The organism is Halomonas sp. QHL1 (genome assembly GCF_001882345.1).
In the GTDB taxonomy this organism is placed as follows: Bacteria; Pseudomonadota; Gammaproteobacteria; order Pseudomonadales; family Halomonadaceae; genus Vreelandella.
In genome coordinates, this window is record NZ_MINL01000001.1 from 2711357 (window position 1) to 2825713 (window position 114357).

Below are 114357 nucleotides of genomic sequence, written 5' to 3' on the forward strand. Positions count from 1 at the left end.
GTCTGACTGCCCAGGGCATTGAGCAGGTTGACACCGGCCCAGTACTCTTCTTCGGTGACGTCAAAGTCGTCGATCAGCTTAAACAGATCGCCGACCAGGCGATGCACAATTTGCTTGGCACGGTCATTGCCACCGGTTTTATCAAAGCCGGCCACGGTTTTAATGAAGTCTTGCACGTCGGGGGTATCGAATATCTTCACGGTCATGGTGAAACCCTCTGTTTGTTATAGGGTGTTGTTTTATAATTCGAGCTGGCGTGTTCTGTAGGTAATTAGCTGTCGTCGTCACGCACCGAAGAGGGATGACGACACAGCGGCTTGACGTTAATTTCCATATAGGGGAACAGTGGTAGATTACTGACCAGCTCTTGCAGTTCAGCGTTGTCTTCCACGTCAAAAATACTGACGTTCGAGTAGCTGCCCGCTACCCGCCACAAGTGGCGCCATTTGCCCTCACGCTGCAGGTCTTGGGAATACGCCTTTTCAGTCGCCTTAATCTTGGCCGCTTGCTCCGCGGGCATATCGGTTGGCAACTTAACGGTCATCTCTACTTGAAACAGCATACGTCTCTCCTCTTGGATCGCGGGCGAACGCAAACGTCGGCTTTATTTACGTGACTTTTACTTACGTGAATAATGCGCCAACTTATCTTCATCTAAGGTAATGCCCAGCCCAGCCCCTTGCGGCACATCAACACCAAACTCGGTGTAGTTGAGTGGCTCAACGACAATGTCATCTTTTAGCAGCAGCGGGCCGAACATTTCCGTGCCCCAGGCCATTTCCGGCAACGTCGACCAGGCGTGGAGTGAGGCGGCGGTACCAATGGTGCCCTCCAGTAACGTGCCGCCGTATAAACCAACCCCAGCCGCTTGAGCGACATGGGCAAGCTCCAGCGCGCCGTAAATACCACCTGATTTAGCAATCTTCAGCGCAAAGGCACCACTGAATCCGCCGCAGACAAGATCTAGTCCATCGCGGGCGTCCTGCACGGCCTCGTCAGCCAGCATTGGCACGTTGAAACGGTTAGCTAAGCGAACTAGCCCTGCATGTTCGCGGGCGGGAATAGGCTGCTCAATTAACTCAATACCGGCATCCTGCAGCACCTGAATGCCGCGAACCGCCATGGATTCATTCCACGCCTGATTAACGTCAACGCGCACGCTGGCACGATCACCCAACGCCGCTTTAATCGCCGCCACATGACGGACGTCTTGATCGACCGGATTGGCGCCAATTTTCAACTTGAAGTCACAATGCCGGCGCTGCTCTATGCGCAGCAGCGCCTCATCAATATCTTTGGCGGTATCGCCGCTGGCAAGGGTCCAAAGCACGGGTAACTGTTGTTGGTGCGCGCCACCGAGAAGGTCAGCGATACTCAAGCCCAAGCGCTTGCCCTGGGCATCTAATAACGCGGTTTCTAGCGCTGACTTGGCGATCATATTGCCGCGGGCGTGGCGGTTAAGTCGGGCGCGCAGCTGATGGACATTGTGAGAAGGCTGACCGATCAACAGCGGTGCAAGGTAGGTATCGATATTACGCTTGATGCTCTCCGGACTTTCCGGGCCATAGGCTAAGCCGCCAATCGTGGTGCCCTCGCCCAGCCCTTCGATGCCATCGGAGTGGCGCATGCGCACAATGACCATGGTTTGGCAGGCCATGGTGGTCATGGAAAGCTTGTGAGGACGGATGGTCGGTAAATCGACCAGTAGTGTCTCAATGTGTTGGATGACGGTTGACATGAAGGCTCCGGCGTCTGGCAATCATTTAACTTGCTATCAGTCTGATTGGCGTTAGAGGTCGGAACCAATATTGTTTAGGTGCCTAGTCATACCGAGGAGGTATCACTACAGGGTGGTGACTGCTCAGTTTTTAGCGACCAACTATTATTATTTAGCTGCCTCTTTCTTTTCCCAGTTCTCTAACACCTCCTCATTACCAAAATTTTCTATTATTTATCAACATTTTGAATAAAATAATATTGCTTGAATGATAAGCTATTCACAAAGGGGATAGTAACTAGCGGCTAACTATAACGATGTATTCAACGCACAAACTCTGCTACTAACTATTAAGGGAGCGGCAAGCTTGCCCCTTTTTCATCACGCGCCCCCAGTGGAGTAACTTTTGCGATAAAAGAGTGAGGCACTGTGGCAAAGCAACGAATTACTCGGCGTAACTGTTAGTTAAAACTAGCTAATTGTTAAAACCGTATGGTTATGGCGAAGTAGCTAACGCTACTATCTGTCGCGCCGCCACTACATCGTCGTGAGGGTTGTGGTGCCAGAGCCACTCGAAGCGAGTTTCCAGGTTGTTGATTAACTTTGCTTCATCATCGCCGATGCCCTCTCCTGCATATTCGTAGACATCACCCGCCTCATGAGAAGTGCGCTGCACTTTGCAGGTTCGACTATGGCGCACCTGTTCAAAGGCGGACAAAATAGTGCTCACATTATGGCGATGGCAATTCGCATCAGCCAGCAGGCTGGCAAGCACATAGGCGTCTTCCAGTGCCTGACCGGCGCCTGCCCCCTGGTGGGGCACTAATGCATGGGCAGCATCACCAACAATCAGTACGCGGTCGCGATGGTAGCGGACAAGCTCAGGTAACTCATGCAGCGCCCAGCGCGTTGGCTCAGGAATACATTCAAGGATTGCTTGGCAGGCAGGGCTCCAGCCTTCAAACACCTCCAGCATCTCCTCTTGAGTGGTGGCTTGTACCCACTCTTCATGTTGGCGCAGCATGGGAATAGGCGTTGAGCGGTCGGTGATAAAAGCAACAACGTTAATCAATTGGGAGTGCTTAACCGGGAATGTCAGAATATGGCGGTCCTTGCCCAGATACATCTGGGGCACCAACGCTAATCGTTTCTCGCTGCCTTTAGCTTCTAGCGCAGACTCCAACTGGCCGGTGGGGATCATGCCACGATAAGCGTAAGTGCCACTCCAAAACGGGGTAATCTCCCCGTACTGCTCCGGGGGTAGCACATGGGACCGCACCGCAGACTTAATACCGTCAAAGCCAATAATCACATCGCCAGTAAAGTGAGTACCGTCGTCGAAGATGGCCGTTGCGCTGTCGGCATCTTGCTTAACGTCTATACAGCATTTGCCAAAGTGGGCGATGCCCTCTGGCAGATTGGCAACAATAGCATCTAGAAAATCGGCGCGATGTACCGACGACTGCCCCACTCCCGGTGCTAGGCTGGCGGTAAGGTAGGCATCATCGCTACCGCGACGCCACTCAAACCAGACATCCTCGAAGGGCGCTGGCGAAGCGTCGGCAATACGCTGATAAGAGGCATCTAGGCCCAACAGGTGAATGGCCTTCACCGCATTGGGGCCAAAGGAAACCCCGGCACCAATTTCGGAGAACTGGGGAGCGGCTTCGAAAAGTTGAACATGAAGACTGCTGTCTCGGGATAGCGCGACAGCAAAGGCCACGCCGCCGATACCACCGCCGACGATACCAATCGAGAGTCGTTTCTGCTGAATCTGTTTGGCTTGCATGTTTTCACTCTGCTCAGGGATTTATGGTTATCATGTTGAGCCTTATGCTCTGCCCCTAACGCTATTACGATGAAACAGCGGTCACCACATAGCCCCCTTCATTTGGACTATAAACGGTGCTAATAACAATATGAAATAACGAGTTGAAAAATCTCTATGCGGCTTAGGTAGACTATTATCGAATACCCGACATGGCGCATCCTAATGTTTAAGCTTGCCAATATCGACCTGAACTTGCTGGTTGTATTTGACCTGCTGTACCAAGAGCAAAATACTCAGCGGGTTGCGTTACGCTTAGGTATTACACAGCCAGCGGTAAGTCATGCACTGAAGCGCTTACGCCACTTACTGAATGACGAGCTCTTCGAGCGTACCTCACAAGGGCTCCAACCAACGCCGCGCGCCAGCCAGCTTCATCCCGGCATAGCAGATGCGTTGGCACGCCTGAGTGACACCTTAAACCTACACGACGATTTTAACCCAGCGTTGAGTGAGCGCACTTTTAATATCAACATGACGGATATTGGCGAAATTGTCTTTCTACCACCCTTATTGCAGCACCTCTCACACTTAGCACTGGGCGTCTCGCTTAGCACTGTGCGCAGCCACCATAATGGCCTGAAGCAAGAGATGGAGGAGGGGCAGATCGATCTAGCCGTTGGCTTGATTCCCCAACTAAGGGCCGGTTTCTATCAGCAGCGGCTATTTGTGCAACGCTATGTCTGCCTAATGCGTCATGACCATCCCCTCGCTATAGGTGACTTTAGCTTAGAGGCGTTTCGCTCAGCTGCCCATGCTGTCGTTGTTGCCCAGGGAACCGGTCACGGCGTGGTAGAAGAGCAGCTTGCCCGATCTGGGGTTGTTCGTCCCGTCAGGCTAACCCTGCCGAATTTCGCCGCCGTTCCCTATATCGTCAGTAGCAGCGATCTCGTGGTGACAGTGACCTACAAGTTAGCCGAAGCAATGCAAGCCCGTTTCGGTTTAGCCGTTCGTGAGCACCCGCTGACGTTCCCAGAAATCCCGATTAATCTTTTCTGGCATCGTCGCTTTCACCAAGACCCCGGCAACCGCTGGTTGCGTGAGTTGGTGTTTTCTATGTTCTCTGAATAGAGCTACCTCCCCCCTACCATTAAGAGTTGGGCTTTGCCCACGCCGCACGGGTGCTGTGGGCTGCCGTTTTATTGGTAATTTTCCAAGCACCGTCGACCTTCACCAGGGCAATCACATCGACCCAGGAATCCGCAAGGTTTTCACTATTGTCAAAGCCTAGCAACACGCTGGCCACCTCCCCAGCCTGGGTCACCGCAATAAAGCGGCCCTTTACCGCCCGGTGACTATCAGCCCAGCGTTCGAAGCGATCACTGATCAGATCAGTCGCTAACGCACCGTCAGCGTCCAAAGCAAAAATCCACGCATCCTTATGGAACGCTTTCTCCAGCTTTTCTCTACTGCCTTGAAAGCCATCAACATATAGCTGGACAACACGCTTAATCTCGTCGATCTCAGGTGCATCACCCACGACAGTGACATCGGTCATAACTTAACTCCTGCAGTTTAATTGTCGGTTTTATATTGTTTATAACCCAAGCATCTCTCGAGCCTGCTGCCAGGTAGCCACCGGACGCTGATACTTTTCGCATAGTGCTACGGAGCGCTCGACCAAAGCCGCGTTGGAAGGCGCGAGCGTATTGCTATCCAGGCGCACGTTATCTTCTAGCCCCGTACGGGTATGGCCGCCTGCCGCAATTGACCACTCGTTAAGTAGGTATTGGTTGGCACCAATGCCTGCGCCACACCACTGCGCATCAGGCGCTAAACGCTTGAGCGTCTCAATATAAAAATCAAAAGTAGGTTTGTCCGCTGGCATTGAGTTTTTAACGCCCATGACAAACTGTACGTAGAGCGGCGTCTTTAACTTGCCCTGCTTGGAAAGACTCACCGCTTGGTGGATATGTGACAAATCAAATGCTTCGATTTCAGGCTTTACGCCGTACTTGAGCATCTCATCGGCAAGCCACTCCACGAGCTGCGGCGGATTCTCGTAAACACGATTGGGGAAGTTATTAGAGCCTACCGAGAGACTGGCCATATCGGGCTTCAGCGGCAGCATCCCGCCGCGTGCCTCACCTGCGCCGGAGCGACCACCGGTTGAGAGCTGAATAATCATACCGGGACAGTGTTTCTTGAGCCCTTCCATCAAGCGGCCAAACTTCTCCGGGTCTGAAGAGGGCGTTTGATCATCGTTGCGTACGTGGCAGTGGGCAATAGTGGCGCCCGCCTCAAACGCCGCCTGAGTACTTTCAATCTGCTCTTCAACCGTAATCGGCACGGCAGGATTGTTCTCTTTGCGCGGCAGGCTGCCGGTGATAGCGACACAAATAATACAGGACTTAGACATGGAAGCCTCTCTTTGTTCTTATTGCGAACATTAATTTGTAATACGAACAAAATAGAGCAGATATTTATTTGCGTCAAACTCTTTAGACAAGTTCGACTCATACCAGTTGCGATAGGTGTTTTATGGGCTTTAAGCACAAAAAAGCCCAAGCAGATGCTTGGGCAATGAGGAAAACTGGAAAAAAGGCTAAGCGCTACTCCAGCTGTTCGTAGGGCAGCCCTACATAGTTTTCCGCGATGGTGGTCATCCCTGCTTTAGAGCTGGTCACGTAGTCCAACTCGGCCAGCTGCATACGACTGTTGAAATCCTCTTGGTCAGAGAAGTTGTGCAGCATGGAGGTCATCCACCAGGAGAAACGCTCCGCCTTCCAGATACGCTTCAGGCACGTTTGCGAGTAGCGCTCAATCAGATCCGTGCGGCCTTCTTGGTAGACCTTCACCATTAGCTGATAGAGCGTATTTACATCGCTGGCAGCCAGATTAAGCCCTTTGGCACCGGTGGGCGGTACAATATGCGCCGCATCGCCGACCAGGAACAACCGCCCGTACTGCATCGGTTCGACCACATAGCTACGCAGCGGTGCGATGCTCTTCTCAATAGAAGGCCCAGTGACAAGCTTTTCGGCCACTTCGTTAGGCAAGCGGCGCTTAAGCTCCTCCCAAAAGCGCTCGTCAGACCAGTCTTCTACTTTTTCATCTAACGGCACTTGGAGGTAGTAACGACTGCGGGTAGCGGAGCGCATGCTGCAAAGACTAAAGCCCCGCTCGTGACGCGCGTAGATCAGCTCATCGGAGACCGGTGGCGTATCCGAGAGCATGCCCAGCCAGCCAAACGGGTAGACTTTTTCAAACTCTTTGATGCGGTCTTGAGGGATCGCCTGGCGGGAGACGCCATGGTAGCCATCGCACCCGGCGATGTAGTCACACTCTAGCCTGACCGTTTTACCGTTGTGTTCAAAGGTTAGATAGGGGCTGTCACTATCCAGATTGTGAGGCTGGACGTTTTCCGCCTCGTAGAGCGTTGTCGCGCCAGCGGCAACGCGGGCCTCCATCAGATCCCGCGTCACCTCGGTTTGGCCGTAAACCATGACTTTACTGCCGCCGGTCAGTTCATCCAGTGCGACCCGCACGCGGCGGTTGTCGAAAACAAGCTCAAAACCGTCATGGGGTAAGCCCTCTTCATCCATGCGTTGGTCAACACCCGCTTCGCGCAGCAAGTCCACCATGCCCTGCTCAAGCACACCGGCGCGGATCCGGCTCAATACATACTCACCGCTACGCCGCTCAACAATCACGTTATCAATACCTTGGCGATGCAGTAGCTGACCCAGCAATAGACCAGAAGGCCCTGCACCAATAATCGCGACCTGTGTTTTCATAGGGGATGCCTCATCATTGTCATTATCTAAAACGTATGACTTGTATTTTTCAATGAAACACGCCGCATAATAAGGCATGATCTAGATCAATCATTGGACATTTAGCGCTTTATCACCCCACCTTAGTCGTATAGGAGATATAGGTGATGCCAGCCTCGTCGGCAACGTCCGTTCCAGTATTTAAGCTCTATGGCGAGACGCAGCATTGGCCCACGCCAGACTTGCTCCACTGCGAATCCATTCCCGAGCGCAGCCAGCTACATGACTGGCGTATACGCCCGCATCGCCACGCCGATCTAGTGCATATTCTGTTTGTTTCTCAAGGTAGCGTTGAGTTAGAGCTGGAGGGAACGAGCCATCAGCTGCAGAGCGCCATCGCTATCGTTGTGCCCGCCATGACCATTCATGGCTTTCACTTCTCGCCCGATGTGCAGGGGCACATTATCACTCTGGCCAAGCCATTGGCAGACCACTTACATACGCTAATGGGTGAGAGCAGCACGCTAAAAAAAGCAGATTTCTACCCTCTTCTCCAGGCAAATCGGGCTGCGCGAATTGCCACCCTGGTGTCGCAGATTGATCAGGAGTACCGCCAACCTGCCCCCGGACGCAACAGCCTACTCGAAGCACTTATTCAAGCCTTGGTGGTCGAGCTATCGCGTCTTTGTGCTTATACAGGCAACACGGTAAAACGTTATGGCCCCCGCCAAAGTGATAAAGGTCGGCAGCATTTAGAGCACTATCAAGCGCTGATCGAAGCGCGCTATCGCGAGCAGCCGAGTATTGAGTATTTAGCCGAGCAGATAGGGGTGAGTAGTGCGCACTTGAATATGCTGTGCCGCCAACTCGCCGGGCGCAGCGCCCTGCAGTTGCTGCACGAACGCCTACTGCTGGAAGCCAAGCGCCAGCTAACTTATACCAATATGACCATTGGCCAAGTCTCCGACAGCTTAGGCTTCTCTGAGCCGGCTTACTTCACACGCTTTTTTAAACGTAATACCACTCTATCGCCTCGTGACTTCCGGTTTCGGCAGTCAACAGGCGTTAACAACACTTAGAGTAAAAAGAAGGTCGAGAGTACCGGGAAGAGGATTAACAGGGTTAAACGCAGTAAATCAGACACCACGAAGGGAGTTACCCCTTTAAATATCTCCCCTAACCCAACATGCGGCGCCATCGCTTTAATCACAAACACGTTCATTCCCACCGGCGGGGTCATTAGCCCCAGCTCTACCGTCAGCACGGTCAAAATACCGAACCATACCGGGTCGATACCCATCGCCTGAATAATGGGGTAAACCACCGGTACGGTGATCACCAGCATGGCGATGGAGTCCATAAACATACCCAGCACAAAGTAGAGCGCCAGGATGCACAGCACCACAACAATAGGGGTGAGATCCATGCCGTAGAGCAGGTCAGTAATGGAAAACGAAATGCGCGACACCGAAATGAAGTAACCGAGCGTTTCAGCCCCCACCAGCATAAAGAACACCACCGCAGAGAGCGCCAAGGTCTCCTGTACGCTATGCCATAGCTGCGCACCGCGCATGCCTTTCACAAGGGCATAAAGCAGCGTGGCGAACGCTCCAACACTGGCCCCTTCCGTCGGTGTAAAGGCACCAAAATAGATACCTAAAATCATTACCAGGAAAACGCCAAAGAAGGGCACTAAGCCGGTCAACGAGAGTAGCTTCTCTTTCCAAGCAGTGGGCTCACCCGCAACGGCTAGAGAGGGGCGCAGATACATCACTACCGTAATGGTTAGAGAATACATCACCAGACCTAGCAAACCGGGAATCAGCCCCGCCATGAACATATCGCCAACGGACTGCTCGGTTAGAATGGCGTAGATAAGCAGCGCGATACTGGGTGGAATCATAATCCCCAACGTGCCGCCTGCAGCCAGCGCGCCGGTCGCTAAGCCACGGTTATAGCCATAGCGCTCCATCTCCGGCAGCGCCACCCGGGTCATAGTGCTCGCCGTGGCTAACGAAGAACCGGAGATAGCGGAGAAGATGCCGCAAGAGCCCACGGCTGCAATCGCCAGGCCGCCCTTCCAGCCGCCGCAAATGACGCGGGTTGAATCAAACAGCTTACCGGCCATGCCTGAATGGGCAGCCAAAACGCCCATTAAGATAAACATGGGCACCGCGCTGAAACTGTAGTTAGAGAGCACTTCCACCGGCACGGTTTTTAGCTGAGCAATGGCTGCATCCCAGCTGATGATGTAGGCAAACCCCCCCACGCCCACGACCAGCATGGTTAACGCCACGGGAACACGCAAAATCATCAGTACCAGCAGACACCCAAGCCCAATGGCGCCAATCGCTTCACTCCCCATGAGACGCCTCCTCACCCGCAGCATAAACGACGCCGAGCAAGGCGTGAATAAAACTACGTATTCCCAGAAGTAAACTGAGCACCGCTGCCAACTGGTAAATCGGCCCCATGGGCAGTCGCAGGTCTTGGGTTATTTCGCCATGCCGACTGGCGGCTGCGGCCGAATCAAGCAAACCCACAAATAGAATCAGCCCCAGCGCCATGAAGCCGAGGAAAAAGAGCCCTTGCAGGCGATTTTTTATCGCTTGCGGCAAGCCGTGAGAGAACGCCTCTACCACCACTTGGCTTTTCTCCACATTAGCGGCCATGGCAGCTAATAGCGCAAACAGCATCAAATAGCTGACCAGCTCTACACTGCCGGAAACGCGCAGCGCAATAGCACCTTCCGTTACACGCGATAGATAACGCGTACTGACATCGGCAATGGTCACTGCCAGCAGTCCAACCAGCGCGATGCCAGCCACCAAGCGACAAATGAGGGCCAGCCAGTGGCTGGCCCTATAGAGAGTAGACTTCATAAAACCTTACCCCTATTGGGTACCACAAGACTCACTGGCTGCCAGTGCAGCTTGATATACATCTCGAGCTTGATCCAAACCGCGCTCTTCCAACTGCGTTAGGTAGTTTTCAATACCGGTTTCGAGCGGTTCTTGCCAATCAGGATGCGCTAACGGATTTTCGATTTCGCGAATGGTATGGCCAGCATCAGCAGCTTCTTGTTTGCCTTCTACGTCTAGGCGGTCAAACACTTCACCGGCGTTTTCAGCCCACTTCATGCCTGAGTTATTATCGATTACCGCCTGCTGTTCAGGCGTCAAATTATCGTACGAGCGCTGATTCATGGTGGCGACAAAGATCAATGTGTAAAACGGCACTTCGGTGTGGTAACTCACCAGCTCGTTAATGCGGAAGCCTTTTAAACCTTCCCAGGGAAAACTTAGGCCATCGATAACACCGCGCTGCATAGAGGTGTAAATATCGGGAGCTGGCATGCCCACGGGGCTTGCGCCCATATTTTCCAGCATCTCACCCGCCACAGCGGTGGGGCGGCGAATGCGCAGCCCTTCCAGATCGGCAGGGGTTTGCACATCGGTGTCGATGGTGTGGATGCCACCGGGGCCCGTAGTAAACATAAATAGCGGGCGGGTATCTTCGTATTCGCTATCCAAATGGCCGTCGTCGTAGAGCGTCTGTAGCACGCACGCCCCTTGCGTTGCCGTAGAGGCCACACCTGGCAGCTCAACAATTTGCGACAGCGGGAAACGGCCAGCGGTGTAGCCCTGAGCGGTGGCGCCGATATCAGCAATACCGTTGGCGGCGGCTTCGTAGATGGAGTCCGGCTTGGCTAACGTGCCTGCTGGGAACATTTGAATAGTCAAATCGCCATTCGACTCTTCGGCAATGGTATCCGCCCACGCTTGCAAAACATCTTGGTTAACGCCTGAAGGGCCAGGCCAAAAATGCGCCATGCGTAGCGTGGTCTCTGCCTGGGCCGAACTAACGGCAAGGCCAGCAATCGCTGCTGCCAAAACACACCGGGATAAGGTCATTTTCATAAGAGGCCTCCAGGACTTTTTTGGATTATTGTAAGTTCGCACAGCGAATAGTAGTTCGCTCTTAGCAACCACATTAGTCCACTATCAGGCGTAGAGCTAATCGACATTCGTCTATGTCTAAGTACCGCAATACACCTTTTTGCCACTACTGCCTATCGCTTTCAGTGTTGCGAGCCATATACCTGCATCAAAAGGTACAATGGTAATAAAAACTTGGACTTTTCCAATATCACGCCAAGACCATGGTCGTATCCAAATAAAAAAGCGTTGCCTATAAGTGAACAACGCTTTTTGTTTGAGGAGAAACGCTTACCCGTGACAACGGCTAATAATCAAAAAACACCGTCTCACCCTCGCCCTGCAGACGGATATCTAGCTTGTAACGCACCTTACCATCAACCTCTTCGCGCTTGGCGATCAGGGTTTGGCGGCGCGCCGGTGATTCGATGCGCGTGAGCACCGGGCACTGTGCGTTCGCTTCAGCTTCATCATCAAAGTAGAGCCGTGTTTGCAGGTGAATATTCACCCCACGGGCAAACAGCGTGAGGTTAATGTGCGGCGCCATTGGCTGGCCGCTGGGATGCTGCACCGCGCCGGGCTTGATGGTGGTCAGCGACCACTCGCTACCGTGATCAAAGGTAGTCGCAGTGCGGCCAAAGCTATTGAATGGTTTGCTAAGGTCGTAATCGGCCTGGTAGTAGCCGTTAGCATCCGTTTGCCACGCTTCTACAAAAGCATCGCGCACCAGATCACCATTGCCGTCGATGACGGTGCCGACGACTTCGATATGCTCGCCCTCGGCGTCGGGCTTGGCCATCTCGTTCCAGATCTCTTCGTCCCGCACCGGGTTGCCCGCCGCCGCGAGGGCCAAGCCAATATGCACATAGGGGCCAGCGGTTTGCGAGGCGGTTTCCCGCAGCATCAGGTCACTGGTTGGCTGGTTATTAGGCTGCTTCATGAGGTATCCCCTTATTGATTCTCAAAATAAGTTTGCAGCTCACCGCGCACCACCAAATCAAAGCGATAGGCCAAGCAGTCCATCGGTTTGCTGTGGGCCATATCGAGCCGCCCAATCATGGTCTCAACCGCGAGAGGGTCTTTCAGCGTATGCACGATGGGGCACAGGGGAATCAGCGGGTCACCCTCAAAATACATTTGAGTAATCAGCCGGGTCGAGATCGAAGGGCCGGTTACCGATACGTGAATATGCGCTGGGCGCCAGCTGTTCATATCGTTGGGCCAAGGGTAGGGGCCAGGCTTGATGGTGCGGAAACGGTACATACCCTGCTCATCGGTCAGGCAGCGACCTACACCGCCGAAGTTAGGATCCAGCGGTGCCAGATACCTATCGTTTTTATGCCGATAGCGACCACCCGCGTTGGCCTGCCACATTTCCACCAAGGTATGCGGTATCGGTTTGCCAAACTGATCTACCACGCGGCCAAACATCATAATCCGCTCGCCCTGGGGCAGCCCTTGGCCTTGGCTCGAATCTTGGCGGAAGTTCAGCAGTAGATCGTTATCGTGGGGGCCCATGCGCAGGTGGCTGAAATCGGGGCCGGTCAGTTCAGAAACGGTCGGTTGCTGCATACTCACCAGCGCCTGCTGGGGCGAACGCGCTACCGAGGTTTTATAACCCGGCGCGTAGGCGGGTGGATGCCAGTTGCGGTCGCGGGCCACAAAGCGTTTATTGTCGTGGGTCATCGCCCTTACCTCTTATTTGAATCGATGTTTATCATCGTCACTAACCTACTCGCCCCAGCCCAGCTCTTTAGCGAGGGCAAAAGCGTGATTGGCTGCCGGTACGCCGCCGTAAATTGCCACGTGCATCAATACTTGACGCAGCTCGGCTTCCGTTAGGCCAATCCGTTTAGCGGTTTTTAGGTGCAGCGTTAGCTCTTCACGGCCGAGCGCAGCAAGAATCCCGGTGGTGATCATGCTTCGTTCGCGGCGGGTTAAGTCGTCATTGCTCCACAGTTCGCCCCAGGCCAGGCGGGTAATCATCTGCTGGAAGGGCGCATCCAGGCTGTTGGCATTGGCGGTGGAGCGCTCAACGTGCTCGCCACCCAATACCTGCTTGCGGGTCTCCAGACCGGTAGCGTACGCCACACCGTGGTTCGCCACGTCGCCCAGATCAGTTGCCAGCACCGCTAGGAGCTTTTGTGCAAACAGCGCCGGGGCTTCTACCGCAGGCACGTGACCCACGCCGTCAAAAATCTCCAGCGGTGCGCCATCAAGTTCTGCCGCCAGGGCTTCCAGCGTCGCGGGGGGTGTAGCCATATCTTCACTGCCGCCAAATAGCTGCACTTTGGCCTGCTTTGCCGATAATTTGCCAGTGAAGGTGTTGCGGCCGAGCATTTCGCACAGCTGGGCGTAGGACTCATCGTCGCCACGGCCCATTTGGGTGCACCAGCCTGCTTTCAGCGCAGGGCTTGCCTCAAAGGCTGCCGGAGCAAACCAGCGCGGCACGATTTCTTGTGACATCGCCGCCAAGCCTTCCTGGCGCACGCGACCCGCACGGGTGTTCCAGAGATCAGGGTTGCCAATCACCGCGCCGGTGTTGGTCAGCGTGACGGAGAGCAGGCGATCGCTATGCTCGGCAATCAGTTGCTGGCCGACCACGCCACCAATGGAGGTACCGGCAAAGTGAAAGCGTGCAGCGCCCGCAAGCTCTACCAAAGCCAATGCTTCGGCGGCCAGGTCAGCGGGGGCGATCTGCTCACCGCTGACTGCTTGGCTGGCGCCGTGGCCAGGGAGATCCCAGGTCAGCACCCGGTAGCGAGGCAGCAGTGCGGGAATGATGTCGTCCCAGACCGCTTGGCTCATGCCCAGCGGATGCGCCAGTACGATAAGTGGATTCACTTCCGAGCCAAGCAGCCGATAGGCCACGCTGCGGCCATTGATGGTATGAAATGCCATGACGGTCTCCGTTAAACGCGTTCAATCAACGTAGCGATACCCTGACCCACGCCTACGCACATGGTGCACAGTGCATAGCGCTTGCCGCTGTTTTGTAGCTCATGAGCGGCGGTGAGCAGTAGCCGTGCGCCGGACATGCCCAACGGGTGCCCTAGTGCAATCGCGCCGCCGTTCGGGTTGACGCGAGGGTCGTCATCGGCCAGCCCCAGGTCGCGCATACAGGCTAACGCCTGGGCGGCGAACGCTTCGTTGAACTCGAATATATCAATATCGTCCATGGCGATACCGGTGCGCTTGAGCAGTTTCTGCACTGCCGGTACCGGCCCATAGCCCATAATCCGCGGCTCAACGCCCGCCGTGGCCATGCCGATGATTTTGGCCATCGGTGTCAGGCCATGCTGTTTAACCGCCGCTTCACTGGCCACCAGCATCGCCGCCGCGCCGTCGTTAACACCCGACGCATTGCCTGCGGTAACGCTGCCGCCTTCCCGGAAAGGGGTAGGTAGGCCCGCCAGCTTCTCCAAAGTGGTTTCCCGAAGGTGCTCATCCTGATCAAAGATCAGCGGATCCTGCTTGCGGCGCGGGATCTCGATGGCGGTGATCTCTTGAGCAAAGCGCCCCGCCTTTTGGGCGGCCGCGGCTTTCTGCTGGGAGCGCAGGGCAAAAGCGTCCTGATCTTCGCGAGAGATATGGAACTGCTCGGCGACGTTCTCTGCGGTCTCCGGCATCGAATCGACGCCGTAGGCTTTCTTCATCAGCGGATTGATCAAGCGCCAGCCAATGGTAGTATCTTCAAGTTTTTGATTGCGGGCGAAGGCACTGTCGGCCTTGCCCATCACATAGGGCGCGCGGGACATGGACTCCACGCCGCCTGCCAGCGCCAGCGCCATCTCGCCCGCTTTAATGGCGCGAAACGCCGTGCCGACCGCGTCCATACCCGAGCCGCACAGGCGATTCATGGTCGTGCCGGGCACCGATGTAGGAATGCCCGCCAGCAGCGACGACATACGCGCCACGTTGCGGTTATCTTCACCGGCCTGATTGGCGCAGCCCATAAAGACTTCTTCAATGGCAGCAGGGTCGAGATCCGGCGCTTGTGCCAGCACGGCTTTAAAAATGCTCGCGGCTAAGTCATCGGGGCGTACGCTGGCCAGCGTACCGCCAAAGCGTCCCACGGCGGTGCGGCGGGGATGACATAGAAAGACGTCTTGCATAACAACATCGCTCATAAATAGCTCCTTTATGCGTCCGCGTGGGCCCGCTCGGTGCGCACTTTGAGCTCACGCAAAATCGTCAGCTCGTTTTCGCTGGGTTCAGGAGTGCTCTCAAGCTGTTCGGCAAAGCGAATCTCCCAGCCGGTCGCCTCGGTCACGTCTTCGCGACTAACGCCCGGATGCAGTGACACCACTACCAGCTCTTTGCTGTCCAGGTCGGGTTTCATCACACACAAGTCGGTGATTACGCGGGTGGGGCCCTTGCCGATATTGGGCACGTTGTCGCGCCCTTTGCCGTCGCGGCCAAAGCCTAGCGTGGTCACAAAGTCGACATCTTTCACAAAGGCGCGCTTGGAGTGCTTCAGGGTGATAAAGACTTCACCGGCGTTGGTGGCGATTTCCGGCGCACCGCCCCCACCCGGCAGTCGAACCTTGGGCGCTTTGTAATCGCCGATCAGCGTGGTGTTAAGGTTAGCAAAGCGGTCGATTTGCGCGGTACCTAAAAAGCCCACGTCGACTTTGCCGCCCTGAAGCCAGTAGCGGAACATCTCCGGCACTGCCACAGTGGTCAGCGCTGATTCGCACAGCTCACCGTCACCGATGGAGAGCGGCAGAATATCGGGCTTGGTCTGCAGCGTGCCGGACTCGTAAATCAGCACCACATCAGGGGCGTGGGTCAGCCGCGCCAGGTTGGCGGCTTCAGAGGGCAGGCCGATGCCTACAAAACAGGTCATGCCGTTTTCCAGCGCCCGTGCGGCGGTCACCGACATCATTTCAGAAGAGGTATATTCCAGACTCATCAGGCTTGGCCTCCCACGTTATCGGCGGCATTAAAGACGTTGTCATCGAGCCACTGGGTGAAGGTGTCACGATCTCGGGCGATGGCATCCCACTCCTTGTAGAAGAGGTTGCTGCGACCGTAATAGCCGTGGGTGTACGAGGGCAGCGCGCCTTTCTCGGCTACTGCAATGGCGCTGATCGCCCAGCTGGGAATCACACAGGCATTGGGAGTAGCCCCCAAGTCATCGACGATCTCTTCCACCGTAACGATGCTGTGCTTCGACGCAAGCACGGCCTCTTTCTGAACGCCAACGATCCCTTCCACCAGCACGTTTCCCTGACGATCCGCCCGCTGGGCGTGAATGATCGAGACATCCGGACGCACCGACGGCACGGCCGCTAGACGCTCACCGGTGAAGGGGCACTCGATGAACTTAATTTGGTCGTTGACGCTGGGCAGCTCGCTGCCGATGTAGCCACGGAAAACCGCCAGCGGCAGCCCTGCGGCGCCTGCTTCAAAAGCGCAGGCCATGGCGGCGTGACTATGCTCAAGAATTTCAACCTTATGCGGCCAGCCTTTCTCAACCGCATCGCGCAGACGATGCAGCGAGCCCACACCGGGGTTACCGCCCCAAGAGAAGATCACTTTTTTAGCGCAGCCCGCGCCAATCATTTGATCGTAGATGATATCGGGGGTCATGCGGATCAGTGTCAGGTCGCGCTTTTTCTGGCGGATCACTTCGTGACCGGCGGCAAACGGAATCAGGTGGGTAAAGCCTTCCATAGCCACGGTGGCGCCGTCTTGGACGTAGCGCGCTACCGCGTCATGCAAGCTGAGAAACTCGGCCATGATGGGTGCCTCTTAGCGTGTCGTTGCCTACTTATGGGTAACTTGTTCGTCAAACGAACATAGATTCTCTATACGAACAAGTTACTGCCGAACGCTATGAGGGTCAAATTCCGTGACGCTGACTAATTGCCAAGATTGACTTAACCCTTTTTTCGTCCAAGGGGTTAAAGGCAAACTTTTTCAGTTGCTTATGAATTTTTCAGCCATTCCTTGGCGCGTAATACTTGGGCAGCGCTGCTACCAAGGTATAAAGCAGGGTCGCAGGCATGACGCAACGCCTCGACGTCAACGCCGCCTTTCACATCGGGGTGCTCAGCAAGCACATCAGAATAGGGGCGTGCTTCCCGGCGTGAGGTTTCTGACGCTTCCGCGCTAACCGCTTTGGCTCTATCCGCCCCTAGCGTAGGCGCCAGCAAACGTGCGACCGGCTCGGCCATAATGCCACCGCCGGTGGCCGTCAGGTTGCGCCACATGTTATCGGGGTAGACCTCGAGCCCTTCCAGCAGCACGGCCACTTGCTCTAGCGCGCCCTCTACCAACAGAGCACTCTCCATGAGCGGTGCCCACTCCGCATGCCACTCACCCAATCCACGCTCTAGGGGTTGGGCGGCAGCGTTGATCAACACGCTGGTGTGACCATGCACTTGCCGCGCCGCACCACGGATCAGCGCGCTGCGCACCGGGTTACGTTTATGGGGCATGGATGACGACTCCCCCATTCCCGGCGCGGAAGGTTCCGCTACTTCACCGACTTCGGTTTGCGTCAGTAGCGACACATCCAAGGCGATTTTCTCGGCAGCCCCGGCGACCGCATCCAACGACGTGCCGAGTGCATGAATCGGATAGCGGTCGGTATGCCAGGGCAGTACCGGCACCGACAAGCCTAGCCGCTCGGCCAAGGCGTCCATCCACTCAAGCCCGAGACTATCCCAACCCGAGTGCACTCCTACCGCACCACCAAACTGCACGGGTAGCTCAACAGCGCTTAAACGGCGGCGCGCTTGCTCCAAGCCCAGCGCCCAGTGGGCCACCTTGACTCCAAAAGTGATCGGCAGCGCCTGCTGCATCAAGGTGCGCCCCACCATGGGTGTATCGATATGAGTATCCATAAGTGCTACCGCGGCCGAGCGGCAGCGCAAGAGCAGATTGTCTAGCGCTGCTAAGCGTGACTTAAGCAGCAGCATCAGCGCGGAGTCGACCACGTCCTGACTCGTCGCCCCCTGGTGCCAGTAGCGCTTGAGGTCATCGGCTAGGAGCGCACGGCTCTGTTTAACGAAGGGAATCGCCACATTGCCACCGCTGGCGATACCCTCGGCGATCTCATCGACATTAACCTTGGCGCGCTCAAGTTGCTGACGCATTTGCTGGCTAATCCCGGCAGGCACGGCTCCGCTGGCTTCTTGAACCTCGGCTAGGGCCAACTCAAAGGCCAGCATGGCACCCACCATGGCGTCATCGTCACACTCAGCGACGGCGAGCTGGCTCATAAAGGAGTGTTTTAAAAATACAGAGGGCATGGCGGTAGGCTTCCTATTAACGCTGTCCAGCGCCTCAAAATAGCTTATAAGCATGGCCCAGGACAAAATTGTACATATGTTCGCTCTTCGAACTATACGCTAACTAGGTAGGGACGAACTCACAAACGTCGCCCTGCTTCGGAAGGCAAGCTTGCGGACTAACATGCACTGACTTTTGCTCACCATTAAGGGGTTGCTTAGTCAGGACGCACGTAACGCAGCACCATATCGGTAACATGATCTTCTAATTTTTGCTGATTCTCTGGCGCGGCTTGGTGCCAATCAAAAATCCGCGAAAAGGTGTGCTGGTTTGAGACATTGAAAAACGACAGCGCGCTAATCAGCCAGTGCAGCTCCCGAGGATCCAGACCTTCGCGAAAACAACCCTCCTCTACACCGCGGCTATAGACGTTGCTAAGTACATCAATCACCCCGGCATTGAGTGATTGAATCAACTCTGACTGCGCCAAAAAGCGGCCATGATGAATATTTTCGATCATTACCAGGCGAATAAAGTCAGGGTTTTTGGCGTGATGACAAAAGGTAAACCGCACCAGCCGACTAAGCGCCTCTAGCGGGGCCAGGTGGTCAAGATCCAGCTCAGCCTCCTGCAGGCGCACTTTCTGGTAGGCGGCTTCCAAGGTGTGCAGATAGAGCGTCTCTTTATCATTAAAGTAGTAGTAAATCATGCGCTTGGAGGCTTGGGTTTTCTCGGCGATCTCATCGATTCGTGCCCCAGAGAGGCCTTTTTCTGAGAATTCGCGGGTGGCCACCGCAAGAATATCGGCGCGCACAGATTCGGGGTTATTTTTACGCCGACGCCGCGCGGCAGGGGGGCTGGCCTTGGTCGAAGAGGCTGTCATAGAGCGTGCCTTTTATTGTCGTGGTCGTCTTTTGTCTAGTATGCCACAGCTTGACTGAACGTACCATTTCGTACATTGTTGATCGGGAAAGGATGAAAAAGCCAGGCACGCCATGGCTAAAGGCTTTTTCCAACCCCATGACAACGGCCCGACAAGAGGACAACAACAATGTCTCTACACCCACTGTTCGCACTAAAACAAACGTCTATAAAACGCACGCTAGCAGCTGCTATCGCCGCCACCACGCTGGTTGCCGCAGCAAATGCCTCCGCCCAGACGCTACGCTTCGCCCACGTTGACCCAGATGACTGGACCACCTCGAAAAAGGGCGCGGCCGGACAGGTGTTTAAAAACCTGGTGGAAGCCGAAACCGATCTCACCGTAGAGCTCTACCCCGCTGGCTCGCTAGGCGGTGAAACCGAGCTGATTGAAGGCGCCCAGGATGGCACCATCAGCATTGCGATGGTCTCCGGCGCCTACGCTAATTTCTGCCCGGCGGTCGCCGTAACGGATATCCCTTACACCTTCCCGTCAGCGCCAGTGGCGTGGCAAGTAATGGACGGCGAGTTTGGTACAGCACTAGCCGAGCACTGCTTGCAACAGACAGGCCTACGCACACTGGCTTACGGCGAAACGGGCTTCCGCCACTTCACCAACTCCGTGCGCCCGATCAACTCGCCTGAGGATATGCAGGGCCTGAAGTTCCGCGTGCAGACTATTCCGCTATACCTGGAAATGGTCAGTGCTTTAGGTGGAGAGCCCCAGGGCATCGCCTGGGGTGAAGTACCCACAGCCCTAGCCACCGGCGTAGTCGATGGCCAGGAGAACCCCATCTCGGTGATCTACGGCAATAACTTCTATGAGTTTCAGGATTACTTGACCCTGGATCGCCACGTTTACGGCGTTGACCACCTGCTGATTAACGATGAGATATTCCAGTCGCTTACCGAAGAGGAACAAGCAGCAGTGAAGCGCGCCGCTGTGGTCGCGGGCACTACAGGTCGTGCAATTCAACAGTTCAACTCGGCAGAGGGGATCACCAAACTGGAAGCAGAGGGTATGGAGATCACCCAGCCCACCGCTGAACAGATGGAGGCCTTCCGCGAAGCCGCCCAGCCGCCGGTTCAGGCGTATTTGAGCGAAGAGCTTGGCGATGACGCAGAGTGGATCGAGCGCCTCTCTTCCGCTGTGGAAGAGGTTTCCGCACGCTTCTAAGCCCGCCTGAACAAAGCGCTTGCGAGTGGGCCTTCGGCGGCTCACTCGTGCCACTGCGTGCCTGACTATCGATTGAAGGTGCTCCTATGTCTCCTCTCCTCGCCCGGATACACCGTGGCCTGATCCTGTTCAATGGCAGCTTGGCTGGACTTGCCATGGTGCTGATTTTTCTGCTGGTCGCAGGCAATGCCTTTGCGCGCTACACCTATGGCGGCTCCATTACCTGGGGGGAAGATACCGCCATTTACTTAATGATTTACGGCCTTATGTTTGGCATGTCCTGGGCGTACCTACAGGACAAACACATCGGTTTTGACCTTATTCGACGCCTGCTGCCGCCACGCTGGGTGCGCTGGCAAGCCGTGGCTGTCGACCTGATAGTACTCGTAGTGGGCATCGGCTTAATGGTGTCGGCGGTTGAATTTATCGCCGCGCGTGGAGGGCGCACCTCATCAAGCACGGGTATGCCAATGTGGCTTTTTCAAGCCTCCATGCTGATTGGCGGTGGGCTGCTCAGTCTCTCTGCACTGGTGATGGGTGCGCTGCGTTTGAGCGAGCACGCCAGTGAGGAGGTCTCCTCATGATCTTTGTACTGCTTTTAGCCCTCGTACTGCTTGGCGTGCCGTTTGCCTTTGCCATTCTGGGTACGCTTACGGTGTTAATGAGTAGCGGCGATTTGCCTTACCACATCCGCATCGTTTCGCAGCAGTTTTTCGGCGGCATGGAGTCCTTCCCACTGCTGGCGATACCACTGTTCATTCTGGCCGGCGAGCTGATGAACGAAGCGGGTATCACCCATCGAATTATTAACCTGGCCACCGCCATTGTCGGCCGCCTGAAAGCCGGACTGGCACACGTCAATATCTGGGCCTCGGTGATTTTTGCTGGTCTTTCAGGTTCGGCGATTGCCGACACCTCCGCGCTAGGGCGGGTCTTCATTCCGTCAATGGAAAAAGAGGGCTACCCACGCGATTTTGCCGCTGCGCTTACCGCTGCCTCTTCGGTGATTGGCCCGATTATTCCACCCAGTATTCCGGTGATTATCTACGCATTGACGGTCTCCGGTGTGTCGGTACCGGGGCTATTTTTGGCCGGTATCGTGCCAGGCTTTTTGCTGGCATTGGGGCTTTCCATCTACGTCTACTTTTTTGCCGGTGACCTTGGCGCAACCCAATCAAAACAGCAGTCGCGCCGCCACGCCCTTCTCCACGGTCTGCTGCCTGCGCTCATGCCAGTGTTTGTGGTCGGGGCGATTCTTGCCGGTATCGTCACGCCCACCGAGGCGGCGGCCTTTGCAGTGGTCTACGCACTGCTTCTAGGCGTGGTGCTCTACCGCAATATCAAGCTGGTTAACCTGCCCGGTATCTTCGCCCGGGCCATGCGCGATAGCGCAGTGATTATGGTCATCATGGGCGCCGTAGCGGCGGCCAACTGGGTACTAACCTTCGAGCGCGTACCCAATATGCTCACAGAGTGGGCGCTGATGAGTATCGACACCCAGTGGACATTCCTAATTGCCGTGATTCTCCTACTACTGGTGGTAGGGCTGTTTTTGGAAGGCATCGCGGCCATTTTGGTACTGGTGCCGATCCTTCACCCCATCGCCATGGCGCTGGGTATCGACCCACTGCATTTCGGCATCGTGGTGATCTTCAACCTGATGATGGGGCTGATCACACCGCCCATGGGGCTCTGCCTGTTTGTCGCCGACTCTGTCTCTGGGGTGGGAATGGGGCCGATTATCCGCCGCATTCTGCCAATGCTTGCCGTGCAGTTTTTGATTCTGCTGCTGATTACCTTCGTACCAGCGCTGGTCACTTTCCTGCCGCGCCTGGCGGGTTACTGATATTACTCAATGTAAGGAGCGTGATGCCATGTACTCATCCATTGCCACGGTTTGCCTAAGCGGCTCACTGGAAGAGAAGGTAGACGCCATTGCTCAGGCAGGCTTTGAGGGGCTTGAGCTGTTTGAAAATGACCTAACGGCGTTCACCGGCACGCCCCGGGAAGCGGGTGAGCTGATTTGCTCCCGCGGCCTTAAGCTGGTCACGCTCCAGCCATTTCGCGATTTTGAAGGTCTGCAGGGCCGCGCACGTGAGCGGGCGTTTGATCGCGCCGAGCACAAGTTTGATCTGATGGAGGAGCTGGGCACGGATCTGCTCATGGCGTGCAGTACCGTCCACCCTGATTCGCTACCAGGATTGAGCCGCGCCGCCGATGACTACTATGAGCTCGGCGAGCGTGCCGCGCGGCGTAATCTGCGCGTGGCCTATGAGGCGCTGGCCTGGGGCCGCCATATTCACGATTACCGCGACAGCTGGGAAGTCGTGCGCCGTGCCGCCCATCCCAATGTCGGCCTGGTGCTGGACACTTTCCATATCTTCTCCCGTCAGACCGAGCTAGGCACCATTGGCCGCATTCCGGGGGATCGCATCTTTCTGGTACAGACCGCCGATGCGCCGCGTCTCTCCATGGATCACCTGTCGTGGAGTCGCCACTACCGCTGCTTCCCCGGCCAGGGCGAGCTGCAGATGGATAAGTTCATGGCCATGTTGGATGAGACCCGTTACGACGGCCCGCTCTCCCACGAGATCTTTAACGATGTCTTTCGCATGGGTCACAGCGATCAGACGGCCCGGGACGGGCTGCGTTCCTACAACTTGCTGCGCAGCATGCAGAGCGACAGCGGCATTCCCGCGCCGCAACCGATCGAGTCGGTCGCCTTTCTGGAAATCGCCGTTGAGCCTACGGATTTAGCATCGCTGCGCGAGTTGCTCAGCGCTTTGGGCATGGCCTGCGTGGGGCGCCACCACACGCTTAACGCCGAGCGCTGGGCCGCGGGCGACGTAAATCTTGTGCTCAACACCGAAGCAAGTTTTACCGGCCGTGTGCCGGGGCGCGACGCTACCGCCATCACCGCCATCGGCCTGCGCGTAGGCAACGCCTATGAAGCGTTCAAACGGGCGGACAAGCTTGGTTACGCGATCGTCGAGCCCGAGGAGGTGGGTGCCAGCCACCGCATGAGTGCACTGCGCAATGTGGATGGCAGCCTCTCCTATATTATTGATGACTCGCAGCTAAGCCGCACCTGGGATCGCGAATTCACTGTCGATGTTCAGCCCGTCCCCCAGGGCGCGCTGGTGGATATCGACCATATCAGCGTGGCGCTCTCCTACCACGACTACCTCTCGCTGATGCTGCAGTACCGCGCTATTTTCCAGTTGGAGCCAACGCCCTCCTTCGATGTCACCGATCCACGCGGGTTGATCCAAAGTCAGGTGCTGCAGAACTACAACGGCCGCTTTCGCCTGGCGCTTAACGCCAGTGCCTCGCCGGATACCGCCAGCAACCGCTTTGTGCGCCAGTACGGCGGCTCGGGGATTCACCATGTCGCCCTGCGTACAAACTCCATGCGCGACACCAGCGCAGCACTGCAGCAGGCGGGCACGCCGGTACTGCCGATTCCCGGTAATTACTACCGCGACCTGGCCGCGCGCTTCGACCTACCGGTGCAAACCCTGCAATGGATGCAGGAGCATCACATCCTTTTTGATCAGGACAGCGACGGCGACTTCCATCAGCTGTATACCCAGCCCGGCCGCCAAGCGTTCTTTTTCGAGCTGGTGCAGCGGGAAGGTTACCAAGGGCTGGGCGCGCCGAATGCCTTTGTACGCGTGACCGCGCAGCAGCGCCTGGAGGCTGAAATTGATGGCATTGCCCAAGAAACGCCAAACCACACGTCGGGAGGAGGCCAAGCATGATCAAACTCGGACTGGTAGGGGAAGGCATTGCCAAATCGCAATCCCCCGATTTGCACGAACGCCTGGGTGCCTCACTGGGCGAGCCAGTGCGCTACGATTTAGTCGATAGCCGGGGCGTGGCAGATTTTGACTTTCCCAGCGCCATACAAAGGCTGCGTGCCGAGGGCTACCGGGGCACCAACGTTACGTTCCCCTTTAAGGAGAAAGCCGCGCAGCTCGCCGAAATCCGCGGTGAAGGCGTACGGCGGGTAGGCACCGCCAACACCCTGCTGTTTGACGCTGACGGTCTGCGCGCTGAAAACACCGATTACACCGGTTTTATCAGCGCCTACCGCCACTCTTTCGCTAGCCAGCCCGCTGGTGAGGTTCTACTGATCGGCGCCGGTGGCGTGGGCCGTGCGGTGGCGTGTGCGCTGGGGGAGCTTTCTGTTAGTTGCATACACATTCTTGAACATGACAGCGCCCGGGCAGAGAGCCTCAGCCGTGATCTAAACGCCATGGGGATTAACGCAGCGTGCATCACGCCAGAGCAGGCGCAGCGAGAACTTCCTCATTGGCAGGGCGTGGTCAACTGCTCGCCGATTGGTCACATCAACCACCCCGGCTGCCCCATCGATACCGCCGGGTTGGGTGCCCAACACTGGGTCTTTGATGCAGTCTACATCCCCGCCCATACCGAGCTGTTAAACGCCGCTCATCAGGCGGGCGCCAAAACGCTTTCGGGTGTTGACCTGTTTGTGTTTCAGGGCGTGGATGCGTTTCGCTTTTTCACCGCCGATTGCATCACTCCTGAACAGATCGATCCCCATGTCATCCCACTACGAACGCACTATATAGAACAGCTCGTCACCCCTGCTGTTCGCTCCGTACCGTGAAGCGCCAAAGAAATAGCGTACAATTATTCGTTATTCGAACACTACCATTTGCCTTCATGCGCTAAGGGGCCAACATGCTCCCTATACTTGGGATTACCACGCCCATATTCCTACTCATTAGCTTAGGGTATATAGCGAGATGGAGCGGCATTATCCAGCGCGAGCAGATGCAGGGGGTAGGCGTCTTTGTGCTCTACTGCGCGCTGCCCGCGCTCGTTATTCGCGCGCTCACCCAGCAACCTCTCGAAGAGGTTTTCAAGCTCAACTATCTGGTGGCTTACGGGCTGGGCTCTATCGCCGTTTTCGGTGCAGGGTTACTGCTCTGCTTAAAACTACAGCGCCAACCCCTTAACGTCAGCGCCATGCAGGCGCTCGGCATGGCGGCCGCCAATAGCGGCTTTGTCGGCTATCCCGTGGCCGCCATGGTCATCGGTTCGCCTGCGGCAGTTCTGTTAGCGCTCAATATGCTCATTGAAAACCTGCTGGTTATTCCCGCAGCACTGATTCTGGCCGAAATGGGTAACCACCAAGGTGCTAGCGTATGGAAAACAGTTAAGCAGACAGCCCTTAGCCTGATCAAAAACCCCGTATTGGTAGGCTTACTGATCGGCATTTGTCTGGCCGTTTCCGGCATTAAGATTCCCACGCCGCTGTTTAAAGCCATTGATATGCTGGCCGACGCAGCGGGCCCGGCGGCGCTATTAGTGATCGGCGGCGCGCTATTTGGCTTGCAGGTTAAAGGCATGGCGAGTGATGTTGGCCAGATCGTAGTCGGCAAACTGCTTATTCATCCGCTGGTCATTTTCATCGCCTTCTATTTTGTTCCAGACATTGATCCACTTTATATGGCAGGTGCATTGCTGTTTGCTGCCTCGCCAATGATCAGTATTTACCCATTGTTTGGCCAACGCTATGGTTTAGGTGGCGTTAGTGCTGCCTCAATGCTTGTGGCGACGGTAGCCTCCTTCTTCACGCTTAGCCTGATAATCGGGTTGTTGTCACTCTCTGGGCTAATAGCGTTTTGAATAATGAGATCTTATCGAAAGCAATATTGACATCACTCTGATGCTAACCCTTTTAAGAAAAAAGTTAGCTCGATGATACGAGCTACACAGATGAGCCGGTAAGAAGCCCACTTTTCAGATCATTTCACACTCATTAGTTCGCATTGCGAACTTTTTTGCGTTAACCTTTTATATCAAGTTTCAAGATAATGGATAGTAAGAAATGCAGGAAGAAATGCTGAGTGAAGACAGCCGCGATTTTGTAACTGCGCTTGCTAGCGGCTTGGAAGTTATTCAGGCATTCGATCATGAGCACCCGCGCATGACACTAAGCGAGGTCGCAGCGCGGACGGGAATGAATAGAGCAAAAGCGAGGCGCTTCTTGCTCACTCTGCATGCACTGGGTTATGTGCGAAAACAGCAACGCTACTTCGAATTGGCACCCCGCGTGCTTCAGCTCGGCTATGCCTTTTTATCGGCTAATAATTACCGAGATGTTATTCAGCAACATCTCGAAGACATTACCGCTGAAACCGGGGAATCCTCGTCACTTGGCGTGCTAGATGGCAACGATGTTATTTATGTAGCCCGCTCGGCAGCAAAACATCGCTTGATGGCAATTACACTTTCTGTGGGCACCCGGCTACCAGCGGCTCATACCTCTATGGGGCGCATGCTACTGGCTCAGCTCAGCGATACGGACCTCGATCACTTCCTATCGTCGGTTGCTTTAGAGCCCTACACCGATAAAACGGTGACAGATGTTAGTGAACTACGAAGCCAGATACTAAAAGCTCGGCAGCAAGGCTATGCGATTTCGGATCAAGAGCTTGACTCAGGATTACGCTCTATCGCCGTTCCTGTTTATGACGCCAAGCAGCATTTAATGGGCGCAATCAACATCAGCACTAACGCTGCTCGGGTCGATCTTGATAGGTTGATTAATGTTTACTTACCTGTTTTACAAAACAAAGTAGCTCAAATAAGGGCGCATATTAATTAGACCCTACCATCACCGCCTCTAGCGCAGCTCGATAACCTTGAACCCCTAAACCGGCAATGACTCCATCGGCGCGTAGTGATACGTAGGAGTGATGGCGAAAGGCTTCGCGCTTGTGAACATTGGACAAATGCACCTCAATCACTTTGCCATCAAAGGCATTGAGGGCATCAAGAATAGCTACAGAGGTATGTGTATAGGCAGCGGGGTTGATAATAATCGCTTGGGTGCCGTCCAGGCGCGCGGCATGAATAGCATCAATCAGTTCGCCTTCATGATTGCTCTGCAGGCAAGTGATGTCCCAGTCGGCCATCACCGCTTTCTCCCGCAAGAGGTTATTCACGTCGTCTAACGTCTCGTACCCGTATATCTCTGGCTGACGGCTACCCAGCAGGTTTAGATTGGGACCATGCAATACCAATACCTTTCCTTGACTCATAACTCTCTTCAACCTTGTGTGTTGGTGGGTAAATCGCCGATACAGCCTGTTCTATCACTTAACCCGCCAACTGCGCCAGCGCCTGTTCAAGCGATGCCTGTTGGCGCTGGGTATACAGCGCGATTTCATCGATTACAGCACTCCCTAACGCCTGCTCAAACTCTTGCTGGCTTGCGCTGCTGGCGTAGTGGTCGTGACTGCTTCCACCCAGGTTGGATTGAAAAATACCAGCCGCACTCACGGGTAAGAAATCTTCATAAATCATGGGGGTAACGCTAAGAGCGCCTTGATCAATCAAGCTATCCACCTGCTCAACCGAGATCGGCCCTTGCACAGATACACCTTGAACCGCTTGATAGTGGAAAAATGCTAACCCTTCACGGCGCAGGTCTTCATAAGCATCGGGAAAGTCTTTAAATACTGCTGATAAATGCGCTTGATGGGCGTCGTTATTCGCTACTTGGGGTGCACTTTCCTTGGCAACTGCTAGCAGGCGGTCATATAGCTCGCGCCCTTTGCGCGTTAAGGCGATGCCGCGCTGTTCGATTTCGCCAAAGCGAGCGGTGTGTTTACCCTCTGCCGCATCCGCGAAGGCGATCGTCTCCTCGAGAGCTTTAAAGCTGGTTTGGCGAAGAAGGATGGGACAGTCGCGACGTGGCGGGCCTTCAATAGTCGCTTTGGGGTCGATGCCAACGCTTGGCATGCGTCGCTGTACTTCATCAATATCCAGCGTTCGCGGCGTTAGGTGGTTAATGTGCGGGCCGCGGAAGCAGACAACATCAGCAATTAAACGGTGCTCATCGTGTAACCGCTCATAGGCAGCCAAATCGGCCGTGGCGTTATCGTGCCAGCGGAACGTTTCCAACGCTTCCTGCACAAACTGTTTGGCATCGTCGGTGCTTAGGCCGCCCTGCTGTTCAAAACGCCCGATAAGCGTTTTGACGTTGGCAGTGAAGATATCGCGGGCGCTTAAAATTTCACTCGCCTGCTCTCTTAGCTCGGCCTTTTCAATCAGTTCAAGCCGCAGTAGCGAGGTAAATACGCGAAAAGGGTTTCGCTTCAGCGCGCTATCAGCGACCGGTCTAAACGCAGTGGAGTGTACCGGCACGCCTGCGGTAGATAAGTCGTAGTAGCCCACCGGCTCCATCCCCATGACCGCGAACATCCGCCGCAGCATGGCAAGCTCGTCAGGACTGCCCGCACGAATAGCGCCGTGGCGTTCAACGTTGATACGCGCCAGCTCATCGCCATTTTGCAATTCACTTTTTAGCTCTGGGTTAGCGGCTAGCACCTCCTGATTAACCGCCTCAACCAGCGACAGCAAGGTGCCGTATTGCGGCACCTCCTGCTGATACATTGCCGACATTGCGCGGGAAAACTGGTCGCGGATTTCATCACTGCTAACGTAAGCTGAACACATGGCGCTATCCTGTTCGTAAAAGGCTATACCTGCCCAACTAGGGCTTTACCCACCATAGTAGCGCTATCGGCGTCTTAACAATTTCACATTTTCCGCACCTTGCTATACATAAAAGCCATGCAAAGCCCATATAAAAGCCGCCATGCACGCTTAACGGGCTGGGCTCTTAACCTGTTACATTAGCGCTTGATCTTGTTGACGTAGGTTGGCCCCCATGACGCTTCCTCTTTATCTAGGTTTGCCTATGTGGGCCAATCAAGACTGGCTTGGCAACCTTTATCCACGCCATGCCAAAACCGAGCTGTTAAGCGATTATGCCGCGGTGTTTTCCAGCGTTGAGGGTAACACTACCTTTTATAGCGGCACCCCAAAGCCGGAAACCATTGCTGCCTGGGCGCGCCAGGCACCTCCCCACTTTCGCTTTTGTTTTAAACTACCTGCTAGCGTGACTCACGACCAACGGCTAACGCGGTTAGAAGATGCATGGGCATTTTTAGCGGCCCTTGAACCGCTTCACGATCGCCTTGGACCCATCATGGTGCAACTACCCCGGGATTTTGGTCCACAAGAGCTTCCCCAGCTTGAAGCGCTGCTCGCCGCATGGCCTGGTCATTTACCTTGTGCGGTCGAGGTACGCCACCCAGCGTTTTTCCACAAAGGCGCCGCCGAGACGGCCCTTAACCGCCTGTTGATAACTTATTCGGCCAACCGCGTAATGCTAGACGTGCGCCCGCTCTTCTCAACCCCGGCAAATGACCATTTGGGCCTCGCCCACGCCCAGCAAGAAAAGCCGAAACTCCCGCTACACGTGCTTTCCACGGCAAATTTTCCTGTCATTCGTTTCATTGGCCATATTGACAAAACAATTAATAGCGGCTACTTCACCGCTTGGATAGCTCGTCTAAAGCTGTGGATAAATCAGGGGAAAACCCCTTTCTTATTTGTGCATACTGCGGATAACCGTGAGTCTCCCCACATGGCTCGTTTACTCTATAACGCGCTAGGAGAAGTAACGCCATTACCCCCGCTTGGGCCCTTCGCGGGTGAAAAGCAAAGCCAACTGTTTTAACCCATCTTTTTAGGCCAGCTAACTGGCATGCTTCCTTTCGATCAGATAAATTGCGCTTACTTTCGATCAGATAAATTGCGCTTACTTTCGGAAAAGTACGCTGGCAATGACTCATTTTTCCGAAAACTAGCGTGCACAGCACGCAGTAACTTACACAACAATCGACTTAATGGGTGATGTATGGCGAAGCTTGCACATGCACAGTGGTCATCGCGAATGACCTTTGTGCTGGCCGCCGCTGGTTCAGCGGTGGGTCTTGGGAATATCTGGAAATTTCCATATATGGTGGGTGAAAGTGGCGGCGCTGCTTTCGTATTTGTGTATTTGCTCTGTATCGCACTGATTGGCTTGCCCATTCTCGTCTCAGAGTGGCTGTTGGGGCGGCGCGGCCAGAAGAACCCCGCCAGCACTATGTCAGAGCTGGCGCGCACGGCGAAAAAGCCCAAAGCCTGGGCCATTGTGGGCATCAGCGGCATTGTCGGGGCCTTCTTGATTTTGTCGTTTTACAGTGTGATTGGCGGCTGGTCGCTCTACTACACCGTCAACTCGGTGAGTGGTGCTTTCACCGGCCAAGATGCCGATGGGATTGGCGCGCTATTTAATGGCATGTTGAGTAACCCTGGGTTGCTGCTGCTGGGTCACTCGGTGTTTATGCTGCTGGTCATTGGCATTGTTGCCCGTGGCGTTACCAAAGGGCTTGAAGGTGCAGTACGCATTCTAATGCCAGTACTCGCGCTGCTGCTGGTGGTGCTGATCGGTTACGGAATGACGACCGGCCACTTTGGTGAGGCGTTGACGTATATGTTCAACCCTGACTGGAGCAAGCTCACGGCAGAAACCGTGCTAGCCGCTCTGGGCCACGCCTTCTTCACCCTCTCGCTGGGTATGGGCATCATGATGGCTTACGGCTCTTACCTGGGCAAAGACATCGATCTGCTTCAAACCGCCCGCACGGTCATCATCATGGATACCGTCATCGCTTTAGGCGCTGGTTTAGCCATCTTCCCGATCGTGTTTGCTAATAATCTGGATGTCGCTTCGGGCCCAGGGCTGATTTTCGTCACCCTGCCGCTGGCCTTTGGCAATATTGATGGTGGTTTACTTTTAGGTTTGATGTTCTTTTTGCTGCTGACGTTTGCGGCATTAACGTCGGCCATTTCACTGCTCGAGCCCGTGGTGGAGTTCATTGAAGAACGCACGCCGCTAAGCCGTGTTACCGCAACTATTGTGGCTGGTGTGGGAGCTTGGCTACTGGGTATTGCGGCACTGCTGTCGTTCAACGTGTGGAGCGAACCGGTGCTGTTTGGACTGGGTGTGTTTGACCTGCTGGATACACTGACCAGCAAAATCATGCTGCCGCTAACGGGGCTGGGTGCGATTCTATTCACCGCATGGTGCCTGGAGCGCAACAGCGTGGAGGACGAGCTGGGTCTTTCCGCGACCGGCAAGAGCGTATGGAACATCATCGCGCGCTATTTAGCGCCCGCTGGCGTTATTGCTGTGTTCGTGACAGGGCTTATTTAAGATAAGTCGTCACTACCCTGCTGTTTGCTAGCCTGCTGTTTACTAGACTCAGTGTAATTCGCTCTCTTGCCGCTCTTCATCGGGCAAGGGGGCGATATCCCGCGATAATTTTTGGAACTCCCTGTGCAGCTCAATGCCACGGCGCGCTCTTAAGCTACGCTGGGCAGCGCTACGCTGGCGCTGAGCATGTTCATCCACTTGTAAACTCATAAAAATGTCGAGCAATTCGCTTTTAACCGAGGTGATTCGTTCGACGTTTCTCATAATCGACGTTCCTCCAGATGAATATGCCTTCGTCCACCTGCATCCGTGACGACTGTTATGATGCAGTGCGGCACTTCAATTATTACTATAACCTACTTGACAAAATGATGACGGATCTTAAAAAACTCACTAACGACCTTTAAACGCTGAAGAAACACGGCCCGATAGTTAGTGGCCCTATCCACTCATTGAGGCATACTGTGAGAATCAGCATTGAATTAACGCAAAGCATAACAATGAACAGACAGACGGAAACGATCGTTTCAAACGACCGTATATTGGCGTACTGTTGAATACCTGTTGGTTGAGCACCCAAGGAGCTGAACGTGAGTCGCGCCCTGTTCGATGAAATGAGACGCCGCATGGAGCACTTTCGACGCTCCGAGCAAAAAGTGGCGCGGTTTGTACTGCGCAACCCCGAAGAGGTCATCCACATGCGTATTGTGGATCTGGCCACCGAAGCCACCGTTAGCGAACCCACCGTGGTGCGCTTTTGCCGTGCGCTGGGTTGCAACGGCTTTCAGGACTTCAAGCTACAGCTAGCGCAAATGCTGGCCAGCGGCAGCCAGTTTGCCCAGTTCTCCATGAACGATAGCGACTCGGTCGCTGAGTTTTCCCACAGCATCTTCGACTCGACCGTGGGTACGCTACTATCTGTGCGTGACCGGCTAGATAACGAGGCCCTGGGCCGTGCGGTGAACGCACTGGCAATGGCCAACCGGGTCGAGTTCTATGGCTTTGGGGCTTCCGGTGCCGTGGCCTTTGATGCCCAGCACAAGTTTTTCCGCCTACAAATCTCCACTTCTGCCTACGCCGACCCGCATATGCAGAATATGTCGGCAGTGACCTTGAATGATGGCGACGTGGTGGTGGCCATTTCGCAAACTGGCCGTACCAAAGCGCTGGTCGCCAGCGTGCGTTTGGCTCGTGAAGCGGGCGCGACGGTCATTGGCCTCTGCCCAAGCGGCTCGCCGCTCGCCGAAGAAGTCAGTCTGCCGCTCTATATCGATGTCCACGAAGACACCGAAATCTACACCCCGCTTAGTTCGCGCATTGCCCATCTGGTGCTGATTGACGTACTTGCCGTGGGCGTGGCCAAAACCCGTGGCCCGAAACTCGCCGAACAGCTCAAAGCGGTTAAAAAGAGCCTTAATACACTGCGTTTTCCTGAAGAGTCTTAGTTTTTGTCTACACGTTCTGAATAACCGAGTGCGAGGGCAGGTTTCCGCGAGGGCGCTGTAGACCCATCCATGGGCGCTACTTTTGACATCCCTGTCAAAAGACCCTCGCTTCAACCTGCCCTCGACGCAGAGGCGGGAAGATTGCCACACCTGTATACACAGCCAGTTCGCTGGCTGTGCTAGACTAGCCGCCTATTTTTTGATCCGGCAGCGGCTACTATGGACGACGTCACGGCGATTCTCGATCAGCTCAACTCCGCCCAGCGCGAAGCAGTGAGCGCCCCCCAAGGTAATCTATTGGTGCTCGCAGGCGCAGGCTCAGGCAAAACCCGTGTGCTGGTTCATCGCATCGCCTGGCTGATGCAGGCCGAAGGGCTTTCACCCTACGCCCTGCTGGCGGTTACCTTTACCAATAAAGCCGCCAAAGAAATGCGTACCCGCCTTGAGGCGCTGTTGAGCATCTCGATGCGCCATGTGTGGGTGGGCACCTTTCACTCCATCGCCCACCGCCTGCTGCGCACCCACTGGCAGGACGCCCGGCTGCCGCAACACTTCCAGATTATCGATTCTGACGATCAGTTACGCCTAGTCAAACGGCTGCTGAAAGATTACTCCATCGACGACGAACGCTATCCGCCCCGCCAGGTGCAACACTTTATCTCCGGCTGCAAAGAGGAGGGGCTACGCCCGCACCAGGTGAATGTCGATGGCGATGCCTACATGGGCCAGATGGTCGAGCTCTACGAGCGCTACCAACTTACCTGCGAGCGCGGCGGCTTGGTCGATTTCGGTGAACTGCTGCTGAGAAGCCTGGAGCTACTGCGCGATAACCCGGCACTGTTAAACCACTACCAGGAGCGCTTTGGTCACGTACTGGTAGATGAGTTTCAAGATACCAATACCCTGCAATACGCCTGGCTAAAACTGCTCACCGGTATGAAAACGCCGATGACCGCCGTCGGTGATGATGACCAATCAATCTACGGCTGGCGCGGCGCCAAAGTGGAGAATATCAGCCGCTTTGAGCAGGAGTTCCCACAAACTCACACCGTAAGGCTCGAGCAAAACTATCGCTCCACCAGCGCGATTCTTGAAGCTGCCAATACGCTGATCAGCCACAACAGCGAGCGGATGGGTAAAAACCTGTGGACCGACGGCATCGAAGGCGAGCCGATCTCGATCTACGCCGGGTTTAACGACTTGGAAGAAGCGCGCTATATCGTCGACACCATCAAAGAGAAGGTCGACGAAGGCTTTAACCGCCGCGACATTGCCATTCTCTACCGCTCAAACGCCCAGTCGCGGCTCATGGAAGAGACGCTGATTCGCCAAGGAATGCCCTACCGTATTTACGGCGGTCACCGCTTCTACGAGCGCTTGGAAATCAAAAATGCCCTGGCCTATTTGCGCCTGATGCTCAACCGCGATGACGACGCCTCGCTGGAGCGAGTGATCAACGTACCCACCCGCGGTATCGGCACACGTACGGTGGAGATTGTCCGCCTGCGCGCCCGTGAACAAGGTATTCAGCTGTGGCAGGCGCTCCACGATGCGATTAATGACGGCACCTTGAAAGGCCGCGCGGCCAATGCCGTGCAAACCTTCGCCAACCTGATCGAGCAGCTCGATAACGATGCTTCCGGCATGGCGCTGCACGAAATTATCGATCACGTCACGGTTCACACCGGTTTGATAGAGCATCACAAAAGCGAACGCGGCGAGAAAGGCCAGGCGCGGGTCGAGAACCTCGAAGAGCTGGTCAACGCTGCCCGCGCCTTTACCCAAGGCGATGTCTTTGAAGCCCCCGAAGCGGGCGAAGGCATGGCCGCACTGGAAGCGTTTCTCTCAGAAGCCGCGCTTAACGCAGGCGACCACGAAGCCGAAGAGTTTGAAGACAGCGTACAGCTAATGACGCTGCACTCCGCCAAAGGCCTGGAGTTTCCCGTGGTATTTATTGCCGGTGTCGAGGAGGGTCTGTTTCCGCACAAGATGTCCCTGGAGGAACCGGGTAGGCTCGAAGAGGAGCGTCGGCTCTGTTACGTCGGTGTCACCCGCGCCATGCAGAAGCTCTACCTGACCCACGCCGAAACCCGCCGCCTGCACGGCAAAGAGGTGTTCCCACGCCCGTCGCGTTTTTTGCGCGAGCTGCCGCCGCACTTGCTCGAAGAAGTGCGCCTGCGTGGGCATATTTCACGCCCGGTCACCGCATCACGCACCTCCTTTGCCCAACAAAGCGTCGAGAGCAGCGGTGATATACCCGCCTTACATGTCGGCCAGGGGGTTGAGCACCCGGTATTTGGCGAAGGGATTATTCTTAACGCGGAAGGCGAAGGTGCCCGCGCCCGGGTACAGGTCAGCTTTGAAGGCGAAGGGGTGAAATGGCTAGTGCTCGGTTTTGCTAAGCTGACACCGCTCTAGCGATCGGTTCGCTCACGTCCCATTGCAAGCGCCCAGGCGCCGTATAGAGGTCACTATGAAACAACGCTTAAAACGCCTATTTCCAGAAGTGTCTAACGGTTGGCAGGCGCTCAGCGGCTACCAGCGTTTTGAACGCTTGATTTCGATGGTACTGACCCTCGCCATCGGCGGCGCTGTGCTGGTCGCCATGTATTATCTGGTCATTCATGTGGTGCAGCTGCTGTTTATTCAAAGCCGCGACCCCTTTGACTACCGCGTGTTTCAAGCATTGTTCGACATGATTCTTACCGTCTTGATTGCCATGGAGTTCAACAACTCCATCATCCGCACAATGACCAGTGGTAAAGGCTTCATTCACGTTGAGATTGTGGTGCTAATTGCCATTATGGCGCTGGTGCGTAAGTTTATGGTGCTAGATATGGAAGTCATCGACCCCTGGCAAATTGGCGCACTTTCGCTTGCGGTCTTGGCGTTAGGCGGCTGCTATTGGCTGGTACGCCATGGCAACAGCATGAAAGACGCCTCGGATGATTAATCAGGCTTGCGGGTTAAATTCGCTATACAGCATACTAATAAGCGGACACCGCGCGCTTAGCGCCCTACAACAACAGTATGATTATCTTTGGAGTTTTGCTCACCATGCAACGCCGTCACTTCCTCAAAACTGCCAGCCTTGGCGTCGCCGGGGCCGTTGCCGCCCCTTTCGTAACCACCTCAAGTGCACGCGCACAAGAAACCTTCACCTGGGACATGGTAACCTCGTGGCCGAAAAACTTCCCTGCCCTGGGCACCGGTGCCAATGATTTCGCCCGCCGGGTAGAACAGCTTTCCAACGGTCGCATGCAGATCCGCGTCCACGGTGCCGGTGAACTGGTACCTGCCCTGGAAGTGTTCGATGCAGTGGCTGCCGGCACCGCTGAAATGGGCCACTCTGCCTCTTACTACTGGCGCGGCAAAGTGGCTGCCTCGCAGTTCTTTACCGCCGTTCCGTTCGGCATGACTACCACCGAAATGAACGCCTGGTTATACCATGGCGGCGGTCAGGAGCTTTGGGATGAGATCTACGCCAACCACAACCTGAAGCCTTTTGCTGTGGGCAATACCGGCACGCAGATGGGGGGCTGGTTCAAGAAAGAGATCAACTCGCTAGACGATATGCAGGGGCTGAAACTGCGTCTGCCTGGCCTCGCGGGTGAAGCGATGAACGGCATTGGTGTCAGTACCGTTAATATACCGGGTTCGGAAATCTTCACCTCACTGCAAACCGGCGCACTGGATGCTGCTGATTGGGTAGGGCCGTATAACGACTTGGCATTTGGTTTGCACCAGGTGGCTGACTATTACTACACCTCAGCGTGGAACGAGCCCTCTGCTGTATTGGAAGGCACGATTAACCTGGATGCCTGGAACTCGCTGCCGGAAGACCTGCAGAACGTAGTCCGTGAAGCGGCACGGGCGTCTAACCTGGCCATGATCAGCGAATTCGCCTTCCGCAACGCCGAGGCCCTGGAAGCGCTGGTCGATGAGCATGGCGTTCAGCTGCGTACCTTCCCTGACGACGTAATGGCAGCACTTTACACCTCCTCCCTGGAAGCCGTTCAGCGTCAGGTCGATAACGACGAAGAGTCTCGCCGTGTTTACGAATCTTATTCGGCGTTCCAGAAGCTACTGCGCCCATTCAGCGATGTGGGTGAATACGCCTACCTCAAGAACCGCGATAACGTCGGTGGTTAATAAACCGCCAAGAGGGTAAGCGACAGATACAGCAAAGGGCGCATATAGCGCCCTTTGCTGTTTTGGGAAGCAATTTTAGTGAGGCACTAGTCGCTATGCACCGCTCGGATGCGACCGTTATCGTCCAGCGCAACCATCACAAAGCGCGCCTCGGTGACTTTTTGGCGCTCCTCAATGCGCTGCCCATGATGAGGACGAACCCAAACCTCTACGTCAATTTTGATCGAGCTGTGGCCAATCTCTTGTACCTGGGTATAGACACTGACCATGGAGCCCACGCGCACCGGGCTTAAAAAGTCCATGGCTTCAATCGCCACAGTCGCTGTGCGACCGCCCGCTTCACGCCCGGCAGCCAGTTCAGCTGCCTGATCCATTTGATTGACCAGCCACCCCCCGGGAATATCACCATAAAAATTGGTATCTTGGCGGGAGGCCAGTAATTTTAAAGTAAGTTGGCCCTGAGGGGCGGGTACGTCGTCCAAATCGGTTTCCAGAAGAGTCATGAGTTCGTCGCTTAGTCAGTTTATTGTTGTAAACGTTGCAGAGTGGCACGTTGTTTATGCGTGTTGTTGCATCGCAACACAAAGGAATGGATTTAGTTAACCATAAGAGGACGCTCGTTTGAATACTCGTTTGACGACTCTTTTAACAACTTTTTTAACAAACAGGGGCTCAACTTTCGCTATAAAGTACGCATTAGTGCGCGTAGTAGTGTCCCTGCTGCTGTTAACGCCCCTGGCCTGGGGACAACAGCCAGCACCCATTAGCGGCACCTTGGGCGCGGTGGGTTCCGACACCATGGCGGGACTAATGCTGCGCTGGGGCGAAACCCTTACCACCCGTTACCCAGACGTAAAGCTGCAATTCCAAGCGAGTGGTTCGGCTAGCGCGCCCACGGCACTGGTGGCTGGCACCACACGGCTTGGACCTATGTCCCGCCCGATGACCAGCGAAGAGCGCGATAACTTTATTGAGCGCTATGGCTACCCGCCCCTGGAATTAAAAGTCGCCCGTGACGCGCTTATCGTTGTCGTACACCGCCATAACCCGCTGCGCGCGCTAAGCCGCCAGCAGGTCGATGCGATCTTCTCAACCTCACGTGTTTGCGGTGGCGATACGCCGATCAGGCGCTGGGAGCAACTTCCGGCAACCCGTGACTGGTCATTTGGCAGTATTGCGTTACATGGGCGTAACCTTGCCTCGGGCACCCATGGCCTATTTCAAGAGCGGGCGCTATGCGACGGACATTTTCGCAACGATATCAGCGAACACCCTGGTTCATCGGCAGTGGTTGCCGCTGTCGGCGAATCCGCCAATGCGATGGGATACGCCGGGTTTAACCACCTGACTCCTGCGGTACACCCGTTAAGCCTCTATAACGATGACGGCACCGCCATACCGCCCGATGTCGAAGCGATACAAAGCGGTGACTATCCACTGTCCCGCTACCTTTATCTCTACGTGAACTTACCGCCTGGCGAGACCTCACCCTCAGCTGAGCAGGCACTCGTCAGCTTGATTATGTCCGATGAAGGCCAACAGATTGCCCGCGCATCCGGCTTTGTCCCGTTAACCCCCAGTGTCCTTAACGCACAGCAAAGGTGGTAAACCACTGTCATCTAACTGACACATAATTGTCTTAGGGTAAGGAACCTATCTATGCACTGTTTTTCACTACATCCTGGTCAGCGCTATGATCAACTCGGTTTTGCCATGATATCGATATGACCCCACCTCGTTTAACCTCTTCTCGACAGCCGCTGCGGCTGCTGCAGGATCGCGTGGCCACCGGGTTAATCACCGCTGGCGGCGTGGGTGTGCTGCTGGCAATTCTGGCTATCGGCATCTTTTTGGTGTGGGAAACGCTCCCGTTGCTGGCGATTGGCGATACCTTAGCGCTGGCTAAGCTCTCTCCTCTGGCGTGGGGCACCCTCAAAGCCGCGTTAGCCGCGCTGCTGTTCGCCATTCCCGTTGCCTTGGGGGCAGCCATTTACTCAGCGCTGTTTATGTCTGCGCGCCTGCGCTCGCGGATCAAACCCGCGCTCGAAATGATGGAGGCTATTCCCGGGGTGGTGGTGGGCTTTATTGCCGGGCTTATTTTGGCACCCTGGGTAGAGCGTCATCTCGCCAGCGCTTTAGTGCTGATCATTTGGCTGCCGCTTAGTGCCGCGCTTGCCGGCATGTTCTGGCAGTTGGCCAAAACACGCCTACGCCGCCGCTTACCGCTCTCCTGGGCGGGCCTCTGGCTCGTTCCCTGGCTCGCTATCATGGTGGGGATAGCACTATGGCTCGCGCCCTGGATGGAGCAGCAGTGGTTAGGCGGTGATCTACGCCAGTTACTCGACCAGCGCTACGGCATGGACTACGCCACCCGTAACGCGCTGATTGTCGGCATTGCCATGGGCTTTGCCGTTATCCCCAGTATTTACTCACTGGCGGAGGACGCGCTCGCCGATGTGCCTTCGTCCTTAATAGAGGGCGCCCAGGCGCTGGGGGCCAGCCGCTGGCAGGCGCTGTGGAAAGTGGCGCTGGTGGCAGCGGGCCCAGGTATCTTCTCAGCCGTAATGATTGGTGCGGGCCGGGCGGTGGGCGAAACCATGATTGTGCTAATGGCCAGCGGTAATACCGCCCTGTTTAGCGCCAGCCCCTTCGAAGGCATGCGCTCTATGGCCGCGGCTATTGCCATCGAGCTGCCTGAAGCGTCACCCGGTGGCCAGACCTACCATTTACTAATTTTGGCCGCCCTGGTGTTGTTTATATTCACGTTTCTGGTCAACACCCTCGCCGAGGTCGTTCGCCAGCGTTTGCGCCGTCGCTTCCGCCAGATGGGGGGCACATTATGACCTCTGCGACCTCTGCGACCCCCGCCACCTCTCGCCGCCTTCGTTTTAGACGGGTAAATGATGTATGGCCCTGGCTTTGCGCGGCCAGCGTAGCGCTCTCACTGCTGATGCTGGGCGCCTTACTGACGCTACTACTAGTCCGCGGGCTAGGGCACTTCTGGCCCGCCACGCTGGAAGAGGTCACCCTTGACTCGGGTGACACCTTTGCGGGCCAAGCCGTACGTGAGGTCGCGCTACCCCAGCAGGAGGGGAATGAGCGCCTCTACTTTACCGGCAACCAGGATATAGAGGGTGTTCGCTGGCGCTGGGTGGCGATTGATGACATTGCCGAGCGCGCCCAGCCAGACGATCTTATTCGTCTTAATCGCAGCCCCTGGGGCGACTTTATTGGCCGTTTGGTGGCCATTGAGCAGCCTGATCAACGCTGGGAGGGGGACGCTGCCTGGCAGCGATTAAACGCTTTATTGGCACTTCCCGCCAACCAACGCCAAGATAGCCAACTGCTGCTTACCACCGTGGACGGCCAAACCCTGCGCCAGCCGCTGGCCAGCGTGGTGAGTGCTCAGGCTCCCAATGCCATGAGCGTGTGGCAGAAAACGCTCGCCTGGGGGGATGCGGTTTGGCGGTTTCTGAGTGAGGGCCCACGGGCCGCCAATACCGACGGTGGCGTCTGGCCCGCGATATTTGGCACGATGCTAATGGTGATTTTAATGTCGGTGATGGTGACCCCGTTTGGGGTGCTGGCCGCCATTTATCTCAATGAAATCGCTCACCAGGGGCGGTTGACCCGGCTGGTGCGCATTGGTGTGCGCAATCTCGCGGGCGTTCCGTCGATTGTGTATGGCGTATTTGGTTTGGGCGTGTTTGTTTACGGCATCGGCGGCTCGCTGGATGAGTGGTTTTTCAGCGATACGCTGCCCTCACCCACGTTTGGCACCGGCGGCCTGCTATGGGCGTCACTTACCCTGGCGCTGCTGACCCTGCCGGTGGTGATTGTGGCCACAGAGGAGGGGCTAGCGCGGATTCCCGAAGCTCAGCGTGAAGGAGCCGTGGCGCTGGGCGCTACGCGCTTAGAAATGCTCACCCGCATCGTGCTGCCCATGGCGGCCCCCGCTATGCTGACGGGGGTCATTTTAGCGGTAGCCCGCGCAGCCGGCGAAGTGGCGCCGCTGATGCTGGTTGGCGTCGCTAAGCTGGCGCCTCAAATGCCCATCGATGGTGAGTTTCCTTACCTACATTTAGAGCGCAAGTTCATGCACCTTGGCTATCATTTATTTGATACCGCCTTTCACGGCGAAGATGTGCAGTCCGCCATTCCGTTGGTTTACGCCACGGCGCTACTTTTAGTGTTGATTGTGCTGGTGCTTAACCTAACTGCCATATTTCTGCGTCATTATCTTAGGCGTCAACGGGGAAACGAATGCTAGCGTCATTACATTCAGCCAATACCTCTCAGGCACCAGTGGCGCACTTTTCGTCTGAACACAGCTGCCTGAGTATTGATCACCTTAGCCTCGCCTACGCGGGGAAAGAGGCGTTGCGCGACTTAACCCTCAGCGTTCCGCGTCATCGTGTAACGGCCTTCATTGGTCCGTCAGGCTGCGGTAAGTCGACGTTATTACGGGCGATTAACCGCTTGCACGACCTCAATGAATCGGTAACCCATAGCGGTCAGGTCAGGCTGGAAGGGCAAGATATTCATGACCCGCAAATGAATGTGACCGAGCTACGGCGGCGTGTCGGGATGGTATTTCAAACGCCCAACCCCTTTCCCATGTCAATTTATGAAAACGTGGCCTTTGGCCTGCGACTGCAACAGCGCCTTCCCAAGCGCAAAAGAGACGACATTATTGAGTGGGCATTAACATCCGCCGCCTTATGGGATGAAGTAAAAGATCGCCTGCATCGCTCCGCCTGGCAGCTTTCCGGTGGTCAGCAGCAGCGTCTGGTAATTGCCCGCACCTTAGCAGTTCAGCCCGACGTGCTGCTACTTGATGAACCTGCGTCCGCGCTCGACCCGATTTCAACCCTCAAAATTGAGGAGCTGATCCGTAACCTCAAGTCGGAGCTGACGCTAGTACTGGTCACCCACAATATGCAACAAGCGGCGCGTGTATCGGATTACACCGCCTTCTTGCATCAAGGTGAGCTGGTTGAATACGGGCCTACCGATCAGGTCTTCACCAACCCCCGTTTGCAACGCACCGAAAACTACATCACCGGCCGGATCACCTAGGCCTTAGCGACTGAAACGTCAGGAGTGCTCCATGGATATTACGAGCGATACCCACAGCCAGCATATCTCTCGCCAGTTCAACCAGGAGCTGGAAGAGCTGAAAACCCACCTGATGGCCATGGGCGGCCTGGTGGAAAAACAAGTGCAGGATGCTGTCTTTGCCCTACTGGAAGGCGACACCCGCTTAGCCGAGCAGGTGCGTGACAATGATCGTCAGGTCAACGATCTGCAGCTGCAAATCGACGACGAATGTACCCGCGTACTGGCGCGCCGTCAGCCTGCAGCGTCCGATTTACGCTTGGTACTGGCCGTCATCCGTGCCACCTCAGACTTAGAGCGCATTGGCGATGAAGCCAGCAAAATCGCCCGCAACGCACTGTTACTGAGCGAAAACACCAGCACCATTCGTGGCTTGGTGGAGGTGCGTCACATTAGCGAGCACGTACGTAAAATGCTGCGCGATGCGCTCACCGCCTTTGCCCGCTTTGATACCGACCTGGCTATGCAGGTCGTGCGCGAAGACGAGCTGGTTGACGACGAGTACAGCAGCGCTATGCGCTCGTTAATGACCTTTATGATGGAAGATTCGCGCTCGATTACGTCAGTGCTCAGTATCATGTGGGTACTACGCGCTCTGGAACGGGTAGGCGACCACGCCGACAACCTCGCTGAGTACGTGGTCTATCTCGTCAAAGGCCTGGATATTCGCCATAGCGACACCGACGACCTGGATCCGAAGGTGCTAAAAAAGTCTTGACCTGATAGGGGTTTCCTCCTGCAATACGTCCAGGCTGCGGCCTGGACGTTTGAATCACGAGGAGCTCACCCAACATGCTGGATGCTGTCACTGCGCTTAGCCGAGGTACACGCTGTGTGTATCAGCCGGGTATGCGCCGCTATATTTTTCTGCCGATTCTCGTCAACCTGATTGTCTATGTGAGTATGTTCAGCTTTGTCCTCAACCGCTTCGATGGCTGGTTGGCTCACTGGATGAACATGGTGCCCGCCTGGCTCGATTGGCTGACGTGGCTTATCTGGCCCCTGTTCGTGATTAGCCTGTTAGTAGTGGTGTTTTTTACCTTTACGCTGGTTACCAGCCTAATTGCAGCCCCTTTTTACGGCTTTTTGGCCGCCAAAGTTGAAATCCAAGCCACCGGCCGTGAACCGCTTGATGACCGAAATCTGACCAAAACAGCCATCGATGCCATCGGTCGCGAGTTCGTTAAGCTCGCCTATATTCTGCCGCGTGCTGCGGGCCTGTTTGTGATTAGCTGGATTCCTGGCGTGAATTTAGTTGCCCCATTACTGTGGGGGCTATTTTCTGCCTGGGTGATGGCCATCACTTATTTGGATTACCCAATGGATAACAACAAGGTGACGTTTACCGATATGCGTCAACGGCTCTCTAAACGCTGGTGGCAAAGCCTCAGTTTTGGAGGTCTGGTCACGCTCATCACCTGGATCCCTCTGGCTAATCTATTTCTAATTCCCGGCGCCGTAGCGGGTGCCGTACTGCTCTGGGATGACCATTACAGAGACGTACGTGGCATCACGCCGCAGTAGACGCTTATTACCCAGGCTACGTCACTTTGCTACTTTTACGTTTTGCTCGTCTATCCTGAACTCAATCAACAATAAAGGAATAAATGCATGTTAAAACCGATGGCTTGGCTGGGTGGCGTACTTTTGATTGGCGCCATGTCTATTTCGATGGCGTCTATGGCGATAGCCCACGACGTACAAACAGACGCTATGCGTATCGCCCACCCCTTCGCGACACCCACCCCGCCAAGTGCTGTCAACGGCGCCGCCTACGTCGATATCACCGCCCTTTCAGACCCCGTTACCCTGGTTGGCGCAAGCAGCCCTGTGAGCAGCAACGTTGAGCTGCACGAGATGCAAATGGACGGCGATATGATGCAGATGCGGCATGTGGAAGAGATTCGTATCGAGGCTGGGGAGACCTACACCATGCGTCCTGGTGGCGGCTTTCACTTAATGTTGATTGGATTAACGGAGCCGCTAAAAGAGGGTGAGCAATTCCCCCTCACGCTCACCTTTGCTGAACAAGGTGATGTGGACATAGAGGTCTGGATCCAAAGCGCCCAGGAAGGCAGCAAAGCAGCTGATGGACACCATCACCATTAGTGGCTGGGGCTGTTGTCGCTTATAAAAAACTAGACCCCGCAACAGCGGGGTCTAATGACACTATGCTTTGACAATGACTAACGCTAGCTTCCTTTCCTTTTGCGGGACTCCAACCTTGGAATTTAACCCTCACCAGCGCTCTGATTGTCGTTTGATTCATTCCTTGAATCGTCGTGCATCCGTATCGGTGTGACATGCTTTCGCATGTTTAACTTGCACTACAATCGTAATGTATTTCTTCATAATTGCAAACTTTTGTTACCAAACGTTTCTATTACCTTCAGCATGTGTCAAATTTTTTCTGTGTATTCCGCATGAGCACTAGTGCGACGCGTACTCTACCTGAATAAATACGTCTCATAACCGAAGGCAAAAACCTAGGCAGGTTTAGAGAGAAACGAGAAAAATGCTGGATAAGAGAGAGGGAGAGTAAATGTGGGGAGAATAGTAGGTAGCAAAAAATTAGGCCCCGCTAGGGGCCCCGATATCAGAATTGGCTACAGATAATGACTAACGCTAGCTTCCACTCCTTGTGCGGGACTCCAACCTTGGAATTTACCCTGACTAACGTTCTGATTATCTATTGATTCATCCGTGAATCGAGAAAACATCCTTGCCTTCGCAACATCCTGTTGCTGGCATCTTCGTCCTACGAAGAAGCATTCAATGATATCTAAAAAGGTAAAAATATTAGATGTCGCTGTTTTTTCCTGAACAACATCATCTGTGTCGTAATGCGTCCTTATCTAACTATATGCATCAAGCATTCCAAACAACCATAATAAAAATAAAATGGTTTAAAATCAATAATTTATTTAAAACGAACTTGTGCCAAAAATAGCTTTAATTACCAAAATACGTCGCCCAACACTGTGTAAAAATGGCACATGCGAAAAATCTCACCAATCTTGCATGCCAATATTGCACACTTCTACAAATGTTGTGCGGCGGGATGGTAAATTAAACAAGACGCGAGGAGGGGAAGGCGCAGCGAAACAGCGCGCCCTTGCCGGGGTGAGACTCAATTTGCAGCTGCGCATCGTGACGCAACAGCACATGTTTAACGATCGCCAGGCCTAAGCCTGTGCCGCCAGTCGCAGTGCTGCGCCCCTTATCGACACGGTAAAAACGTTCAGTTAGGCGAGGAATATGAACAGGATCAATCCCTTCACCGTTATCTTCCACCTCAATATAGCCGCCGCCAGTAGCGCTAGCTTTCCAGCGCAGTGTGATTTGGCTGCCTGCTGGCGTGTAGCGAACCGCATTAAAGGCGAGGTTAGAGACGGCGCTGCGAATTTCCTGTTCACTGCCCAACAGCCGCGCATCGCTCTCAAGCGCCACGGTAATGGTATGACGCTGATGCGACAGGGCCAGCGCATCATCACACACGCTTTTTAGTAAAGGCTCGAGCGACAGCGGATGATGATCTTTACCGCCCTGGTCGATCTCCAAACGCGAAAGCAACAATAAATCGTTGACCAGATTCTGCATCCGCTGGGTCTGTTCCTGCATTTGTTGGATGCTGCGACCCAATCGTGGCGGAAGTTGATCAGCAATATCGCTGTAGGTTTCCAAATAGCCCGAAAGGACGGTCAGAGGAGTGCGTAGCTCGTGGGAGACGTTGGCGACAAAGTCACGCCGCATCTGCTCAAGGCGATGCAAACGGGTAATATCCCTGGCCATCACCAAGCGCTCGTCGTCACCGTAAAGGGTAATTTGATACTGCAGGATGCGCCGTTCATCAATGGGAGAAATGAGCGTTAACGGCTCACTGTAGTCACGCGCATTAAAGTAGCTAATAAAACTAGGGTCGCGCAGCAGGTTGGTAATGTGCTGACCACGGTCGTGGGCGGTTTGTAGCCCTAGCATGGCGGTAGCGGCGCTGTTCCACCACTCCAGGTCTCCGTGGCGGTCAAGCATAACCACGCTATCGCGCATTGCTTCAGACGACTCTTGAATACGCGCCAAGGTAGCGCGCAGACGGCTCTGGGTAATGCGCTGACTTTTTTGATAGCGGTATAAACGATCGAATAGCTCGCCCCACATTCCGCTGGCGGCAGGCGGCTCATCGTGAGGATGGAGGGTGAGCCACCGATAGAGTTCGCGTAACTGTCGCAAGTGGTAAAACAGGCATCCCGAAAGCCCTGCCGCGAGCCCCAGCCCTGCCGAGCCCAATAGCCAGCCTAGGCAAGTGCCCAGCGTGGCCAGCCACGCTATTCGCCACAGCTCACGACTCCATAAACGCACACTTACACCCGTGCAGAGAAACGGTAACCGGTACCCCGAACCGTTTGAATCAGGTTTTGATGCACATCACCCAGCGCTTTACGCAAGCGGCGAATATGCACATCGACCGTACGCTCTTCAACGTAAACATTGCCACCCCACACTTGGTCAAGCAACTGGCTGCGTGTGTAAGCGCGCTCTTGATGGGTCATAAAAAACTGCAGCAGACGGTACTCGGTGGGGCCCATTTCCAGCGCTTTGCCGTGGGCGCTTACCCGATGGCTCACCGGATCAAGCAGCAAACCGTTAATCTCAATCGGGTCTTCAACGCCACGCGGGGTTGCGCGACGCAGCACCGCCTTTAACCGAGCCACCAATTCCCGAGGTGAAAAAGGCTTGGTGATATAGTCATCTGCACCGGCTTCAAGCCCTTGAATTTTATTATCCTCTTCGCCTTTGGCGGTGAGCATAATAATCGGTATTTCGGCAGTGGCTTCTTCACGCTTTAGGCGTCTCGCCAGCTCAATACCGCTAGTACCGGGCATCATCCAGTCCAGCAGTAGCAGGTCGGGTTGATGGTCGACCACCATGGCATGAGCATCCTGGGCGTTGTCCGCTTCGAGCACGCGATAGTCAGCCATTTCCAGCGCGACCGCGATCATCTCGCGAATCGACGCCTCGTCATCGACAATCAGAACGGTCTTGGCGGTCATACCAGAGCCTCACGGTGTTCGAAAAAACTAGTTCAACGAAAGCGAATTCAAAGATAAAAGTTCAATGACATGTCAGTGACGATAACACCATGACTTGATGACAATTATATGACATTCATAGAAATTAGCCCGCCGCAGGCCACCAACTTAGCGCGATACCGGCAAAAATCAGCAGGCCCGACCAGTGATTATTAAGAAATGCCTGGAAGCAGGGATCCCGCTCCTGATTGCGAATTAAGCGCTGCTGATGCAGAAAAGTCGCCGCCATTGCCGCAAGCCCTAGCCAGAAGAAACCACCTAAACCAACCCGCCAGCCTACCCAGGCCAGCAATCCCAAGGTGGCTAGCTGGAGTAAGCCGATAATCAAACGGTCCGCATTTCCAAACAGCACGGCCGTTGATTTAATACCAATTTTTAAATCATCGTCGCGATCGACCATGGCGTACTGGGTATCGTAAGCCACTGTCCAACACACGTTAGCGCAGAACAGCAACCATGCTTCCAGCGGCACGTAGCCCAGCACGGCGCCAAAAGCCATCGGAATCGCCCAGGAAAACGCAGCGCCCAGCACCACCTGAGGAAAGTGGGTATAACGCTTCATGAACGGATAAATAATCGCCAGCAGCACCCCGCCCAACGAGAGCAGCACCGTAAACCAGTTGGTCAGTAATACTAGAATAAACGCAGCGGCCACCAGGGCGATAAACAGTAACTGGGCTTCGGTTTCGCTGATACGGCCTGTCGCTAGGGGACGATGCTTAGTGCGCTTCACATGGCCGTCAAAGTGACGGTCAGCATAGTCATTGACCACGCAGCCCGCAGCCCGCATCACATAAACTCCGGCCACAAAAATCAGCAGCACATTTCTCCCTGGTACACCTTCCGCAGCTACCCATAGTGCCCACAGGGTCGGCCACATCAAAAGCCATGTGCCTATCGGCCGATTCAAGCGCATTAGCTGTAAAAAGTCTGCCACGCGAGCCCATCCCTTCGGCCGCAACAGTGAACGATCCATGCTTACCTCACGAAGAATAAGATGCAGGCGCTAGCCTAGCGCGAAGGCAGGCCAAGATCATCCGCCATCGCCCCCAAAAAATACTCTTGCACTAATAACGACAGGCAGCCGTGATAAAAGACGGAGCGCCTTCCCCAGGCCCAACTCCCATCTATACCATTCACGCTAATAAAATGCGGGGGTTGCTTCGTCGCTTCTAACGGCCCACGAACTAAATCTGGCTGTCGAAATAGCCAACTGCCTAGCGAGCGCTCGCCCAAACTCTCCAAACGCTGGCCCTTTAGCTGCGTGAGGGGGGCGACCGAGCGTGCCACCACCCACGGTGTTTCATCCAAGCACAGCGCCACTTCCCTCAGCCAAGCGTAGCGCTTGGCGCCAATGCCTAGCGCCTGAGCCTCATCCTGGCGCGGCCAGCCGACACCCTGTCTTAGCAGCCGTACTCGAAACGGCTTCTCGCCACCCGCGGCCATTAAGCGGGCGGTTAACGAGTCGGTGGAGGCAACCCACTGCCACCAGGGAGCACTCATTGCAGGCCGCGCCGCATCAATTGGGCGCCAGCGGGAAAATAGAGGAGTTTGCCGATAAGCAGCAGCCGTCACCGAGTTCTCCAGGGCAATTAACGGGTTGGCTAGTGTAACATGGGCACTGAAAGGCTTTTGTTTCAGCTACTTTTTTAACGATTCGGTTTAGCGCCTCTTTTTTCGCAACTTTTTTTGGTGTCTGCATGCCCGCAACCCAAACACAGAAAACGTCTTCTCACGCTGCGCTGGTGATTATTGGCACTGGCATGGCTGGTGTTGGCCTTGCCCGTGCATTGCGGCGCCTGGGCGACCAACGCTCAATCACGCTGGTAAGCGCTGACAGCGGCGATGATTACAGCAAGCCGTTGCTCTCCACCGGCTTCGCCAAGGGCATCGCGCCCGAGCAATTAGCCCAGCGTAGCGCTGCTGAACTAGGCGAAGAGCTAAATGCCCAGATGGTTATCCACACCCAGGTAGACGCACTGGATGTGGATAACCAAGCAATTCTTCTTGAAGACGGCATGCTGCTCGGCTACGACACACTGGTGCTGGCCACCGGCGCTGCACCACGGTTGCCCTTCAGCATTGAGCCCAGCGTAGCCCCACGCTGCTTTACCATCAACGACTTAGACGACTACCGCCGCTTTCACATGGCGCTAGACCACGGCCCAGCACGGGTGGCGATTATTGGCGCGGGGCTGGTCGGCTGTGAATTTGCCAACGACCTTCACGCTGGTGGTCATCACGTCAGCGTCATTGCCCCCGAGGGAAGCCTGCTTCCCCGCTTGCTGCCACCGCCCTTAGGGAACGCCCTGGGCGATGCCTTTAGCGAAGCAGGGATCCACCTTCACCTTGGCCGTTCGATTGATTCCATCGCGGCCGAAAACGGCGAAGACATCGTATTACGTCTGGATAACGGCGGCACCGTCTGCGCTGATCTCGTGCTGATGGCAACCGGCCTTGCCCCTCGTACGGCGCTTGCCGAAGCGGCTGGTTTAAGCGTCTCGCCTAGCGGTATAGTCGTTGACCGCCAGTTGCGTACTTCGCACCCCAATATCTACGCTCTGGGCGATGCGGCCTGCGTGGAGGGCGTTAATGCTATGTACGTTCAGCCCTTGCAAGCCAGCGCTAAGGCGCTGGCGGCAACCCTTTCAGGCTCGCCCACACCGGTTAGCTTTGGCGCTTGGCCGGTAGTGGTTAAAACGCCGCTGCTGCCAGTGGTGGCCTACCCGCCAACCACCACGCCCGAACGCTGGAGAATTGAAGGCGAAGGCGTTGATATCAGTGCCTTGGCTGAAAATAAAGACGGACGTTTGATTGGTTTTGCGTTGACAGGCGGCTGCGTGAGAAGGAAAGTGGAGCTTTCCAGAGCAGCGCCTGCGCTGCTAGGCTGATTTTCGTCGCGTTCACGACTAGGCTAGAGAAGCTAACCTAATCGGCTACGCACCCAACAACATGCATTTGTTTGATGTTTGATTTCTTTTAAAAAGGGGAGATTCCTTATGCGCAAACCTGAACTCGCTGCAGCCATCGCTGAAAATGCCGACCTGTCCAAAGATAAAGCCGGCCAAGTGCTGAACGTTATTCTGGACGAGATCACCAACAGCGTTGCTAAGGGCGAAGACGTTGCTCTGATTGGTTTTGGCACCTTCACAGTACGTGAGCGCGCAGCCCGCACCGGCAAAAACCCCCAGACCGGTGCTCCGCTGCAAATTCCGGCTAGCAAAAACGTTGCCTTTAAGCCAGGCAAAGGACTTAAGGACGCCGTTTCCTAATGAAGCTCAAGCTGACGCTGTGGCTGCTGGGCGTACTGCTCAAACGCGCCCTGCGCCGCAAGCCGCGCTTTCGTGAACAGCTAGAACGCATGCGCGGCCTGGATTGGGGAATTGCCACAGAAGATCTAAGTATTGCCCGCCACTACCGGATGACACCGAAAAGTGTCAGTACCGGCAAAGGGCTGCCCGTGGACTTAGATCTTGAGCTACGCTTCCGTGATCAGGATACCGCCTTGAAAGTGCTCAAAAAGCCAACCCAGCAGGCCTTTCTCGACGGCATGATGAACGGCGACGTGCGCTTGGTGGGTGATTCCGCCGATATGAATAAGCTGCAAAAACTACTCAAGTATTTGTAGCTTTTACCCGCCACGTAAATGTGGCGGGATTCCCCTTCAAGATCCCCTTTCAATGAGCCTCGACTTCTGCCTACCCTTTATTGGCTGCTTTCTACCGTCACTTAAAAACAACCACCGCTTTAAGCCTACACACTAAGCATTTATACTAAAGTCTAATAATTACCCATAAGAGCCTCTATGCCCATTTCTTTGCCGCTGCGGCGCCTTTGGACCCTGGATAAATTCGCCTACAGCCTGCGCGTTTTTATAGCGTTCAGCGGTGCGCTGCTGTTCAGCGGTTTAATGGGCAATGTAGCGCTGGTTATTCCGCTTTTTCTGGGCATTATCGCCTGTGCGCTGTCTGAAACCGACGACAGCTGGCAAGGCCGTTTCCAAGCGCTGCTGGTAACACTCGTGTGTTTTACCTCGGCGTCATTTATTGTGCAGTGGCTGTTTCCCTGGCCGTGGCTGTTTGTTGTGGGGCTAGGGCTTTCGACCTTTACCCTGATAATGCTCGGCGCTATCGGTCAGCGTTACGCCACCATCGCTTCAGGCACGCTAATACTGTCGATCTATTCGATGATCAATATCGAGCAGCACGGCGGGGTGGATGAAGACGTGGCAGCGCGCCAACTGCTGCTATTGGCCGGAGCGGTGTGGTACGGGGTCATCTCCATAGTGTGGTGCGCGCTGTTTTCGCGCCAGCCGGTCAAGCAGAGCATGGCACGGGTGTATAAAGCGCTAGGCGAGTTCCTGATACTGAAATCGGCGCTGTTTGAACCGGTGCGCGGTGTCGATGTGGAAGCGCGTCGGGTGGCTTTGGCGCGCCAAAACGGCAAAGTTGTCGCTGCGCTCAATCAAGCTAAAGAGATGATTTTCAGGCGCTTAGAGGGGCAGCGCGGCGACCAAAAACTCAACCGCTACCTACGCATCTACTTTATCGCACAGGATATTCACGAACGCGCCAGCTCCACTCACTACCCCTATAGCGCGCTCAGCAAAGCCTTTTTCCACCATGATGTGCTGTTTCGCTGTCAGCGGCTGCTGGATCAACAGGGGCGCGCTTGTCGCCAACTGGCCAAATCGCTGCTGCTCAATCGTCCATTTGACCACCAGCAGAGCGAAGAAGCCCTGGCCGACTTACACGCCTCGATTGAGAACCTGCGTGACCGGGGTAAGCCCGAGTGGCGCCCGCTGCTGTACCCCCTAAGCGCTCTAGCCGACAACTTAGCTACCCTGGAGAACCAGCTCGCCAGCGCCCACAATCCCGGCGTCAGCGATGAGCGACGCGACAGTTCGCTATATGACCGCTCACCGTCAAGTTTACTGGAAGCATGGAAGCGGGTGCGCCTGAATTTTACCCTTGGCTCCCCCACTTTTCGCCATGCGGTGCGGCTCTCCATTGCCCTAATGACCGGTTACGGGCTAATGCAGTGGATCGACCCCGAGCAGGGCTTTTGGATTCTGCTGACCACGCTGTTTGTCTGCCGACCCAATTTTGCGACGACGCGGCGATTTTTGTCCCAGCGGATTATGGGCACGGTACTGGGCCTTACAGTGGGGTGGGCGTCGATCAGCCTCTTTCCGCACCCGCTAGTGCAGAGCATGATCGCCGTGGCCGCCGGAGTTTCCTTTTTCGCCAACCGCGAAAAACACTACGTCATCGCCACCGCTTCCATCACCCTATTGGTGCTGTGCAGTTTCAACCAGGTAGGCGATGGCTTTAACCTGATCTTGCCACGTCTGCTCGATACCTTGATTGGCTCACTGATTGCGGGCTTAGCGGTGTTTTTTATTCTGCCCGACTGGCAGGGCCGCAGGCTTTATCGCGAAGCCGCCAACGCGCTCAATAACCACCGCCGCTACCTGGATGAGATTATCCACCAGTACGAGGAGGGCAAGCAGGATGATTTGGCCTATCGCCTAGCGCGGCGCAATGCCCATAACGCCGACGCAGCGCTCTCCACCCTGCTCACCAATATGCTCCATGAGCCGGGGCACTACCGAAAGCAGGACGCGGACAACGGGCTGCGCTTTTTAGTGCTCTCCAATACTCTGCTCAGCCATCTCTCTGCACTGGGCGCTCATCGCCACCAGTTGGCAGACGATGAAGATGACGCCACGCTGGTGCCGGTATCAAAACGCATCGGTGAGCTGCTGGGACAGATCGCCGAGCGATTAAACCAGCGCCAGCCGGTTGAACCACTCACGGATCAAGCTGCCGAGTTATTAGCCCAGCTAGAAGAGAAAAGTGCGCTATCAGCAGATGAAAAAGCCGTTACGCTCTACCGTCCTATCCAAAGCCAACTGCGACTTATTACCGAGCAGCTCTCCCCGCTGGGTGAGGCCGCCAATCGATTGGTGGGAAGCGAAGAGCAGACACTAAGCGCTCCCACTTCAACTGCTTAAACCTGCCCGTAGCGCCCTGCTGCTTCGCCTAGCCAGCGGCGCACCAGCACGGCGGTGACGTCGGAGTTACCTTGCAGGGTTTGCGCCATGGCGCTGACTCGTTCCAGAAGGTCGGCATCGCGCTCCAGGTCGGCGATTTTCATCTGCGCCAGGCCGGTTTGGCGAGTGCCGAGCACTTCGCCGGGGCCGCGGATTTCCAGGTCTTTCTCGGCAATGCGGAAGCCATCGGTGGTTTCGCGCATGACCGCCAAACGTTGGCGGGAGCTTTTCGACAGCGGCGGGTGGTAGAGCAGCACACAGAAGCTTTCCGTGCTGCCGCGGCCCACGCGGCCACGTAGCTGGTGCAGCTGGGAAAGCCCCAGGCGCTCGGGGTTTTCGATAATCATCAGGCTGGCGTTGGGTACATCGACCCCCACCTCGATCACCGTGGTGGCCACCAGCAGATCCAGTTCACCTGCTTTGAAGGCGGTCATCACCTCGGCTTTCTCGCTCGACTTCATCCGCCCGTGAACCAAGCCCACCGCCAGCTCGGGCAGCGCTATGGTTAGCTCGTCGCGGGTGACCTCGGCGGCCTGGCACTGCAACACCTCTGATTCATCGATCAGCGTGCACACCCAGTACGCCTGACGGCCTTCGCTGCAGGCCAGCCGAATACGCTCAACCACTTCTGGGCGGCGTTCGTCGGGCACGACCACGGTTTTTACCGGCGTGCGGCCGGGGGGTAGCTCGTCGATCACCGAGACATCCAGATCCGCGTAGGCGCTCATGGCCAAAGTGCGGGGAATCGGCGTGGCGGTCATAATCAGTTGGTGCGGAGTTAGTCCGCCCGCCTCGCCTTTCTCGCGCAGCGCCAGGCGCTGATGGACGCCAAAGCGGTGCTGCTCGTCAATGATCGCCAATCCCAGGCACTGGAAGTGCACATCGTCCTGAAACAGAGCGTGGGTGCCCACCACCATACGCGCGCGCCCATCGGCAATTGCCGCTTTGGCATCCAGCCGCGCCTTGCCTTTGAGCTTGCCCGCCAACCACGCCACTTCGATACCCAGCGGCTCAAACCAGGCTTTAAACGAGCGGTAGTGCTGCTCGGCGAGGATCTCTGTGGGCGCCATGATCGCCGCCTGACAGTTGCCCGCCAGGGCGCTCAGCGCGGCCATGGCGGCGACCACGGTTTTTCCCGAGCCGACATCGCCTTGAATCAGCCGCAGCATCGGCGCCGGGCGGCTTAAATCGTGACTGATCTCCTCCAGCACGCGGCGCTGCGCGCCGGTTAAGGCAAATGGCAGTTGGGCCAAAAAGCGCGCCTGAAGACTGCGCCCGGAGGGTAGCGTCGGTGCGCCATCCGCCTGAATACGCAGGCGAACTTCACGCAGGCTTAGTTGGTGGGCGAGCAGCTCCTCCAGCGCCAGCCGCCGAGTGGCCGGGTGCTGACCGCTGGTCAGCTGTTCTAGATTCACATCGGGAGGCGGCTGGTGCAGCAAGTGCAGGCTGGCATGCAGGCCCGGCAGTTGAAAGCGCGTGAGAAGCGCATCGGGTATCACGTCGGGCAAGGCTTCAGGGGCGTTGTCCAGTAAACCGAGCGCCTGCTGCGCCAGGGCGCGTAGTCGCGGCTGGTTCAAGCCTTCGGTGGTGGGGTAAATAGGCGTGAAATACTCCTCCACCGGGGTTTCGCTCCCACCGCTTAATCGATACTCAGGGTGATAGATCTCTAAACCGGTCGCCCCAGCTCGCGCTTCACCAAAAGCCCGCACCGTGGCACCGGGGCGCAGCTGTTGCTGCTGGGCAGGCGAGAAGTGAAAAAAGCGCAGGCTCAAAATACCGCTAGTATCTCGCAGGCGCACCAGCAGGCTGCGGCGGCGCCCTTTGACCACGTCGCAGGCGGTCACTTCGCCCTCGATCACCGCCTCCTGCCCCGCGCGCAGCAGGCCAATAGGCGTCAGCCGCGTGCGATCCTGATAGCGCAGCGGCAGGTGAAACAAAAGGTCGCTCACCCGCTCGATTCCCAAGCGGCCAAGTTTCAGCGCCAGCGCTTCGCCCACGCCCTTCAGCGCGGTTATTGGCGCGGAGAGATCGCTCATGGGGCGCTTTTCACAGCTTTGGCAGGTTGTCGGCAATGACTGATCGCCTGAATCAGCGCCTCGATGGCTTTGGGGCGGGGAAAGCTCGCCCGCCAGGCAATCGCCACAGTGCGCGACGGCGCTGGATCAACGAAGGGCCGACTGACCAGCATGGCATTTTCATATTGATCAGTGCCCAGCGCGGACTGCGGCAGCACCGTGATTCCCAATCGAGAGGCCACCATATGGCGAATGGTTTCCAGCGACCCGCCTTCGGCGATCAGCGTATTGTTGGGGCTGTTGAGCTTTTGGGTAATCGCCGGGCAGGCTTCAAGAATTTGATCCCGGAAACAGTGACCTTCGCCAAGCAGCAGCAGGCGCTCTTCGAGTAGGTCCTCTTTATTGATCGCTTCCCGCTCGACCCACGGATGATTGGCGGGAATGAGCACTTCAAAGGCTTCGTCGTAGATCGGCTTGGTCACTACATCGGTTTCGGTAAACGGCAGTGCCACAATAATCACATCCAGCTCGCCGCTTCTAAGCTTGGCGCGCAGCGTACCGGTCATGCCCTCTTCAATATACAGCGGCATCTGCGGTGCCGCGTTCGCCAGGGCAGGCACCAGATGCGGAAACAGGTAGGGCCCAATGGTGTAAATCGCCCCAATGCGTAGCGGGTTAGCCAGCTGATCTTTACCCGCACTGGCAAGCTCAAAAATCAGGCTGCTCTGCTCCAGCACACGCTGGGCCTGGGCGACGATTTTTTCACCCAGCGGAGTAACCTGGACGGTGGACTTGGAACGCTCGAATAACGGCGTTTCGAGCTCCTCTTCCAGCTTTTTCACCGCCACCGAGAGCGTGGGCTGTGAAACGTGGCAGCGTTCTGCCGCGCGGCCAAAATGACGCTCCTGGGCAAGGGTTACGATGTAGCGAAGTTCTGTTAAAGTCATAGCGGTGCCAGTGGCATCCTCTCGTAGCAGCTCGTAACTAAGGTTTATATAAAAAGCTAGGGTTTGTATAAAAATAGTGTTGTATGCAAGACCTAGTATCATGACAGTCAGCGGGATGGAAAAGGACAAGCAAGCTCTGCCGTCGGTTTTCTCACCCGACAATGTCACGGTTCAATGTAATCGTTGATAGAGACTTTGCATCTAATAGGGAATATTAATCAAGAGGAGTGAGCACGGTGAAGCTAACCGTACTGATTATCGGCTGTGGCGATATAGGGATCAACCTTGGGCGCGAACTGCTCGAGGAAGGACACCAGGTGATTGGCCTGCGCCGCAACGTGGAAGCCTTAAAAGGCACCGGCATTAAACCGCTAGCATTGGACCTGGATAGCCTTGAGGACGCCGATGCCAAAAGCCTCCCCCAGGCTGACTATGTGGTTTATACCGTCAGCGCTGACCATTTCGATGAGAGCGCCTATCAAAGCGCCTACCCTGGGGGCTTGAAGCGCGTGCTGAGCGTAATGGAGCAGCACAAAACGCCGCCGCGTCGGGTGTTTTTTGTCTCATCGACCAGCGTGCATGGCCAGCAGGAGGGCGAAGTCGTTAACGAAGAGAGCCCGACCGACCCCACGAGCTTCTCTGGCACGCTGATGTGCGAAGCCGAACAGGCGTTGATCAATCACCCCCTGCCCGGCACCGTCATTCGCTTTTCAGGTATTTACGGCCCAGGCCGCGATCGGCTGATTCATCAGGTGGCTGAAGGCCGCGTGGCTGCGATCACCCCGGTCATTTACTCCAACCGTATCCACCGCGACGACTGCACCGGCATTATCGCGCACCTAATTCGCTATCAGGAGAGCGGTGAGACGCTGGCGGATATCTACTTGGGTAGCGACTGTGAGCCCGTTACCATGCACAACGTAATGATGTGGCTCGCCGAGCAGCTTAAAGTCGAAGCCACCGAGACCATGCAGTCCCCTTTACGTCGGCGAACGAGCAAACGCTGCGATAACCAGCGCCTATTGAGCACTGGTTACCAGTTCCGCTTCCCCAGCTACCGCGAAGGCTATGCACAGGTACTTAAAGAGGGCGGCTTTTTAGAACTAAATAAAGCCTAGTCACCGATGACCATCACCGCTTCCGCTTCCACTTGGCTGCCTTTGGGCAGCGCTTTCACGCCAACGGCGGCGCGGGCAGGGAAAGGAGCGGTAAAGAACTCCTCCATGACTTGGTTAACAATCGCAAAGTTATCCAAGTCCACCAAGTACAGATTTAGCTTCACGATATCGCTTAGCGAACCCGCCGCTTCTTCACACACTGCCTGCAGGTTGGTGAAGACTTGGCGCGCCTGCGCTTCAAAATCCTCAGACACAATCGCCATGGTCGCGGGATCCAGCGGGATCTGTCCGGAAAGATACACCGTGTTACCTGCTTTAATGGCCTGAGAGTAAGGGCCAATAGCAGCGGGGGCTTTGCTGGTGTTGATAACAGCTTTATTGCTCATGCGAGGTCTCGCTCCTGTAATGGGTAATACTTAATTATTTGAAACTGAAAAATAGTGATCGCTGCCGATTATTTATCAGCATGTCGTTATATACGGTGTTAATTAGCGAGTCGGGTAATTTTGCCCACGTTGGGGAGATTACGAATACGTTTGATAATCCGCGCCAAGTGCACCCGGCCTTTCACCGACAGGGTCAGATTGACGGTGGAAAGGCGGGCATCGCGCTCTTCGATGCCAATCCGCTCAATGTTGGCATCGGCATCGGTAACCAGCCCGGCAAGCTCTGCGACCAACCCGCGACGGCTCTCAATTTCGATACGTAGCGCGACCGGGAAGTCTTCATCAATGGTGTCCGACCACTCCAACGCGAAGAGCTTATCGGGGTCGTTTTTATCGGCGAAGTTCTTATCAACAACGTTTTTACACTCAGCGCGATGCACCACCAAGCCTTTGCCTGTGGAAAGGTGGCCCACCACGGGGTCGCCCGGCAGCGGATGGCAACAGCGCGCAAAGTTAATCACCATGCCCTCGCTGCCGCTGATCAGGACAGCTTGGTTGCCTTCCCCGCCTGCAGAGTGTTCATAAGTATCGCCATGCGCCGCAGCTACTAAGCGGCGTGCCACCACGTGCGTCATGCGGTTGCCCAGCCCGAGCGATTCCAGCAGTGACTCCTCAGAAGAGACATCCAACTCTTTGAAGGCGCGCTTAAGAGCGCTCTCATCCAGCTCTTCCAGGCTGGTATCGAATGGCGCCAGCGCCTTATTGAGTAATCGCCGGCCCAACATGACCGCTTCGGTCTGCTGCTGATATTTGAGCGCGTGGCGGATTGCCGAACGCGCCTTTGCGGTGGTGACAAAATTAAGCCAGGCAAGATTCGGGCGCGCACCGGGGGCAGTGATAATTTCCAGCGTCTGGCCGCTCTCTAAGCGCGTCGAGAGCGGCGCCAAATGCCGATCAATCCGGCAAGCGATGCAGTTATTGCCGATGTCCGTGTGCACGGTGTAGGCGAAGTCGATCACGGTGGCGCCCTGGGGCAGCTCCATAATGTCGCCTTTAGGCGTAAACACGTAGATATCGTCGGGGAAAAGATCGTTTTTAACGTGTTCGATAAACTCTAACGAATCGCCTGCGTGACGCTGCATTTCGAGCAGCCCTTTCACCCAGGCGCGAGCGCGGGCGTGGCTGCCTTCGGCAATCGGGTGCGACGTTTGCCCCGCCTTATAAAGCCAGTGGGCAGCGATGCCGTTATTGGCCATGGCCTCCATTTCACGGGTGCGTATCTGCACCTCGATGGGCATACCGCGGGAGCCAAACAGGGTGGTATGCAGGCTTTGGTAGCCGTTGGCCTTGGGAATCGCAATATAGTCTTTAAAACGCCCAGGCACCGGCTTATAGAGGTTATGCACCACGCCTAAAATTCGGTAACAGCTGGCCACGTCTTCGGTAATGATGCGGAACCCGAACACATCCATGATTTCAGCAAAGGGCTTACGCTGGTCGCGCATCTTCTTATAGATCGACAGTAGATGCTTTTGACGCCCAATCACCGTGCCATTCAGGCTATCTTCATCCAGGCTTTTTTGCAGCGAAGACTGTATTTCGCGCATAGCGCTGCGCCGATGTCCCCGCGCACTGGCAACGGCGCGTTTAATACGCTCCGAGCGCATAGGATGAATCGCTTGAAAGGAGAGATCCTCAAGCTCAATACGAATCGTATTGATACCCAGCCGCCCAGCGATGCGTGCGTAAATTTCCAGCGTCTCACGGGCGATGCGGCGTTTCTTGTCCGGACGCAGGGCGCCCAGAGTGCGCATATTATGCAACCGGTCGGCCAGCTTAACGATGATGACGCGAATGTCCCGCGACATCGCCAGCACCATCTTTTGAAAATTTTCCGCCTGGGCGACGGCTTTGTCTTCAAAGGTGATTTGGGTAAGTTTGGATACCCCGTCTACCAGTTCGGCTACCGGTTTACCAAACTGAGCCTCAAGGGCCTTTTTGGAAACGCCTGTGTCTTCGATAACGTCGTGCAGCATGGCAGCCATCAAGCTTTGATGATCCATGTGCATATTGGCAAGAATATTCGCCACCGCGAGCGGGTGGGTGACATAAGGCTCGCCGGAACGCCGACGCTGGCCGTCATGGGCCTGCTCAGCGTAGTAAAAGGCGCGTTTGACCTGCTGGATTTCATCCGAGGGTAAATAGCCGCCAAGTCGGTCGGCCAGGTCATCAATGGTGAACATCTACCGCGCCTCTATCGGTTTCGTTGAAAACGTTAGTCGTCGATATGGGTAGGCGCCATAGCCGGGCGCGGACGGACAGCGGCTTCAACGGGTTCGTCTAGTACGGTGTGATCAACCAGGCCTGCGGCAATTTCACGCAGCGCCATCACCGTAGGCTTGTCGTTTTCCCAGGGCAACAGGGCATCGCGGGAGCCGCGCGCCAGCTGACGAGCACGCTGGGTGGAAATCATCACCAGCTTAAAGCGGTTTTCAACGTGATCTAGACAATCTTCAACGGTTACGCGAGCCATGGGAGCCTTCCTGTTATGACGGAACCGGGCCGACACCGTTTTAGAGTTGAAAAACGGCGTCGACCCAGCGAAAAAAGATGTAGAACCGAATAGATTACTCGACCGTAGGCGCCTGTGACAAGAGCGCGGCCAACAGCGGCGCGTGGCGCTCGCTCATTACCGGGCGACTTAAGCGACGGCTGATCACCAAGGACTGTAACTCCTGCAGCGCCGTGGTGAAGTCATCATTAATAACGAGGTAATCATATTCGTGGAAATGAGACATTTCACTCACCGCATCGCGCATGCGCCGGGCAATCACCGCGTGCTCATCGGTGCCGCGGCTAGCGAGGCGTCGCTCCAGCTCTTCGCGGGAGGGCGGTAGAATAAAAATCGACACCGCATCCGGCATTTGTTCACGAACCTGCTGAGCGCCCTGCCAGTCGATTTCCAGAATGACGTCCTGCCCCGCTGCCAGCAATACCTCTACTGCTTGGCGCGAGGTGCCGTAGTAATTATCAAATACTTTGGCATACTCAAAGAACTCCCCCCGCGCGATCATCGCTTCAAACTCGGCTACATCGGTGAAATGATAATTGACGCTATTCACCTCACCCTCGCGCTTGGCACGCGTAGTGTGCGACACCGACACTTGAATCCCATCCAGGCTTTCGATTAGCTCGCGCACCAAGCTAGTCTTGCCAGCACCTGAGGGGGCAGAAACGATAAACAGCGTACCTTGGGACATGAAGTACTTTCCCTTCAGTTAGCGAAAATAAGTAGCGGAAAACGTAGTAAACACGAGTAGAGCGACTGCAGCAGAGCAATAAAGCTGCGCAGTATCGCACACCCTTCGCTACGACTGTAGCGTTGGCGGTGACATACAGGGAGGTAGGCATGCGCAGTACGCTGTTTATTTTAGTCTTGATTGCACTGGGCGTAGCCCTGCAAAAAGGCCTTATAGACATTCCTCGCCACTGGGCGCCTTGGGCACCGCTGCATATTGACGACCCCATTACGCCGGTCACGCAACTCAAGCTAAGCCGCTTGGCGGATGACCGCGCAGGCTGTTTAGCTGCGTTAGATACCGTCCCAGATGGTGAGCTACGCTACACACCGTTAGCCGACTACGCTCCCACGGCGAGCTGCCCGCTTTCCAATATCGTGCGCATGCAGTCTAGCGGGGTCGCCTTCAATCAGGGTTTCGTGGCCTCCTGCCCGATGGCATTGGCGTGGGTTATGTATGAACGCCACGCGTTACAGCCTGCTGCCGAGGAGATTATGGGCAGCCGGGTGAGCCAGGTTAACCATGTGGGTAGCTTTGCCTGCCGTAATGTTTATGGTCGCGAAACGGGCAGGCGCAGCGAGCACGCCACCGCCGAAGCGCTGGATGTGGTGGGGTTTCAGTTTGACAACGGCCAGCGTATTACGCTGATCAATGACTGGGATGATGAAGGCGAGGTTGGGGAGTTTTTACGCGCCGCCCGTGATGGCGCCTGCAATACCTTCGGAAATGTATTGGGGCCTGATTACAACGCCGCGCATGCTGATCACTTTCATATGGGCATGCGCGGATTTAGGCTGTGTCGCTAATAGATCAACCACTACTTATTCGAGGTTGATGTCATCTTCATCTGTGGCGGCACCGGTGGCAGCACCAACGCCACCGCCGATAACGGCGCCTCGAACGACACTACCACCCGTTACGGCTGCGGCACCCGCGCCTACGGCAGCACCGACACCGGCGCCGCTAGTAGCGCGCTCCCCGGTGGAGGTACCGCAACCCGCCAAGCCAATGGTTAACACCACCACCGCTAAGAGGGGTAATATCCGTGTCGAATTCAATACCTGAATGTGCATGGTCATCTCCTTATGGGTTACTGCTCTTACACATTAGAGAGAATTCAACTTTTTAGCCATATTAATTATCACTGTTCGATAACTAGGCAATTGGTCAATATCTAGGCAACGTCAGGCAAAGCTATGCACGCTGGGCCACGACGCCATAGGTACGCTTGTCCAGCCAGCGCCCAGCGGCAAAAATCACCAAGCCGCAGAGCGCCAAACCCGCACCAACTAAGCCCGTGCTCGACCAGCTAAAGCCCGCACTGATTGCCAGCCCCGCTAGCCACGCTCCTAAGGCATTGGCACCGTTAAAGGCCGCGTGGTTCAACGAGGCCGCCATGGTTTGGGCATCCTCTGCTACGTCCATCAAGCGGGTCTGTAAAGAAGGCGCCAGGGCCATGCTGGTACCCACCAGGCCAACAAACAGCAGCCCCGTCCACACGTTATTCGCCGCAAAGTAAAACAGCCCCTGGATCACGCCACACCAGAGCAGGATGATGGGTATGGCGCGCATCAGGTTTTTATCCGCCATGCGCCCGCCGATTAAATTGCCGGCAATGGAACCCAGGCCGAAGATCACCAGCACCAGCGGACCCAGCGCCTCGCTCATGCCCGCCTGCTGGGTTAACGTCGGCATGACATAGCTAAAAATTGCGAACATGCCCCCGCAACCGATACAGGCAAGCGCCAGGGTGACCAACACCCGCTGCTTAAGCAGCGCGGACAGTTCACGCACAGGGCTTGCGAGGGTATCGACGGGCTGCACCGGCACATACAGCCGAATTAACAGAGCGGTGAGCAGCGCAATGCCGCCGACACCCGCAAAGGCGATCTGCCAGCCCAACAGGTTACCCGCCCAGGTACCCAGCGGCGCACCGATCAAAATCGCTATGGTTAAGCCCAACATTACCCGCGAAATTGCCCGCGCTCGTTGGTCTACTGGCACCGCTCCCGCCGCTACCAGCGCCGCGATGCCAAAATAGGCCCCATGGGGCAAGCCAGCCAGAAAACGCAGCCCCACGAATGACCAAAACCCCGGTGCCATGGCGCTGGCAATATTGCCCACCGCAAATACAAGCATCAGAATGATCAACAGTGGTCGCCTCGGCACCCGCGCGGCCAGCGCGGAAATCAGCGGCGCGCCGACCACCACGCCCAGCGCGTAGCTGCTTATGGCATAACCCACTTGCGGCACGGTTACGGCTAAATCACCCGCCACGCGGTTCATCAAGCCCATAATGACGAACTCGCTGGTGCCAATCCCAAAGCCACCTAACGCCAACACAAATTCGGCCAGGCGCGGATTACGCGCCAGCCCTTGAGACGACGATGGTGTCGAATCCTGCATGCTTAACTCCTAGGGATACCGCCCGGTTGGTATCTTGATTAGCGTTAAATGATCGCAGGATTAGACGAAAGTAGAAACATGCTGCGTTTAAAAAGTTAGCGGGCGAACTCAATCGTTAAGTTGGGCTGAATAGGAAATATTTGGATAAGGTGCTTGGCGGTCAGGCGCTAGGGGGTTCCACTGAAAGCAAACGCTCACGCAGCTGACGGTTACGCGGCACCAAGCCGGTTTGCAGACCTAGCGGGCGGAATACTTGGTTGAGTAGGGATAGTGTAGGGCTTGCTTTATCGGCCTCTAGATCAGACAAGGAGCGACGGCTGATACCCACCAGCTCGGCATATTGCGTCTGCGACATTCCTAACACTTCGCGGCGTAGTTGGCGCAGCACCTGCCCTGAACTGATCTCTTCCCGCAGCAGCTGTGACAATAGCGCCATAAGCAGCGCCTCACGCTCAATACTAGAGAGTTCTTTGCGTTTCATACCAGCCCCCAGCGACGCAGCTTAGCATCCAGATAATTCAACCCCACCGCATTCGATGCTAACAACGCTTCCGGCACTCCCCGCACAGCAAGCCGATCTTTTAAACCAACCAACTGATTCCCTAGCGTTTTTAGCTCTGCCATCAACTGATCTGATGGCACATAGGCATTTAAATTCTCCGCAATGGCTACCCAGTTAAATTCACGCCCCTCTTCAAACGGCGTCCCCCAGGTGGTGGTACGAATAATACCTTCTGGGTCAGCCTTCATGGGAGCAAAATCGTAGACAGGTGCCAGCCAGATTCCTTGAGGCGTTTTCAACAGCGCCGTATTGCGGCCATGGTTATCGCTATTAGCAAAAGCGACATTAAGCAGGTCGCGTTTCACCCACTCGCTCACGAAACGCGCCGTATCAAAATGACCTCCCGACTCGCGAACGTGGTATTGCTGGCTCAACAGACCAACCAGTGCCTCAATCACGGCAAAATGGTTTAAGAAGCTTCCCGGCTGACACTCCATGACGGAATAAACCGACTCCAGCCCATACAGCGTTCGCTTCCCTGCGGGGTAATCAACATCAAAGCGGAGCAACCACAGCGATGGATAGCGCTCGCCTTCCAGTAGCCGCATGGCCTGAGTGTCGATGGTCGCTACACCCAGTGACACCAGCTCGTGATAGAAATGGTACTCCGCGCGGAGGATGTTGTTATCAAGCTCGGTTCGCTGGCCGCGAGGAAATTTCACCAGGTAATGCGGATCGGTATTCGTCGCATCATCCTGATAGGTATCGATCCAGACCTGATCGTCTGGCGTACAGCGCAGCAATAGCTTCGGCGCTTCACCACCTGCCCCGGTCGCGCCGCCCCCCGCGGCACCCATCTGCTGTGCATAGGCGAGAAAATCACTATCTCGATCCACAACGTCACGTAAGGCAAAACGCTGCTGCTCAAGCGTGCTGCCTGCTGGACGCTCGGGAAGGGCCTCTTTAATACGTAAATTACCCACCGGGGCAATCGTCCCTTTAGCCAATAAGGCGTAATCTTGTTCAGCCTCGGTAAGCGCCGATATTCCCAACTGCGTGACCCAGTAACGGCGGCTGGCCCCAGAAGGCATGATATCGTCTAAAAAAGCGAACCAGCGTGGCGATTGATGAGTATTCATTAACTCAATCGGCAAGCGCAGGCTGCAAGCATGCTCGTCATCGCGATCTAGCCATTTAAGGGCATAATCGGTGATATAGCCCAGTCGCGCAGGCCCTCGGCGTCCTTGCTCTGGGTGCTCAATCACCAGCTCGGCGGCATCGTGCCACTGTCCATGATGAAATGCCTGGATGGTTAGCAACGTGGGCCACCTTAATTGAGCAGTTAATAATTGAGTAGTTTAATGCTCAATAGTCTAGCTCACGGCAATATAATGTGCATTTTAATACTCATAAATAGATAAAAATCCAACTAGTGAGCAATAAAATACTCATTTCTAGGCAGGAGTAGTGATGACATCTAACGACTCATCCTTGAACACCATCAAGCACGCCATGGCAGCACTTGCCAAGGCCGACCCGGATATCGCCCGTGCCCTGCCGCTAGTGGGAGCGCCCTCGCCTCGCGAGCGTGATAAAGGCTTTGCGACATTCTTCTCCACCATCGTTAGCCAACAGCTATCCACCGAAGCGGCCCGCGCGATTATGGGCCGCGTAAATACACTGCTGCCCGAGCTGCACGCCAAGGCAGTGATGGAGGTAGAGGGCCAAGCGCTGCGCGATGCGGGGCTCTCCTGGCGCAAGATCGAGTACGCCAAAGGGCTGGCAGAAGCAGAGTTGGCAGGCACTTTTAGCGCCGAGGGGCTTGAACAGCTAAGCGATGATGAAGCCATTGCCGCGATTACCGAGTTACGCGGCTTTGGCCGTTGGAGCGCTGAGATCTACCTGATGTTTTCGCTGAAACGTCAGGACATTTTTCCCGCCGACGACTTAGCTCTGCGTGTCGCCTTAGGCCGCTTAAAAGGCATGGACGACAAGCCTACGCCCAAGCAGGCGCGTCAGTTGGTAGAACACTGGGCTCCCTGGCGTAGCGTGGGCTCGCTGTTTCTGTGGCACTACTATCGCGGCGAGCCGCTGTAGTAAATGGCCCCTTTGAGCACCCAGTGTCATTACTACCGTTATTTACAAGGAGTCACTAACAATGGCCAACCGAGCTCCAGCCTACCGCGCCAAACCAGGCTCGCCTCTTTTCGTTGACCCGGCTTTTTACAACCGGATTGCCAAAGCGACCGATCAGCGAAAGCTGATAGAAACGCTAGAGGTGCCGATTCGCGACGCACGCGCCTGGAAAGTACCTGCCGGTCACGTGATGCGCTTGTGTACTCGCCAAGGGCCTCAGGTGGGAGATTTCAATCTCTGGTCTTTGCACAACCCACGAGAACGTTTCTGGGCATCACGTACGCGCCAGCTTCAGCGCGCACATGTCAGCGTTCATGACCGTTTATGGTCTTCACTGCCCTATCTTCGGCCAATGGCGACCATCACCGCCGATACCTTGGAGAACTACGGTGTCGACGAGGATGGCGGTCGTGTTCACGATTTATTAGGTACGCGCTGTGATCCCTATGTGAATCATTTGCTGACCGGTGAGGATTTCGACTTCCACTGTCACTCCAACCTGACCCGGGCCGTGGCGCCCTTCGGACTCACCGAGTTTGATGTCCACGATGTGCTCAACGTCTTCCAGTGCACCGGCCTTAATGAACAGGATCAGTACTTTATGAAGGCTTGCCCAGCAAAAGAAGGCGACTACCTGGAGCTATTTGCCGAGATTGACTTACTTTGTGCTCTCTCCTGCTGTCCAGGTGGCGATCTATCGGTTGATCTATGGGGCAGTGACGCCACCGATGACGACCTACTGGCCACCTGCCACCCTATCGGCATCGAAATCTACGCGCTTGATGACACACTGCTCGAGGGCTGGTCGCCGCCAACATCACCTAGCTATCGCGGCAACCATGGCTTGCGCCCGCCTGAAGAGGATTGGAACGCCAAACGCAGTCGATGCTGTTGACGCTCATATCATGCGTCGAGCCCGCCAAATTTGCCGTTCTGATAATCCTCGACCGCTTGGACAATCTCTTCGCGGGTAGTCATCACGAAGGGCCCGTGGGAATAGACCGGCTCATCAATCACCTCGCCGTGGCCAAACAGCAGGCGTGCGTCGCTGCTGGCTTCGATTTCGAGGCTGTTGCCATCGCGATCGATTTCGATCAGATGGTGAGGCTGAACTGGCTCACCGCCCACCTCAACGTCCCCATCCACCACGTAGAGAAACACTTGCCGCCCTGGCGCCACGAATAACTGTTCCTGGCTACCGGCAGGCAGCCGCAGCGTTGACATAAACACGCCGGTCAGCGTGTCGATAGGGCCAACGCTACCCTGCCACTCACCGGCGATCAGGTTCAGCTCACTGCCACCCGGCAGCGCGATAGCGGGGATTGATTCCTGCTGCAGCCCCACGTAGCGCGGTTCACTCATTTTTAAGCGCGACGGCAGGTTGACCCACAGCTGCAGAATTTCAAGCGGACCGCCCTCGCGCAAAAACTCCGGCGGTGAAATTTCCGCATGCACGATGCCGCTACCCGCGGTCATCCACTGCACGCCGCCCGCGTTGATCACGCTTTGATGCTTAGCGCTATCCGCATGGGCCAGCGAGCCCTCTAGAATAAAGGTGACCGTTTCAAAGCCCCGGTGCGGGTGTGGGCCAAACGGCAACCCCCGGTTATTGGCCGGATACGTCTGCGGGCCGTGGTGATTAAGAAACAGAAACGGGTCGAGCTGTTCAAGCTGTGGGCCCGGTAGCGGCCGCCGAGTGACTAAATCACCGATATCATCGCGCTTGGCCGGGTGCTGGGCGATCACCCGGCGCACTGTTTGGTTAGTATCTGATGGCATAACTGACTCCTTATCAATACCGCCCAGCGTAAAACCTACAGCAGAGGATGAGGAGCGAATAATTTGCCCCGTTTCGTTGCAGGAAATTGTTATAAACCACTCAGCGGTTTTCTTAAAACCCGGTCACCACTGTCACGCCCGCCCCTTCGAACTTATCCATGTTCATCAGCGCATCAATGGACTGCTCAAGATTGATGCGTTTGCCAATCAGCTTTTCAGGCGCCAGCTTTCCTGACTCTATCATCGTCAGCATGGCGTCATAGCGATGCGCCTGCATGCCATGACTGCCCAGTATTTCAAGCTCGTGGGCAATGACTTTACTCATGGGAATGGCCGGTGTGCTGTTCTCAGCCAACATCAGCCCAACCTGAACATGCTTGCCACGTTTACGTAGGTTACTGATGGAGTTAAAGCAGGTAGTCGGGTGCCCTAACGCATCCAGGGATACGTGAGTGCCTCCTTGGGTTATTTCCGCAACCGCTTCAACCACATTGGCTACCTTGGCGGCATTAACGGTAGCAACAGCGCCCAATTGACGGGACAGATTCAGCGCGTCTTCCGAAATATCAATGGCGACAACGTTAGCGCCGATAGCATTGGCAATCATCACCGCCGATAGACCTACACCGCCACAGCCATGGACAGCCACCCACTGTCCTGCCGATGTTTTGCCCTGATCCACCACCGCCCGAAATGAAGTGACAAACCGGCAACCCAAACTCGCCGCCGTTGCAAAGTCCAGTGTTTCTGGCAGCGCGACCAAATTCACATCAGCGTAGTGAATACCCACATACTCAGCAAAGGAGCCCCAGTGCGTAAAGCCAGGCTGAAACTGGCTATCGCACACCTGATGATTACCGGAGTGGCACTCTGGACAAGTGCCGCAACCGCCAACGAATGGAACCGTGACGCGGTCGCCAATACGCCACTTTTTTACGTCTTTACCCACGGCTTCGACCACGCCCGACAGCTCATGGCCCGGCACATGGGGAAGCTGGATATCGGTATCATGCCCCATCCAGCCATGCCAATCACTTCGGCAAACCCCGTTTGCCATCACCTTCACAACGACCCCATGCGCCTCAGGCGTAGGATCAGGTAATTGCTGGATGCGGGGAGGAGCGGAAAATTGATCAAAAACAACGGCTTTCATAAAGAACTCCTAAACTATATCGCTTTTTACTTTATAAAGTCTTATGCGGATAAGAAGCAAATTATTGGCCGCTAACACTTAACCGCCCCACGATCTGCATCTCATCACCCTCTGGGCGCACCACGATCATCTCACCCGAGCCCACACCGCTACCCACCAATGCCGTGATATTTACCTGATGGGTAACTAGCAGCAAATTGCCCGGCCCCTGCCATGCGGCAATCTGCTCTTGGGCGGTTTGGGTAATTGACGCTTGATCACCGCGACCACGAAAGAAAGAATCCAGCCAGGGGGTAGGCGCTACAGGCCCCAGCGCCATCAACTCTGCGGTATCCAACGCCCGACACCAGCTTGATGAGTACACCGCCGCAATGGGAATATCCCGCGCACGAAATGCACGACCAGCAACTTGCGCCTGAGCGCGGCCAGCCGCAGAAAGGTTACGCTGAGTCCCGCAGCTGCCACGCTCAAAGCCCGGCGGGTCGCCAATGCCAGGGGCCAGGGAGTGGCGCATTAGAATCACCAAACCACCCTTTTCCAGAGCCTGCCAGGTCGCGTCGTTTGCTTGGACACTGATAGGGAGCATGCCCAGCACACCGAGCAGTAGGGTCAAGGTAAGGTGGCGTAGAGTGGGCATGGGGTGGAGTCCTCCATCGATGGCTAACAAGAACCGCCTCTCGCCCAAGCCCACCGATTGTCTGGGCATGGGCTTTGATGTCACCAACCTTCGCAATATGCGCTAGTTTTATCAAAGCTTTCCAAAACGGAACGCAATGCGTACCGTTTTGAGCTGGCGCACTACCGCACCCTGTTGCGGGTGGAAAATACTCCAGTCCGCGTCTGGTATTTACAAGAAACTATTAATTAAAGCTAGAGCGCCTTTAGCTAGGACTATATTCCCATAATTCTGTGAAAAATTGGAACATAGTCCTTTTCTCTTTTGTGCGAGGATTTGCCAATTTTTAAAATTGGACTATATTCCCATTATATTTTTAACAATGGGAATATAGTCCCTTTATTGGTGATCTTATGGCAAAGCGAAACTTACACAGCGTGCTGTTTCCAAAGCAGCGCAAAATTCTCACCCATTTTGGTGAGGATTTGTTGCTAGCAATGAAGCGACGAGGGTTGACCAAAAAAATGCTCTGCGAGCGAACAGGTTTTGATCATAAAACAGTGAACAAGGTGTTCGCTGGCGATCCTGGAGTGGCAATTGGCACCTATTTGAAAATTATGGCTGTGTTGGGCATGGAAAGTAACTTCTCTGAAGTGGCCGCACATGACGAGCTAGGCATCAAACTGCAAAACATCAAACTTCTGGAAGGTTCAAAATGAGCCGTGAGTTGGTTGAAGTTTATGCAGATTGGCATCCCATTGAGCAACCATTATTAATTGGTCAGTTGGCTTATAGTGACTCAAGTCGTGGCGGCGTATTTAGCTTTGCCTATGACAGAGCTTTTTTAAAATCACCCTACTGTTTGCAAATTGACCCCTTGCTGACTCTGCATGCCGGTGAGTTTCACAATGACGAAGCAGATAAAAACTTTCGTGCATTTTTAGATTCATCGCCAGATCGCTGGGGACGTATTTTGATGCAGCGCAGGGCGGCTATCGAAAATCGCAGAGGTATTTGGTCGAGCAACCGATTAACGGAACTCGATTATTTGCTTGGGGTATATGATTCCTACCGCATGGGAGGAATTCGCTTTAAAAGACCAGACTCACCTCATTTTCTTGATAACAATGCCGAATTTTCGGCCCCACCCATGGCATCGCTTCGCGAGTTAGAGCATGCCGCCATCCAAATTGAAAAAGACGATAACATCGACAGTGATGAATACTATCGGTGGTTGAAAACGTTGATTTCTCCCGGCTCTTCTTTGGGCGATGCAAGACCAAAAGCCTGTATTACTGACGAGCAAAAATACCTGCCATCGAGCTTCTAACCGACCATCACTCTACCTAACCGAAGTCAAGACTTGCGAACTGGTTAGCGAAGGTAAATCGGTTGCAGATGGTTGCATCCGGGTTCCAGCAGATTTTGTACCTGATGGGTTGGTATAGTAGGTCGTTGAGATTGATTGGGAGTGTGTTCATTGTCTTTTTCCCTACCGTTCAAATACTGCAGCAATCACTGCTTCAGGTGCTTTTTTTCGAATACAAGCTTCTGCTACTGATGAAAACTCCATATCGTATTTTACTGTTGCCTTTAAGCGAGCAATCGACATTTCCTTCGTTAGCCAAACCAAAGCATGGACACCATGTTGTGCCCTAGCCCCACGATAGTCTTCAATTATCGATAGACATTCATCCCACTTTTTACCGCGCTTTTGATTTAGGCGGTTAATACGATTCAAACCTAAAATTTCGATAGTTTTTTTCTGCTTTGAATTGCTCTAATTCATCAATACCACCAGCTAATACCGCTACACAGCCGTCATCATCTCTATCATAGGAGATCAGACGTGTTTGGTCAGTTAATGGGTCAATCAATACTGCACCCTCAAGCTTAAGCAGCATCTCTGAGCAATTAACAGCAGCACGTTGTTCGCCAGCAATAATAGGAAACACATCACTTTTTTTACTGTTGATCAAGTGTCCGGCTATTACATAGTTTTTCCAGTTAAACGTGAGCCACCAATAGCCACTTTCGTAACTTCCATCTAGGTTTTTTACACGGCCTTTGGGGCGAAAATGATCTACATGAATCGGGGATATAGATTCTTCGGCTTCGGTGTACCAGCACTTATTGGCAAATTGGCCCATAAGCCAGTTACGGATACGGGCATCTCGCCAGAAGCCTTCATGTTCATCAAGTATAATTTTCCGGGCTGCTTCATCAGGGGCGCCTTGTAATTGCGCAGTTATAGCATCGGCTTCGGCAATCCAATCGGCTGGTGGTGTGCCTGTAACAATTACTTTTCGCATGCTTACACCTTCAACGTCTCAGCCAGCTCTTGCGCGAGCAATGACAAATCATCCATACGTTGCGCTTTTACTAGCTGCTCAATGATCTTCTCGGCCTTAGCATTTTGTTCGTTTAACTCATCTTTGCTAAATAGTTTATCAAGCGGCTTGCTGCGCACTTTGTACATTTGCTCGATAAAGAGCTGATACATCGGATCGCGATATTCTCGTGAAAAACCTAAATCATCAAGGCGAACCACTAGGTAATCAAGTTCTTGCTGCTCCTCATGACTCAAACCTTCATGCTTGCGCTTGGCAAGCAAATCGTTACGACGTTGCAGCATGTTCAAAGTGTGATGGTCTAGAGTAGAAGGCAAACCAAACATCTCACTTTTTAACAAGCCAGATACACCCATCCCTTGAGGATCTTCAACAGGTGACTTGATCAATGTGTCTCCATTGCTTTTACTAATAATGTGAACCTGTTCTTTTCTTAGTGGACCAACCATCATCGGGTCGTGAGTGGTGATCAGGATTTGCGATTCACCTTGCACCAACGATTTTTTTCCAGAACTTAAAACGCCTTCAATATCGTCAAAGTAGCGTAATTTCCAGATAGGATTTAAGTGAGTGTCGGGTTCATCTAATAAAAACAAACAGTGGTCTTCACGGGTGATGCGCATCAGCCCGAGTACGGTGAGCATTTGCAGCTCGCCTTCAGAAAGTTGGGTAAAACTCACCTTGCCACCGTGCTCGTCTCGCTTCTTGACGGTGATACGAACTTCGTCAATTAAATCGCCAATATAAGCGCCTTCGGCATAACGGAAAAAGCTATCAGGCCCACCGACCAGTTCGCCTAGTTCTTTAAATTTTTTATTGTTCGGCACATAAAGGTACAGCTGTTTTTGCTTTTCGGTGCGGCCACGAAAATCAATTTGCTTGCTGGCTTCCTGCTCAATCGGGGCCCAGGCCACTTGCCAGAGTTTATCCAGAAACTCACTGACCACATTGCCACGGGCATACCAAAAGCGCGGATCACCTTCAATCAGTTCATGTTCGTCAAACCTGCCACCACGGCGTTTTTCGCGCAGCCGGTGGGGCTCTTTGAGTACAAACAGAGCGGACTCCAGTGATTCGATATGCAGATTATTCAGTACCTTTTGAAATACCGGGTCGTCGGATAGCAAACAGGCCAGCAGCACCAACTGGCTGTGCCCGCCCCGGCAATAAAACAGACGGCGTAATCGGTCATCACCTAATCTTTCTCGCCGCTTTTGGCGTTGCTCTTCAGCTCGGTCGAGAAATTTAGCTCTTTGTTCTTCAAATGGCTTGAGTTCATTTTGTATTGCCTGATACTCAGTTTGCTCCTCTTCACTCATTTCATTGACTGATTTCCCTTCGAATTTTCTGAGTTCGTCTTGGAGGTCAATTATCCTCGGGGAGTTGGTATATGCGTTCAGTTCGGAATCTGAAAAAACCTCATCAGTGGTGATTTCCTGCCGCTGATTAAAACGCCGTTGATGTTCCTGAAATAACTGCTCGATGCGCTCATTACGGCCCGAGTAGTAAGCAAAAATATGCGAGGGCAGTAGCTCTCGGTTTTTGAGCAGATAGCCTTGAGATTCGCTTTTGCCATTGACCCACACATAAGGGCGTTTTTGTTTGGCGGTATCCGCTTCAATACGCACGATATGTCCACGAATTTCATATTCCAGGGTGTAATCAAAGGCGGCTTCCTGATCGAGATCCACATCACGAAACAAGGTGATCAACGCCTCTATCAGATTGGATTTGCCGGTGCCGTTCTGGCCGATCAAGGCATGGCTGCGAATGCGTTTGGCAGGCTCATTCGTGGCAACACCTGCGACCGGCTCCAGCTCAGTGGTAAAGGTCATCGCAAGCTGGCTCAGGTTTCTGAAATGCGGAATGGCTAAGGTACGAAGCTGCATAGGATGTCCTTACTCTACTTTTCCAACATTTCAGCGGGTGCGGGCTCTAATAGCCAGCCATAGGTCACTTCGGTTTTGAGCTGTGCATAGAAAGCATCAATTTCACCGCCAAAACGCTGCCATAAATCTTTGGCACTCATTTCACCATTATGACGGGCTAGAATCGTAGCCAACGGTGCCTGGGCTTTCACATCGGGCGTAGTGCCCAAACGTACCGGAGCCACGAGTTCGGTTTGTGGGGCTTTCATGGGTTCCTCTTCTTGTTCGATGGCGATGCCGATGAGGGCGGCAACAGATGCCACTGCCATATTTTTTGCCAAACTCAATCGAAATTTTGTTTTTTCTTCCAGTGCATCACAAATGCTCATCAACTTTTGCAACGAAGCGAATATGAGCTCTTGGATTTCCAAAGGTGGCAAGGGAATAGGTAGCTCATGGATAACTTGCCGAGAAACATTTCTCATTGAGTCGCTCGTACCTGTAGCTCGATCCTTGTAGTAGGCTCGCGCATACTGCGAATTATTAACAAGGTTGGCCCAGGGCTTTAGTCTTTCATCAAGGAAAGAGAGCCTGACAATTTTGTCGCTCATCAATAGCTTTGTTGGGCAACCTTCAGGTGCAATAACACTTCGAGCTACTAGTTCAGCGGTATTTGCTCTAGAAAGCATAAAGTCACCAGGCATCACTTCGCATAACGGCCTAGCCTCTAAAGATATGGGTAATCTTTTGTTTTCTTCAGGTTTGAATTCACCCCACGTTACCGCGCTTACTTTTAGAACACCCCATTCGTCACCACGTCGTTGCTCTGCTTCGCATTTCGGACTCCAGCCAGATTCAGAGCCAGCCAGCAACTCTTCCAGCAGAATCCAGCGCCAGCCAGAAGGCAAAGAGACTTCTTCGTTGATCTTATTAATCTTCGCGAATCGCTTCCCTGTTTTTTTACTCGACAGTGTCTCCAAGTATGAATCTAAAACAGAAATATCAGTTGGAAGGAGATTTGAGTCTAAGGCCCCATAAATAGCTAACTCTGACAGAAGCTTCCGCAAATCTTCGACATCGTCCGGCGCAGAAAATAACTGTCCAAAGTTGGCTTCCAGTCGCAGCCAGTTTTCTTGCAGCTCATGGGAGCTTTGGCTGTTGGCCACGGCTTGCAGAGTGGCGTGGCGCAAATGATTTTGCAGGGTGCGGCGTTTTTGTTGCTGCGTTTCCAACTGATCACATAAGGCCATCAGCTCATCAACTTTGGCGACTATGCGAGATTGTTCATCAGTTGGCGGCAACGGCATAGCACAAAGTGCAAAGTAGTAGGTGGGTAAACGTTTTGCCCAGCAGTACCTGTCATGCTGGCTTCGCCCTTGGCTCTAAATAAAGGCGAGCGAACGAAAAGGTATATATAAGCAGGATTTATATCTTGGCTTATGGGGCGGAAAACATGAAATTCTGTAGAACCAGCGCCAATATCAAATTCAAGCCCACGAACCACCGCTGATTTGCCGTTTTCAAAGCACGGCGTAATTTTGCGCGAGCAACACATCGCCGTTAGCAAAATGGGTGTAACCTTTGCTGATTTCTGTCCAAGGTTTTACTACACCTGCAATAGCTTCTGAGTGATTCTCAGAAACTGCGGCCATAGGAACAAATGTGGCCATAGCTACAGATTCGCTATCAGTTTGGGCTTGATTGCGGGGATTAATTTCACCTAGATCCAGTAATCGACTCCATCGCCAACCGGGCGGAATTACAATAGCTGGGGGTGTTAATGGTGCAGACTCAAGCTTGGGTGAACGCTTAAACTTTTTCTCGGTAATAAGGCGCTGGCGGATACGAGCAATGTTCAATAGTGCAACGTCCGCAGTACCATCTTCTTCTAGCTGAAGTGTTAACCTTCCCGTTACGGCAAGTTGATAAACCAACTCCCGTAACTTCGCCACGCCCCCCGGCGCATTGACGATATGCCCAAACTCAGCCAAAAACTGTTGTGCGTCCATTTAGCTGTCCTCGCCACGGTTTTCGAGGCGAGCCCGTGAGTTTTCAATGGCCTGATGCAATTTGGCTTGTAGTACTTCTTTGGGGGGTAAAGCAGTCAAATATTCAGCGACATGGATGCCGCTGGCATCCAGCTCTAACAGTTCGATTTGCTCCTGCTTTTTACCGGTGCACAGAATAATACCCAGCGGCGCAGCTTCGCCCGCTTCCTGTTCATGCTTGGCAAGCCAACGCAGATACAACTCCATTTGGCCTTTGTGCTCGGCTTTAAAGTCGCCCAATTTCAAGTCAATAGCGACCAACCGTTTCAGCCGGCGGTTGTAGAACAGCAGGTCGATGTAAAAATCATCGTTGTCGATCTGGATTCGTTTTTGCCGTGCGACAAAGCTAAAGCCGGCCCCTAGCTCCAACAGAAATTGCTCCAGATCGCGCAGAATAGCGTCTTCCAGATCTTTTTCCAGGTAGCGGTCATTCAGGCCCAAAAAATCGAGAACGTAAGGGTCTTTGAGCACTAGGTTTTGGCTCAGCGAGCCTGTTTGGCGCAGGTTGGCTAATTCTTGCGTTAGCAACATTTCAGGTTGTTTAGACAGGGCGGTTCGCTCAAACAGAAGGATGTTTTTTCTTTCCCGCAATTGGCGCACACTCCAGCTCTCCTGCGCGCACATTTGACTGTAAAAGTCGCGCTGAAGCGTATCTTTTAGGTAAATCAGCTCTAAAAAATGACTCCATGACAATTGTCTCGACAGTGTCGAGACAATCTGGCCATCGGGGTAAGCCTCGGCAAAGCGCAGCATGTGACGCAGGTTTTTGGCAGAGAAACCGCGGCCGTACTCCTGTTCTAATTGTCTCGACAGTGTAGAGACTATTTGCTCGCCATAGGCAGCACGCTCACCCTGAAGCACTTCATGGTGAATACGCTGGCCAATTTGCCAGTAGAGGATCGTTAGTGCGCTGTTGACGGTTGTGGCCAGTTGCTGGCGACCCTGCTCAATCAGCGTACGGATATCGCCGAGCAGTTGTTGTTCAGTCGGTAAAGCTGGCTTGCTCATGCGTCTTCTGCCTCTGGTCTAAAGTGGTGAGCAAGGGCTGCCGCCAATTCGCTTTTGAGCTGGTTTTCGGTTTCTTCAATTTCACCCAAGAGTTGTTTGTATTTGACCAGTAGCTCGTCAGGGTCGTGGCTTTCTTCTTCGGGGCCATTCGGATTTTTAATATCCAAATTAAAGATGGGCCAGTAAAGACGGTCGCCTGCGGATTGGGCGTCGCGGGCTTTTAAGCGCAGCGTTTCACTTTCGCTGCGTAAGCTTTCAATTTCATCGTCCACGCTTTGGCGTTGTGTTTTATCGTTGTTTCCTTTAACAGAGCCCCGCAAGTCACGAATGCGGTTTTCCAATGTGCTGGCTTGGTTATTAAGCTGCTCAGCATTATCCCAATGCGGTTTGGCGGCAGCTTCGGCCTGTTCGCGCTTAGTTTTAAAATCGACCTTCGAAGCAAATTCGTTTTCCTCACGGCTGGCAAAGTCATCGCTTTCATCGCCCCACCAGTCTTGCTCGGGTTTAAATTCTTCCAGGCGTATGGGTTTGGTTTTGCTATAGCTTTTGTAGCCCGGTGGATAAGGGTGTTCGTAAAACCAAATGGTGTCGGTGTGGAAATGCTCGCTGCCATCATCTACTCGCGCGCCTTTGGTAAAAAACAAAAGGTTGGTTTTGATGGTGGTATAGGGGGCAAACACGCCTTTAGGTAGCCGGATAATGGTGTGCAGTTTGCACTCTTGCAGCAGCAGTTTTTTAAGCGTGCCTTTAATGCCATCACCAAACAAAAACCCATCTGGAAGTACCACGGCGGCACGACCGTTTTCTTTTAATAGCTTTTTGATGATCAGCGCCATAAACATATCGGCGGTTTCACGGGTTTTTAAGTCAGTCGGGTAGTCGCCACCTACCGTGTCATCTTCATAGCCACCAAAGGGTGGGTTGGTGATGATACAGTCAACTTTTTCGTTAGCACTCCATTCGTTCCAGCCCTTGCCTAAGGTGTTTTTATGTTCGATCTGGCTGGGAATATCAATTTCGTGCAAAAGCATGTTGGTGGTGCATAGCAGGTGCGGTAGTTGTTTTTTCTCAATGCCGCGAATAGCAGCTTCAATAGCGTGCTGTTCCTTTGTGCTAGATTTATTAGTGCGCTGTTTACGCAAATGGTCGATGGCGGCGGTTAAGAAGCCACCAGTGCCGCAAGCTGGGTCGAGCACGATCTCGGTGCGTGGCTTCAATCGAGGGTTTACTCGGTCAACCATAAATTGTGTGATGGCGCGAGGGGTGTAAAACTCGCCCGCATTGCCTGCACCACGCAGGTCATTCAGCAGTTGCTCATAAACATCACCAATCTGCGAACGAGTTTTGAAGTCGTGAAAGTTAATGGCTTATTCAAGCTTTTCGATCACCGCCAGCAACTGGGTGCCAGACTTCATGTAGTTGTTGGCATCTTGAAAGACGCTGCGAATGACCTTGTGTTGTGGGCTGGCGTTGGCGTCCAGCTCTTTCAGTGCCGGAAATAATTGATTGTTAACAAAGCCGACGATATCCGACGGGGCCATTTTATGGGATTTTTTGCCTTGCTCATCGTCATTCATTTTGGCCCAGTTGCGCCAGCGAAAATCTTCCGGCAGTGGTGATTGATAGTCGGCGTTATCGTCTTCCCACTCTTCTTCGCGCTGGTCAAATACTTTTAAAAAGAGCAGCCAAGTGAGCTGACCCAAGCGCTGCGCGTCACCATCGACGCCATCGTCTTTGCGCATGATGTCTTGAATAGATTTTATGGTGCTGCTGAGATTCATTAGGTTATCCAGTACTCGTAATTAAGCGCTTTGATCGTCGTAAAGTGCTTTTTCTAATTCGTGAATGGCTTGGGTGTACTGCTCGACGCCACCAAAAATGCCGCGACGGATTTGAGTTTTACTGCCGAATTGGTCGAAAGGGGGCAGCTCCAATACTTTGGCATCTTCAATATCTTGCACGCCGTGGTGAGCAAATTTTTCCAGCAGGGCTTCGAGCACGACGCGGGCTTGTTCGCCGTATTTAACGAATACATCGCGTTTTTTGACCTTGTTAGCACGTTCGCGCCGGGTGAGAGGCTTCTGGTTAAAAGCGACATGAGCCACCAGATCAAAGGCATCCAACTCACTACCGTTAGGAACGGCTTGCTGCAATATTTCCAGCGGTATCCCGTGTTCGGCAAGTTCTTCCAGCACCGCTTGCTTACGCTCGGCCTCATTCCAACGGCGCAGAAAGTCGGTGAGGTTGCCAAACTCAGCCTGCAGGGCTTTTTGAATGTCGGCCTTGAGTAGCACTCTGTAGTCGTCGGTAATCAACTTGCCGTCGGCGTCCAGATACTGTTCGAGTATCACAGCGACCCGAACGTTGACATCCCCGATCACGTATTTGGTGCGGCCTTCTCTCTCTCCTGTTTTGCGGCCATCATCAAACCCGCCGGTTGTGCCGGTATCGTAAGGTGGAGACTCCACTTCACCAATACCAGGAGTGCCTGTGATATCGGGTTGCAGGTCTTTCGGCGGTAGGTCGTCAGGGGGGATTACCGGATCATCAGGCTTGGGTTCGTAAATAACGACGGGGTCACCATCAAAATCCGGATCAGCAAACAGTCGTGTGGCACCCTTGAAGTCCATGATGGTGAAGTAGAGCTTTTGGTAATCCTCGCGCAGGCGAGTGCCACGACCAATCATTTGTTTAAATTCGGTCATGGAATTGATGTTTTGATCGAGCACAATCAGCTTGCAGGTTTTGGCATCTACCCCGGTAGTAAGCAACTTAGATGTGGTGGCAATGACCGGATAGGGCTCGTCGTTATCAATAAAGTAGGAAAGCTGGGCTTTGCCTTCGTTATCGTCACCGGTAATGCGCATCACATAGCGGCGGTTACTAGCGGCTGCTGGAATCAGTTTTACCAGGGCTTGGCGCATGCGCTCGGCGTGGTCTTGATCGTCACAAAAGACGATCGTTTTGGCAATGGGGTCGGTGGCTTTCAAATACTCCCAGACTCTTCTAGCCACCAGTTCGGTGCGTTTTTCCAACACTAAGTTGCGATCAAAATCTTTGGTGTTGAACTGGCGCTGTTCCACCAATTGGCCGAGTTTATCGATCTTGCCTTTTTCGGGTGTGTAGCCCACGGCATCCACATCCGTGGCTATACGAATCACTTTGTAAGGGGCGAGAAAGCCATCTTCAATGCCCTGTTTGAGCGAGTAGGTGTAAATGGGGTCGCCAAAGTAGGTGGTGTTGCTTATGTCTTTGGTTTCTTTCGGCGTAGCGGTTAAACCCAGATGGGTGGCGCTGCCGAAATACTCTAATATATCACGCCAAGCAGAATCATCCGCTGCGCTGCCGCGGTGGCACTCATCAATCACGACCAGATCAAAAAAATTTGAGGGAAACTGGCGGTAGATTTGTTTCCACTCTTCTCGGCCGGTCACCGCCTGATAAAGAGCAAGGTAGATTTCGTAGTTCTTTTTGGCTTCTCGATTAGTGACCTTGTGCATAACTTCGCCAAAGGGGGCAAAGTCTTGTTGCATGGTTTGATCCACCAAAATATTGCGGTCGGCCAAAAACAAAATGCGTTTTTTGGCTTTGGCTTTCCATAACCGCCAGATGATTTGGAAGGCAGTGTAGGTTTTTCCGGTGCCCGTTGCCATAACGAGCAGCACACGCTGCTGGCCTTTAGCAATTGCTTCGATGGCGCGATTAATGGCAACACGCTGGTAATAACGGGGCTCTTTGCCACTACCATCGCTATGAAAGGGTTCCTCGACCAGTTTCACCGCTTCCGGCGCTACCAAGCCTTTCCATTGCTGATACAGAGGCCACAAATCTGCCAGGGATGGCAACTCATTGAGTGAGATCTCTCGTTCGATAGGCTGAGTAATGCCGGTGCGATCATGCAGCAAAAAACCTGCTCCGTTGCTGCTGATAGCAAAAGGGGCATCTAGCATTTCGGCATAGGTCAGCGCCTGCTGCATGCCGTGGCCGACTGAAAATTTTGATTGTTTGGCTTCAATAACGACAATGGGCACGCCGGGGCTGGCGTAAAGCACATAATCAGCGCGCTTAGGGCCGCCCTTCGCATTGGGATTTTTCACCCGCGCAGCCAGCTTTCCCCGCACCATAACGCGACCATCGGTAAGATTCACTTCTTCCCGAAACTGATTCTGTTGCCAACCCGCCTGCAGAATGGCTGGCGTTATGAACTTGGTGCAGATGTCTCGCTCACTGAGCTGGTGCTTATCCATCGAGATGCATCCCTTTATTTGTGCTTATGGTCATCGTCATCTGCCACTTCAGCGCGCACCCACTCATCTACCTCCGAAAACTGGAACTTCCACAGCGGACCAATATTTTGCGCGGGTTGGCCTTTGCGTTCACGCAAGGGGTAGACGCTCTCATTGGTAACACCAACGTTGCTTTGCAAAATTGAGGGGGTCGCCCAGGATCTAGAACCATGATTTTAGCGCCCACCTAAAGTGACTAAAATCGTTATTAGTCTGCTGGTTTAAGCCCAAAATGACTATGCAAAATTAACAATTATGACTCACTTGCGCACCCGCAAAGCTCATTAGCTGTAGCATGTCTAAACCTACTGGGCTTTGAAAGTCTACCTCTGGTAAAGACAGTCAATGTACGTTTTTCCATTGCGCTAGAATTTCCATTATTGAATTACATCCTTTGCAACAATGTGGAGTGTCATTAGCCAATTGGGTAAACAGCGGCGGTGGTTTAGATTGAGGTGGGCGACAAATTGCCCTTATCAATTAAATAAGGCCAATACTTCATCACTCAATATTCTGAATCTGCTCCCTCATCTGTTCGATCAATACCTTGAGCTCCACCGCGCAGCGGGTGGTTTCGGCGACCACGGATTTTGACGATAGCGTGTTGGCTTCGCGGTTGAGTTCCTGCATTAGGAAATCCAGACGGCGGCCTTTGGGGCCTTTCTGGGTGAGCTGGTGGCTCACTTCTTCGATATGTGCTGTCAGGCGGTCTAGCTCTTCATCTACGTCTGCTTTTTGCGCCACCAGCACCAGTTCGGCTTCCAGGCGCTGGGGGTCGAGTTCGGTTTTGGCGACTTCCAATCGTTCCAGCAGTTGGGCGCGTTGGCGCTCCAGAATCTGCGGTAACAGGCTGCGTACGGTGGTGACTTGCTCGCTTACTCCCGCCAAGCGGGTGGTGATCATCTCGGCGAGCTTTTCGCCTTCTCGGGCGCGGGCATCAATTAGCTCATTCAGCGCTTGGTCGAACAGCTCTTTGGCAGCGGCTTTGATGGCGTCTTGATCCAGGTACTGGGTTTCCATCACGCCAGGCTGGTTGAGGAGCGCAAGTGTGGTGGGCGGCACCGCGCTGGGCACCTGCTGCTGAATGGCACTTAGCGCATCAGCAATGGCGGCCAAGCGGGCGCTTTTAACGGCGGGGGCTTGGGCGGTTTCGGCGCTCTCAAAGCGAACACTGCACTCGACCTTTCCCCGTGCCAAGCGGGTGCGCAGCGCTTCACGAAGTACCGGCTCTAAATCACGCAGGCTTTCGTGCAGGCGGAAGTGAGGCTCTAAATAACGCTGATTCACCGAGCGAATTTCCACCTGCAGGGTGCCGAAAGGAGCGGCCTGCTCAGTGCGGGCGAAGGCGGTCATGCTATGTACGCGGCTGGAAGTGGCCATGTTTCATCCTAATAGAGAACAACGGTGTATAACGCATTGCCAACAGTCTACCCGATAGGCCCATCAGCGCACTCCCAGACGTGTACAATGGAGGGCTTTTCCTAGTTGTGCGTTTATTGAGAGGTACTATTTGTGAGCAGTGCTAAGCGTCCTGATGTTGTGCGCCCCAGCGGTCGCGAAGCCGACCAGCTCCGTGAGATTCGCCTGACCCGCGATTACACTCGCCATGCGGAAGGCTCCGTACTGGTAGAGTTTGGCGATACCAAAGTGTTGTGTAATGCCAGCGTAGAGGCCGGAGTACCGCGCTGGCTGCGCGGCAAGAACCAGGGCTGGGTAACGGCTGAGTACGGCATGCTGCCCCGCGCGACCCACACTCGTAGTGGCCGTGAAGCGACCCGCGGCAAGCAAGGCGGCCGCACCCTGGAAATTCAGCGTTTGATTGGCCGCAGCCTGCGTGCAGCGGTGAATTTGAAGAAGCTGGGTGAGTTCACCATTACCGTGGATTGCGATGTAATTCAGGCGGATGGCGGTACCCGTACCGCAGCGATTACCGGTGGCTGCGTGGCGCTGATTGATGCGATCCGTTATCTACAGCGCGAGAAGAAGATCAAAGCCGACCCTTTCAAGCAGTTGGTGAGCGCCATTTCCGTGGGTATTTATAAAGGCGTGCCGGTGCTGGATCTGGACTACCCGGAAGATAGCAAAGCCGATACCGACCTAAACGTGGTAATGACCGAGAGCGGCGAGCTGATCGAAGTGCAAGGTACCGCCGAGGCGGGCGCCTTCACCCGTGCCGAGCTAAACAGCATGCTCGATTTGGCCGAGAAAGCAGGCGATGCGCTTCGCGACCATCAGCGCGAAGCGCTGGGCATTCGTGGCTAAAGATTAACGCCCGCCACAACGCAACAAGCCGACCCAAGGGTCGGCTTGTTGCTTATTACCACTTACTGACTGCGACGCGGGAAAAGCTCGTTGCCTAGCGCTTAGAGCGCCAGGTCGTACTCAACGATTAGCGGTGCGAACTCGGAGAATGTCGCATCGTAATCGATCCACGCGTCGACCACGTGGCGGCGGAAGTTGGGACCGACTAATTGGTAGTCGATCCGCCACCCTTCCTGGCGCTCACGGGGCACGTCTTGGTCAAGCTTCGGCCACCAGGTATATTCGCCTGCATCGCGGTTAATTTCGCGGAAGGTGTCGATAAACCCGGTGGGGCCAAGCACCTGATCCATCCAGGCGCGCTCTTCCGGGCGGAAGCCTGAGGTCAGTTGATTATCCGACCAGTTAGCCAAATCGACAGTTTTATGGGCAATATGCCAAGTACCGCAGAGGATGTATTCGCGCCGTTTGCGCGACATCTTCGTTAGGTACTCCTGATACTGATCCATAAACGCCTGTTTAGCTTTTTGGTCACTTCCATCAGGCATCAGGAAGGAGACGATACTGAAGCGTTCATAATCCGCCTGCAGAAAACGTCCTTCATGATCGCACTGAGGAAACCCAAGGCCATACATAATCGCCTTGGGAATTTTACGGCAATAGAGTGCCACACCGGAGAAACCATCCTCTTCGGCATCCAGGAAGTAGCCTTCATAGCCTTCCGGATACAGAATGTGGTCACCCAGTTCAAAACTTTTTGCCTTGATGTTCTGCACGCAGACCACGTCGACATCCTGCTGAGCCAGCCAGTCCAGGAAGCCACGATCGACGGCATCACGAATACCATTGACATTGATGCTGGCAATTTTCATAAATCGTCCCTTTTGCGTCGCTGCTGTATGATACCCGACGTTTAGACGTTTGGGTAAAGGCACCTACTAAAACTTGCCATTTACCCTAGTTTTATTGTTGTTTTCGTGCCGATTTAAACCTACCGCCTAGTGAGGAATACCGTGGCCACCACTCTACAACCCTACCAGCGCGATTTCATCGCCTTTGCCATTGAGCAAGGCGTGCTTAAGTTTGGCGAGTTTACGCTTAAATCTGGTCGCGTTAGCCCCTACTTTTTCAACGCCGGTCTGTTTCAGACTGGGCGTGCGCTGGCCAAGCTGGGGCGTTTTTACGCCCAGGCGATTGTCGATAGCGGCTTAAACGCCGACGTGTTGTTTGGCCCGGCGTACAAAGGCATCCCACTGGCGGCAGTCACCGCGGCGGCACTGGCCGATCACCACGACCTGGATATGCCTTACGCTTTCAACCGCAAAGAGGCGAAAACCCACGGCGAAGGCGGCAACATAGTAGGTGCCTCGCTTTCCGGTGATATTTTGATCATTGATGACGTGATTACCGCGGGCACCGCAATTCGCGAAGTGATGACACTGATTGAGCAGAGCGGTGCCCACGCCGCGGGCGTGATTATCGCGCTTGATCGCCAGGAGCGCGGCCAGGGCGAACAGAGTGCGATTCAGGAAGTGCAGGCCCAGTATGGTATGCCGGTGGTCAGCATCGTCACTCTTGAGCAAGTGCTCACTTACTTGGAAGAGCATGCCGGTGGCGAAATGCTCGCCTACGCCGAAGCGATCAGAGCCTATCGTGACCGCTATGGGATTACGAGCTGATTACACCGGCAGCGCGCCAGTGAAACCTTGCTGGCGCCACGCTTCGTAGCTCACAATAGCCACGGCGTTGGAAAGGTTCAGACTACGGTTATTGGGCTGCATGGGCAGGCGCAGTTTGTGCTCCGTGGTTAGCGCTGCGTGTACCTGAGGCGAGAGCCCAGCGGTTTCAGAACCAAATAGCAGCACATCGCCCGGGGCAAAGTCGGCATCGCTGTAGGTGCGCGTGCCTTTGGTGGTAATCGCCCAGATGCGCCGCCCCTGCATGGCCTGCTGAAAGGCGTTAAAATCGGCGTGGCGAGTGACGTTGTCGAGATCACGGTAATCCAGCCCGGCGCGACGCAGCTTTTTCTCTTCCAGGTCGAAGCCAAGCGGCTCAATCAGGTGTAACCGGCAGCCATTGTTGGCAACCAAGCGCATGATATTGCCCGTATTGGGCGCCATACGCGGTTCAAAAAGCGCTACTTCAAACATCTCCACCTGCCTGTTTATTATGCCTTCGCCAAGCGGCTGATTGTACTTGAAACCGTACTTGAAACCGACTAGCAACTCTCGTAGAGGATGACCGACGCCATGACGCCTGCCACGCCCAAGAGCATTCTAAGTCGCATTAAAGGGCTAAATCCGCGCCAGCAGGAAGCCGTGCGCTACATCGATGGCCCCTGCTTGGTGTTGGCGGGCGCAGGGTCGGGTAAAACCAGCGTGATCACCACTAAAATTGCCTATTTGGTGCAAGAATGCGGGATGAGCGCGCGTAAGATCGCTGCAGTGACCTTCACCAACAAAGCCGCCCGGGAGATGAAAGAGCGCGTCGGCCAGATGCTTCACGGCAAAGAGGGTCACGGGTTAACGGTTTCCACCTTCCACACCCTGGGGCTGAATATAATCCGCGGCGAGCTGAAAACCCTGGGCTACAAGCCGGGCTTTTCGCTATTTGACCCGGAAGACGCCAAGGCGCTGCTGCGCGATTTGATGAACAAAGACGCCCAGGTGGACGCCGAGCAGATCAACGCCGTGCAGAGCAAAATTTCCACCTGGAAGAACGACTTGGTACTGCCCAGCGACGCGCTCTCGTTTGCTGCGGATGACGATGATCACTTTGCCGCCCGGGTTTACGAAGCCTACGTACGCCACCTAAAAGCCTATAACGCGGTGGATTTTGACGATCTGATTCTGCTGCCGGTGGTACTGCTGCAACGTGACCCTGAAGCGCTGGAACGCTGGCGGCGCAAAATCCACTACATGCTGGTGGATGAGTACCAGGACACCAACGTCTCCCAGTACCTGCTGGTGAAACTGCTGATGGCGGAGCGCTCCACCTTTACCGTGGTGGGTGACGATGACCAGTCGATCTACGCCTGGCGCGGTGCACGCCCTGAAAACCTGATTACCCTGGGGGAAGATTTCCCGCGCTTGAAAGTGATCAAACTGGAGCAGAACTACCGCTCTACCGCCACGATACTGCGTGCCGCCAACACGCTAATCGCTAATAATCCCCACGTTTATGAGAAGACGCTGTGGTCGGATATGGGCGACGGCGCGCCGATTCGGGTGATCGTGAATCGCCATGAAGAGGCGGAGTCTGAGCGGGTTGCCAGCGAAATGCTCACCCGGCGTATCAAGGAAAAGGCCGAGTGGCGGGATTTTGCGGTGCTTTATCGGGGTAACTTCCAGGCCCGCTTGTTGGAACTTAAGTTGCAGCACTACCAGATTCCTTACAAGCTCTCCGGTGGTACGTCGTTTTTCTCCCGCAACGAGATTAAAGACACCATGGCTTACCTGCGCTTGCTGATTAACCCCGCGGACGACAACGCCTTTTTACGCATTGTGAACGTGCCACGCCGCGAAGTAGGCCCTGGAACGGTAGAAAAACTCGCCAACTACGCTACTGAGCGCTCGATATCGCTGTTTGCCGCCTGCCATGAGCTTGGGTTAGAGCAGGTATTGCCGACCCGCGCTACGGAGCGCTTAAGCCGCTTTACCCACTTTATTGATGGTGTGCGCAAGCGCATGGATCAAGGCGACGCCATTGCCGCCATTCGCGACATGCTGCGGGATATGGATTACGAAGCCTGGCTGTATCAAAACGCCAGCGCGCCCACCGTCGCCGAACGCCGCATGGCCAACGTGTGGATTCTAATTGACCAGCTGGAAAAATCGCTCAACCGCGACCCAGAGGACGATACTGACTCCACCGAGACCGAAACCGACGGCGTTCAGGCGGCTATTTCACGCCTAGTGCTGCGCGATATTCTGGAGCAGCAGGCGGAAGAGGATGACTCGGATAGAGTGCAGCTGCTCACCATGCACGCCTCTAAAGGTTTGGAGTTCCCCCACGTCTATTTAATGGGCTTGGAAGAGGATCTTCTGCCCCACCGCAACGCCATCGAAGTAGGCACCGTGGAGGAGGAGCGGCGATTGGCCTATGTGGGCATTACCCGGGCGCGGCGTACGCTAACGTTGACGCTTGCCCGCCAGCGCAAAGCCTACGGTGAACTGATGGACTGTGCGCCCAGCCGCTTTTTAGACGAATTGCCTGGGGAGGATTTGGAGTGGGAAGGCCGTGCGGATAAAGAGGATCCAGAGAAGAAGCAGGCTCGAGGCAAAGACGCCATTGCCGGGCTGCGTTCGCTGCTAGGCTGATAAAGCGGGAGTTATAAAACGAGAGCTTTAAAACTGATGCTTTAAAACAGGAATATCCACAGGGCGGCGACTAAAACACCCTGTGGATAAAATCGCTAAGCTATTTAGTGTTAAGACAAACTATCAATTACTCGGCTTCAGCAACCATGTGGTCAACAATCGCCATCACTTCTTCATCAGAAAGATTGGGGTTGCCGCCTTTGGCTGGCATAGCACCAATGCCGTTAATCGCGCTGGCATAGAGTTCGTCGCTACCTTTGTCTAGACGCTCAGCCCATGCATCTGCATCGCCCATCGCCGGTGCACCGGCAACGCCGCTGTCATGGCATGCTGCACAGCCAGAGCTTGCGTAAAGCGCCGCACCATCCAAATCGCTACCGCCGCTCTCTTCTTCACTTGCCGCCGCGTCTTCTTCACTCGCTGCGTCGTCGTTAGCAGCCATTTCTTCTTCAGTGGCTGCTTCACCTTCGGCAGCGGCGGTCTCTTCGGTAGCGGCCTCATCGGCTGCACCTTCGTCGCTAGCAGCTTCGTCGTCTGAAGCAGCTTCTTCTTCGCCACCGCTTAGTTCAGGTACATCCATTACCGGCTCAACAAGATAAGCAGTCGCCGCTTCCATCTCTTCATCAGAGAGGTTGGGATTACCACCACGAGCAGGCATAGCACCGATGCCGTTAATCGAGTGCTCTAGCAGCGTGGCGAAACCTTGTTCGGTACGTTCAGCCCAAGCCTCTTCATCGCCACGGACAGGTGCGCCCGCAGCGCCCGACTCGTGACAGGCACTACACACATTACCGTAGATACCCTCTCCGTCGATATCACCGCCACTGCTGCTATCGCTAGGAGGGGCCGCAGCGGTGCCACAGTCTTGGCCTTGTAAACAGAGTTGACCCACCGGCGCCAAACGCTCGGCAATCGCATCACGCGCGGCATCATCTTGGGCATAAACACTGGATGTGCCCGCCATGAAGCCGAGGGCCGCCAGCCCGCTCATGATCAGCTTAGCTTTCACTCTCACCACCTCTTGAGTATTGTCATCAAACTTTTATCCTCAACCCCTGTGCGTGGCAGCGCCAATATTGACGGTGCGCAGCTGAGACGCCAAGACGTGCATATAGGACTAGTATAACGGCAACGCAAAGCGCAAGAAAATGCTACTAAGCGCGCTTATGTGATCCATAGGTACTATCTACGCTTTATTTTGCTGCTTCGCCCCCCTCGTCACCACCTTTCCACGCTAATAAACGCTGCTGTGCAAAGCGCACAAAACCCGCCTCCTGATAGAGCTGTTTGGCCGGCACATTAACATCATCCACCCCCAGCATAATTTCCTGCACGCCTGCCTGCTGGGCAAGCTCCAAGGCTTTATTTAACAGCGATCGTCCCAAACCTTTGCCACGCCACTCGGGTGTTAGTCCCATTAGCATTAGCTCCCAGCGGCCTAGCGCAGGGCGCGGCGCAAGCAGTAGAACGCCCACCACAACTTCTTGATAGCCAACGGCGTACCAGTGCTGTGGCGCTTGGGGATCCTGCTGATAAAATCCGGCTAATAACTCTTCAACCGAGAGTACGTCGCGCAGAGGACGGCTATCCAGCGAATCCTGCCCCACGGCTGCCAATAGGGTTAGCTGTTCCGACTGAGAAAACTCGCTAAGCGGCTGAAGCGATAACGGGATCGCTTCATTCATCGCTAAGCGGCGTTGACTGCTCGCCGTTAAGTGCTCCAAGCAAGCTAAACGCTGCATACCATGCTCGACTAACAGCGCTTCTGATACGGACGACTGGGGTGAAAGTTCCAAGTGGCACAAGCGAATATTCTGCGTTTTTACCCACGCATAGGCTGCACGCAACAGCACGCTAGTATGCGCGCCCTGCTTGTTGGGCAACTCTTCGGGTAACCATAGCTGCGCCATGTTCATGGGCAGGTGTTGCACCCAGATGGCGCCTGTGAGCCGACCCGCTTCAAGCGTTACCCATAGCCCTCCCCAGGAGGCGTCCGGCTGATCGTACATTGCCTTAACGGCAGCGCTCAGGGCTGCTTGTAGCTCTGGGTCATGGGCGGCAGCAAGCTGCAGCAGTGCTTCGCGTCGTCTATCTGGTGGGCAAAGCATCACAGCTGGGGTGTTTGAGTGGGAATGAGACGTCATGGCTGATCAATCAAATGCAGAGCTCCGAGGTAGTAAGAAAGCGTGCTACGTTATTAGCCTATAATTTATAGCCCCATCCTGACTGCCTAAGCCTTTGCACGCTACCCCTATCCGTGCTTATTTCTAGGCTTAATGATGGCGCTTGATTTGAAGGAGTAACCATCCCGCCATGCGTATATTGTTGGTAGAAGATGACCCAAGTTTAGCCTCGGGTATTCGCTTGGCATTAAAGCCCGAGCACTTCACGGTGGATCACCTTAGCGATGGCGTGACCGCCCTGGCCGCGTTAGAGGAAGGGGAACCCTTCGATGTGGTCATACTCGACCTGGGTCTACCACGCATGGATGGCATGCAGATACTGGAAGCCGTACGGCGACAGGGTAATCGCGTACCCATTTTAGTTTTAACCGCCCGGGATGCTGTCGATGAACGCATCGCTGGATTAGATGCGGGTGCCGATGATTATTTAACCAAGCCGTTTGAAGTCGCTGAACTAAAAGCACGCCTACGTGCCCTGCTGCGGCGCAGTAGTGATCAGGTAAACAGTGCCCTAGAGTGTCGAGGTGTCTGCCTGGATCCGTTAACCATGCAGGTTAGCTACCTGGGAAAACCCGTGGTGTTATCACGGCGGGAATTGACCCTACTGCAAGAGTTTATGAGCCACCCTGGGCGAGTATTCACCCGCGATACGCTAACGCGCTTGGTTTATGGCTGGGATGAAGACGTAGAAAGCAACGCCATTGAAGTACATGTGCACCATCTTCGGCGCAAATTCTTTCCTCACCTGATTCGTACGCTACGCGGCATTGGTTACGTAATGGATAAAACGGACCAGGATCAGCGCTCATGACCTCTATCCGCCAACGCACGCTTGGGCTAGCGCTGCTGGTATTTGGCATTAGCATGCTGGTGATTGGCTTTATTAGCTACCGCTACGCTGCCCATGAAATTGAAGCGTTATACGATGCCAGCCTTGCGCAAGACGCGCGCTTGTTAGAAGGCCTGCTGCAAGCGCCTCTGCCGGAGGAGACACGCGGTATACTGATCAATAGTTTAGAAAATGCTTTAGGAAGTGCGGCGAGATCCAGCCAACGCGTAGCAGGGTACCGCGCGGACAGTCAGTTGGGCTTTCAGCTATGGGAAGGGGAACGCCTCCTGCTACGCTCTGCCAATGCCCCCGAGCCGCCGCTGGCGGATCAACCCTCCGGCTTCACTAGTCAGTCTATCGATGAGGTCGAGTGGCGCATTTATGTACACGAAGTCACCCACTCCACTCAGCGAATTGTGGTGAGTGAGCGTGAAGACGTTCGCGGCGATATTATAAGAGCGGTTGCGTTGCGTACATTGATGCCCGACCTGATTGGCCTGCCGCTACTCACCATTTTACTATGGTGGTCTATCGGCTGGGGGCTGGCACCGCTATCCCGCATGGCTGAGCAAATACGTAGTCGTGATCCGCATAATTTGCAGCCCTTAACGCTTAGCCCACTGCCTCATGAGTTAGACACTATCGCCGGAGCGCTTAATCGGTTATTGAAGCGACTTCGCATAATGCGCGTGCGCGAAAAGCGCTTTATTGCCGATGCCGCTCATGAGCTACGCACGCCATTAGCGGTACTTGATCTACACACACAAAATGCCCTGACTGCCGAAAACCCCGAAGATCGCCGGGAGGCACTCAACCACCTGCGCGGAGGCGTCGCACGGGCCACGCGTTTGGTCACCCAGTTATTAACACTGGCTCGCTTGGAGCCTGAAGAGGAATCACTGCCCGAGTACCGCACTAGCCACCTGCTGAGTGAAGTGCGTGAAACCTTGGCCAAACTTTCGCCGCTGGCAGCTGAACACGAACAGCAGCTGTTGCTAAACGCTGATGAGCAGGCGGATTGGTTAATGTTAGAAGAGCCCGGCGCCATTGAAACCCTGGTACAGAATTTAGTCGGTAATGCCCTCCAGCACTCCCCCCACCAAAGTGTCATCAGCATTACGCTAGCAACGACGCCACAAGGCTTTCAATTAATGGTGGATGATCAGGGCCCTGGGATACCGATCAATGAGCGCAAAAAAGTGGTTGAGCGCTTTCAGCGTGCAGGCCCTAGTGCGGGTTCAGGCTTAGGCCTTTCTATTGTTGAGCGGCTAGTGACGCGCCATGGCGGCACCCTCCACCTTGATGACGCTCCCAGCGGAGGGCTGCGCGTACGTATTTATCTTCAGCGTCCAAGAGAGGAATAATATTTTCTTTGCTTCCTAAGCTTAGTTTTATGGATCTCTTAAGGTTGCGGTAAGAATTGCATGTAACTGTGGAGCAACACGGTAAACCAGATGGTAACGGTTTACCTTTTCTCCACAAGGAGGTCCCCTCGATGAACCAAGTCACCTTTTCACCTAAACCCTTAATTCAACTCGGCGCAACACCACTGCTGGCTATGCCTGCAGCCCGGCGGTTACTGCCTACTAGTCCTGCCATGGCGGTGCTTACCGATTTTTCTCAAGTAGTACCCCAATCGGTTGATGCGGACACACCCATTGACGAAGCACACCTTAAGATGCGCTATGGTGGCGTACGGCTGCTGTTTGTCATGGATAACAAAGCGCACTGTATCGGCGTAATTACTTCAAAAGAAGTGATTGGCTCACGGCGTATCAATCTAGCCATGCAGCAGCGAAACCTTAGCCGCGAAGACATTACCGCTGAAATGATTATGACTCCGTGGCACAAGCTGAGCGCCATGCCCGTCTCCCAACTGGCATCATTGACAATTGAAGACCTGGTGCTGTCGATGGAAGCTTTTACCGATCAACATCTGTTAATCACTGAGCAAAACGATAATCACGAAATTAGGATTCGTGGCATTATTTCGGCAACCGATATACAGAGTGCAGTGGGTAAAGAGATCAATCCGATGCCCAGAGCAAAAAGCTTTGCCGATATTTGCCACGTTATAACTGGCCACGATCTATAAAGTTCTGATCATTAACTAATTTACTCCTAAAAACGCCCCTCATTGAGTAATCAATAAGGGGCGTTTTCCGTTTGCAATACAGCGCTTAAAACAACGCGCTGTTAATCCAGAGGTGCGTGGCAATGCTGCCGATATAACCCAATAAAATAGCCGGCACCCAACGTAGGTGCACGGAAAAAGTATAGATTCCCCGAGCCTGGCCCATAAGGGCAACACCAGCGGCGGAGCCCATCGAGAGCAAACTGCCCCCCACGCCCGCAGTTAGGGTAATCAACAGCCAGTTACCCTCGGACATATCTGGGGCCATGGAAAGTACTGCGTACATAACAGGGATGTTATCGACGACTGCCGAGATAAGCCCTAGCACCACGTTAGCCCACACCGGGTTCCAATTACCGTAGAGTGTTTCAGAAAGCAGGCTGAGATAACCCATAAAGCCAAGGCCGCCCACACACATCACCACCCCGTAGAAGAACAGCAGCGTATCCCACTCGGAGCGCGCAATGCGGCTGAAAATATCAAACGGTACCACGCTACCCAGTTGCTCCAGCTTCTTCCAATCGCCTCGGCGGGAGTAGCGCTCCCGCTTGCGTTCAAGCGAACGGGGCAGGCTGCGGCGCAGGTAGTAACCAAAGAACTGTAGTAACCCTAAACCAAACATCATGCCCATGGCGGGGGGTAAATACAGCACAGAGTGGCAGAGTACCGAAATGGCCACGGTGAGCAAAAACAGCAAGATAATCCGCCGCGCGCCGCGCTTGAGCCACACATTCTCTTGTAACGCCGCAGGCTGACGATTAGCAATGAAGAAATTCATGATAACGGCAGGTATCATGAAATTAACCACCGCGGGTAACAGCAGCGCGAAGAAGCCTTCAAACGGCACTTGCCCCGCTTGCCACACCATCAACGTAGTGATATCGCCAAACGGGCTAAAGGCACCGCCTGCGTTGGAAGCCACCACCACGTTGACGCAGCAAAGGCCGATAAACTTGTTATCCCCTTCGGCCACTTTCAGCACCACAGCACACATCAGCATGGCGGTAGTCATATTGTTGGCGATCGCTGAAATACCAAATGCCATGACGCCGGTAATCCAAAACAGGCTGCGATAGCTGAAACCTTTGCGCACCAGCCAAGAACGCAGCGCATCAAATACCCGGCGCTCTTCCATAGCGTTGATATACGTCATTGCCACCAGCAAAAACAGCAGCAGTTCGGCGTATTCAAGTAGCGTTTCACGGAAGGCGGTTTGCGCCTCTTCCGGCATGCCCGCTTGTACATAAACCCAGGCGACGAGCGCCCAGATAAGGCCTGCTGCAACCAATACAGGCTTAGACTTACGCATGTGCAGTAGCTCTTCACTCATCACCAACGCGTAGGCGAGCACGAAGATCACGACAGAAGAGATACCGGCAAGCGAAAGAGTAAGATCCAGTGGCCCGGCGGCGGCATAAGAGAGGGAAGGAAAAATAAAAAGACAGCAGGCGAGCAACAACCAAGCGACCCGGCTAGCATGATGCCGGGTTACGAGGACGTTTGGTGGTTTCATGGTGATGTTATCCAATCAGAAGGGAGAAAGACCGCCACGATCATAAGCACCCTAACGACATGCTGCAACGCAACGGCTGCGCATAAGATGCGGCCAATTGCCGCATCTTGTAAAGCGTTTTTATTGGCCTAACTAAATCTAAAGTCTGGTACCTAACTCACTCCACCGTCACACTTTTAGCCAGGTTGCGGGGCTGATCAACATCGGTGCCTTTAAGCACGGCCACGTGGTAACTCAATAGCTGTAGCGGCAGGGTGTACAGCAGCGGCGCCAGCGCTTCATGCACCTGGGGTAGGGTCAGTACGCGAATATCTTCCTGGGCGTCGATACCCACGCTCTCATCAGCAAACACAAACAGCTGACCGCCGCGGGCGCGGACTTCCTGTAGGTTGGATTTAAGCTTTTCAAGCAGGTCATCGTTGGGGGCGACCGAGATCACCGGCATTTCACTGTCCACCAGCGCCAGCGGGCCATGCTTTAATTCGCCAGCGGGGTACGCTTCGGCATGAATATAGGAGATTTCTTTGAGTTTTAACGCCCCTTCAAGGGCAATCGGATAGTGCGCCCCACGCCCCAAGAAGAGGGCATGGTGTTTCTCTGCAAACGCTTGGGAAAGCGTTTCGATCTGGCTATCCAACGCCAGCACTCGCTGACATACTTCTGGCAGCGTGCGCAGCGCGGCGATGATATCCGGGTATTCGACCTGGTTTTTGGCTTTACTCACTGAAAGCGTTAGTAGCATTAACGCCACTAGCTGGGTGGTAAAGGCTTTGGTCGAGGCAACGCCAATTTCAGGACCGGCACGGGTCATTAACGTGATGTCTGATTCACGCACCAACGAACTACCAGGCACATTACAGATCGCCAGCGAGCCCACATAGTTGAGGGTTTTAGCAAAGCGCAGTGCGGCCAGGGTGTCGGCGGTTTCACCAGACTGGGAGAGGGTGACAAATAGCGTCCCTTCAGGCACGACCGGGTGGCGGTAGCGATACTCGGAGGCAACTTCGACTTGCACCGGCACCCCCGCATAGCGTTCTAGCCAGTAACGCGCCACCAGCCCCGCGTGGTAGCTGGTGCCGCAGGCGATGATATGCACGTGGCGAGTACGTTGAAAAAGCGCCAGCGCATCTGGGCCAAAGCTCTCCACTAATACGCTTTGAGCACTTAGCCGCCCCTCTAATGCCGCCTCAATAACCGTCGGCTGCTCAAAAATTTCCTTGAGCATATAGTGGCGATACTCACCCTTACTGGCCGCGCCATCGCCGTGCTCAAAGGTATGAATAGGACGCTCAACGTCGTTACCGTGACGATCTACAATGCGAATGGCGCCCTGCTCACGCAGCTCAACCATGTCGCCCTCTTCAAGGTAAATAAAGCGATCCGTCACCGGCAGCAGGGCCAGCGGGTCAGAGGCTAAAAAGGCTTCCTTAATCCCCACACCAATCACCAGTGGGCTACCCTGGCGAGCGCCAACTACCACCCCTGGCTCTTTGGCACTCATTACCCCAAGCGCGTAGGCTCCGCCTAAGCCGTTTACGATCTGCTGCGTAGCATCAAATAGGGTAAGCCCATCGGCCAGCTTTTCAGAAAATAAGTGAGCAATCACTTCGGTATCGGTTTCGGAGTTAAACGCATAGCCGCTGCGCTGCAGGTTACCTTTTATCGCCTCGTAGTTCTCAATAATGCCATTGTGAACAACGGCAACCTGATTTTCATGCACATGGCTACCACTATGATGCGGGTGTGCATTGGCTTCAGAGGGTTTACCGTGGGTTGCCCAGCGAGTGTGCGCTATGCCCGAACAACCCGGGAGCGCGGCCTTATCCAACTCCGCGGCAAGCGCCGCTACTTTTCCAAGCGCACGATGACGGGTTAATACCCCATCATTGAACACCGTCATACCGGCCGAATCGTAGCCGCGATACTCCAGGCGCCTTAGCCCTTCTAATAAAATTTCTTGGACGTTGCGCTGGGCAACGGCAGCTACAATCCCACACATGATTACTCTCCCAGGTTATTAACCAGAGCACTTCAAAAAAGCTATTCAACCAATCCGCAGAAAGATAAATCAACGGCATGGATATATGAATACGGATTTTTAATGATTCATTGAATGTTGTTTAGAACTATTTTTAATACTTTTTTAACTACTATGGCTCTGTACGCTTGCTGGGGCGCAGCCAATCGATTTTTTCTAACTGGCGGCCTCGGGTTACTGCTAACGCGTAGTCGGTGACATCTTTAGCAATCGTAGATCCAGCCCCGACAGTGGCACCTTTGCCTATCGTAACAGGTGCAACCAACGCCGAGTTAGAGCCAATAAAGGCATTATCGCCAATATCAGTGCGGTGTTTATTAGCCCCATCGTAGTTACAGGTAATAGTGCCTGCGCCCACATTTACATCCCGTCCTAAGTGGGCATCGCCGATGTAGCTTAAGTGATTAATCTTACTGCCCTCTCCTACATCCGCGTTTTTGGTTTCAACAAAATTGCCCACCTTGGCTTTTACCGCCATTCGCGTACCAGGACGTAACCGTGCGAAGGGGCCAATCTGGTTTAAACCTGCAGCCACGGTGCCTTCTATTACACTATGGGTGTCTATCACGCTTTGTGCCCCAATGGTGCTGTTTTTGATCACGCAGTAGGGGCCAACCCGAACGCCTTCGCCTAACTCAACCTCACCTTCAAACACGCAGCCCACATCGATAAATACATCATGCCCGCAGGTTAAACGCCCGCGCACGTCGAGCCGTTCAGGGTCAGCAAGTGCTACCCCCTGCGCCATCAACTTATCGGCCAACTGGCGTTGATAAACGCGCTCCAAGCGGGCCATTTGCGCTCGGTTATTGACGCCTTCTACTTCTACCGCTGTATCCGGTTGGGCAGTGCATACCTTGATGCCCTCACCTGCTGCCATGGCGATCACATCGGTTAGGTAGTACTCACCCTGGGCATTTTCTGCGGAGAGCAGCGGTAACCAGCGTTTTAGCTGGGCGCTAGTCATGGCCATAATGCCGGTATTGCATTCGGTGATGGCAAGCTGGGCGCTGCTGGCATCTTTTTGCTCAACAATTGCTACGGCTTCGCCTGCGTCGTCACGCACAATCCGCCCATAGCCCGTGGGGTCAGCTAGCGTTACCGTCAACAGCCCGATGTGCTGTTCATCCACATGGGCCAACAGCTTGCTTAAAGATTCCCGCTGCAGCAGCGGTACATCGCCGTAAAGGATTAACACCTTGCCGCTCCCCAACTGCTCAAGCGCTTGCGCCACCGCATGTCCGGTGCCCTTCTGCTCGGCCTGCACGACAAACTGCACAGCTTGTTCTGCCAACGCTTCACGCAGCTGTTCAGCGCCATGACCAATCACGACATGGGTGCGATCCGGCTGCAACTCTGAGGCAGTATCCAGCACATGCTGCACCATAGGCTTGCCCGCCAGGGTGTGAAGCACTTTAGGAGTCTGTGAACGCATCCGCGTGCCTTTACCCGCGGCGAGAATGACAATATCCAGTTCTTGCATACTATTCACCTATTACTGATGGGTCAGTGGGCGCTGGGATGGCTGTGGCGGGGCTGTTGGTCGCTGGGGTTTGTCGCTGTTCAATGCCCAATTCATTCACCAGCGTTTCCCCAAAATAATTAACAAATTCCGGGCTAGCAATGCTGCGCCACTGCTCGTTATCACGCACGAGCAGAAGCACCTTAAGATTATTTTCAATGGCCAGCTGCATCGCTTCCTGTTCGCCAACCACCAGCAGCGCCGTCGCCCAGGCATCCGCCCAAGCATTGGAGGGATGAAAAACCGACACCGAGGCAAGCTGGTGAGTCACCGGTCGACCCGTACGCGGATTGATGGTGTGGGAGAAGCGCTGGCCATCTGCTTCAAAATAGTTGCGATAATCACCTGAGGTGGCCACCGACATGCTCTCTAACGGGATAATATGCTGGGCACGCTGCTGGCCATCTTCAGGCGCTTCAATGCCAATCTGCCAGGGGGTTTGCTCTTCCTCATCACGCAGGCCGCGGGCAATCAGTTCTCCGCCAATATTGACTAAGTAGTGCTCCAGCCCCTGCTGCTCCAGGTAAGCCGCTACCCGGTCAGTTCCATGGCCTTTGGCCACGCCAGAAAGGTCGACGAACACATCGCGGATACGCCGTGCCTGCATATTTTGGCTATCGACCTCTAACGCGTCGAAGCCTACCTGGGCCAGCTGCCCGGCAAGAACATCATCGGCGGGCACCTCTTCCGGCCGCGCGCCGGGGCCGAAGCTCCACAAATTGACTAGGTCGCCCACGGTAATATCAAAGGCGCCGTGGCTGGCTGCAGCAACGGATTGGCTAATCGCCAATACCTCAATGAGTTCATTGGAGAGCGGCTGCCACTCCTCCAGCGGGGCGTCGTTAAAGGCGATCAGTTCAGCATCATCGCGATAGGTGGACATTGCCTGATCAACACTCTCCAGCTCTGCTTTGAAACCCTCTTCCAATTCAAGGGATTCGCCCTGAGTGAGCGGATCCATAATGGTCACCTGATAGAAGGTGCCAAAAATATTGCCATCAAAGCGTACCGGTGGTTCCAGCGGTCGATCACTCTCTGAGCAGCCTGCAACGCCTAACCCCAAGCCCAGCAGTGAGCCCGTTACGATCAGTGCACGTCCCCATCTTGCTGCGCGTTCAACAGCCTTTTTCATCGTTGCTTTACCCTAAAAATAAAAGAACCACAGCAGCCAGGCGCCGAACAGCACGCGATAAATTACAAAGGGCTGCATTCCTAATTTTTTTATAACCACTAGAAAGTAGTGAATACACAAATACGCGCTTATTCCCGATAGCAGGGTGCCCGCCAACATTGCGATCCAATCAATCGACTGCGGAGCGCTAAACAGCCCCACGGCTTCTAGACCACCTGCCAGCACAATCACCGGGATTGACAGTAAAAAAGAGAAGCGCGAAGCGCCTTCTCGGCTCATTCCCACCATCAGCGCCGCGGTAATGGTAATCCCCGAGCGCGAGGTGCCGGGAATCAGCGCCAGCGCCTGGGCTCCGCCAATAATCAGCACATCCTTCCAACGCAGTTGGTATTCGCTGCGCGTTCCCCCCTTACGCCAATCGGCATACCCCAACAATAGCCCGAAACCAATTAAACTGACGCCGATAATCAGCGTAGAGCGCATAAAGTGAGAAATAACATCGTGCAGCAGTAAGCCAATAAGCCCCACCGGGATGGTCGCTAATGTCACCCATAAAGCCAGTCGTGCGTCTTCGTTCACCCCTTTACCGCTAATCGCAGCCAGGCTGCTCACCACCATCTGCCAAATTTCCTGTCGGAAGTAGATAATCACCGCGGAGAGGCTGCCTAGGTGCAGGGCAACATCAAAGGCTAGGCCTTGATCTTGCCACTCTGTCAGCACAGGCACTAAGATTAGGTGGGCAGAGCTTGAAACGGGTAAAAATTCTGACACTCCCTGAACTACCGCTAACACCACCACCTGGAGCCAATCCATAGAAAATCCTGTGTATAGATACAATTTAATGGCTTGCAATGGCGCTTAAGGATACACATCCGCTTATTCGTTGTCCGCCATTGCCTTTGCTGACACTAGCCTCCACTGACACGCAAAGGTGCCGTTTCACGGCTGGAAAGCAGTGGAGGCTATAGAGGATATAAGGAGTGCGCTACAATAGGCGTCTATTGAATGCGTGCTTCCTTGCAAGGTACCCATGACTCAGACCATCGAAACGCCAGTGGTTCACGACCAAGCGCGACTTAGCCAAGAGGCCAAGCGTGTTACCTACATAGGTGCGTGGTTGGATGCCCTGTTGAGCATCGTCAAAGTCACCATTGGTTTTATGGTCGGTTCTGCGGCGTTAATCGCCGACGGGATTCACTCCCTATCTGATTTAGTCACTGACGGTTTTGTCCTGGCGGCCATTCACTATGGGCGCCAGGAGCCCGATAAAGACCACCACTACGGCCACGGCCGGATAGAAACCCTGACGACCCTGCTACTGGGAAGCGTGCTGATTTTCGTGGCAGGGGCGATAGCCTGGTCGAGCCTGGATCGCCTGTTTAGCGGTACCGACGTTAACGCCCCTGGCGCGCTGGCAATCGTGATTACGGTGATAGCGCTGTTTAGCAAAGAGTGGATTTTTCGCTACACCATGCGGGTTGCCAAGCGGGTAAAGTCAAAGTTACTCGAAGCCAACGCCTGGCACTCACGTAGCGATGCGCTCTCCACTGCCGTGGTGCTGGTAGCACTGGTAGGCGCTCAATTTGGCTTGGGTTGGCTGGATGCCGTGGCCGCCATCATTGTGGGTCTATTGGTCGGCAAAGTAGGTTTGGACTTGCTGTGGGAGTCGGCTCGGGAACTGGTCGATACCGCTCTACCGGTGGATGCGCAGAACCAGATGCACGATGTGGCCTGCAGCGTGCCGGGTGTGGATAGTGTCCACGACCTGCGTACCCGACAGTCGGCGGGCTGGGTAATGGTCGATCTACACGTGGTGGTCGGGCCGAAAATTACCGTTTCGGAAGCCCACGAAATCGGTAATGAAGTAAGCCGCCGCCTACGCCATGAATTCCCCGCGCTCACTGATGTGATCTTCCACGTTGACCCCGAAGACGACGCCGGGGCGGGTGATCCTAGCCGCCTTCCCGGTCTTCCGCTGCGCCCTGAAGTAGAGGCCACGCTGGATGCGCGCTGGTATAAGCATCCAGTATGGCGAACGCTAAACGAGCTTCAGCTGCACTACTTGGACGACAAGGTCTCGGTATCGCTAATCATTGATGACGCAGTGCAGCAGCCACCCCAGTGTCTCGCCAGCCAGCTAAAAGCGCTGGCTAGCGATATCGAGTGGCTGGGTCACGTCGAGGTGCTGTTTATCACCCGCGCCGCCAGTAGCTCTATGCGCTAAGCCCTCAATGACTTACTCGTCATGAGAGTAGCAGCGTGGCAATACTGAAGTAGATCACGACCCCAGAGGCGTCAATAAGCGTGGTCACCAGCGGTGCCGAGGCCGTCGCCGGGTCGACCTTAAAGCGCTCGAGTACGAACGGCAGGCACATCCCCAGCAAACTACCAAATAGCACGATGGTGACCATACTAAAGGCCACCACCATCGCCAGCGCTTCTCCCCCACGCATTATGCCAATCGGCGTTACCGCGATGGCCATGGTGATACCTAGTGACCCAGCGACAAGTAGCTCGCGGCCCAGTAGCTTGCCCCAATCTTTGACACCCACGTCACCGGTGGCCATACCGCGCACCATCAGCGTGGCGGCTTGGGCCCCAGCATTACCGCCACTACCGATCAACAGCGGTAAAAAGAAGACCAGCGCCACCTGGGCGGCAATGGTCTCTTCAAAATAGGCAATCCCGGCACCCGAAAACAGGTTGGCAAAGACCAGCAGTACCAGCCAGAACACGCGCTTACGGTAGAGGCTCCAGAGCTTTACGCGGCTTACGCCATCTTCCAGTTGGCCGATCGACATACCTTTGTGGAAATCTTCGGTGGCCTCGGATTCGGCCACGTCCATGGCGTCATCGTGGGTCACAATGCCGACCATACGATTATCCGCATCAATCACCGGCAGCGCTAACAGGTCGTACTTCGCCACAATTCGGGCGACATCTTCCTGGGCATTATCAACCCGTGTACTGATGACATCTTTGATCATGATGTCATCAACAATGGCGCCGGGGCGTGCCACCATCAGTTGGCGCAGCGACATGGTACCGATCAATTGCCCGTCGCTATCGAGAATATAGAGCTGATAGACCGTTTCCGCATCTGGGGCGGTTTGGCGTACCCGCATCATCGCTTGCGACACCGTCATGCCACTGGCTATGGAGACATAGTCAGAGGTCATGATGGCGCCGGCAGTCCCCTCTTCGTAGCTGGCAAGCCGCTTTAGGTCTTCCCGCTCGCGGTGGGCCATACGACGCAACAGCGCTTCACGGCGGTCTTCACTGAGTAGATTAAACAGGTCGGCGCGTTCGTCCGAACCCATCTCTTCCAGCAGCTTAAGTACCTGGCTGTCATCCAGCTCCCCGACTACCTCAAGCTGGCTCTCACCGGGCAAATAACCCAGTACGTTCGCAGCACGCTCGGCAGACAGAATATCCAGCAACGCGAGTGCCGCGGGCAGCTCTTCGTCGTCTTCTATCATCTCTTCGAGCACTTCACCGATATCCGCGGAGCGGGTTTCGGCCAAACGCAAAGAGAGCAACGATTTACTGGGCACTTCCTTGGCCAACTCGTCGAGCAGCTCGGCTTTTAATGCCTGTAGACTTTCATCATTCAGTGCCATGACTCTCCCCTCGCGCTTACAAGCGTCGTGCTGCCGAACTAATCCCTCACCTAGTCCATCCTTCTGACCAAGCTCATCATACTTACTTATCTAACTGCCAAACAAAAAAACGCCCCTTAAACCCTGGTAGCGGGTTCAAGGGGCGTTGGACACACGCCAAGTGCGTGGGTGTTAGCCTTTACCCGCCTTTTTACGCAGCTGCTGAATCGTTCGCAGCTGTGCAACGGCTTCGGCAAGTTCAGCGGCAGCGCGAGTATAATCGAGCTCCGATGACTTCTCATTAAAGGCTTTCAGCGCCTGCTGCCGTGCTTCTTCGGCAGCGGCCTCGTTGAGGTCGCTGGCACGCGATGCAGAGTCGGCCAGAATCGTCACGACATCCGGCTGGACTTCCATGAAGCCCCCCGAGACAAAGAAGTTCTCCTCCTTGCCATCATCGTGAATCACGCGTACCGGACCCGGCTGAAGCTCGGTCAGCAGTGGAGCGTGACCTGGCAAAATGCCCAGGTCACCCATCATTCCGGAAGCAATCACCTGCTCAACGGTACCTGAGAAGATCGAAGCTTCAGCGCTGACGATATTGCAAGTAAAGCTATTCGCCATAGCGAATCCCCCTAATGGACGGGATTACTTCTTCATCTGGTTGGCTTTCTCGACGGCTTCGTCGATGGAGCCGACCATGTAGAAGGCCTGTTCCGGCATATCGTCGTATTCGCCAGCAAGTATGCCCTGGAAGCCACTGATCGTGTCTTTCAGTGAGACATACTTACCTGGTGAACCGGTAAATACTTCGGCCACGAAGAACGGCTGCGACAAGAAGCGCTGGATTTTACGCGCCCGGGAAACGGCCAGCTTGTCTTCATCAGACAGCTCGTCCATACCCAGAATGGCGATGATATCCTTAAGCTCTTTGTAGCGCTGAAGAACGTTCTGCACACCGCGCGCGGTGGCATAGTGCTCTTCACCGACGACCAGCGGATCCAACTGACGTGAGGTGGAGTCCAACGGGTCGATCGCCGGGTAGATACCCAGTTCGGCGATAGAACGCGCCAATACCACGGTAGCATCCAGGTGCGAGAAGGTGGTTGCCGGCGACGGGTCGGTCAAGTCATCCGCAGGTACATAAACGGCCTGTACGGAAGTGATTGAACCGGTTTTCGTCGAGGTAATACGCTCCTGCAGAACGCCCATCTCTTCAGCCAGCGTCGGCTGATAACCTACCGCTGACGGCATACGACCCAACAGTGCCGATACTTCGGTACCTGCCAGGGTGTAGCGGTAGATGTTATCGACGAACAGCAGAACGTCGCGGCCTTCATCACGGAATTTCTCAGCGATGGTCAGGCCGGTCAACGCTACGCGCAGACGGTTGCCCGGAGGCTCGTTCATCTGACCGTAAACCAGCGATACCTTATCGATAACGTTGGATTCCGTCATTTCGTGATAGAAGTCGTTACCCTCACGCGTACGCTCACCAACACCGGCGAATACAGAGTAGCCGCTGTGCTCGGTGGCGATGTTGCGGATAAGCTCCATCATGTTAACGGTTTTACCCACACCGGCGCCGCCGAACAGGCCAACTTTACCACCCTTAGCAAACGGGCAGACCAAGTCGATAACCTTGATGCCGGTTTCCAGCAGCTCGTTAGAGGCTGCTTGGTCGGCATAGCTCGGCGCTTTACGGTGAATCGGCATACGCTCTTGCTCGCCGATCGGTCCTGCTTCGTCGATCGGCTCGCCGAGTACGTTCATAATACGGCCCAGCGTTTCCTTACCTACCGGTACGGAAATAGCGGCACCTGTGCTGGTCGTTTCCATGCCACGCTTCAAGCCCTCAGTAGAGCCCATGGCGATGGTGCGCACCACGCCGTCGCCCAGCTGCTGCTGGACTTCGAGGATGGTCTCAACATCGGAGACCTTCAGCGCGTCGTAGACCTTGGGCACAGAGTCCCGCGGAAACTCTACGTCAATCACCGCGCCGATGATTTGTACGATACGTCCGCTCATCTTGGTTCCTCTCTAAAACCTGCAAATGAAACCTGTCTGCCGGGAGCCGCTTAAAAGAGCGTCTCCCTAGGCGTTATACGGCAGCAGCGCCGCCGACGATCTCAGAAATTTCCTGGGTGATGGCGGCCTGACGGGCCTTGTTGTAGACCATCTCCAGATCGTCGATCAGGCCGCCTGCGTTGTCAGTGGCACTTTTCATAGCGATCATTCGGGCGGCTTGTTCACAAGCGCCGTTTTCCACTACCGCCTGATACACCTGCGATTCGATGAAACGAACCAGCAGGCTATCGAGCAACGCCTTGGCATCCGGTTCATACAGGTAGTCCCAGCTTCCGGGACGGGCGTTTTCGTCGTCTTGCTCAGCGTCTGCGCCCATATCAGGCGACAGCGGAAGAAGCTGACGAACCACTGGCTTTTGGGTCATGGTGTTCACAAACTCGTTGTGCACCACGTAAAGCCGGTCGAGACGTCCTTCATCGTACGCTTCGAGCATGACCTTAATACTGCCAATCAAACCCTCAACGGTCGGGGCTTCGCCTAAACCACTTTTCGCCGCCACCAAATTGCCACCGTAGTTGCGGAAAAAGGTGCTGGCCTTAGCGCCTAGAGCACAGAAATCCTGCTCTGCGCCCTGCTTTTTCCACTCGCTGGCCTGTTTGAGTAAGGCTTTGAAGAGGTTGTGATTCAAGCCACCGCACAGACCACGGTCTGTGGAGACCACAATGTAACCAACGCGCTTAACCTCGCTACGCTCGACCATATAGTCGTGCTTGTACTCGGGATTCGCGTCAGCAATGTGGCTGACCACTTCGCGGATCTGCTTAGCGTAAGGCTGACTAGCTCTCATCAGATCTTGCGCTTTACGCATTTTCGATGCAGCCACCATTTCCATGGCGCTGGTGATCTTCTGCGTATTTTTAATGCTCCCGATCTGGGTGCGTATCTCTTTTGCAGCTGCCATAGCGATCTACCCTTCGTTCGTGGCTCTCAGAAAGCATGCAAACCCGCCCGCAGGCGGGCCAGACATCACCAGCTCTGAGTCGCCTTGAACTTCTCGAGACCCGACTTCAAGCTGTCTTGAATCTCACCGTTGTAGTCGCCGGTCTGGTTGATCTTGTCGAGCAGATCACCGTGCTCAGACTTCATGTAGTCGTGCAACGCACGCTCGAAGTCCAACACTTTGGTCACGTCGACATCGTCCAGATAACCTTCGTTGGCGGCATACAGCGAGAGCGCCATCTCGGCAACTGACATTGGCGAGTACTGGTTCTGCTTCATCAGCTCAGTAACACGCTGACCGTGCTCAAGCTGCTTACGCGTGGCTTCATCAAGATCAGAGGCAAACTGCGAGAACGCCGCCAGCTCACGGTACTGAGCCAGTGCTAGACGTACGCTACCGCCGAGCTTTTTGATGATTTTGGTCTGCGCCGAACCACCGACACGAGAAACCGACAAACCTGCGTTAATCGCCGGACGAATACCGGAGTTAAACAGGTTGGTTTCCAGGAAGATCTGACCATCGGTGATCGAGATCACGTTGGTCGGAACAAACGCAGAAACGTCGCCACCCTGGGTTTCGATGATTGGCAGCGCGGTTAAGGAACCGGTTTTGCCTTTCACTTCACCATTGGTGAACTTCTCAACGTAGTCGACGTTAACGCGCGCAGCACGCTCTAGAAGACGCGAGTGGAGATAGAACACGTCACCAGGATAAGCTTCACGGCCCGGCGGACGACGCAACAGCAGCGATACCTGACGGTAGGCTACGGCCTGCTTGGAAAGGTCGTCATATACGATGAGGGAGTTCTCGCCGCGGTCGCGGAAGTATTCACCCATGGTGCAACCCGCATAAGGAGCCAGGAACTGCATCGGCGCCGGATCGGCTGCGCCAGCGGCGACGACAATGGTGTGTTCCATGGCGCCGTGCTCTTCGAGCTTGCGTACCACGTTAGCAATGGTCGACTGCTTCTGACCAATCGCTACGTACACACAAGTCACGCCTTTGCCTTTCTGGTTGATGATCGCATCGATGGCAATGGCGGACTTACCAATCTGACGGTCACCGATGATCAGCTCACGCTGACCGCGACCGATCGGCACCATGGCGTCGATCGACTTCAGGCCGGTTTGAATCGGCTCATCAACGGATTGACGGGTAATAACGCCCGGCGCCACTTTCTCAACGGCGTCGGTCATTTTAGCGTTAATCTCGCCTTTGCCGTCGATAGGATTACCCAGCGCATCGACAACGCGACCAATCAGCTCTGGGCCTACCGGCACTTCGAGAATACGACCGGTACACTTGGCGGTCATGCCCTCTTCAAGCTGCAGGTAGTCACCCAGCACTACGGCACCAACGGAGTCGCGCTCCAGGTTGAGTACCATGCCAAAAATGCTGTTGGGAAATTCAATCATTTCACCAAACATCGCGTCTTCGAGGCCGTGAATTTTCACGATACCGTCGGAAACGGTGACGATGGTGCCCTGATTACGGGCTTCGGATGCGACGTCAAGCTTTTCAATTCGCTGCTTGATGATGTCGCTGATCTCGGAAGGATTCAGTTGCTGCATGCCATGTCCCTCAGACTCAAGCGGTTAGCGCTTCGGTAAGGCGGTTCAATCGACCACGTACGGAGCCGTCAATAACGGTGTCGCCAGCACGCAGGATGACACCGCCGATAAGCGACTTGTCCACCTGAGTAGTAATGGAGATTTCGCGATTCAGACGTTTCTTGAGCGCGTTCGCTAGCTTGGTCTTCTGCTTACTATCTAGTTTGTAAGCAGAGGTGACGTTCACTTCAACCCGCTGCTCGTGTTCGGCACGTAGGTGCTCAAACTGCACAGCGATTGATGAAAGTGACATCAAACGACCTTGGTCTGCCAAAACATCTAAAAAACGCTGTAAAGCGTCGTCGTGCTCGCCAGGTATCATATCGGCCAGCAGCGATACTTTTTGCGCGTTCTCAAGTTTTGGACTGCCCAGCAAACGACGAACATCGCTGTCAGCGACCGCTAAGCTTAAAAAGCCCAGCGCCTGTGACCAGCTATCAAGCGCCTCATGATCACGCGCGTATTCAAACGCTGCCTTAGCGTAAGGACGAGCGACGGTCAGTAATTCCGCCATAATTCACCTCCTTACAGTTCAGCAGCAAGCTCATCAAGTAACTTGCGATGGGCTTGTTCGTCGACCGAAGCTTCAAGAACACGCTCGGCACCCATAACAGCGAGATAAGAGACCTGGGCGCGAAGCTCGTCTTTTGCACGATTCACTTCTTGCTCGATCTCTGAACGTGCGCTGGCTACTAGGCGTTCGCCTTCGGCACGGGCTTGCTCGCGGGCTTCTTCAATCATCTGGGCAGAGCGCTTGTTGGTCTGCTCAAGAATTTGAGAAGCTTGCTCCTTGCTTTCACGCAGCGTCTGTTCTGCCCGCTCTTGAGCAAGCTCAAGATCACGGTTAGCACGGCTGGCTGCATCCAAGCCATCAGCAATTTTCTTCTGACGCTCATGAAGCGCGTTGCTGATCGGAGGCCACACATACTTTATGCAAAACCAGACAAAGATCGCGAAGGCGATCGTCTGCCCGATTAGCGTCATGTTGATATTCACAGGAATGTACCTCTGACAAGTTCGTGGCGACCGGAGTGAAACAAAACCGAGCGCTTAGCGCCCGGCTGAGCTGTCATTAACCGGCAACAACGAAAATCAGGTACATCGCAATACCAACACCGATCATCGGAACGGCGTCAAGCAGGCCGGCCATGATGAAGGTTTTGGTTTGCAGTTGGTCACCCAGTTCAGGCTGGCGTGCAGTTGACTCAAGCAGTTTGCCGCCCAACAGAGCGAAGCCAATGCCGGTAGCCAGTGCGCCCAGACCGATGATGATGGCAGCTGAAAGATAAACCATTTCCATGATGAAGCTCCTGAGTTTAAGTTTTGGTTAAGGGTTGAGGGTTAATGAAAACGTTATTGCTAGGTTAATGGTGTTCGTGTGCAGCGCTCAGATATACAACCGATAGCGTTGTAAAAATGAAGGCCTGCAGAGTGACCACCAAGATGTGGAAGATGGCCCATGGCACATCCAATAGCCAGATAGCCCAGAATGGAAGCAGGGCGATCAGAATAAAGATCACTTCACCGGCAAACATGTTGCCGAAAAGACGTAGACCGAGACCTAGCGGCTTCACAAGCAAGCCAATGATTTCGAGTACTAGGTTGAAAGGAATCAGCGCCCAGTGATTGAACGGCGTTAACGATAGCTCTCTGGCAAAACCGCCTGCGCCTTTCACCTTAATGCTGTAATAAATAATCAGACCAAACACACCCAGCGCCATACCCAGTGTGGCATTGGGGTCAGTCGTCGGGACAATCTTCATATAATCGACGCCAAGCTTGGCGAACAGCACAGGGAAGTAGTCCACCGGGATAATTTTCAGCGTGTTCATCAGCAAAATCCAGACAAACAGCGTCAACGCTAATGGCGCGATCATCGGGTTTTTGCCATGGAAAGTAGCGCGAGTAAGGTTCTCGATAAACTCAACGACCATTTCTACCGCATTTTGTAGCCCACCGGGTACGCCGGTAGTCGCCATTTTACCGGCTTTGCGGAAAAACCAGATAAACAGCAGCCCCATGGCGATCGACCAGCCCATGGTATCTAGGTGAATGGCCCAGAAGCCCATTTCGCGTGCTTCTTCTGCAGAGTTTGCCAAAGACCAGCCGTTAACGGGGTGGTTGCCAAAGGTCAGGTTCTGCAAGTGGTGCTGGATATAGTAAGTCGAAGAGACTTCGTTTCCTGCGGCCATGGACATGTCACCTCAATTAGTTGTGCGATCTCTAGGCATCAGCCAAGGCGTGAGCCAATGCGTTAGAACAACCGCGACGTAAGCATAAAAAAATAAAGCGGGGTTTGAAGGGGGCGCTGCCACGAACACTGCTACAAACAGTGCCACCGTCAAACCAAACTTACCTGCTTCAGCACGAAATAAGTGCATCGCTCCTCGTGTTCGGCGCCTAGGTTGAAAAACACCCATTCGCTGAATAAAAAAGGCGTGCGGCAATAAGGCTACCAACGCTCCTTTAAATACCGATGAGACGCCTTCAACGTCTGCGGCTAGGTAGGCCGCTAGCATACCTACAAACGTAATTATCAGCTGTGCGACCGTCAGTCGAATGATATAGGTTTTTCGCCGCTGGGTTTCGTATCGCTGCATAGCTCTTGGGAAAAATACCCAGCCTCACTAATGAAAACCCATACCTCGACAAGCTAATACCTCGACAGACCAAGGCAACCTGCACAAATCTTGCGCGATTATAGGGAAGCGCTATCACACCTTCAACCGAACTCGCACCGATTTTGCCCGTTAAGGGCCCTATTTGCGACCAAAGAGGGAAAACGTGTGCACTTCTTACGCGATATTTAATAGCCTGCTATTTAATATGATTTAAGATACCGTCCAATTCTTCAAGGCTGGTATAGCGTATTGTTAATTTACCTTTGCCTTTTTGCCCATGGTCAATGGAGACAGGTGCACCGAGCAGTTCGCCAAGATGGGTTTCAAGCTTAGCTACATCGGGCTGCTTGCTTTGCCGGCTAGGCGTTTTGATTGGCGTTTGGCTGGTTTGGACTTTTTTCACCAGCGCTTCGGTGGCCCGCACCGTCATGTCATTGTTGACCACCTCATGAGCCACCTGCCGCTGCTGGGTGCTGTTTAGCGTTAACAGCGCCCGTGCGTGGCCCATATCCAGGTCGCCGCGTTCGAGTAGGGTCTGCACTTCAGGGTCTAGCGCCAGCAGACGCAACAGGTTGGCCACCTGGGTGCGCGATTTACCCACTGCGTCGGCTATCTGCTGCTGAGTCAGCTCAAACTCTTCGCCCAAGCGCTTAAGCGCCATGGCTTCTTCAATGGCGTTGAGGTTTTCACGCTGAATGTTTTCGATCAGCGCCAGTGCCAAGGCAACTTCATCGCTGACTTCCCGGATCACTGCCGGAATGACGTCCAGTTCGGCAAGTTGCGCTGCCCGCCAGCGGCGCTCACCGGCAATAATTTCGTAGCGATCCACGCCGATGGGACGCACGACAATGGGCTGCATCACGCCCTGAGCGCGAATTGAGTCCGCCAGCTCTTCTAGCGCTTCGGGCTGAATATCGCGGCGCGGTTGATATTTACCTCGCGTTAATTGCCCTAACGGCAGGCGTTCAAGGCGATCCTCGGCAACGTCGCTGACCGCGGCGCTGCGCGCTGCGTCAGTAAGCTCCAACGGTGTGCCGCTACCGGCAAGTTCTAAGCTGTCACGGCGACGGGCACCGGCACCAATCAGGGCATCCAGGCCACGTCCCAGCGCGGGTTTACGCGTCATTCGCTTTTCCTCATTTTATAACGCTAGGCGACGAATCATCTCTTTCGCCAACACACGATAGGCCTGGCTACCCCGGGAGAACCGGGCATATTGTGTAACGGGCAGTCCGTGGCTCGGCGCTTCGGCAACTTTTACGTTACGAGGAATGGTCGTTTTCAACAGCATGTCGCCAAAATAGTCACGTAATTGCTTATCCACTTCCCGCGTTAAACTGGTGCGCTTGTCGTACATCGTGCGCAAAATGCCCGCAATGGCCAGATCAGGATTCACATTTTGCTTAATCTGCTCAACGGTATCGAGCAGGGCCGATAGCCCCTCCAGGGCGTAGAACTCACACTGTAGAGGGATCAGCACGCTATCGGAAGCCGTTAATGCATTGACGGTCAGCATGTTCAAAGAGGGCGGGCAGTCGATCAGTACCACGTCATACGCATCCGAGACTGAAGCAAGCGCGGTAGTTAAGCAGCTCTCGCTTTTATCGCGATCCAGTAGCTCGACTTCGGCGGCGGTGAGATCACCGTTACCCGGCAGTACGTCGTACTTGACCGCCAGCTTTTTGACAATCGTTTCAGCGGCCGTTGCTTCACCCAGTAGAACGTCAAGCACGCTTTTATCGAGCTCGTATTTATCGATGCCGCTGCCCATGCTGGCATGGCCTTGGGGGTCAAGATCCACCAGTAGTACGCGACGGTCGAGCGCAGCGAGACTGGCCGCCAGGTTAACGGCCGAGGTGGTCTTGCCCACGCCGCCTTTTTGGTTGGTCAGGGCAATGATCTGGCTCACTTGCTCAACTCCTTCTGGGGGTCAGAATCAACGTTCAGCTTTCAATCAACATTCAGCTTTCACATTTAAAACCAGCAGCTGCCGCTGGGCTGCTTCAAAGGGCACTTCCAACAAATGACGCTGGTGTAAACGTATACCGGTGGGCAGGTCACGCAGTTCATCATCCGCCCCCGGGCCTTTCATGGCTAACCACTGGCCGTCGGCGCTGGGTAGCTGGCGGGTCAAAGTGACAAAATCGACTAGGCTGGCAAAGGCCCGGGAAATCACCTGATCAAAAGCGGCGGCTTCAAACTGTTCCACCCGCGCCTGTACGGGAGTTACGTTTTCAAGCCCTAGCTCCATTACCGCCTGGCGCTGAAAGCGCACCTTTTTGCCATTGCTATCTAGCAGTGTCACATCAAGCTGGGGGGCTAATATCGCTAATACGATGCCCGGAAGTCCAGGGCCCGCGCCTACATCCAGTAGCCGTGGCCCCTGGACATAGGGCAACACAGCGGCGCTATCCAGCACGTGGCGCGACACCATGTCATCCACCTCGCGTACCGCTGTGAGGTTATAAGCCCGGTTCCACTTGTGCAACAGTGCCAATAAGCCTAGCAGCTGTTCGCGTTGATGTTCGTCAACGGCGATGCCTAACTGGCTAAGCCCTTGATCAAGCCGTGGTGCAACGCTTGCAGCCAGAGTTTTCAACAGTGGGTTCAACGAACTCATCCGTTAACTACCTCAGCCGCTGCCACCAATCGGCGCTTTTTCAGATGCACCAGCAAAATAGAGACGGCCGCCGGGGTGACGCCTGAAATCCGCGCCGCATGGGCAAGCGTTTCTGGCCGCGCTTCAGCCAGCTTTTGGCGAATTTCGTTAGACAAGCCTTCCACTTTCAAATAATCCAGTTCCGCAGGCAGTGGCGTGGCTTCGTGGCGCTTGAGCTTATCGATCTCATGCTGCTGGCGATCGATATAGCCTTGATACTTAGCCTGAATCTGCACCTGCTCGGCGACTGCCGGGTCAGTGACCAGGGTGCCCTCGATACCGGGGAGATTGGCCAAATCGCTGTAATTCAATTCAGGGCGTTTAAGCAGATCACTCAGGCAATACTCGCGAGTAAGCGGTGCGCCGGTTTTTTCGGCCACTTGTTCAGCCGCTGGACTTCCCGGTTGTATCCACAGGGTGCTTAACCGCGCGCTCTCTTGTTCGATAGCCTCGCGTTTTTGGCTAAACGCTGTCCAGCGCGTGTCGTCGACAAGCCCCAATTTTCGGCCCGCTTCGGTTAAACGCAGATCCGCGTTGTCTTCACGCAGCAGCAGGCGGTACTCCGCCCGGGAGGTAAACATCCGGTAGGGCTCTTTTGTGCCCATGGTAATCAGGTCATCAACCAGTACGCCGAGATAGGCTTCATCGCGGCGGGGATACCAGGCTTCCAGCTCTTGAGCGCGGCGTGCAGCATTCAGGCCTGCTAGCAAACCTTGAGCACCGGCTTCTTCATAACCGGTAGTGCCGTTGATCTGACCAGCAAAAAACAGGTTGTGGATAAATTTAGTTTCCAGCGAGTGTTTTAAGTCTCGTGGATCAAAAAAGTCGTACTCAATTGCGTAACCAGGCCGGGTTATATGGGCGTTTTCCAGGCCTTTGATGGAACGCACCACCTGAATCTGCACGTCAAAAGGCAGCGAAGTCGAGATGCCGTTGGGGTAGAGCTCATGAGTATCCAAGCCTTCGGGTTCAATAAACACCTGGTGGCTGGATTTATCGGCGAAGCGATGAACCTTGTCTTCAATCGATGGGCAGTAACGCGGTCCGATCCCCTCGATGACGCCGGAATACATCGGCGAGCGATCAAGGTTGGCCAGAATCAGATCATGAGTCTGCTGATTGGTGTGAGCAATATGGCAACTCACCTGCTGAGGATGCATTTCCCGTGATCCCAGATAGGACATAACCGGTGTTGGGCTATCGCCGGGCTGCTCTTCCAACTGGGAAAAATCCACGCTTTTGGCATCAATACGCGGCGGTGTGCCGGTTTTTAGGCGATCAACGCGAAACGGCAGTGCGCGCAGACGTTCGGCCAACGCATTGGAGGGCGGATCGCCTGCTCGGCCGCCTTTGCTTTGATCCAAACCAATGTGAATCACGCCACCCAAAAATGTCCCGGTACACAGGACGACGCTGTCGGCATGAAAGCGAATGCCGGTTTCCGTGACGACGCCTCGTACGGTGTCGTTATCCACAATCAGATCACCAGCGGCTTGCTGGAAGATCGT

The 114357-nt window shown here is 54.6% G+C and carries 112 protein-coding genes (1 of these 112 running past the window's edge); 39 read left to right on the forward strand and 73 right to left on the reverse strand.

The window, feature by feature from the left end; all coding sequences use genetic code 11:
- The 4 genes from QHL1GM_RS12380 to salA form a co-directional block, all read right to left on the reverse strand.
- On the reverse strand, positions 1-206 hold a 206-nt coding region (locus QHL1GM_RS12380; protein WP_302847862.1), incomplete at its 3' end, for a dioxygenase.
- 65 nt (positions 207-271) lie between these two features.
- Positions 272-562, reverse strand: coding sequence for a muconolactone Delta-isomerase (gene catC, locus QHL1GM_RS12385; RefSeq protein WP_071694756.1), 291 nt, complete (start codon positions 560-562; stop codon positions 272-274).
- A gap of 57 nt (positions 563-619) precedes the next feature.
- A complete protein-coding gene (locus QHL1GM_RS12390) occupies positions 620-1738 on the reverse strand; it encodes a muconate/chloromuconate family cycloisomerase (RefSeq protein ID WP_071694757.1) in 1119 nt (372 codons plus the stop codon).
- 475 nt (positions 1739-2213) lie between these two features.
- The gene (salA, locus tag QHL1GM_RS12395) at positions 2214-3506 is read right to left on the reverse strand and encodes a salicylate 1-monooxygenase (RefSeq protein WP_071694758.1); all 1293 of its coding nucleotides are present in this window, start codon (positions 3504-3506) and stop codon (positions 2214-2216) included.
- Between the two features lie 204 nt (positions 3507-3710).
- On the opposite strand from salA, the gene QHL1GM_RS12400 reads away from it, so the two are divergent.
- Complete coding sequence (locus QHL1GM_RS12400; RefSeq protein ID WP_071694759.1) at positions 3711-4616, forward strand: LysR family transcriptional regulator; 906 nt, start codon at positions 3711-3713, stop codon at positions 4614-4616.
- 19 nt (positions 4617-4635) lie between these two features.
- Here QHL1GM_RS12400 and QHL1GM_RS12405 read toward each other — a convergent pair whose 3' ends face one another.
- From QHL1GM_RS12405 to pobA, 3 genes are all read right to left on the reverse strand, one after another.
- Entirely contained in the window at positions 4636-5043 is a 408-nt protein-coding gene (locus QHL1GM_RS12405; RefSeq protein ID WP_071694760.1) for a nuclear transport factor 2 family protein, read from the reverse strand.
- 39 nt (positions 5044-5082) lie between these two features.
- A complete protein-coding gene (locus tag QHL1GM_RS12410; protein ID WP_071694761.1) occupies positions 5083-5904 on the reverse strand; it encodes a 3-keto-5-aminohexanoate cleavage protein in 822 nt (273 codons plus the stop codon).
- A 193-nt stretch (positions 5905-6097) separates the two neighbouring features.
- Positions 6098-7282 (reverse strand): 4-hydroxybenzoate 3-monooxygenase, encoded by a 1185-nt coding sequence (pobA, locus tag QHL1GM_RS12415; protein ID WP_071695995.1) that lies wholly within the window; start codon positions 7280-7282, stop codon positions 6098-6100.
- A gap of 146 nt (positions 7283-7428) precedes the next feature.
- Between pobA and QHL1GM_RS12420 the strand changes: the two genes are divergently transcribed.
- Complete coding sequence (locus QHL1GM_RS12420; RefSeq protein ID WP_071694762.1) at positions 7429-8340, forward strand: helix-turn-helix domain-containing protein; 912 nt, start codon at positions 7429-7431, stop codon at positions 8338-8340.
- On the opposite strand, the gene QHL1GM_RS12425 is transcribed toward QHL1GM_RS12420, so the two are convergent.
- The 11 genes from QHL1GM_RS12425 to QHL1GM_RS12475 all read right to left on the reverse strand — a co-directional run bounded on the left by QHL1GM_RS12425 (position 8337) and on the right by QHL1GM_RS12475 (position 19324).
- On the reverse strand, positions 8337-9626 hold the full coding sequence (locus QHL1GM_RS12425) for a TRAP transporter large permease (protein ID WP_071694763.1): 1290 nt from the start codon (positions 9624-9626) through the stop codon (positions 8337-8339). The two genes, QHL1GM_RS12420 and QHL1GM_RS12425, sit on opposite strands and share 4 nt — an antisense overlap.
- Positions 9616-10143, reverse strand: coding sequence for a TRAP transporter small permease (locus tag QHL1GM_RS12430; RefSeq protein ID WP_071694764.1), 528 nt, complete (start codon positions 10141-10143; stop codon positions 9616-9618). Before QHL1GM_RS12430 ends, QHL1GM_RS12425 begins: the two co-directional genes overlap by 11 nt.
- Positions 10144-10155: 12 nt before the next feature.
- Positions 10156-11181, reverse strand: a complete 1026-nt coding sequence (locus QHL1GM_RS12435; RefSeq protein ID WP_071694765.1) for a TRAP transporter substrate-binding protein — start codon at positions 11179-11181, stop codon at positions 10156-10158.
- Between the two features lie 325 nt (positions 11182-11506).
- Positions 11507-12139 carry a protocatechuate 3,4-dioxygenase subunit alpha gene (gene pcaG, locus QHL1GM_RS12440; RefSeq protein ID WP_175540384.1) on the reverse strand — a complete coding sequence of 211 codons (633 nt, stop codon included), beginning with the start codon at positions 12137-12139 and terminating at the stop codon, positions 11507-11509.
- Between the two features lie 11 nt (positions 12140-12150).
- Positions 12151-12885, reverse strand: a complete 735-nt coding sequence (gene pcaH / locus QHL1GM_RS12445; RefSeq protein ID WP_071694766.1) for a protocatechuate 3,4-dioxygenase subunit beta — start codon at positions 12883-12885, stop codon at positions 12151-12153.
- Between the two features lie 45 nt (positions 12886-12930).
- Positions 12931-14100: an alpha/beta fold hydrolase gene (locus tag QHL1GM_RS12450; protein WP_071694767.1), complete on the reverse strand. Its 1170-nt coding sequence runs from the start codon at positions 14098-14100 to the stop codon at positions 12931-12933.
- Positions 14101-14111: 11 nt separating this feature from the next.
- The gene (gene pcaF / locus QHL1GM_RS12455) at positions 14112-15314 is read right to left on the reverse strand and encodes a 3-oxoadipyl-CoA thiolase (RefSeq protein ID WP_071695997.1); all 1203 of its coding nucleotides are present in this window, start codon (positions 15312-15314) and stop codon (positions 14112-14114) included.
- Between the two features lie 26 nt (positions 15315-15340).
- The gene (locus tag QHL1GM_RS12460) at positions 15341-16108 is read right to left on the reverse strand and encodes a CoA-transferase subunit beta (protein WP_302847897.1); all 768 of its coding nucleotides are present in this window, start codon (positions 16106-16108) and stop codon (positions 15341-15343) included.
- Positions 16109-16113: 5 nt separating this feature from the next.
- Positions 16114-16944: a CoA transferase subunit A gene (locus QHL1GM_RS12465; RefSeq protein WP_071694769.1), complete on the reverse strand. Its 831-nt coding sequence runs from the start codon at positions 16942-16944 to the stop codon at positions 16114-16116.
- A 188-nt stretch (positions 16945-17132) separates the two neighbouring features.
- Positions 17133-18461: an adenylosuccinate lyase family protein gene (locus tag QHL1GM_RS12470; RefSeq protein WP_071694770.1), complete on the reverse strand. Its 1329-nt coding sequence runs from the start codon at positions 18459-18461 to the stop codon at positions 17133-17135.
- A gap of 197 nt (positions 18462-18658) precedes the next feature.
- On the reverse strand, positions 18659-19324 hold the full coding sequence (locus QHL1GM_RS12475; RefSeq protein WP_071694771.1) for a TetR/AcrR family transcriptional regulator: 666 nt from the start codon (positions 19322-19324) through the stop codon (positions 18659-18661).
- 168 nt (positions 19325-19492) lie between these two features.
- Here QHL1GM_RS12475 and QHL1GM_RS12480 point away from each other — a divergent pair, with 168 nt between their 5' ends.
- The 7 genes from QHL1GM_RS12480 to QHL1GM_RS12510 all read left to right on the forward strand — a co-directional run bounded on the left by QHL1GM_RS12480 (position 19493) and on the right by QHL1GM_RS12510 (position 27182).
- Positions 19493-20539 (forward strand): DctP family TRAP transporter solute-binding subunit, encoded by a 1047-nt coding sequence (locus QHL1GM_RS12480; protein ID WP_071694772.1) that lies wholly within the window; start codon positions 19493-19495, stop codon positions 20537-20539.
- A gap of 86 nt (positions 20540-20625) precedes the next feature.
- The gene (locus tag QHL1GM_RS12485; RefSeq protein WP_071694773.1) at positions 20626-21123 is read left to right on the forward strand and encodes a TRAP transporter small permease; all 498 of its coding nucleotides are present in this window, start codon (positions 20626-20628) and stop codon (positions 21121-21123) included.
- A complete protein-coding gene (locus QHL1GM_RS12490) occupies positions 21120-22385 on the forward strand; it encodes a TRAP transporter large permease (RefSeq protein WP_071694774.1) in 1266 nt (421 codons plus the stop codon). The genes QHL1GM_RS12485 and QHL1GM_RS12490 overlap by 4 nt, the downstream gene beginning before the upstream one ends.
- Positions 22386-22413: 28 nt before the next feature.
- Positions 22414-24300 (forward strand): bifunctional sugar phosphate isomerase/epimerase/4-hydroxyphenylpyruvate dioxygenase family protein, encoded by a 1887-nt coding sequence (locus QHL1GM_RS12495; RefSeq protein ID WP_071694775.1) that lies wholly within the window; start codon positions 22414-22416, stop codon positions 24298-24300.
- Positions 24297-25175 (forward strand): shikimate dehydrogenase, encoded by an 879-nt coding sequence (locus QHL1GM_RS12500; protein ID WP_083571030.1) that lies wholly within the window; start codon positions 24297-24299, stop codon positions 25173-25175. The genes QHL1GM_RS12495 and QHL1GM_RS12500 overlap by 4 nt, the downstream gene beginning before the upstream one ends.
- 74 nt (positions 25176-25249) lie before the next feature.
- Positions 25250-26200 carry an AEC family transporter gene (locus tag QHL1GM_RS12505; protein ID WP_071694776.1) on the forward strand — a complete coding sequence of 317 codons (951 nt, stop codon included), beginning with the start codon at positions 25250-25252 and terminating at the stop codon, positions 26198-26200.
- A 202-nt stretch (positions 26201-26402) separates the two neighbouring features.
- The gene (locus QHL1GM_RS12510) at positions 26403-27182 is read left to right on the forward strand and encodes an IclR family transcriptional regulator C-terminal domain-containing protein (RefSeq protein ID WP_071694777.1); all 780 of its coding nucleotides are present in this window, start codon (positions 26403-26405) and stop codon (positions 27180-27182) included.
- On the opposite strand, the gene aroQ is transcribed toward QHL1GM_RS12510, so the two are convergent.
- Positions 27175-27618 (reverse strand): type II 3-dehydroquinate dehydratase, encoded by a 444-nt coding sequence (aroQ, locus tag QHL1GM_RS12515; RefSeq protein WP_071694778.1) that lies wholly within the window; start codon positions 27616-27618, stop codon positions 27175-27177. The genes QHL1GM_RS12510 and aroQ overlap by 8 nt on opposite strands.
- Positions 27619-27676: 58 nt before the next feature.
- On the reverse strand, positions 27677-29038 hold the full coding sequence (locus QHL1GM_RS12520; protein ID WP_071694779.1) for a VOC family protein: 1362 nt from the start codon (positions 29036-29038) through the stop codon (positions 27677-27679).
- A 214-nt stretch (positions 29039-29252) separates the two neighbouring features.
- On the opposite strand from QHL1GM_RS12520, the gene QHL1GM_RS12525 reads away from it, so the two are divergent.
- Positions 29253-30107, forward strand: a complete 855-nt coding sequence (locus tag QHL1GM_RS12525) for a DUF72 domain-containing protein (protein WP_071694780.1) — start codon at positions 29253-29255, stop codon at positions 30105-30107.
- A gap of 180 nt (positions 30108-30287) precedes the next feature.
- Complete coding sequence (locus QHL1GM_RS12530) at positions 30288-31631, forward strand: sodium-dependent transporter (RefSeq protein WP_071694781.1); 1344 nt, start codon at positions 30288-30290, stop codon at positions 31629-31631.
- Between the two features lie 48 nt (positions 31632-31679).
- Here QHL1GM_RS12530 and QHL1GM_RS12535 read toward each other — a convergent pair whose 3' ends face one another.
- Positions 31680-31895 (reverse strand): PA3496 family putative envelope integrity protein, encoded by a 216-nt coding sequence (locus tag QHL1GM_RS12535; protein WP_071694782.1) that lies wholly within the window; start codon positions 31893-31895, stop codon positions 31680-31682.
- Between the two features lie 326 nt (positions 31896-32221).
- On the opposite strand from QHL1GM_RS12535, the gene hexR reads away from it, so the two are divergent.
- From hexR to QHL1GM_RS12555, 4 genes are all read left to right on the forward strand, one after another.
- Entirely contained in the window at positions 32222-33076 is an 855-nt protein-coding gene (gene hexR, locus QHL1GM_RS12540) for a transcriptional regulator HexR (RefSeq protein WP_007112294.1), read from the forward strand.
- A gap of 219 nt (positions 33077-33295) precedes the next feature.
- Entirely contained in the window at positions 33296-35494 is a 2199-nt protein-coding gene (gene uvrD, locus QHL1GM_RS12545) for a DNA helicase II (RefSeq protein ID WP_071694783.1), read from the forward strand.
- A 55-nt stretch (positions 35495-35549) separates the two neighbouring features.
- Positions 35550-36029 (forward strand): phosphate-starvation-inducible PsiE family protein, encoded by a 480-nt coding sequence (locus QHL1GM_RS12550; RefSeq protein ID WP_071694784.1) that lies wholly within the window; start codon positions 35550-35552, stop codon positions 36027-36029.
- A 104-nt stretch (positions 36030-36133) separates the two neighbouring features.
- Complete coding sequence (locus tag QHL1GM_RS12555) at positions 36134-37228, forward strand: TRAP transporter substrate-binding protein (protein ID WP_071694785.1); 1095 nt, start codon at positions 36134-36136, stop codon at positions 37226-37228.
- Between the two features lie 86 nt (positions 37229-37314).
- Here QHL1GM_RS12555 and QHL1GM_RS12560 read toward each other — a convergent pair whose 3' ends face one another.
- The gene (locus tag QHL1GM_RS12560) at positions 37315-37731 is read right to left on the reverse strand and encodes an acyl-CoA thioesterase (protein WP_071694786.1); all 417 of its coding nucleotides are present in this window, start codon (positions 37729-37731) and stop codon (positions 37315-37317) included.
- A gap of 196 nt (positions 37732-37927) precedes the next feature.
- On the opposite strand from QHL1GM_RS12560, the gene QHL1GM_RS12565 reads away from it, so the two are divergent.
- From QHL1GM_RS12565 to QHL1GM_RS12595, 7 genes are all read left to right on the forward strand, one after another.
- Entirely contained in the window at positions 37928-38836 is a 909-nt protein-coding gene (locus tag QHL1GM_RS12565; RefSeq protein ID WP_139245617.1) for a PstS family phosphate ABC transporter substrate-binding protein, read from the forward strand.
- A 116-nt stretch (positions 38837-38952) separates the two neighbouring features.
- The gene (locus QHL1GM_RS12570; RefSeq protein ID WP_071694787.1) at positions 38953-40071 is read left to right on the forward strand and encodes an ABC transporter permease subunit; all 1119 of its coding nucleotides are present in this window, start codon (positions 38953-38955) and stop codon (positions 40069-40071) included.
- Positions 40068-41498 (forward strand): phosphate ABC transporter permease PstA, encoded by a 1431-nt coding sequence (gene pstA / locus QHL1GM_RS12575; RefSeq protein WP_071694788.1) that lies wholly within the window; start codon positions 40068-40070, stop codon positions 41496-41498. Before QHL1GM_RS12570 ends, pstA begins: the two co-directional genes overlap by 4 nt.
- Positions 41492-42307, forward strand: coding sequence for a phosphate ABC transporter ATP-binding protein PstB (gene pstB, locus QHL1GM_RS12580; protein ID WP_071694789.1), 816 nt, complete (start codon positions 41492-41494; stop codon positions 42305-42307). The genes pstA and pstB overlap by 7 nt, the downstream gene beginning before the upstream one ends.
- A gap of 31 nt (positions 42308-42338) precedes the next feature.
- Positions 42339-43064, forward strand: a complete 726-nt coding sequence (gene phoU, locus QHL1GM_RS12585) for a phosphate signaling complex protein PhoU (protein ID WP_071694790.1) — start codon at positions 42339-42341, stop codon at positions 43062-43064.
- A gap of 74 nt (positions 43065-43138) precedes the next feature.
- Positions 43139-43870 carry a sulfate transporter CysZ gene (gene cysZ / locus QHL1GM_RS12590; RefSeq protein WP_071694791.1) on the forward strand — a complete coding sequence of 244 codons (732 nt, stop codon included), beginning with the start codon at positions 43139-43141 and terminating at the stop codon, positions 43868-43870.
- 87 nt (positions 43871-43957) lie between these two features.
- Positions 43958-44455: a copper chaperone PCu(A)C gene (locus tag QHL1GM_RS12595; protein WP_071694792.1), complete on the forward strand. Its 498-nt coding sequence runs from the start codon at positions 43958-43960 to the stop codon at positions 44453-44455.
- A 960-nt stretch (positions 44456-45415) separates the two neighbouring features.
- Here the strand turns inward: QHL1GM_RS12595 and phoR are convergent.
- The 4 genes from phoR to QHL1GM_RS12615 form a co-directional block, all read right to left on the reverse strand.
- A complete protein-coding gene (gene phoR, locus QHL1GM_RS12600; RefSeq protein WP_071694793.1) occupies positions 45416-46702 on the reverse strand; it encodes a phosphate regulon sensor histidine kinase PhoR in 1287 nt (428 codons plus the stop codon).
- Positions 46703-46704: 2 nt separating this feature from the next.
- The gene (phoB, locus tag QHL1GM_RS12605) at positions 46705-47394 is read right to left on the reverse strand and encodes a phosphate regulon transcriptional regulator PhoB (RefSeq protein WP_007112280.1); all 690 of its coding nucleotides are present in this window, start codon (positions 47392-47394) and stop codon (positions 46705-46707) included.
- Between the two features lie 124 nt (positions 47395-47518).
- Positions 47519-48409, reverse strand: coding sequence for a 4-hydroxybenzoate octaprenyltransferase (ubiA, locus tag QHL1GM_RS12610; protein WP_071694794.1), 891 nt, complete (start codon positions 48407-48409; stop codon positions 47519-47521).
- Positions 48410-48444: 35 nt separating this feature from the next.
- Entirely contained in the window at positions 48445-49008 is a 564-nt protein-coding gene (locus tag QHL1GM_RS12615) for a chorismate lyase (protein ID WP_071694795.1), read from the reverse strand.
- A 125-nt stretch (positions 49009-49133) separates the two neighbouring features.
- Here QHL1GM_RS12615 and QHL1GM_RS12620 point away from each other — a divergent pair, with 125 nt between their 5' ends.
- The 4 genes from QHL1GM_RS12620 (at position 49134) to yccS (ending at position 53449) form a co-directional block, all read left to right on the forward strand.
- Positions 49134-50324 (forward strand): NAD(P)/FAD-dependent oxidoreductase, encoded by a 1191-nt coding sequence (locus QHL1GM_RS12620; RefSeq protein WP_071694796.1) that lies wholly within the window; start codon positions 49134-49136, stop codon positions 50322-50324.
- Between the two features lie 108 nt (positions 50325-50432).
- A complete protein-coding gene (locus QHL1GM_RS12625; RefSeq protein ID WP_071694797.1) occupies positions 50433-50705 on the forward strand; it encodes an HU family DNA-binding protein in 273 nt (90 codons plus the stop codon).
- The gene (locus QHL1GM_RS12630; RefSeq protein WP_071694798.1) at positions 50705-51061 is read left to right on the forward strand and encodes a hypothetical protein; all 357 of its coding nucleotides are present in this window, start codon (positions 50705-50707) and stop codon (positions 51059-51061) included. Before QHL1GM_RS12625 ends, QHL1GM_RS12630 begins: the two co-directional genes overlap by 1 nt.
- 177 nt (positions 51062-51238) lie before the next feature.
- Entirely contained in the window at positions 51239-53449 is a 2211-nt protein-coding gene (gene yccS, locus QHL1GM_RS12635) for a YccS family putative transporter (RefSeq protein WP_071694799.1), read from the forward strand.
- Here yccS and recG read toward each other — a convergent pair.
- Entirely contained in the window at positions 53446-55524 is a 2079-nt protein-coding gene (recG, locus tag QHL1GM_RS12640; RefSeq protein WP_071694800.1) for an ATP-dependent DNA helicase RecG, read from the reverse strand. The genes yccS and recG overlap by 4 nt on opposite strands.
- A complete protein-coding gene (locus tag QHL1GM_RS12645) occupies positions 55521-56450 on the reverse strand; it encodes a hydrogen peroxide-inducible genes activator (RefSeq protein ID WP_064232362.1) in 930 nt (309 codons plus the stop codon). The genes recG and QHL1GM_RS12645 overlap by 4 nt, the downstream gene beginning before the upstream one ends.
- Before the next feature lie 236 nt (positions 56451-56686).
- Here QHL1GM_RS12645 and QHL1GM_RS12650 point away from each other — a divergent pair, with 236 nt between their 5' ends.
- Positions 56687-57568, forward strand: a complete 882-nt coding sequence (locus QHL1GM_RS12650; protein WP_071694801.1) for an SDR family oxidoreductase — start codon at positions 56687-56689, stop codon at positions 57566-57568.
- Here the strand turns inward: QHL1GM_RS12650 and QHL1GM_RS12655 are convergent.
- The 4 genes from QHL1GM_RS12655 to gmk form a co-directional block, all read right to left on the reverse strand.
- Positions 57565-57954, reverse strand: a complete 390-nt coding sequence (locus QHL1GM_RS12655; protein WP_022521094.1) for a RidA family protein — start codon at positions 57952-57954, stop codon at positions 57565-57567. The two genes, QHL1GM_RS12650 and QHL1GM_RS12655, sit on opposite strands and share 4 nt — an antisense overlap.
- Positions 57955-58052: 98 nt before the next feature.
- Positions 58053-60197, reverse strand: coding sequence for a bifunctional (p)ppGpp synthetase/guanosine-3',5'-bis(diphosphate) 3'-pyrophosphohydrolase (locus QHL1GM_RS12660; protein ID WP_071694802.1), 2145 nt, complete (start codon positions 60195-60197; stop codon positions 58053-58055).
- 32 nt (positions 60198-60229) lie between these two features.
- Positions 60230-60487, reverse strand: a complete 258-nt coding sequence (rpoZ, locus tag QHL1GM_RS12665; RefSeq protein ID WP_071694803.1) for a DNA-directed RNA polymerase subunit omega — start codon at positions 60485-60487, stop codon at positions 60230-60232.
- Between the two features lie 94 nt (positions 60488-60581).
- On the reverse strand, positions 60582-61214 hold the full coding sequence (gmk, locus tag QHL1GM_RS12670) for a guanylate kinase (protein WP_071694804.1): 633 nt from the start codon (positions 61212-61214) through the stop codon (positions 60582-60584).
- 149 nt (positions 61215-61363) lie between these two features.
- Between gmk and QHL1GM_RS12675 the strand changes: the two genes are divergently transcribed.
- Positions 61364-62059 carry an extensin family protein gene (locus QHL1GM_RS12675; protein WP_071694805.1) on the forward strand — a complete coding sequence of 232 codons (696 nt, stop codon included), beginning with the start codon at positions 61364-61366 and terminating at the stop codon, positions 62057-62059.
- Positions 62060-62074: 15 nt separating this feature from the next.
- On the opposite strand, the gene QHL1GM_RS12680 is transcribed toward QHL1GM_RS12675, so the two are convergent.
- The 4 genes from QHL1GM_RS12680 to QHL1GM_RS12695 form a co-directional block, all read right to left on the reverse strand.
- Positions 62075-62326 carry a hypothetical protein gene (locus QHL1GM_RS12680; protein ID WP_071694806.1) on the reverse strand — a complete coding sequence of 84 codons (252 nt, stop codon included), beginning with the start codon at positions 62324-62326 and terminating at the stop codon, positions 62075-62077.
- 121 nt (positions 62327-62447) lie between these two features.
- The gene (locus QHL1GM_RS12685; RefSeq protein WP_071694807.1) at positions 62448-63659 is read right to left on the reverse strand and encodes an MFS transporter; all 1212 of its coding nucleotides are present in this window, start codon (positions 63657-63659) and stop codon (positions 62448-62450) included.
- A 160-nt stretch (positions 63660-63819) separates the two neighbouring features.
- Positions 63820-64140: a helix-turn-helix transcriptional regulator gene (locus QHL1GM_RS12690; protein ID WP_071694808.1), complete on the reverse strand. Its 321-nt coding sequence runs from the start codon at positions 64138-64140 to the stop codon at positions 63820-63822.
- Positions 64137-65480: a type II toxin-antitoxin system HipA family toxin gene (locus tag QHL1GM_RS12695; protein WP_071694809.1), complete on the reverse strand. Its 1344-nt coding sequence runs from the start codon at positions 65478-65480 to the stop codon at positions 64137-64139. Before QHL1GM_RS12695 ends, QHL1GM_RS12690 begins: the two co-directional genes overlap by 4 nt.
- Positions 65481-65631: 151 nt before the next feature.
- Here QHL1GM_RS12695 and QHL1GM_RS12700 point away from each other — a divergent pair, with 151 nt between their 5' ends.
- Complete coding sequence (locus tag QHL1GM_RS12700) at positions 65632-66258, forward strand: DNA-3-methyladenine glycosylase (protein WP_071694810.1); 627 nt, start codon at positions 65632-65634, stop codon at positions 66256-66258.
- Positions 66259-66319: 61 nt separating this feature from the next.
- The gene (locus QHL1GM_RS12705; RefSeq protein ID WP_071694811.1) at positions 66320-67192 is read left to right on the forward strand and encodes a DUF1989 domain-containing protein; all 873 of its coding nucleotides are present in this window, start codon (positions 66320-66322) and stop codon (positions 67190-67192) included.
- A gap of 8 nt (positions 67193-67200) precedes the next feature.
- Here the strand turns inward: QHL1GM_RS12705 and QHL1GM_RS12710 are convergent, their stop codons facing one another.
- From QHL1GM_RS12710 to QHL1GM_RS12720, 3 genes are all read right to left on the reverse strand, one after another.
- On the reverse strand, positions 67201-68076 hold the full coding sequence (locus QHL1GM_RS12710; RefSeq protein ID WP_071694812.1) for a pirin family protein: 876 nt from the start codon (positions 68074-68076) through the stop codon (positions 67201-67203).
- A 112-nt stretch (positions 68077-68188) separates the two neighbouring features.
- Positions 68189-69229 carry a zinc-dependent alcohol dehydrogenase family protein gene (locus QHL1GM_RS12715; RefSeq protein WP_071694813.1) on the reverse strand — a complete coding sequence of 347 codons (1041 nt, stop codon included), beginning with the start codon at positions 69227-69229 and terminating at the stop codon, positions 68189-68191.
- Between the two features lie 61 nt (positions 69230-69290).
- A complete protein-coding gene (locus tag QHL1GM_RS12720; protein WP_071694814.1) occupies positions 69291-69866 on the reverse strand; it encodes a histidine phosphatase family protein in 576 nt (191 codons plus the stop codon).
- 392 nt (positions 69867-70258) lie between these two features.
- On the opposite strand from QHL1GM_RS12720, the gene QHL1GM_RS12725 reads away from it, so the two are divergent.
- Both QHL1GM_RS12725 and QHL1GM_RS12730 read left to right on the forward strand, forming a co-directional pair.
- Positions 70259-70564, forward strand: coding sequence for a helix-turn-helix transcriptional regulator (locus QHL1GM_RS12725; protein ID WP_008957106.1), 306 nt, complete (start codon positions 70259-70261; stop codon positions 70562-70564).
- The gene (locus tag QHL1GM_RS12730) at positions 70561-71175 is read left to right on the forward strand and encodes a hypothetical protein (RefSeq protein WP_254795305.1); all 615 of its coding nucleotides are present in this window, start codon (positions 70561-70563) and stop codon (positions 71173-71175) included. Before QHL1GM_RS12725 ends, QHL1GM_RS12730 begins: the two co-directional genes overlap by 4 nt.
- A gap of 162 nt (positions 71176-71337) precedes the next feature.
- On the opposite strand, the gene QHL1GM_RS19230 is transcribed toward QHL1GM_RS12730, so the two are convergent.
- The 11 genes from QHL1GM_RS19230 to QHL1GM_RS12775 all read right to left on the reverse strand — a co-directional run bounded on the left by QHL1GM_RS19230 (position 71338) and on the right by QHL1GM_RS12775 (position 82786).
- Complete coding sequence (locus QHL1GM_RS19230; protein ID WP_139245618.1) at positions 71338-71586, reverse strand: hypothetical protein; 249 nt, start codon at positions 71584-71586, stop codon at positions 71338-71340.
- Positions 71573-72157, reverse strand: a complete 585-nt coding sequence (locus QHL1GM_RS12740) for a hypothetical protein (protein ID WP_071694816.1) — start codon at positions 72155-72157, stop codon at positions 71573-71575. Before QHL1GM_RS12740 ends, QHL1GM_RS19230 begins: the two co-directional genes overlap by 14 nt.
- A 2-nt stretch (positions 72158-72159) precedes the next feature.
- Complete coding sequence (locus QHL1GM_RS12745) at positions 72160-74085, reverse strand: AAA family ATPase (RefSeq protein ID WP_071694817.1); 1926 nt, start codon at positions 74083-74085, stop codon at positions 72160-72162.
- A gap of 14 nt (positions 74086-74099) precedes the next feature.
- Positions 74100-75371, reverse strand: a complete 1272-nt coding sequence (locus tag QHL1GM_RS12750; protein WP_071694818.1) for a restriction endonuclease subunit S — start codon at positions 75369-75371, stop codon at positions 74100-74102.
- Between the two features lie 213 nt (positions 75372-75584).
- On the reverse strand, positions 75585-76073 hold the full coding sequence (locus QHL1GM_RS12755) for a hypothetical protein (protein WP_071694819.1): 489 nt from the start codon (positions 76071-76073) through the stop codon (positions 75585-75587).
- Complete coding sequence (locus tag QHL1GM_RS12760) at positions 76074-77120, reverse strand: YhcG family protein (protein ID WP_071694820.1); 1047 nt, start codon at positions 77118-77120, stop codon at positions 76074-76076.
- Positions 77117-78484, reverse strand: a complete 1368-nt coding sequence (locus QHL1GM_RS12765) for a class I SAM-dependent DNA methyltransferase (RefSeq protein ID WP_368087071.1) — start codon at positions 78482-78484, stop codon at positions 77117-77119. Before QHL1GM_RS12765 ends, QHL1GM_RS12760 begins: the two co-directional genes overlap by 4 nt.
- A gap of 3 nt (positions 78485-78487) precedes the next feature.
- Positions 78488-78901, reverse strand: coding sequence for a type I restriction-modification system subunit M N-terminal domain-containing protein (locus QHL1GM_RS19740; RefSeq protein ID WP_254795306.1), 414 nt, complete (start codon positions 78899-78901; stop codon positions 78488-78490).
- A gap of 21 nt (positions 78902-78922) precedes the next feature.
- On the reverse strand, positions 78923-81367 hold the full coding sequence (gene hsdR, locus QHL1GM_RS12770; protein ID WP_071694821.1) for an EcoAI/FtnUII family type I restriction enzme subunit R: 2445 nt from the start codon (positions 81365-81367) through the stop codon (positions 78923-78925).
- A 14-nt stretch (positions 81368-81381) separates the two neighbouring features.
- Entirely contained in the window at positions 81382-81546 is a 165-nt protein-coding gene (locus QHL1GM_RS19235; RefSeq protein WP_217648547.1) for a transcriptional regulator, read from the reverse strand.
- Positions 81547-81907: 361 nt separating this feature from the next.
- Positions 81908-82786 (reverse strand): YicC/YloC family endoribonuclease, encoded by an 879-nt coding sequence (locus tag QHL1GM_RS12775; protein ID WP_071694822.1) that lies wholly within the window; start codon positions 82784-82786, stop codon positions 81908-81910.
- A gap of 159 nt (positions 82787-82945) precedes the next feature.
- Between QHL1GM_RS12775 and rph the strand changes: the two genes are divergently transcribed.
- Entirely contained in the window at positions 82946-83668 is a 723-nt protein-coding gene (gene rph / locus QHL1GM_RS12780; protein WP_175540422.1) for a ribonuclease PH, read from the forward strand.
- Between the two features lie 101 nt (positions 83669-83769).
- On the opposite strand, the gene QHL1GM_RS12785 is transcribed toward rph, so the two are convergent.
- A complete protein-coding gene (locus QHL1GM_RS12785; RefSeq protein ID WP_071694824.1) occupies positions 83770-84537 on the reverse strand; it encodes an exodeoxyribonuclease III in 768 nt (255 codons plus the stop codon).
- Between the two features lie 141 nt (positions 84538-84678).
- Here QHL1GM_RS12785 and pyrE point away from each other — a divergent pair, with 141 nt between their 5' ends.
- Positions 84679-85344, forward strand: coding sequence for an orotate phosphoribosyltransferase (gene pyrE, locus QHL1GM_RS12790; protein ID WP_071694825.1), 666 nt, complete (start codon positions 84679-84681; stop codon positions 85342-85344).
- Here the strand turns inward: pyrE and QHL1GM_RS12795 are convergent, their stop codons facing one another.
- Positions 85345-85815 carry a tRNA (cytidine(34)-2'-O)-methyltransferase gene (locus tag QHL1GM_RS12795; protein WP_071694826.1) on the reverse strand — a complete coding sequence of 157 codons (471 nt, stop codon included), beginning with the start codon at positions 85813-85815 and terminating at the stop codon, positions 85345-85347.
- A gap of 99 nt (positions 85816-85914) precedes the next feature.
- Here QHL1GM_RS12795 and rep point away from each other — a divergent pair, with 99 nt between their 5' ends.
- Positions 85915-87984, forward strand: a complete 2070-nt coding sequence (gene rep / locus QHL1GM_RS12800) for a DNA helicase Rep (RefSeq protein WP_071694827.1) — start codon at positions 85915-85917, stop codon at positions 87982-87984.
- A 127-nt stretch (positions 87985-88111) separates the two neighbouring features.
- Here rep and QHL1GM_RS12805 read toward each other — a convergent pair whose 3' ends face one another.
- Both QHL1GM_RS12805 and QHL1GM_RS12810 read right to left on the reverse strand, forming a co-directional pair.
- Complete coding sequence (locus tag QHL1GM_RS12805; protein ID WP_071694828.1) at positions 88112-88993, reverse strand: cytochrome c5 family protein; 882 nt, start codon at positions 88991-88993, stop codon at positions 88112-88114.
- Positions 88994-89177: 184 nt separating this feature from the next.
- Entirely contained in the window at positions 89178-90128 is a 951-nt protein-coding gene (locus QHL1GM_RS12810; protein ID WP_071694829.1) for an N-acetyltransferase, read from the reverse strand.
- 169 nt (positions 90129-90297) lie between these two features.
- Here QHL1GM_RS12810 and QHL1GM_RS12815 point away from each other — a divergent pair, with 169 nt between their 5' ends.
- The 3 genes from QHL1GM_RS12815 (at position 90298) to QHL1GM_RS12825 (ending at position 93091) form a co-directional block, all read left to right on the forward strand.
- Positions 90298-90978, forward strand: a complete 681-nt coding sequence (locus QHL1GM_RS12815; protein ID WP_071694830.1) for a response regulator transcription factor — start codon at positions 90298-90300, stop codon at positions 90976-90978.
- Entirely contained in the window at positions 90975-92360 is a 1386-nt protein-coding gene (locus tag QHL1GM_RS12820) for an ATP-binding protein (RefSeq protein WP_071694831.1), read from the forward strand. The genes QHL1GM_RS12815 and QHL1GM_RS12820 overlap by 4 nt, the downstream gene beginning before the upstream one ends.
- A 131-nt stretch (positions 92361-92491) precedes the next feature.
- Entirely contained in the window at positions 92492-93091 is a 600-nt protein-coding gene (locus QHL1GM_RS12825) for a CBS domain-containing protein (RefSeq protein WP_071694832.1), read from the forward strand.
- Positions 93092-93176: 85 nt separating this feature from the next.
- Here QHL1GM_RS12825 and nhaD read toward each other — a convergent pair whose 3' ends face one another.
- The 5 genes from nhaD to QHL1GM_RS12850 all read right to left on the reverse strand — a co-directional run bounded on the left by nhaD (position 93177) and on the right by QHL1GM_RS12850 (position 100148).
- Complete coding sequence (nhaD, locus tag QHL1GM_RS12830) at positions 93177-94643, reverse strand: sodium:proton antiporter NhaD (protein ID WP_071694833.1); 1467 nt, start codon at positions 94641-94643, stop codon at positions 93177-93179.
- 157 nt (positions 94644-94800) lie between these two features.
- The gene (glmS, locus tag QHL1GM_RS12835) at positions 94801-96642 is read right to left on the reverse strand and encodes a glutamine--fructose-6-phosphate transaminase (isomerizing) (RefSeq protein WP_071694834.1); all 1842 of its coding nucleotides are present in this window, start codon (positions 96640-96642) and stop codon (positions 94801-94803) included.
- 151 nt (positions 96643-96793) lie between these two features.
- Positions 96794-98164: a bifunctional UDP-N-acetylglucosamine diphosphorylase/glucosamine-1-phosphate N-acetyltransferase GlmU gene (glmU, locus tag QHL1GM_RS12840; RefSeq protein WP_071694835.1), complete on the reverse strand. Its 1371-nt coding sequence runs from the start codon at positions 98162-98164 to the stop codon at positions 96794-96796.
- A gap of 1 nt (position 98165) precedes the next feature.
- Positions 98166-99335, reverse strand: coding sequence for an FAD:protein FMN transferase (locus QHL1GM_RS12845; protein ID WP_071694836.1), 1170 nt, complete (start codon positions 99333-99335; stop codon positions 98166-98168).
- Between the two features lie 12 nt (positions 99336-99347).
- Positions 99348-100148: an undecaprenyl-diphosphate phosphatase gene (locus tag QHL1GM_RS12850; protein ID WP_071694837.1), complete on the reverse strand. Its 801-nt coding sequence runs from the start codon at positions 100146-100148 to the stop codon at positions 99348-99350.
- 217 nt (positions 100149-100365) lie between these two features.
- On the opposite strand from QHL1GM_RS12850, the gene QHL1GM_RS12855 reads away from it, so the two are divergent.
- A complete protein-coding gene (locus tag QHL1GM_RS12855) occupies positions 100366-101559 on the forward strand; it encodes a cation diffusion facilitator family transporter (protein WP_071694838.1) in 1194 nt (397 codons plus the stop codon).
- Between the two features lie 19 nt (positions 101560-101578).
- On the opposite strand, the gene mgtE is transcribed toward QHL1GM_RS12855, so the two are convergent.
- The 14 genes from mgtE to mnmG all read right to left on the reverse strand — a co-directional run.
- Positions 101579-102955, reverse strand: coding sequence for a magnesium transporter (mgtE, locus tag QHL1GM_RS12860; RefSeq protein ID WP_071694839.1), 1377 nt, complete (start codon positions 102953-102955; stop codon positions 101579-101581).
- 171 nt (positions 102956-103126) lie between these two features.
- Positions 103127-103555, reverse strand: a complete 429-nt coding sequence (locus QHL1GM_RS12865) for a F0F1 ATP synthase subunit epsilon (protein ID WP_071694840.1) — start codon at positions 103553-103555, stop codon at positions 103127-103129.
- Between the two features lie 24 nt (positions 103556-103579).
- On the reverse strand, positions 103580-104959 hold the full coding sequence (gene atpD / locus QHL1GM_RS12870) for a F0F1 ATP synthase subunit beta (protein WP_035556311.1): 1380 nt from the start codon (positions 104957-104959) through the stop codon (positions 103580-103582).
- A gap of 73 nt (positions 104960-105032) precedes the next feature.
- Positions 105033-105920 (reverse strand): F0F1 ATP synthase subunit gamma, encoded by an 888-nt coding sequence (atpG, locus tag QHL1GM_RS12875; protein WP_071694841.1) that lies wholly within the window; start codon positions 105918-105920, stop codon positions 105033-105035.
- Between the two features lie 65 nt (positions 105921-105985).
- Positions 105986-107530, reverse strand: coding sequence for a F0F1 ATP synthase subunit alpha (atpA, locus tag QHL1GM_RS12880; protein WP_071694842.1), 1545 nt, complete (start codon positions 107528-107530; stop codon positions 105986-105988).
- Positions 107531-107546: 16 nt separating this feature from the next.
- A complete protein-coding gene (locus tag QHL1GM_RS12885) occupies positions 107547-108083 on the reverse strand; it encodes a F0F1 ATP synthase subunit delta (protein ID WP_071694843.1) in 537 nt (178 codons plus the stop codon).
- Positions 108084-108094: 11 nt separating this feature from the next.
- Positions 108095-108565 carry a F0F1 ATP synthase subunit B gene (locus QHL1GM_RS12890; RefSeq protein WP_071694844.1) on the reverse strand — a complete coding sequence of 157 codons (471 nt, stop codon included), beginning with the start codon at positions 108563-108565 and terminating at the stop codon, positions 108095-108097.
- Between the two features lie 76 nt (positions 108566-108641).
- On the reverse strand, positions 108642-108869 hold the full coding sequence (atpE, locus tag QHL1GM_RS12895; RefSeq protein ID WP_007112217.1) for a F0F1 ATP synthase subunit C: 228 nt from the start codon (positions 108867-108869) through the stop codon (positions 108642-108644).
- 64 nt (positions 108870-108933) lie between these two features.
- The gene (atpB, locus tag QHL1GM_RS12900) at positions 108934-109761 is read right to left on the reverse strand and encodes a F0F1 ATP synthase subunit A (protein ID WP_071696000.1); all 828 of its coding nucleotides are present in this window, start codon (positions 109759-109761) and stop codon (positions 108934-108936) included.
- A gap of 12 nt (positions 109762-109773) precedes the next feature.
- On the reverse strand, positions 109774-110169 hold the full coding sequence (locus QHL1GM_RS12905) for an ATP synthase subunit I (RefSeq protein WP_071694845.1): 396 nt from the start codon (positions 110167-110169) through the stop codon (positions 109774-109776).
- Positions 110170-110386: 217 nt separating this feature from the next.
- Positions 110387-111316: a ParB/RepB/Spo0J family partition protein gene (locus QHL1GM_RS12910; protein WP_071694846.1), complete on the reverse strand. Its 930-nt coding sequence runs from the start codon at positions 111314-111316 to the stop codon at positions 110387-110389.
- 15 nt (positions 111317-111331) lie between these two features.
- Positions 111332-112099 carry a ParA family protein gene (locus QHL1GM_RS12915; RefSeq protein ID WP_071694847.1) on the reverse strand — a complete coding sequence of 256 codons (768 nt, stop codon included), beginning with the start codon at positions 112097-112099 and terminating at the stop codon, positions 111332-111334.
- A 45-nt stretch (positions 112100-112144) separates the two neighbouring features.
- Positions 112145-112810, reverse strand: a complete 666-nt coding sequence (rsmG, locus tag QHL1GM_RS12920) for a 16S rRNA (guanine(527)-N(7))-methyltransferase RsmG (protein ID WP_071694848.1) — start codon at positions 112808-112810, stop codon at positions 112145-112147.
- Positions 112807-114357 carry the 3' portion of a tRNA uridine-5-carboxymethylaminomethyl(34) synthesis enzyme MnmG gene (mnmG, locus tag QHL1GM_RS12925; RefSeq protein WP_071694849.1) on the reverse strand. The gene runs 354 nt beyond the window's last position, so only the last 1551 of its 1905 coding nucleotides appear in the window; its start codon lies off the right edge, out of view; its stop codon occupies positions 112807-112809. Before mnmG ends, rsmG begins: the two co-directional genes overlap by 4 nt.

Excerpts from the sequence above, each read along its gene's own strand:
- cysZ (WP_071694791.1), top strand. The coding sequence starts at position 43,139 with ATGCTGGATGCTGTCACTGCGCTTAGCCGAGGTACACGCTGTGTGTAT.
- QHL1GM_RS12675 (WP_071694805.1), top strand. The coding sequence starts at position 61,364 with ATGCGCAGTACGCTGTTTATTTTAGTCTTGATTGCACTGGGCGTAGCC.
- QHL1GM_RS12810 (WP_071694829.1), bottom strand. The coding sequence starts at position 90,128 with ATGACGTCTCATTCCCACTCAAACACCCCAGCTGTGATGCTTTGCCCA.
- atpA (WP_071694842.1), bottom strand. The coding sequence starts at position 107,530 with ATGCAGCAACTGAATCCTTCCGAGATCAGCGACATCATCAAGCAGCGA.
- rsmG (WP_071694848.1), bottom strand. The coding sequence starts at position 112,810 with ATGAGTTCGTTGAACCCACTGTTGAAAACTCTGGCTGCAAGCGTTGCA.
- QHL1GM_RS12400 (WP_071694759.1), top strand. The coding sequence starts at position 3,711 with ATGTTTAAGCTTGCCAATATCGACCTGAACTTGCTGGTTGTATTTGAC.
- QHL1GM_RS12700 (WP_071694810.1), top strand. The coding sequence starts at position 65,632 with ATGACATCTAACGACTCATCCTTGAACACCATCAAGCACGCCATGGCA.
- nhaD (WP_071694833.1), bottom strand. The coding sequence starts at position 94,643 with ATGAAACCACCAAACGTCCTCGTAACCCGGCATCATGCTAGCCGGGTC.
- QHL1GM_RS12550 (WP_071694784.1), top strand. The coding sequence starts at position 35,550 with ATGAAACAACGCTTAAAACGCCTATTTCCAGAAGTGTCTAACGGTTGG.
- QHL1GM_RS12720 (WP_071694814.1), bottom strand. The coding sequence starts at position 69,866 with ATGCCCACTCTACGCCACCTTACCTTGACCCTACTGCTCGGTGTGCTG.
- glmS (WP_071694834.1), bottom strand. The coding sequence starts at position 96,642 with ATGTGTGGGATTGTAGCTGCCGTTGCCCAGCGCAACGTCCAAGAAATT.
- QHL1GM_RS12500 (WP_083571030.1), top strand. The coding sequence starts at position 24,297 with ATGATCAAACTCGGACTGGTAGGGGAAGGCATTGCCAAATCGCAATCC.
- glmU (WP_071694835.1), bottom strand. The coding sequence starts at position 98,164 with ATGCAAGAACTGGATATTGTCATTCTCGCCGCGGGTAAAGGCACGCGG.
- catC (WP_071694756.1), bottom strand. The coding sequence starts at position 562 with ATGCTGTTTCAAGTAGAGATGACCGTTAAGTTGCCAACCGATATGCCC.
- QHL1GM_RS12630 (WP_071694798.1), top strand. The coding sequence starts at position 50,705 with ATGAAGCTCAAGCTGACGCTGTGGCTGCTGGGCGTACTGCTCAAACGC.
- pcaH (WP_071694766.1), bottom strand. The coding sequence starts at position 12,885 with ATGACCCACGACAATAAACGCTTTGTGGCCCGCGACCGCAACTGGCAT.
- recG (WP_071694800.1), bottom strand. The coding sequence starts at position 55,524 with ATGAGCGATCTCTCCGCGCCAATAACCGCGCTGAAGGGCGTGGGCGAA.
- QHL1GM_RS12910 (WP_071694846.1), bottom strand. The coding sequence starts at position 111,316 with ATGACGCGTAAACCCGCGCTGGGACGTGGCCTGGATGCCCTGATTGGT.
- ubiA (WP_071694794.1), bottom strand. The coding sequence starts at position 48,409 with ATGGATCGTTCACTGTTGCGGCCGAAGGGATGGGCTCGCGTGGCAGAC.
- uvrD (WP_071694783.1), top strand. The coding sequence starts at position 33,296 with ATGGACGACGTCACGGCGATTCTCGATCAGCTCAACTCCGCCCAGCGC.
- QHL1GM_RS12775 (WP_071694822.1), bottom strand. The coding sequence starts at position 82,786 with ATGGCCACTTCCAGCCGCGTACATAGCATGACCGCCTTCGCCCGCACT.
- QHL1GM_RS12560 (WP_071694786.1), bottom strand. The coding sequence starts at position 37,731 with ATGACTCTTCTGGAAACCGATTTGGACGACGTACCCGCCCCTCAGGGC.
- QHL1GM_RS12520 (WP_071694779.1), bottom strand. The coding sequence starts at position 29,038 with ATGTGTTCAGCTTACGTTAGCAGTGATGAAATCCGCGACCAGTTTTCC.
- QHL1GM_RS12410 (WP_071694761.1), bottom strand. The coding sequence starts at position 5,904 with ATGTCTAAGTCCTGTATTATTTGTGTCGCTATCACCGGCAGCCTGCCG.
- QHL1GM_RS12760 (WP_071694820.1), bottom strand. The coding sequence starts at position 77,120 with ATGAGCAAGCCAGCTTTACCGACTGAACAACAACTGCTCGGCGATATC.
- atpE (WP_007112217.1), bottom strand. The coding sequence starts at position 108,869 with ATGGAAATGGTTTATCTTTCAGCTGCCATCATCATCGGTCTGGGCGCA.
- QHL1GM_RS12405 (WP_071694760.1), bottom strand. The coding sequence starts at position 5,043 with ATGACCGATGTCACTGTCGTGGGTGATGCACCTGAGATCGACGAGATT.
- QHL1GM_RS12475 (WP_071694771.1), bottom strand. The coding sequence starts at position 19,324 with ATGACAGCCTCTTCGACCAAGGCCAGCCCCCCTGCCGCGCGGCGTCGG.
- QHL1GM_RS12865 (WP_071694840.1), bottom strand. The coding sequence starts at position 103,555 with ATGGCGAATAGCTTTACTTGCAATATCGTCAGCGCTGAAGCTTCGATC.
- rpoZ (WP_071694803.1), bottom strand. The coding sequence starts at position 60,487 with ATGGCTCGCGTAACCGTTGAAGATTGTCTAGATCACGTTGAAAACCGC.
- QHL1GM_RS12725 (WP_008957106.1), top strand. The coding sequence starts at position 70,259 with ATGGCAAAGCGAAACTTACACAGCGTGCTGTTTCCAAAGCAGCGCAAA.
- pobA (WP_071695995.1), bottom strand. The coding sequence starts at position 7,282 with ATGAAAACACAGGTCGCGATTATTGGTGCAGGGCCTTCTGGTCTATTG.
- QHL1GM_RS12620 (WP_071694796.1), top strand. The coding sequence starts at position 49,134 with ATGCCCGCAACCCAAACACAGAAAACGTCTTCTCACGCTGCGCTGGTG.
- QHL1GM_RS12525 (WP_071694780.1), top strand. The coding sequence starts at position 29,253 with ATGACGCTTCCTCTTTATCTAGGTTTGCCTATGTGGGCCAATCAAGAC.
- QHL1GM_RS12705 (WP_071694811.1), top strand. The coding sequence starts at position 66,320 with ATGGCCAACCGAGCTCCAGCCTACCGCGCCAAACCAGGCTCGCCTCTT.
- QHL1GM_RS12845 (WP_071694836.1), bottom strand. The coding sequence starts at position 99,335 with ATGAAAAAGGCTGTTGAACGCGCAGCAAGATGGGGACGTGCACTGATC.
- QHL1GM_RS12390 (WP_071694757.1), bottom strand. The coding sequence starts at position 1,738 with ATGTCAACCGTCATCCAACACATTGAGACACTACTGGTCGATTTACCG.
- QHL1GM_RS12655 (WP_022521094.1), bottom strand. The coding sequence starts at position 57,954 with ATGAGCAATAAAGCTGTTATCAACACCAGCAAAGCCCCCGCTGCTATT.
- QHL1GM_RS12485 (WP_071694773.1), top strand. The coding sequence starts at position 20,626 with ATGTCTCCTCTCCTCGCCCGGATACACCGTGGCCTGATCCTGTTCAAT.
- QHL1GM_RS12625 (WP_071694797.1), top strand. The coding sequence starts at position 50,433 with ATGCGCAAACCTGAACTCGCTGCAGCCATCGCTGAAAATGCCGACCTG.
- atpB (WP_071696000.1), bottom strand. The coding sequence starts at position 109,761 with ATGGCCGCAGGAAACGAAGTCTCTTCGACTTACTATATCCAGCACCAC.
- aroQ (WP_071694778.1), bottom strand. The coding sequence starts at position 27,618 with ATGAGTCAAGGAAAGGTATTGGTATTGCATGGTCCCAATCTAAACCTG.
- QHL1GM_RS12465 (WP_071694769.1), bottom strand. The coding sequence starts at position 16,944 with ATGGCCGAGTTTCTCAGCTTGCATGACGCGGTAGCGCGCTACGTCCAA.
- QHL1GM_RS12815 (WP_071694830.1), top strand. The coding sequence starts at position 90,298 with ATGCGTATATTGTTGGTAGAAGATGACCCAAGTTTAGCCTCGGGTATT.
- QHL1GM_RS12855 (WP_071694838.1), top strand. The coding sequence starts at position 100,366 with ATGACTCAGACCATCGAAACGCCAGTGGTTCACGACCAAGCGCGACTT.
- phoU (WP_071694790.1), top strand. The coding sequence starts at position 42,339 with ATGGATATTACGAGCGATACCCACAGCCAGCATATCTCTCGCCAGTTC.
- hsdR (WP_071694821.1), bottom strand. The coding sequence starts at position 81,367 with ATGGATAAGCACCAGCTCAGTGAGCGAGACATCTGCACCAAGTTCATA.
- QHL1GM_RS19740 (WP_254795306.1), bottom strand. The coding sequence starts at position 78,901 with ATGAATCTCAGCAGCACCATAAAATCTATTCAAGACATCATGCGCAAA.
- QHL1GM_RS12435 (WP_071694765.1), bottom strand. The coding sequence starts at position 11,181 with ATGAAAATGACCTTATCCCGGTGTGTTTTGGCAGCAGCGATTGCTGGC.
- QHL1GM_RS12745 (WP_071694817.1), bottom strand. The coding sequence starts at position 74,085 with ATGCAGCTTCGTACCTTAGCCATTCCGCATTTCAGAAACCTGAGCCAG.
- QHL1GM_RS12690 (WP_071694808.1), bottom strand. The coding sequence starts at position 64,140 with ATGAAACGCAAAGAACTCTCTAGTATTGAGCGTGAGGCGCTGCTTATG.
- QHL1GM_RS12510 (WP_071694777.1), top strand. The coding sequence starts at position 26,403 with ATGCAGGAAGAAATGCTGAGTGAAGACAGCCGCGATTTTGTAACTGCG.
- QHL1GM_RS12430 (WP_071694764.1), bottom strand. The coding sequence starts at position 10,143 with ATGAAGTCTACTCTCTATAGGGCCAGCCACTGGCTGGCCCTCATTTGT.
- QHL1GM_RS12470 (WP_071694770.1), bottom strand. The coding sequence starts at position 18,461 with ATGCCCTCTGTATTTTTAAAACACTCCTTTATGAGCCAGCTCGCCGTC.
- atpG (WP_071694841.1), bottom strand. The coding sequence starts at position 105,920 with ATGGCAGCTGCAAAAGAGATACGCACCCAGATCGGGAGCATTAAAAAT.
- mgtE (WP_071694839.1), bottom strand. The coding sequence starts at position 102,955 with ATGGCACTGAATGATGAAAGTCTACAGGCATTAAAAGCCGAGCTGCTC.
- pstA (WP_071694788.1), top strand. The coding sequence starts at position 40,068 with ATGACCTCTGCGACCTCTGCGACCCCCGCCACCTCTCGCCGCCTTCGT.
- QHL1GM_RS12595 (WP_071694792.1), top strand. The coding sequence starts at position 43,958 with ATGTTAAAACCGATGGCTTGGCTGGGTGGCGTACTTTTGATTGGCGCC.
- QHL1GM_RS12685 (WP_071694807.1), bottom strand. The coding sequence starts at position 63,659 with ATGCAGGATTCGACACCATCGTCGTCTCAAGGGCTGGCGCGTAATCCG.
- QHL1GM_RS12825 (WP_071694832.1), top strand. The coding sequence starts at position 92,492 with ATGAACCAAGTCACCTTTTCACCTAAACCCTTAATTCAACTCGGCGCA.
- QHL1GM_RS12715 (WP_071694813.1), bottom strand. The coding sequence starts at position 69,229 with ATGAAAGCCGTTGTTTTTGATCAATTTTCCGCTCCTCCCCGCATCCAG.
- QHL1GM_RS12495 (WP_071694775.1), top strand. The coding sequence starts at position 22,414 with ATGTACTCATCCATTGCCACGGTTTGCCTAAGCGGCTCACTGGAAGAG.
- QHL1GM_RS12820 (WP_071694831.1), top strand. The coding sequence starts at position 90,975 with ATGACCTCTATCCGCCAACGCACGCTTGGGCTAGCGCTGCTGGTATTT.
- salA (WP_071694758.1), bottom strand. The coding sequence starts at position 3,506 with ATGCAAGCCAAACAGATTCAGCAGAAACGACTCTCGATTGGTATCGTC.
- QHL1GM_RS12740 (WP_071694816.1), bottom strand. The coding sequence starts at position 72,157 with ATGCGAAAAGTAATTGTTACAGGCACACCACCAGCCGATTGGATTGCC.
- gmk (WP_071694804.1), bottom strand. The coding sequence starts at position 61,214 with ATGTCCCAAGGTACGCTGTTTATCGTTTCTGCCCCCTCAGGTGCTGGC.
- rep (WP_071694827.1), top strand. The coding sequence starts at position 85,915 with ATGACGCCTGCCACGCCCAAGAGCATTCTAAGTCGCATTAAAGGGCTA.
- yccS (WP_071694799.1), top strand. The coding sequence starts at position 51,239 with ATGCCCATTTCTTTGCCGCTGCGGCGCCTTTGGACCCTGGATAAATTC.
- QHL1GM_RS12450 (WP_071694767.1), bottom strand. The coding sequence starts at position 14,100 with ATGGCATTTCATACCATCAATGGCCGCAGCGTGGCCTATCGGCTGCTT.
- QHL1GM_RS12785 (WP_071694824.1), bottom strand. The coding sequence starts at position 84,537 with ATGAAAATTGCCAGCATCAATGTCAATGGTATTCGTGATGCCGTCGAT.
- QHL1GM_RS12750 (WP_071694818.1), bottom strand. The coding sequence starts at position 75,371 with ATGCCGTTGCCGCCAACTGATGAACAATCTCGCATAGTCGCCAAAGTT.
- QHL1GM_RS12570 (WP_071694787.1), top strand. The coding sequence starts at position 38,953 with ATGACCCCACCTCGTTTAACCTCTTCTCGACAGCCGCTGCGGCTGCTG.
- QHL1GM_RS12710 (WP_071694812.1), bottom strand. The coding sequence starts at position 68,076 with ATGCCATCAGATACTAACCAAACAGTGCGCCGGGTGATCGCCCAGCAC.
- QHL1GM_RS12730 (WP_254795305.1), top strand. The coding sequence starts at position 70,561 with ATGAGCCGTGAGTTGGTTGAAGTTTATGCAGATTGGCATCCCATTGAG.
- QHL1GM_RS12755 (WP_071694819.1), bottom strand. The coding sequence starts at position 76,073 with ATGGACGCACAACAGTTTTTGGCTGAGTTTGGGCATATCGTCAATGCG.
- QHL1GM_RS12645 (WP_064232362.1), bottom strand. The coding sequence starts at position 56,450 with ATGACTTTAACAGAACTTCGCTACATCGTAACCCTTGCCCAGGAGCGT.
- pcaF (WP_071695997.1), bottom strand. The coding sequence starts at position 15,314 with ATGCAAGACGTCTTTCTATGTCATCCCCGCCGCACCGCCGTGGGACGC.
- QHL1GM_RS12850 (WP_071694837.1), bottom strand. The coding sequence starts at position 100,148 with ATGGATTGGCTCCAGGTGGTGGTGTTAGCGGTAGTTCAGGGAGTGTCA.
- QHL1GM_RS12660 (WP_071694802.1), bottom strand. The coding sequence starts at position 60,197 with ATGTTCACCATTGATGACCTGGCCGACCGACTTGGCGGCTATTTACCC.
- QHL1GM_RS12795 (WP_071694826.1), bottom strand. The coding sequence starts at position 85,815 with ATGTTTGAAGTAGCGCTTTTTGAACCGCGTATGGCGCCCAATACGGGC.
- QHL1GM_RS12680 (WP_071694806.1), bottom strand. The coding sequence starts at position 62,326 with ATGCACATTCAGGTATTGAATTCGACACGGATATTACCCCTCTTAGCG.
- phoB (WP_007112280.1), bottom strand. The coding sequence starts at position 47,394 with ATGACCGCCAAGACCGTTCTGATTGTCGATGACGAGGCGTCGATTCGC.
- pstB (WP_071694789.1), top strand. The coding sequence starts at position 41,492 with ATGCTAGCGTCATTACATTCAGCCAATACCTCTCAGGCACCAGTGGCG.
- QHL1GM_RS12420 (WP_071694762.1), top strand. The coding sequence starts at position 7,429 with ATGCCAGCCTCGTCGGCAACGTCCGTTCCAGTATTTAAGCTCTATGGC.
- QHL1GM_RS12555 (WP_071694785.1), top strand. The coding sequence starts at position 36,134 with ATGCAACGCCGTCACTTCCTCAAAACTGCCAGCCTTGGCGTCGCCGGG.
- QHL1GM_RS12490 (WP_071694774.1), top strand. The coding sequence starts at position 21,120 with ATGATCTTTGTACTGCTTTTAGCCCTCGTACTGCTTGGCGTGCCGTTT.
- QHL1GM_RS12480 (WP_071694772.1), top strand. The coding sequence starts at position 19,493 with ATGTCTCTACACCCACTGTTCGCACTAAAACAAACGTCTATAAAACGC.
- QHL1GM_RS12905 (WP_071694845.1), bottom strand. The coding sequence starts at position 110,169 with ATGCAGCGATACGAAACCCAGCGGCGAAAAACCTATATCATTCGACTG.
- pcaG (WP_175540384.1), bottom strand. The coding sequence starts at position 12,139 with ATGAAGCAGCCTAATAACCAGCCAACCAGTGACCTGATGCTGCGGGAA.
- QHL1GM_RS12425 (WP_071694763.1), bottom strand. The coding sequence starts at position 9,626 with ATGGGGAGTGAAGCGATTGGCGCCATTGGGCTTGGGTGTCTGCTGGTA.
- QHL1GM_RS12885 (WP_071694843.1), bottom strand. The coding sequence starts at position 108,083 with ATGGCGGAATTACTGACCGTCGCTCGTCCTTACGCTAAGGCAGCGTTT.
- QHL1GM_RS12505 (WP_071694776.1), top strand. The coding sequence starts at position 25,250 with ATGCTCCCTATACTTGGGATTACCACGCCCATATTCCTACTCATTAGC.
- QHL1GM_RS12535 (WP_071694782.1), bottom strand. The coding sequence starts at position 31,895 with ATGAGAAACGTCGAACGAATCACCTCGGTTAAAAGCGAATTGCTCGAC.
- QHL1GM_RS12530 (WP_071694781.1), top strand. The coding sequence starts at position 30,288 with ATGGCGAAGCTTGCACATGCACAGTGGTCATCGCGAATGACCTTTGTG.
- atpD (WP_035556311.1), bottom strand. The coding sequence starts at position 104,959 with ATGAGCGGACGTATCGTACAAATCATCGGCGCGGTGATTGACGTAGAG.